The sequence below is a fragment of the Winogradskyella vincentii genome, from assembly GCF_020166345.1.
Taxonomy (GTDB): domain Bacteria; phylum Bacteroidota; class Bacteroidia; order Flavobacteriales; family Flavobacteriaceae; genus Winogradskyella; species Winogradskyella vincentii.
In genome coordinates this window covers 519042-602903 of the sequence record NZ_JAIUJS010000002.1, presented here as the reverse complement: position 1 = coordinate 602903, position 83862 = coordinate 519042, and the positions used below count along the sequence as shown (strand labels likewise).

67 protein-coding genes and 1 tRNA gene (1 of these 68 cut by a window edge) are annotated in these 83862 nt (G+C 34.2%); 24 read left to right on the top strand and 44 right to left on the bottom strand.

Annotated features, from left to right (window positions below):
• The coding region (locus LBV24_RS05840; protein WP_224477648.1) for a choice-of-anchor L domain-containing protein at positions 1 to 2243 on the bottom strand (2243 nt) is incomplete at its 3' end.
• A 216-nt stretch (positions 2244 to 2459) separates the two neighbouring features.
• On the opposite strand from LBV24_RS05840, the gene LBV24_RS05835 reads away from it, so the two are divergent.
• From LBV24_RS05835 to LBV24_RS05825, 3 genes are all read left to right on the top strand, one after another.
• A complete protein-coding gene (locus LBV24_RS05835) occupies positions 2460 to 3362 on the top strand; it encodes a NifU family protein (protein ID WP_224477647.1) in 903 nt (300 codons plus the stop codon).
• Between the two features lie 67 nt (positions 3363 to 3429).
• Positions 3430 to 3630: a dodecin family protein gene (locus LBV24_RS05830; RefSeq protein ID WP_224477646.1), complete on the top strand. Its 201-nt coding sequence runs from the start codon at positions 3430 to 3432 to the stop codon at positions 3628 to 3630.
• Between the two features lie 57 nt (positions 3631 to 3687).
• Entirely contained in the window at positions 3688 to 4500 is an 813-nt protein-coding gene (locus LBV24_RS05825; RefSeq protein ID WP_224477645.1) for a mechanosensitive ion channel family protein, read from the top strand.
• On the opposite strand, the gene tsaB is transcribed toward LBV24_RS05825, so the two are convergent.
• From tsaB to cyoE, 15 genes are all read right to left on the bottom strand, one after another.
• Positions 4497 to 5165, bottom strand: coding sequence for a tRNA (adenosine(37)-N6)-threonylcarbamoyltransferase complex dimerization subunit type 1 TsaB (gene tsaB / locus LBV24_RS05820; protein ID WP_224477644.1), 669 nt, complete (start codon positions 5163 to 5165; stop codon positions 4497 to 4499). The two genes, LBV24_RS05825 and tsaB, sit on opposite strands and share 4 nt — an antisense overlap.
• A gap of 17 nt (positions 5166 to 5182) precedes the next feature.
• Complete coding sequence (locus LBV24_RS05815) at positions 5183 to 6484, bottom strand: efflux RND transporter periplasmic adaptor subunit (RefSeq protein WP_224477643.1); 1302 nt, start codon at positions 6482 to 6484, stop codon at positions 5183 to 5185.
• A gap of 2 nt (positions 6485 to 6486) precedes the next feature.
• Entirely contained in the window at positions 6487 to 7929 is a 1443-nt protein-coding gene (locus tag LBV24_RS05810) for a TolC family protein (protein ID WP_224477642.1), read from the bottom strand.
• Between the two features lie 61 nt (positions 7930 to 7990).
• Positions 7991 to 9142, bottom strand: coding sequence for an efflux RND transporter periplasmic adaptor subunit (locus tag LBV24_RS05805; protein WP_224477641.1), 1152 nt, complete (start codon positions 9140 to 9142; stop codon positions 7991 to 7993).
• Between the two features lie 33 nt (positions 9143 to 9175).
• Complete coding sequence (locus tag LBV24_RS05800; RefSeq protein WP_224477640.1) at positions 9176 to 10435, bottom strand: ABC transporter permease; 1260 nt, start codon at positions 10433 to 10435, stop codon at positions 9176 to 9178.
• 1 nt (position 10436) lies between these two features.
• Positions 10437 to 11681 carry an ABC transporter permease gene (locus LBV24_RS05795; RefSeq protein WP_224477639.1) on the bottom strand — a complete coding sequence of 415 codons (1245 nt, stop codon included), beginning with the start codon at positions 11679 to 11681 and terminating at the stop codon, positions 10437 to 10439.
• Positions 11674 to 12375 (bottom strand): ABC transporter ATP-binding protein, encoded by a 702-nt coding sequence (locus LBV24_RS05790; protein WP_224477638.1) that lies wholly within the window; start codon positions 12373 to 12375, stop codon positions 11674 to 11676. Before LBV24_RS05790 ends, LBV24_RS05795 begins: the two co-directional genes overlap by 8 nt.
• A 115-nt stretch (positions 12376 to 12490) precedes the next feature.
• Positions 12491 to 12733 carry a hypothetical protein gene (locus tag LBV24_RS05785; protein WP_224477637.1) on the bottom strand — a complete coding sequence of 81 codons (243 nt, stop codon included), beginning with the start codon at positions 12731 to 12733 and terminating at the stop codon, positions 12491 to 12493.
• A 3-nt stretch (positions 12734 to 12736) separates the two neighbouring features.
• Entirely contained in the window at positions 12737 to 13288 is a 552-nt protein-coding gene (locus LBV24_RS05780) for a DUF420 domain-containing protein (protein WP_224477636.1), read from the bottom strand.
• On the bottom strand, positions 13285 to 14040 hold the full coding sequence (locus LBV24_RS05775) for an SCO family protein (protein WP_224477635.1): 756 nt from the start codon (positions 14038 to 14040) through the stop codon (positions 13285 to 13287). Before LBV24_RS05775 ends, LBV24_RS05780 begins: the two co-directional genes overlap by 4 nt.
• Positions 14033 to 14737 carry a hypothetical protein gene (locus tag LBV24_RS05770; RefSeq protein ID WP_224477634.1) on the bottom strand — a complete coding sequence of 235 codons (705 nt, stop codon included), beginning with the start codon at positions 14735 to 14737 and terminating at the stop codon, positions 14033 to 14035. The genes LBV24_RS05775 and LBV24_RS05770 overlap by 8 nt, the downstream gene beginning before the upstream one ends.
• A gap of 68 nt (positions 14738 to 14805) precedes the next feature.
• Positions 14806 to 15252 carry a cytochrome C oxidase subunit IV family protein gene (locus LBV24_RS05765; protein WP_224477633.1) on the bottom strand — a complete coding sequence of 149 codons (447 nt, stop codon included), beginning with the start codon at positions 15250 to 15252 and terminating at the stop codon, positions 14806 to 14808.
• 22 nt (positions 15253 to 15274) lie between these two features.
• Positions 15275 to 16276, bottom strand: a complete 1002-nt coding sequence (locus LBV24_RS05760) for a cytochrome c oxidase subunit 3 (protein ID WP_224477632.1) — start codon at positions 16274 to 16276, stop codon at positions 15275 to 15277.
• A gap of 36 nt (positions 16277 to 16312) precedes the next feature.
• Positions 16313 to 16903 carry a cytochrome c oxidase subunit 3 gene (locus LBV24_RS05755; protein ID WP_224477631.1) on the bottom strand — a complete coding sequence of 197 codons (591 nt, stop codon included), beginning with the start codon at positions 16901 to 16903 and terminating at the stop codon, positions 16313 to 16315.
• Complete coding sequence (cyoE, locus tag LBV24_RS05750; protein ID WP_224477630.1) at positions 16904 to 17797, bottom strand: heme o synthase; 894 nt, start codon at positions 17795 to 17797, stop codon at positions 16904 to 16906.
• A gap of 147 nt (positions 17798 to 17944) precedes the next feature.
• Here cyoE and LBV24_RS05745 point away from each other — a divergent pair, with 147 nt between their 5' ends.
• Positions 17945 to 18829, top strand: a complete 885-nt coding sequence (locus LBV24_RS05745) for an MBL fold metallo-hydrolase (RefSeq protein WP_224477629.1) — start codon at positions 17945 to 17947, stop codon at positions 18827 to 18829.
• A gap of 3 nt (positions 18830 to 18832) precedes the next feature.
• On the opposite strand, the gene LBV24_RS05740 is transcribed toward LBV24_RS05745, so the two are convergent.
• The 18 genes from LBV24_RS05740 to LBV24_RS05655 form a co-directional block, all read right to left on the bottom strand.
• Positions 18833 to 20938, bottom strand: coding sequence for a gliding motility protein RemB (locus LBV24_RS05740; protein ID WP_224477628.1), 2106 nt, complete (start codon positions 20936 to 20938; stop codon positions 18833 to 18835).
• A 107-nt stretch (positions 20939 to 21045) separates the two neighbouring features.
• Positions 21046 to 21843, bottom strand: a complete 798-nt coding sequence (locus tag LBV24_RS05735; protein ID WP_224477627.1) for an energy transducer TonB — start codon at positions 21841 to 21843, stop codon at positions 21046 to 21048.
• Between the two features lie 114 nt (positions 21844 to 21957).
• Positions 21958 to 22686 (bottom strand): energy transducer TonB, encoded by a 729-nt coding sequence (locus LBV24_RS05730; protein WP_224477626.1) that lies wholly within the window; start codon positions 22684 to 22686, stop codon positions 21958 to 21960.
• Positions 22687 to 22749: 63 nt separating this feature from the next.
• Positions 22750 to 23112, bottom strand: coding sequence for a VanZ family protein (locus LBV24_RS05725; RefSeq protein ID WP_224477625.1), 363 nt, complete (start codon positions 23110 to 23112; stop codon positions 22750 to 22752).
• Positions 23105 to 23485 carry a glycine cleavage system protein GcvH gene (gene gcvH / locus LBV24_RS05720; RefSeq protein ID WP_114300275.1) on the bottom strand — a complete coding sequence of 127 codons (381 nt, stop codon included), beginning with the start codon at positions 23483 to 23485 and terminating at the stop codon, positions 23105 to 23107. Before gcvH ends, LBV24_RS05725 begins: the two co-directional genes overlap by 8 nt.
• Before the next feature lie 60 nt (positions 23486 to 23545).
• Positions 23546 to 30802, bottom strand: coding sequence for a T9SS outer membrane translocon Sov/SprA (gene sov / locus LBV24_RS05715; protein ID WP_394371115.1), 7257 nt, complete (start codon positions 30800 to 30802; stop codon positions 23546 to 23548).
• A gap of 4 nt (positions 30803 to 30806) precedes the next feature.
• Positions 30807 to 31388 (bottom strand): Holliday junction branch migration protein RuvA, encoded by a 582-nt coding sequence (gene ruvA / locus LBV24_RS05710; RefSeq protein ID WP_224477624.1) that lies wholly within the window; start codon positions 31386 to 31388, stop codon positions 30807 to 30809.
• 174 nt (positions 31389 to 31562) lie between these two features.
• A complete protein-coding gene (locus LBV24_RS05705; protein ID WP_224477623.1) occupies positions 31563 to 33839 on the bottom strand; it encodes an NADP-dependent malic enzyme in 2277 nt (758 codons plus the stop codon).
• A 49-nt stretch (positions 33840 to 33888) separates the two neighbouring features.
• Positions 33889 to 34812, bottom strand: a complete 924-nt coding sequence (gene queG, locus LBV24_RS05700; protein ID WP_224477664.1) for a tRNA epoxyqueuosine(34) reductase QueG — start codon at positions 34810 to 34812, stop codon at positions 33889 to 33891.
• A gap of 32 nt (positions 34813 to 34844) precedes the next feature.
• Positions 34845 to 35867 (bottom strand): Holliday junction branch migration DNA helicase RuvB, encoded by a 1023-nt coding sequence (gene ruvB, locus LBV24_RS05695; RefSeq protein ID WP_224477622.1) that lies wholly within the window; start codon positions 35865 to 35867, stop codon positions 34845 to 34847.
• Positions 35868 to 35936: 69 nt separating this feature from the next.
• Positions 35937 to 37733 (bottom strand): cytochrome c oxidase subunit I, encoded by a 1797-nt coding sequence (locus LBV24_RS05690; protein ID WP_224477621.1) that lies wholly within the window; start codon positions 37731 to 37733, stop codon positions 35937 to 35939.
• Between the two features lie 27 nt (positions 37734 to 37760).
• Positions 37761 to 38822 (bottom strand): cytochrome c oxidase subunit II, encoded by a 1062-nt coding sequence (locus LBV24_RS05685; RefSeq protein WP_224477620.1) that lies wholly within the window; start codon positions 38820 to 38822, stop codon positions 37761 to 37763.
• A 25-nt stretch (positions 38823 to 38847) separates the two neighbouring features.
• Positions 38848 to 40221, bottom strand: coding sequence for a quinol:cytochrome C oxidoreductase (locus LBV24_RS05680; protein ID WP_224477619.1), 1374 nt, complete (start codon positions 40219 to 40221; stop codon positions 38848 to 38850).
• A 22-nt stretch (positions 40222 to 40243) separates the two neighbouring features.
• Positions 40244 to 40804, bottom strand: a complete 561-nt coding sequence (locus LBV24_RS05675) for a c-type cytochrome (RefSeq protein ID WP_224477618.1) — start codon at positions 40802 to 40804, stop codon at positions 40244 to 40246.
• 1 nt (position 40805) lies between these two features.
• Positions 40806 to 41345 (bottom strand): DUF3341 domain-containing protein, encoded by a 540-nt coding sequence (locus LBV24_RS05670; RefSeq protein WP_224477617.1) that lies wholly within the window; start codon positions 41343 to 41345, stop codon positions 40806 to 40808.
• A gap of 8 nt (positions 41346 to 41353) precedes the next feature.
• Complete coding sequence (gene nrfD, locus LBV24_RS05665) at positions 41354 to 43099, bottom strand: NrfD/PsrC family molybdoenzyme membrane anchor subunit (protein WP_224477616.1); 1746 nt, start codon at positions 43097 to 43099, stop codon at positions 41354 to 41356.
• Positions 43100 to 43127: 28 nt separating this feature from the next.
• Complete coding sequence (locus LBV24_RS05660) at positions 43128 to 46226, bottom strand: TAT-variant-translocated molybdopterin oxidoreductase (protein WP_224477615.1); 3099 nt, start codon at positions 46224 to 46226, stop codon at positions 43128 to 43130.
• A 32-nt stretch (positions 46227 to 46258) separates the two neighbouring features.
• On the bottom strand, positions 46259 to 47545 hold the full coding sequence (locus LBV24_RS05655; RefSeq protein WP_224477614.1) for a c-type cytochrome: 1287 nt from the start codon (positions 47543 to 47545) through the stop codon (positions 46259 to 46261).
• 210 nt (positions 47546 to 47755) lie between these two features.
• Between LBV24_RS05655 and LBV24_RS05650 the strand changes: the two genes are divergently transcribed.
• Positions 47756 to 48136 (top strand): SPOR domain-containing protein, encoded by a 381-nt coding sequence (locus LBV24_RS05650; protein WP_224477613.1) that lies wholly within the window; start codon positions 47756 to 47758, stop codon positions 48134 to 48136.
• A 56-nt stretch (positions 48137 to 48192) separates the two neighbouring features.
• Here the strand turns inward: LBV24_RS05650 and infB are convergent, their stop codons facing one another.
• From infB to rimP, 3 genes are all read right to left on the bottom strand, one after another.
• On the bottom strand, positions 48193 to 50868 hold the full coding sequence (gene infB, locus LBV24_RS05645; RefSeq protein ID WP_224477612.1) for a translation initiation factor IF-2: 2676 nt from the start codon (positions 50866 to 50868) through the stop codon (positions 48193 to 48195).
• Positions 50869 to 50939: 71 nt separating this feature from the next.
• Positions 50940 to 52172 (bottom strand): transcription termination factor NusA, encoded by a 1233-nt coding sequence (gene nusA, locus LBV24_RS05640; RefSeq protein ID WP_224477611.1) that lies wholly within the window; start codon positions 52170 to 52172, stop codon positions 50940 to 50942.
• A gap of 11 nt (positions 52173 to 52183) precedes the next feature.
• Positions 52184 to 52648 carry a ribosome assembly cofactor RimP gene (rimP, locus tag LBV24_RS05635; RefSeq protein ID WP_224477610.1) on the bottom strand — a complete coding sequence of 155 codons (465 nt, stop codon included), beginning with the start codon at positions 52646 to 52648 and terminating at the stop codon, positions 52184 to 52186.
• Between the two features lie 150 nt (positions 52649 to 52798).
• On the opposite strand from rimP, the gene LBV24_RS05630 reads away from it, so the two are divergent.
• Positions 52799 to 53623 carry a universal stress protein gene (locus tag LBV24_RS05630; RefSeq protein ID WP_224477609.1) on the top strand — a complete coding sequence of 275 codons (825 nt, stop codon included), beginning with the start codon at positions 52799 to 52801 and terminating at the stop codon, positions 53621 to 53623.
• 52 nt (positions 53624 to 53675) lie between these two features.
• On the opposite strand, the gene LBV24_RS05625 is transcribed toward LBV24_RS05630, so the two are convergent.
• Positions 53676 to 53748 (bottom strand) — tRNA-Gln (locus LBV24_RS05625).
• A 155-nt stretch (positions 53749 to 53903) separates the two neighbouring features.
• Between LBV24_RS05625 and LBV24_RS05620 the strand changes: the two genes are divergently transcribed.
• Complete coding sequence (locus LBV24_RS05620; protein ID WP_224477608.1) at positions 53904 to 57305, top strand: glycosyltransferase family 117 protein; 3402 nt, start codon at positions 53904 to 53906, stop codon at positions 57303 to 57305.
• 3 nt (positions 57306 to 57308) lie between these two features.
• Complete coding sequence (locus tag LBV24_RS05615; protein ID WP_224477607.1) at positions 57309 to 57950, top strand: polysaccharide deacetylase family protein; 642 nt, start codon at positions 57309 to 57311, stop codon at positions 57948 to 57950.
• Here the strand turns inward: LBV24_RS05615 and LBV24_RS05610 are convergent.
• From LBV24_RS05610 to LBV24_RS05590, 5 genes are all read right to left on the bottom strand, one after another.
• Entirely contained in the window at positions 57947 to 58243 is a 297-nt protein-coding gene (locus tag LBV24_RS05610) for a thioredoxin family protein (protein WP_114300311.1), read from the bottom strand. The two genes, LBV24_RS05615 and LBV24_RS05610, sit on opposite strands and share 4 nt — an antisense overlap.
• A gap of 107 nt (positions 58244 to 58350) precedes the next feature.
• Entirely contained in the window at positions 58351 to 59595 is a 1245-nt protein-coding gene (locus tag LBV24_RS05605; protein WP_224477606.1) for a metallophosphoesterase, read from the bottom strand.
• A gap of 30 nt (positions 59596 to 59625) precedes the next feature.
• Positions 59626 to 62124 (bottom strand): glycoside hydrolase family 2 protein, encoded by a 2499-nt coding sequence (locus LBV24_RS05600; protein ID WP_224477605.1) that lies wholly within the window; start codon positions 62122 to 62124, stop codon positions 59626 to 59628.
• Entirely contained in the window at positions 62114 to 62803 is a 690-nt protein-coding gene (locus tag LBV24_RS05595; RefSeq protein WP_224477604.1) for a copper homeostasis protein CutC, read from the bottom strand. Before LBV24_RS05595 ends, LBV24_RS05600 begins: the two co-directional genes overlap by 11 nt.
• A 1-nt stretch (position 62804) precedes the next feature.
• Positions 62805 to 65102 (bottom strand): beta-N-acetylhexosaminidase, encoded by a 2298-nt coding sequence (locus tag LBV24_RS05590; RefSeq protein WP_224477603.1) that lies wholly within the window; start codon positions 65100 to 65102, stop codon positions 62805 to 62807.
• Here LBV24_RS05590 and LBV24_RS05585 point away from each other — a divergent pair.
• The 3 genes from LBV24_RS05585 to LBV24_RS05575 are packed head-to-tail and all read left to right on the top strand — an operon-like array spanning position 65097 to position 70418.
• Complete coding sequence (locus tag LBV24_RS05585) at positions 65097 to 68096, top strand: GH92 family glycosyl hydrolase (RefSeq protein WP_224477602.1); 3000 nt, start codon at positions 65097 to 65099, stop codon at positions 68094 to 68096. The genes LBV24_RS05590 and LBV24_RS05585 overlap by 6 nt on opposite strands.
• A gap of 13 nt (positions 68097 to 68109) precedes the next feature.
• Positions 68110 to 69417 carry a sugar MFS transporter gene (locus tag LBV24_RS05580; protein WP_224477601.1) on the top strand — a complete coding sequence of 436 codons (1308 nt, stop codon included), beginning with the start codon at positions 68110 to 68112 and terminating at the stop codon, positions 69415 to 69417.
• On the top strand, positions 69414 to 70418 hold the full coding sequence (locus tag LBV24_RS05575) for an isoaspartyl peptidase/L-asparaginase family protein (RefSeq protein ID WP_224477600.1): 1005 nt from the start codon (positions 69414 to 69416) through the stop codon (positions 70416 to 70418). The genes LBV24_RS05580 and LBV24_RS05575 overlap by 4 nt, the downstream gene beginning before the upstream one ends.
• On the opposite strand, the gene LBV24_RS05570 is transcribed toward LBV24_RS05575, so the two are convergent.
• Positions 70415 to 71827: an aldehyde dehydrogenase family protein gene (locus LBV24_RS05570; RefSeq protein ID WP_224477599.1), complete on the bottom strand. Its 1413-nt coding sequence runs from the start codon at positions 71825 to 71827 to the stop codon at positions 70415 to 70417. The genes LBV24_RS05575 and LBV24_RS05570 overlap by 4 nt on opposite strands.
• A 277-nt stretch (positions 71828 to 72104) precedes the next feature.
• On the opposite strand from LBV24_RS05570, the gene LBV24_RS05565 reads away from it, so the two are divergent.
• From LBV24_RS05565 to frr, 13 genes are all read left to right on the top strand, one after another.
• Positions 72105 to 72365 (top strand): hypothetical protein, encoded by a 261-nt coding sequence (locus LBV24_RS05565; protein WP_224477598.1) that lies wholly within the window; start codon positions 72105 to 72107, stop codon positions 72363 to 72365.
• A 176-nt stretch (positions 72366 to 72541) separates the two neighbouring features.
• Positions 72542 to 75388, top strand: coding sequence for a DNA polymerase I (gene polA / locus LBV24_RS05560; protein WP_224477597.1), 2847 nt, complete (start codon positions 72542 to 72544; stop codon positions 75386 to 75388).
• 39 nt (positions 75389 to 75427) lie between these two features.
• Positions 75428 to 76396 (top strand): L-threonylcarbamoyladenylate synthase, encoded by a 969-nt coding sequence (locus LBV24_RS05555; RefSeq protein WP_224477596.1) that lies wholly within the window; start codon positions 75428 to 75430, stop codon positions 76394 to 76396.
• The gene (locus LBV24_RS05550) at positions 76389 to 77300 is read left to right on the top strand and encodes an amidohydrolase family protein (protein ID WP_224477595.1); all 912 of its coding nucleotides are present in this window, start codon (positions 76389 to 76391) and stop codon (positions 77298 to 77300) included. Before LBV24_RS05555 ends, LBV24_RS05550 begins: the two co-directional genes overlap by 8 nt.
• Positions 77301 to 77418: 118 nt before the next feature.
• Complete coding sequence (locus tag LBV24_RS05545; RefSeq protein ID WP_224477594.1) at positions 77419 to 77853, top strand: universal stress protein; 435 nt, start codon at positions 77419 to 77421, stop codon at positions 77851 to 77853.
• A 55-nt stretch (positions 77854 to 77908) separates the two neighbouring features.
• Positions 77909 to 78877 (top strand): hypothetical protein, encoded by a 969-nt coding sequence (locus tag LBV24_RS05540; protein WP_224477593.1) that lies wholly within the window; start codon positions 77909 to 77911, stop codon positions 78875 to 78877.
• Between the two features lie 8 nt (positions 78878 to 78885).
• Complete coding sequence (locus LBV24_RS05535; RefSeq protein ID WP_224477592.1) at positions 78886 to 79971, top strand: DUF3179 domain-containing protein; 1086 nt, start codon at positions 78886 to 78888, stop codon at positions 79969 to 79971.
• Positions 79972 to 80154: 183 nt separating this feature from the next.
• The gene (rplM, locus tag LBV24_RS05530; RefSeq protein WP_224477591.1) at positions 80155 to 80610 is read left to right on the top strand and encodes a 50S ribosomal protein L13; all 456 of its coding nucleotides are present in this window, start codon (positions 80155 to 80157) and stop codon (positions 80608 to 80610) included.
• Positions 80610 to 80996: a 30S ribosomal protein S9 gene (gene rpsI / locus LBV24_RS05525; protein ID WP_224477590.1), complete on the top strand. Its 387-nt coding sequence runs from the start codon at positions 80610 to 80612 to the stop codon at positions 80994 to 80996. The genes rplM and rpsI overlap by 1 nt, the downstream gene beginning before the upstream one ends.
• Positions 80997 to 81206: 210 nt before the next feature.
• Entirely contained in the window at positions 81207 to 81998 is a 792-nt protein-coding gene (rpsB, locus tag LBV24_RS05520; RefSeq protein WP_224477589.1) for a 30S ribosomal protein S2, read from the top strand.
• 82 nt (positions 81999 to 82080) lie between these two features.
• Positions 82081 to 82911 carry a translation elongation factor Ts gene (tsf, locus tag LBV24_RS05515; RefSeq protein WP_224477588.1) on the top strand — a complete coding sequence of 277 codons (831 nt, stop codon included), beginning with the start codon at positions 82081 to 82083 and terminating at the stop codon, positions 82909 to 82911.
• 121 nt (positions 82912 to 83032) lie between these two features.
• Positions 83033 to 83740: a UMP kinase gene (gene pyrH / locus LBV24_RS05510; RefSeq protein ID WP_224477587.1), complete on the top strand. Its 708-nt coding sequence runs from the start codon at positions 83033 to 83035 to the stop codon at positions 83738 to 83740.
• Between the two features lie 44 nt (positions 83741 to 83784).
• Positions 83785 to 83862, top strand: partial view of a ribosome recycling factor gene (gene frr / locus LBV24_RS05505; RefSeq protein WP_224477586.1) — the 5' end (the start) only. 477 nt of this gene lie beyond the right edge of the window; 78 of the gene's 555 nt are visible here — the first part of the coding sequence; the start codon lies at positions 83785 to 83787; its stop codon lies off the right edge, out of view.

Genomic DNA, 83862 nt, shown 5'->3' with positions numbered 1-83862 from the left:
GCATCGCCTATGGTCTCCACCCTCACGTAGATCGGCTGGGGGTTCACCGTGTTGGGGAAGGGACTCGCCAAGGCACCGACGCCGCCATCGGCATCAGTAAAGCTCAAATGGTAGGTCACATCGAAAGCACCAGGGTCCTGGGCGCCCAAAATACCAAGCGTCTGGGAATCCAGGTTGAAAAGCTCTGTGCCGTCGTTCAAGCCGTCGTCGCACATCTCCATGTCAGCTACGGGATTGATCACTGGCTGGCCAAAAGTAGAAATACTAAATGAGACAACATCAAAACAAGCTTGAGAGTTGTCTGCAACTCTTGCCCAAATTAATTGAGGATTAGAAATATTGGTATAATTAATTGGCAAAGCATCAACATTGTCAATTGCATTTTGTTCAGTTAGGTGATAGGAAACGACAAAATCTAATGGATCAAACGTTCCTAATACATTATTATCATTTTGAGATAAATCAAATTCTGCTGTACCAGAAGAGCTACATTCAAATAAATCAATTGCTGGACTTGCTGTTGGACTAGGAATAAATTCAACTAAAATTGAATCTGATGCTTGACATACACCAGAAAACACTATATCTACTGAATATGTACCGGGTTCAGTAACGGAAATCATTGAACCAGTTTCTCCCATAATTTCTACTCCTTCATAATACCATGTATGTGTTGCACCCGTGAGGCTAGTATCTAACTCAACTGATGAGCCGCCACAACGTGCAGTACCAGAAGCAATTGTAATATCCTCTCCAAGGTCACCACCTAAATCAAAACTTCCAGCCTTTAAAAATACCCCTGAATCTAATATAGTATCTGACCCACCATTACCATCATCTCCAATTACCAATTTAATAGTATACGTCTCCCCAGGATTCACTGCAGATTGCGCTGTAAATACGGAGGTCCTACCGTCAAAAGCTATAGGAGGTCCACCTGCGGGTGTATATTCACCAAAATATTGTGGATTTTGAGCAGGACAAGAGCCATTATCTAAGTGAATATTGGTTACCAAAATTGGTGTATTGGTTCCTGGGAGAACTGCTAAATTGGTTGTAATTCCCATTGAATCTGTCAACAAGAAAGCGAAAGCATCAGAGAAATTACATTCAAAACTTCCCATATCGTATTCTTCTGACGCCATTAAAAACTCAAAACTTATATTATCAGCTAATGGGACAAAATCGAATTGAATATATGTAGCGTTGGTAGTATTAGTCCCAGCAATTGCGTCTAAATCAGGATCTCCTGGCCAAGCAGGCGAACCTGCACCAATAGTTCCTCCAATATTTGGCCCTTCTGCTTCACTCGCATTTCCAGAAGTTAGCAACACACCATCCTCAAAAGGGAAATTGATACCATCACTAAAAAAGTACCCTATTCCATTTGGTTCAATTGGGCTAAAATTTATTCCGGTTGACCATGTAATATTTGAAACCGATGCACAAGGGCTATTTACTAATACATCCTCTATTAATTCTTCTGGTGTAAACAAATCTTGATCAACAACAACATTAGGACCAAGAACAAAAACAGTTATGGTTTCTGTACCCGTACAACCTTGTGGATTATCATCTGTGGCCGTGAATGTAACTGTATAGGTTCCTGCTACTGGAAATAAATGAGAAACATCAGTACCTATAGCCGTATTTCCATCACCAAAATCCCAATCGTAAGTAGCATTTGAACCATCAACTGAAAAAGTTGCACTCCCAGAAAAATCAACTGTATCACCAGGTAAAATACTAATTACACCTGTTCCGTTTGGTGCTGGAGTTGTCGTATCAATTGAAGCAACAATATCCTGACATGCTGTTGCACATAAAATATTTGCTTCCCAACCATCGATTGTTCCATCACTTGGATGTGATATAAATTCCAATGTTAAACAACCTGATGTGTTAGAATCTGATGCACTAACAGTAAATGGGCCTACTGCACCTTGAAATGAACCCAACAAGTTAGCTGTTGTATCCGTGCCATCATAAATATTTAAAAAATCAGGATTAAGACCTAACTGGGTTACAAAAGACAAAAAATCTAATATGATGAACTCACCGGCGTTCTGAGGACAAATTGTTGTTACAATATTTTCTCCATTACTATAATTTGCAAATTCACCTCCAGAATCAAAAAACTTATCCGGAGCACATCTATTAAATGTGCCATTTTGCATTAATACATCTTGGGCATTAGCATAAAATGAAGTTATAAGGGCAAATACAAAGATTAATTTTCTCATTGATTAGCTATTAGTCCTAAATCAATTACAATCCAACTGAATTTAGGACACAATAAAAAGATCATTCCTGTTTCAACAATTTCTTTTCATTAGATTTTTTCATTGGACACGAAATTTAATCAAATTATATGAATTGACTTAAGAAATTAGATAGAAAACATAATGTTTAGGATTAACGTTTGATGCGTTTATTTCATATTTTTGCAAATAAAAAAGATGCCTAAAACAAATATTTCTATACATACTACCTCAAATGATTCTATTTTGAAGTTTGAGGCTGATAGATTTTTGACTAATCATAACAGTTTTGAATTTAGCAATATTGATGAAGCCAAGGACTCTCCACTAGCTCAACAATTATTCTATTTACCCTTTGTAAAAAAGGTTTATATAGCTTCAAATTTTGTGGCAATTGAGCGCTTTAACATTGTTGATTGGAAGGATGTTCAAGATGAAGTAGCAAAACAACTAGAAGATTATTTATCGAATGACGGGATTGTTGTTACTGAAGATGCAATAAAACCAAAAGCAGCAGTTACTGTTTATGCTGAAAGTACTCCAAACCCAAGTGTTTTAAAATTTGTTTGCAACAAAGTATTAGTTGCTAACCTTTACGAGTTTTCATCAATAGAAGATGCAAAACCATCTCCTTTTGCAACTGAATTGTTTCAATTTCCCTTTGTGAAAAATGTTTTTATTGATAAAAATTATGTGTCAATTACAAAATTTGACATCGTAGAATGGGAGGAAATTACTTTGCAATTAAGAGAGTTTATTAAAGGCTATGTTGAAAATGGCAAAACCATTTTGAACGATAATGCTCCGCAACAACTTAATAAAACCGAAGAGGCGATAGAACAAAAATTTGAAGCTCTAGATGACACATCTAAAAACATAGTAAATATTTTAGAGGAATATGTTAAACCTGCGGTTGCAAGCGATGGTGGAAATATTGAGTTTAAGTCTTATGATGAAACTACAAAGAAGGTACAGGTATTATTACAAGGTGCTTGCAGTGGTTGTCCATCTTCTACATTTACATTAAAAAACGGTATTGAAAATATGCTCAAAGAAATGTTGAATGATACTGAAATCACTGTGGATGCCATAAACAATTAAAAGGTGACCAGTTTAAATTAAACGTGTCTTAAAATAAGTAACAAAAAATAACTTAAATTATATTATTATGGCAGTATTAAAAGTAATTGAAGTACTATCTAACTCAGATAAAAGCTGGGAGGATGCTACTAAGAAAGCTGTAAAAGAAGCAGCGAAGACAGTAAAAAACATTCGCTCAGTTTATGTACAAGATCAAAGTGCAATTGTAAAAGGGGATGACGTCACTGAATTTAGAGTGAATCTAAAGCTCACCTTTGAAGTAAAATAATTTGAATTAAAGACTCGGTGAAAATCGGGTCTTTTTTAAAGAATAAGATTAATAAGTATGGATACACAAAAATGGATTGACAAAGGTTACGAATTGATTATTGATTTCGGACCAAAAGTAATTGGAGCTATTGTAATTTGGATTATTGGTAGCTGGATTATTAAACTGATTTTGAAAGGTCTAAAAAAAGCAATGAACAAAGCCAATTATGATGAAAGCTTAAAGAAGTTTCTTGTCAACTTAACTAATTGGATCTTAAAAATTATATTATTCATTGTTGTACTAGGTACAATGGGTATTGAAACGACTTCATTTGCCGCTGTTATCGCGGCCGCAGGTTTGGCAATTGGATTAGCTCTTCAAGGATCACTAGGAAACTTTGCTGGTGGTGTTTTGATAATGATATTTAAACCCTTTAAAATCGGAGATTTAATTGAAGCCCAAGGAGAATTGGGAGTTGTAAAAGAAATAGAAATTTTCACAACTAAATTAAATACACCAACAAATAAAGAGGTAATAATTCCAAATGGTGCTTTGTCTAATGGAAATATTGTGAATTATAGCACTGAAGGTATTCTTCGTGTTGATTTGACCTTTGGCGTAAGCTATGATGCTGATATAAAACAGACTAAAGAGGTTTTAATGCAAGTACTTACTTCTAACTCAAAAGTATTAAAAGACCCTGCTCCTACAGTAAATGTTTCGGAATTAGCAGATAGCTCAGTAAACTTTGCTGTAAGACCTTGGTGTAATGTTGCTGATTATTGGGATGTATATTTTGAAACACATGAAAATGTGAAGATTGAATTAGATAAGGCTGGAATTGAAATTCCATATCCACATCAAGTTGAGATACATAAACAAGGTTAAGCCTTTTTTATAGCAACAAAATCCTTTAAGTAATAAGGTTCAAAATAAGCGACATCTTCGGTGTCGCTTTTTTTATATTTGATTTCAGATAAAACTGACATCTGGTTAGCAGATGGTAATTTGTTATCTATAAAAATTGCATTAGGGTGATTAATTATAGACTTTGTTTTTTCGACACCACTACCTATAAAATAAACCGGTTCTTCATTTAGATAATCGTCAAAACTATTTTCGTCTATTACTTGGGCTTCTATTTCTCTAACTTGGTTTAAGTCATAACTAAAAACTGAGGAATAAACTTCCATTCTGCGGGCGTCTAGCATAGGTATAATAAATCCCTTTTCTACTTTAACTTGGCAAGCAAGACTTTTTAAGGTATCAACGGAAATCAATGGTTTATTTAAGGCATAACAAATGCCTTTAGCAGAAGATACTCCTATACGTAATCCAGTATAAGAACCTGGCCCCTTACTAACTGCAACGGCATCAATATTTGATGGTTCTAAATTTGCCGTTTTAAAGACTTCATCAATAAAAACATGTAAAGTTTCAGCGTGAGAATAACTAAGACTATTGTCTTCCTTTAAAACTAAAGTCTCTCCATCTTTCGATAGAGAGACTGAACAATTAGTTGTTGCTGTTTCTATATTAAGCAATAATGCCATTAGAAAAAATATTTCTACTATTCTGAACTTGTATCAGATGATTCTGGTTTCTTATTCTTTTCTTCAATAAGATCGCCAGGTTTTAACGTTTTTGAAACCATATTATATGGCCCTGTTATAATCTTATCATTTTCTTCTAATCCCGAAACAATTTCTATTGAGGTATCATCTTGAATACCAGTTTCTACTACTCTTAATTTTGCCTTTCCACCATCATTTACAAAAACGCATTCAAATTTTTGTTCTTCTACTGGTTCATCGTCTCCTTCCGCATTGTTTTTTGAATACGGCTTCTTAGTTGAACTGGTATCTGTTTTAATTACAATTGCACTAATAGGAACCGCAATTGCATCTTTACGAGTCTTTGTTATAATATCCACTGTTGCAGTCATACCAGGCCTAAATGGAGAATAACTTTCTGGTTTACCTTCCGTAAGATCTTGATATGATTCTTCTAATATTCTCACTTTTACCTTAAAGTTAGTTACTTGATCGGCAGCCAGATTACCAGCTGCAGAATTTGCGATCTCTGTAACTATCCCTTTAAACTCTTTCTTTAAATAAGCATCTACTTCAACAATCGTAGAATCTCCAATATTTACTTTAACAATATCATTTTCATTTACATCAACCTCAACTTCCATATTCTGTAAATTGGCTACCCTAAGAATCTCAGTACCCGCCATTTGCTGCGTACCTACTACTCGTTCACCTTCTTCAACGCTTAGCAGAGAAATTGTACCACTCATTGGAGCAAAAATGGTTGTTCTATTTAAATTATCCTTAGCCTCATTAACAGTTGCTGCAGCACTTTGAACACTATAATAAGCCGAACTTTTACCAGCAACAGCAGTTTCATAACTAGCTATAGATCTGTCCCAATCTGCTTTAGAAATTACACCCTTATTGAATAAGGCTTTGTTTCTATCATAATCTGCTTTTGCCTGTTTTAAAGTAGCTTCTGCCTGCTCTAGATTTGCCCTTACATTTTGATATGTAGCTTGCGATCTATTTACTGCTGACTGAATTAAATCTGGATTAACTCTGACTAACAAGTCACCTTTTTTAACTTCTTGGCCTTCTTTAAATGGTAATTCTAGTATCTCACCAGAAACTTCTGATGATATATTAACTTCAACTTCTGGTTGAATTTTACCAGTTGCAGATACAGTTTCAATAATGTCTTTTAATGCAACCTCCTTAACTGTAACTTCCTTAAAGTTTCCTTGTTTGCCAAACCATCCCATCTTAGACCCTGCAATAAGCAGAATTAACATAAGAACAACAATTCCTAAAATAATTTTTACTGTTTTACTCATAATCAAAACTTTAATTCAGTTGCTGGAATTCCAAAATATAATTCGAGAACTTTCAATTTAAATATGTAATCGTATTTAGCTCTATTTAATTCTATACTAGCATTGTCGTATCTCAGTTTAGATTGACTAAAGTCAAATGCATTAGTTAAACCAACATCATAGCGTTCCTTAGCGTAAGAATATGCAAGTTCTTGCGATTCTAAAGCTAACTGTGCAGCTTCATATGATTTTAATGATCCTTTAGCATCTACATATGCCTGGTATACAGTAGATTCTAAATCTAGTTCAGCTTGTTCTAATTGGAACTTTGCACGCTCTAGACTTACTCTACTTCTTTGAACACTACCTTTAATATTAAAGCCATTTAATATAGGAATATTTAGTTGTAACCCATAACCAATACCATCATTAAGATATAATTGATCTAAAAGTGGATCTGCTGGAACTTCAACTAGTGATGTGTTAGGAAACTCAGCTACAACTGACTGACCTGTCGCCTCTACAGTACCTATTTGAGTAGTAATTGTAGGGTTATTAGGATCAACTTCCTGTGAGAAATTTGGAGTATTGGCGTATCTTGTGTTATAACCAAAAAACGCACTTAATGTAGGATAATTAGAACCTTTTGAAATCTGTAAATCCTTTTGCGCAAGCTCCACGTTTTGCTCTGCAATTTTAATTTCAGACCTGTTTTCCTTTGCTGATGCAATAATGTCAGCAACATCTCTTGAAGATACACCGTCGTCTACAATATTGTATCCTTCATCTTCTATATCAAAATCTTCATAGTCTTTAATCAATAATAATTGAGCTAGGCTAATTAAAGATATTTGAACATTGTTTTGCGCATTTATTATTGATTGCTGTTCACTTGCATCTGTAGCTTTAATTTCAAGTAGGTCACCACGTGGTAATGAACCAGCTTCAACTAATTCTTCAGTTCTTTGAATCTGTTCCTTGGTAACTTCATTTTGTGAAATCAAGACTTTTAAATTCGCCTTGTTAAGAATAACTTGAAGATATCCGTTAGCAACAAATAATGAAATATCATCTTTCATTTTGTCTAAACGATATTGACTTGCTAACTTGGATATATCTGCTCTTTGTAATTGTCTAAAATTTCTTAAACCATCAAACAAAGTATAGCTCATATTTATACTCCCGGAAGCAGATAAAAATGTTGTAGTCCGTGCATTATTGGTTACTGGATCAAAACTTAAACCTGTGTTCTCAGAAACTCCACCACCTGCATTGATACCTGGAACAAAATTACCTTTAGCGGTTAGTTTTTCTATATCCGCAAGCTCAACATCTAATTCACTTTGCTTAACAGAAATGTTATTCTCTAGAGCGTATTCTACACACTCCTTAAGAGTCCATTTTTTATTTTGTGCTTGAGCAATTAGACCAAATAGTAAAACTGCTATGATGATTGATTTTTTCATGATGTCTATATGTCTAGATAAATCTTGTTGTGTTACAAAAAAAATTGAATTAATTACGTCCTTAGAATTGAGGTGGTCCTTGAAGTTGATTCCAAACCTTTATTTCATCAGATTCTGATATGCCTTCTTTTACTTCAACGTATATACCATTACTTAAGCCTAACTCTACATCTCGTCTTTCAAATTTCTGATCGCCAACGGCTATTTCTACGTAAGGTTTTTTGGTTTTCACATCATATTGCACTAAAGCTTCCTTTATTGCCAAAACATCTTCTGTCTTATCTAATATAATTGATGCATTAGCACTTAAACCTGCTCTAATAAATGTAGAGTCAATTTTTTGTAATGATCCTTTTATTTCAAATTGAATTGCTCCATTCTCCTCAACTCCCTTGGGTGCAATATAATCTAAAACTGCATCAAATTTCTCATTTTCTATTGCCCCTACAGTAATTTCTAAAGGTAATCCTTCTTTAATTTTACCAACTTCGCTCTCATCTACCTTACCTTCAAAAATCATCTTTTTCACATCTGCCAAGGATGCAATTGAAGTTCCTTCGTTAAAATTATTTGCTTCAATCACCTGATTACCTGCCTTAACCGGAACATCTAACACCATACCAGAAACTGTTGCTCTAACTTGTGTTTGTGCTATATTGCCAAGGCCTGAAGTTGTACCTGTTTTAATGATATCATAGTTTTGACGTGCTTGTTGTACATTAATTCTTGCTTGTTCAACACTTTGTTTAGCTTGTAAGTAACTATTATTTACTTGATCGAATTCATTAGCAGCAATTACACCTTTGTCAAATAATTCTTTCTGGCGATCGTAAATTGCTTTCTGGGTCTTAAAATTAATCTCAGCTGTTTCTAATGATGTTCTATTTGAAGCAATAGTATTTTTGGCGCTTGTTAGAGAAGATACATTTGGGATTACTCTAATTTTTGCAATTAGGTCACCTTGATTTACATATTCTCCTGCTTCAATATAAACCTCTTCGATTACACCAGAGATGTTTGGTTTGATTAGTACCTCTTCCTTAGGTACAATACTGCCAGTAGCTACCGTCTTCACCACAATAGTTTCCTTTGAAGCTTTTTCTGTATTATATGTAATAGGGTCTTCCTGGTTTTTAGACCATAAGTAATATAACGCACCACCGAAGGTTATTACTATTAAAATTAAAACTATTACAGTTGTTGTTCTTTTCATTTTTGATTAATTCTTTCTATCTGATTTAACGTTTTATTCTATTCTCAATGCATCTACTGGCTTCATTTTAGTGGCTCTAATCGCAGGGATTAACCCAGCTAACAAACCAGATGCAACTAGTATAATGAGTGCCGTAAATACAACTTGCATACTAACACTAGGATTTGCAAAATTTTCTACAGGACCTACACTATCTAATAAGGTGTTCATACCCCAAATAACTAATGCAGCAAATGAAATACCTGTCATTCCAGAAACAATAGTTAAAATAAGACTCTCCTGTAAAATTTGCCCCTGAATTGCAATTGGAGTAGCACCCAAAGCTCTTCTAACACCAATTTCCTTTGTACGTTCCTTGACTACAATTAACATAATATTGTTTATCCCAATTATACCAGACATGAGTACCAATGCGCCAACAAAGTAACCCACAAAGGCTAATATTTTAAACAATCCACTTATTCTACCAAACTCTTCAGATAAATCAAAATGACCAATTGCTCTGACGTCTTCTGGATGTATAGTATGTCTATTTTTTAACAGTGCAAAAATACGTTCCTTAACCGACGTGATTGATATTTTGTCGTCAGCTGTAATTGCCATCCAACCAACAATATCACCATAATTAAAAGCTTGGTTAAAGGTTGTGAAAGGTATAAATATAGTATTAGCCTCTTCTTCTGTATCACCTTGACTATTTGTAATTTTAAATGTGCCGACCACCATAAAGTTGACACCATTTATTTTAATATAGGAACCAATAATATCTTCATTCTTATCATATAACCCAGCAACAACATCTGGTCCGATCACGCAAATTTTTCGTTTTTCATTTATATCTGAGTAATTCAAAAACCTACCTTGAAGGATGTCCATAGGTTTTTGTTTTATAAACTCTGGGTAATCACCATAAATTTGAAATGCTCCTGTTTTTGTTCCTCTTATTACATTGTTAGCACCTTGGTAACCTCCTAGTTGATTTCTCGGAGAAACATATTTTAATTCTGGTACTTCGGCTTTGATAGCCGCAACGTCGTCTATTTTATAATTAAACCTTCTAGATTTAGGTAACCCTTTATATGCCTTTGAAGTACCTTGAGTCCACATAAACATTGAGTTTGTGGCAAAATTTCCAAAATCTGCAGTAACTCCATTCCTTAAACCATTGGTGAGTGCCAACAATAAGACAAGAATCATTATACCCCAAAACACACCAAATGCGGTAAGTAAAGTTCTTACCTTATTGGCGTTTAGCGCTTCTAATATTTCAATCCAACGATCTTTCTTAAACATATTATTCGTCTCTTAACGCAACAATTGGTTTTATTTTGGCAGCTCGGTATGCTGGTATAAAACCAGCCAACGCACCTGCAGCTACTAATATAAATACGGTAGTTAAAGCAGTTTTAAAATCTACTTGCGGGAATTTAATAAATGGACTATCTACATGTGGACCAACAATTTCAAGCAATCCGAGTCCTAAAATGAGTCCAAATAAGCCAGCGAACATAGTAACAAAAATTGCCTCTTGAAGAATCATAGCTATAATTGAAACAGGAATAGCACCCAAGGCTTTCCTTATACCAATTTCTTTAGTTCTCTCCTTAACTATGATAATCATAATATTACCAACACCAACAACTCCTGCTATAATTGTCCCAATACCAATAAACCAGAATACCGCTTTTATTGTATCTATTAATGAATAAATTTTCTTTGCCTCTTCTAAAGTATTATATACTCTAATGGCTGCAGTATCTTCGGGAGCTACAATGTGCTTTTGTTTTAGGTCATTCTCAATTGCTAAAGTGAGATTCTTAGAGAGCTCAACAGCTTCTTTAAAATTTTCAGACATTTTAACTGTAAAAGCCATGTCTCTTATATTATCACCTCCGTTAAATGCGTTTTGCACCGTAGTTAAAGGCAAAAAGACATTACTCTCTTCCCTTTCACCACCTGGGTCCGTGTAAACTCCAACAACCTTAAAATTAATTCCCCAAATTGCTATATCCTTGTCAATTGGGTCTTTACCTTTAAATAGGTCGGTCTTAACTTTGTTTCCAATAACCGCTACTTTCTTTCCTTCATTTATATCTGAAAGATTCAGAAATCGTCCCTGGACCAGAGAAGCGTTTTCAATAAACTGTTCGTCTGGTAAAACACCTCTAACTCTATAATTCCCGGATTCGTTTTTGTAGGTTATTTGTCCGCCCCAAATACTGTAACTTGCTGAACGATATTCTAAGTTATCATCGTATGTTGCATTAACTGAAGTGAAATCTTCGTCTTTTAATTGAATATATCTACCTGGATTTAACCCTTTGTATCCTTTTGTCGTTCGCCTAGTTCTGACGCTTACTTTATTGGTAGCATCCTGTTGAAATTCGGAAGTGACACCATTTTCAATTCCCGAACTAAACCCCAATAATATTACTAAAATAAAAATACCTGAAGCAACAGAAAGACCTGTTAAAAATGTTCTTAACTTATTTTTTCTTAATGTTTCAAATATTTCTTGCCAACGCTCTATATTAAACATATTGATTGGCTCTTACTTGTTCTACTATACTATCGTTAATTATAACACCATCCTTTAGATTAACTATTCGCTTTGTCATATGTGCGATATCATCTTCATGGGTTACTATGAGAATTGTTTTTCCTTCATCATTAATTTCTTGGATTAATTCAAGTACTCCATATGAGGTTTTTGTATCCAAGGCACCTGTAGGCTCGTCTGCTAACAAAACTTTTGGTTCACTAGCCAATGCCCTAGCAATTGCCACCCTTTGCTTTTGGCCTCCAGAAAGTTCACTTGGTAAGTGATGCGACCATTCTTTTAAACCTACTTTCTCTAGGTAATGTTCTGCCTTTGCAATACGCTCCTTGCGTGGAATACCCTTATAATATAGTGGCAGAGCGACATTTTCAGTTGCAGATTTATAATTGATTAAATTAAAAGACTGAAAAATAAAACCTAAAAATTCATTACGGTAACGCGCTGCAGTTTTTTCGTTAAGGTTCTTAATAGGAACACCATCTAATATATATTCTCCTTCATCTGCTTCATCGAGCATTCCTAAAATATTAAGTAATGTGGATTTACCTGAACCCGAAGAACCCATTATTGAGACTAATTCTCCTTCTTTAACATTAAAATTAATTCCTTTGAGTACATGTAGCGAATTGCTTCCCATGTGGTAAGACTTATGTAAATCCTTAATTTGAATCATAATTGAGACTTAAATCTTGTGCAATGTTATGAAAATCAGCTAGGTTTTTATGCCAACGAATTGTTAAGACTTCCCTTTGGTTTCGTATTACTAAGACTCTTAAATAGGATATTTGTTACAGTACCTCTGAAGTATTTTTTGTTTTTGAGGATTTATTAAATTTTTTATATAAAATAAAGCCAAATACAGCAACTAAAATATAGGGTATAGCCATTAAAAAGATTATACCATCATTAATACCTTCAGCTGCGGCCTGATCGTCTCCACTTTCTAATACTGCTCTGCACATTGCACATTGAGGCCAAATTTGAATAGACCAAAAAACTGTAAAAAATATAAATGCTAGTTTGCGTTTCATTTTTTATGAATAATACGGAGATATCATTATGTAAACAATAACACCTGTTACTGCTACATAAAGCCACAACGGAAAGGTGATTTTTGCAATTTTTTTATGCCTCTCTATATTGTTTGTAATTGCTCTTACATACGTAATAAGCACAAATGGTATAACCACAATAGATAACAAAATGTGACTAATTAAAACAAAAAAATAGATGTACCTTATAAATCCTTCACCACCAAATTTTGTTGAATCACTTGTCATATGATATGCAACATACATTACTAAAAAAGCAACCGAGCACCATATTGCTGTGGTCATTAGATTCTCGTGGAGTACTAAGTTTTTATTTTTTATCGCTATAAATGCAATTATTAATAGTACTGCTGTTAGGCCATTAATAGTAGCATAGATTGGTGGTAAAAAAGTTAATGGTTCTACATCAAAACCTAGTTCTCTTAAATTAATCCCAAACAATGCTGCTACAGCCACCGGAATTACAATTGACAGTACAACAATCCATTTGTTATACTTTTTTTCTTTCTCAAAATCTATTTTGTTAATACTCATTCTTTCAACAGTTTAGCTATATCTTCTTTTAGTATCGTAATTTCTTGGGGAATACCGTCTTCATCTTCACCCTGTTCTTCAGGAATTAAACCGTTATAGAAAATTAATGGGTTTCCAAAATTATCTCTTCTTGATCTTATAAAACCCTCTTTATCTATAAGTGCAAAATTCCCAGAATGCTCAAATCCTCCTTCTACGGTATCATCCTTTGCGGTATAAAGATTAAACCCTTCATTAGCTAACTTATATATACCTTCTTCATCTCCTGTCATTAAATGCCAATTGGGATTTGTTATTCCATAACGCTGAGCATATGCCTTTAAAACTTCTGGAGTATCAATATCTGGTGTAATCGAGAAGGAAGCCACACCAAAATTCTCAAAGTCGTCAAATTCATTCTGAATTTCTACCAGATTTCTATTCATTATTGGGCATATTGTCGGACAAGTCGTAAAGAAAAACTCCACAACATACACTTTACCTAAATAGTCATTGTTGGAAATAATTTTACCATCTTGATTAGTAAAACTAAATTCTGGCACCTTTTTGGGTTTACCATTTATTTCTAAATATGCTAAATCGCTTTTTAACATTTTACTAGAATCAACATTAGTTACGTTCTTACTTCGACTCTCCTCTCTCGTAATGTCGTTGTTATTGATTCTATCGATAATTTTTGGAACGAAAATAATCCCAAAAACTAAAATTATAAATGCGATGCCGACGTATGAATAGTTATTCTTTTTACTCATCGATTTTTTTTAAATCATTAGCCCTTCTTGAATCAGAATCTTGAAACTTGCCTTTACGCTTTTGACGATATTCAGTGAATAAAATGCGCATATCCTCACTCATTTTATTTTTTATCACAGCTACTTCTATACAATCATATGCATAAAGTTGGGTAATGGGTTTATTTGCTTCTATCTCTTTCCTTTTTCTATCATCCAAACGACCCCTTTGATTTCGGTCTTTGTCTATTATAAAAACCTTATCAGTAGAAAAATTATCATCCAATTCTTCGGTAGTTTTGAGACTCCTGTATATTTCTTTAATGTTTGATTCTGGTAAATATATATAATGCCAAAACTTTAGGTCTTCATACTTGGCAATTTCCTTATTAAGCTTATTATATTCATCTTCTGATCCCTCTAATCCAAGAACTACAATTTGGAACTTTTTAAAGCCCTTAAATTTATCATACACCAATTCCTTTAAGTTAGAAGCTGCCGTTGCCTTATCGATTGGTTTGTTACCAAAAAAAGCTAAAACAGTTATATGATCTTGAAGCTTTATTTCTTCTGATAACGAAATATCACTAATATCATTATGGACAATTTCTAAGGGTTCATAGTTGTGCGTAGAAGGATACAACATCAATAAAAACGCTACTGGCAAAAAGAATAAAATGGTTAATACTGCATAGCGTTTAATCTTCTCATTTTTCATAATGCAAAAATAAAAAAGGTGGTTCAATAAAACCACCTTTTTAATATCATTTAACGAAATGTTATTCCTTAAAAATCACGCTTTATAAGGGCATCATCCGTATTGTAAACTTCAAATACATAACCACCTTCTTGAAGTAAAATGAAAATTAAGTAACAAATAAGAAAAACTGCAGTCCATACTACCATTTTTCTTAAACTTCCTTTTTCATCTCTCATATGCATAAAGTCCCACGTAATATAGTAAGCCTTAACGATTGTTAGAATAATGAATATTAAATTCAATGGCTTCATGTAAATAAAAGGTGATAATATAATATTACCTAAAGTAGCAAAGAAACCACCTTCAAACGGAGATATCCATGTATCCATTAGGAAATCTGGTTTATAGATACCCAAAATCACCTCTACTGCTGTTACAATAGTTAGGAAAACTAATACTCCCCAAATTTTTTGCGTGTTGGACTTAAATTTTAAAAGTCCTCTAAATATTTCTAGTTTATGCTCGTGCGCCATGACGTTTTATAATCTTAATATTTTAAACTAAGTAGAAGAATGTAAATACGAATACCCAAACTAAATCGACAAAGTGCCAATATAGACCAACTTTCTCTACCATCTCATAACTTCCTCTTCTCTCATAAGTTCCCAATATCACATTAAAGAAAATAATGATATTAATAACTACTCCTGAAAATACGTGGAATCCGTGGAAGCCGGTAATAAAGAAAAAGAAATCAGCAAACAGCGATGTTCCATATTCATTTACTTTAAGGTTAGCTCCTTTTACAACCAATTGTCCATTTTCCTTTATCTGTTTTAAAGATTCTGCCCTAGACAAAACAGTCTTCTCTCCTTCTTCATTAATTATTTGATTTCTAACTAATATATTTTCATTTGCTGCTAAACCATTATAGATTTCACTAACAGTATATGGAGGTAAGGATTCTTCCGTAACAAACCATAAACCATTTTTACGTTCGTGCTCTGCTCTAGCACTTTCTTCTGCTATAGCAAACTCATCAATAGAAATACGTTTAAACTTTTCTTTACCATCTACACTTACATATTCTCCAAACTGCAAGATGTTACCACCTTTTGTTTGTACCGCACCATAATCTCCAGAAATAAATGTTGCCCATTCCCAAGCTTGTGAACCAACGAAAATAGCTCCACCGATTATAGTCAAGAACATGTATAAGGTAACTTTAGCCTTATTCATATGATGCCCTGCGTCCACAGCTAATACCATTGTAACAGACGACATAATAAGAATAAACGTCATAAAAGCTACATAAATCATAGGTAACTCTTGACCATGTAAAAACGGTACGTGGGTAAACACCTCATCAGCAATTGGCCACTCTTTTATAAACTTGAATCTCGAAAAACCATAGGCTGCCAAGAAACCTGAGAAAGTCAATGCATCGGAAACAATAAAGAACCACATCATCAACTTACCATAACTTGCTCCTAAAGGCTTATTTCCGCCTCCCCAAGTTTTTCCTTCTGTACCAGTACTTGCTACTGTAGAATCCATAGAAATTATTTAAATTTTAAGATTGGACAAAAATAATCAAATTATGTATCTAAAAAAATATAAAAACAAAAACAGAGCAAGCCACAGTACATCTACAAAATGCCAGAAATTAGCAGCGAGTTCAAAACCTAACATATTGTTGGAATTGTACTTCTGTTTAAAATGATTATAAATAACAACAATCAATGCAATTATACCAGCAACAACGTGCGCAATATGCACTATTGCTATTAAATAAATAAATGAAATGGTGACATTACTTGTTGGTCCTGTGAAATTATAACCGCCTTCAATAATTTGTCCAAAGCCAACAAATTGATTGTAAATAAAAGCAATACCTAATCCCAAGGTTAACAATAATCCTATTGTAACCATTTTCATATTGTTTTGCTTTAAGGCTCGTTTGGCGAAAATTATTGTGAAACTACTTATTAAAATTAGAATCGCACTTATTATAAAAGCATCTGGCAATTGAAAATCATTGAGCCAATCTTCACGCTTACGACTTACAATAAATGCACTTATTAGACCAGCAAATGTCATAATAAGAGAACCTATCCCAAACCATAACATCATTCTTTTAGATCTTTCTCTTTTCTCTTGCTGTGTTCCTTCTGTTAAATCCATCTAACTCAAAAATTTATCTGCCACATATATTATTTGCAACATAGTAATATAAAATACACTCGAAAGCATCAATTGCTTGGCTGCTTTGATTGACCTCTCTTTAAATAATCTAAAAGCATAAAAGATCATTACAAAGCCTAAAAGTAAAACTATAATTGCTCCGACAATTGAAAGTTTTAAATCACCAGTAAATCCAAAAACAGGTAGTATCGAAACCAACGTGGTCCAAATACTGTACATAATAATTTGTACTGCCGTACCCTTATCTGGTTTTCCGGTAGGTAGCATAAAAAATCCTCCTTTTTTATAATCTTCGTGTAAAAACCAACCAATTGACCAAAAATGTGGGAACTGCCAAAAAAACTGAATAGCAAACAAAGTCCCAGGTTCAATACCAAACGCATTTCTTGCCGCAACCCAACCAAGCATAAAAGGGATTGCTCCGGGTAGCGCGCCAACAAATACAGACAGTGCTGTTTTGGTCTTTAAGGGCGTATAAACACTTGTATATAAAAAAATAGAAATTGCACCCCACATTGCTGTCTTAGGATTAATAACATATAACGTGATTAATCCTAAAATGGTAAAAGTTGTAGCAATAATAAATGCTGTATTCACAGACATTCTACCAGCTGGTATAGGTCTATTTTTTGTACGATCCATTAAGGCATCTAAATCTCTTTCGATAATTTGATTATAAGCATTAGAAGCACCCACCATAAAGTAACCTCCAATTGCTAACAACAATAGTGTGATTAAATTAATTGTTTCAGCACCAAGAAGGTAACCTGCCAATGAAGAAAAAACCACGCTAAGGGATAATCCCATTTTAGTGATTTCTTTAAAATCTGTAAATACAGAAACAGTTGATACCGAAGTTTTTGCGCTACTCACAACAATTTTTTAGCTTAATTCTTAGCGTGTGCAAAGATAACTTGAAAATTAATTATGACCAACGCTAGTCTTTAGTTTTAATAATACTTTTCAGCTAAAAGCAAGAATCCTTACATTTACTAGACAAAATCAATTCAATCCAACATTATGAAACCTAATAAATTATTCTTTTTACTGTTTGCTTCAGGATTTATCCTTTTCGTTAACGCTCAAAGGTTTGATAAGGTTGAAATAAAGGCCACACAACTGACTGAAAAAGTATATATGCTTCAGGGTGCTGGCGGCAACATTGGATTATCTGTAGGTAATAAAGAAATTTTCATTATTGACGATCAATTTGCACCATTATCTCAAAAAATCTTAGATGCTATTGAAAAAATCAGTGACAAGCCTTTAACTTTTTTGGTTAACACACATTTTCATGGAGACCATACTGGTGGAAATGAAAATATGGCAAAAGCTGGTGCAACCATAATCGCACACGAAAATGTAAAAAAACGACTAAAGGGTATACAACGAGACGGAACCTATAAAAGCAAGGAGACTATTCCTGTGATAACTTTTAACGACAAGCTGAATATTACTATTAATGATGAGGATGTGGCAGTATTTCATGTTTCTAATGCACATACGGATGGTGATTCTATTTTATACTTTACTCAAAGCAATGTTCTTCATACTGGTGACACCTACTTTAATGGTCGTTATCCATATATTGATTTAAAATCTGGTGGTAGCATTAATGGATATATCGAGGCTGTTAAACGCGCCATGATTTTAATTAATGAAGACACAAAAATAATTCCTGGCCACGGACAAGCATCTAATTTGACAGAATACAAAAGTTTTTTAAATATGCTTGAATCACTGAGAGATAGAATTAAAAATGCTATTGATCTTGGGAAAAGCGAAGAAGAGATTATAGCGGATTCGTCTATAACAGAAGACTATGATGAATTAGGCTATGGTACAGGCTTTATAAATAGCGAACGAATAAGATTAACCATATATAAAAGTCTAACGAGTAATTGATTCTTAGAAGTCGTTATACCAATTAAACAAATCTGTACGGATTCCTATACTAAACCAAAGTGTATTAGAATCCATAGTTGATGCAGTAATTGCTTCTGGGTTAAAATCTCTATAGATAATATTGGTAAATAATTTTAAATTGGTCTCTGGGTTTATGAGATAACCAGCCTGTAATTCAGTCATAAAACTATTTGTTTTGTTACCCTGCCCAATTTTAATACCTGTATCGCTGACTCGATTATCCTCATCTGCATAAATATTACCCCCATAATTAAAACTGTCATCAGTAGTATTAAAATCATAACCACGTTGACCAATTACGAACTTAGCATCTGCAAACCATCTTTTATAATTGTAACGACCAATTAACACTAATTCTCTGAAATTAGAACCCCAAAGATGCGCCATAGGTTGATTAAAATGCGCATAATTTAAAATAATAGAATTATGGGAGTAGGTATAAGGTCTTACTTGGTTGTACTCTGCTTGTAGTAATAGATTATCAATTTTAAAGGCATTAAAGTACTTAGCACCCAGTTGGAAACCAAACTTATTCTTCCAACTTTTTTCACCCGCTTTTACATCACTTAATGAAAATTCGTCTATAATAAACTGACCGTATATATTTACCTTGTTATTCCATTTGTATTTTCCGCTTAAACCTAAAATTGCATTACCAGCATCTTGCCCAGTCTGAAATTCTATAGCCCTGAAAAATATAATAGGATTCAAATAATTAATGTCAAACCCTCTATCATTGGTGTCGGCCCACATTACAGATTCAAACAGTCCAATATTAAGTCGTTTGGAAACATTCCAACTTAAGTAATGGTTAGCCATGTATTTTGTAAAAAAAGCACCATCTACTGTAACCTCTGGGCGCACATCCTTTAACCACATCCAAGTACTTGTGTACTTAATTTTCCAAAAATTAGCATTCAATTTTAAAAATGGATAAGGACTTGATACATCACTCTGAAACAATGACCTATAACCATCGCCAATAAAATTTTTGCCGTGACCAAACTGTATATTTAAAAAATCTGCAGGAGTATATGATAAATAAGCTTCAGCCACAGGATAATCATAAGAATCTGACTTAAATCGTTTTGCAATACCTCGACCGGGAATAATTGCCGGATCTGGGCCAAAGGCTTTTAGACTCTCAGCATATTGGTTAAAATAATCTGCAAACCTTCCTTGACTCTCATAAAATGATGTTGTTAAATTAAAGCGTTTTCCCAATCCTGCTTGAATAAAAACACCTCTAGTGTTATTCCAAGTAGAGCTAAAGTCTGCTTCAGTATCCTTACCTACCTGTAAATCTAATATAGGGTCTACCGTGAACCAATAATCCTTACCTTGGACTTGAACCAAATGTTCGTTATACAATTTTCTACCTAGCCAAGAGTCAGTCTTCTTTACTAAACTTTCTTTTTCTGCCTTTATATCATAATATTTGGCAACATCTGCATAAAGAAAAGGTTTCGCGGCCGTATGACTATTAGTACCTATGGCATTCATCTCATCATCAAATCTTGCGTAATAAGAATGTGTAAATGGAACATTCAATTGACTTGCATACTCCAGTTTTTCATAGGCTTTAACTTCAGCATTGATCTTATCATACTCATTAGATAATGTAGCATTTAAACTATCCTGTGCAGATAACTTGTTCTCACCCTCATCAATACTACCCATAACTGGCTGTTTCAATGGAATTGAAATATCGATACTATATTGTACAAAGGTTGGTTTTCCATTATATGTAGCCGGTTGTATTTTTGGAAGCAATTCAAAAATACGATGCCCTTCTTGTTTTAATTCGTCATATATAGCATCTATATATATTACTTTAAAGTCACCATCCTTGTTAACCTCAAATAAAACTTTCACATCACCTTTATAAGATTCTTCATCTACAATTGAAGGCACTTTATAATTCTCAAAAATGAATTTATTCAATGTATAGTTGAAGCATGATTTTAATTGAATTACTGCAATTGAATCACATTCTTTAAACACAGGAGGTTTTTCATAAGTTGAAATGTTCTGACCATTACAAAACATTGAAAGAAAGATTGAAACAAAAAGCAAAAATCGCTTCATAAAGTAAGATTAGTTAATTGTACGAAAGATACTTATTTTTTGGCATCACCTAAAACAAAAAACCGTTATTGAAACAATAACGGTTTTCTTATTAAAATTATTCTCAATTAATCTCTTGCATCATATACAATTGGAAGTGTATACCTTACACCCACAGGAACATTACGTTGCTTCCCTGGCTCCATTTTAGGAATTTTATTGATAACTCTTTTAGCTTCTTTTTCTAATACATTATGAGGCCCTCTTACTCTAATATCTGTAATATTACCATCTTTATCAATAGTAAATTGGGTAAATATTCTTTGTCTACCTGATATACCATACTCAGAACCTACATCTAGATTAAACTTTCTATTTATAAGTTTTGATATTTTAGTAGACATACATTTTTTTCTCTTATCATTTGTATCATATTTTTCACAACCTGGATAAACAGGTACTTTTTCAATATTAACCCATTCTACCAAGGGTTCTCCTTTTTCTATGTCATTATCAATCTCAGGAATATCAGAAATCGATGATGGTATTGGAGTTGGTTGCGTGGTATCTGGAGTATTTACAATTTTCTCAATTTTTGGAGTATCGTCTTCAACAACCTTATATACATCTTTTAATGTTTTACTAGGAAGTGGTTTTGACTTTTGCTCCTCAATAACTTCAACTTCAAATGGTTTGACATAATCTAATGAAACAATCTGATCTACCGGTTTTTCTTTTGACAGGACAAACGTCTTATTTTGAAATTGCATTTCAAAAAGTGCATAAGTACCAAGCAAGCAAAGTATCAAACCTATTTGAAAATAAAGGGTTGTGTTTTTTTGTAAATTTACATCATGCTTACGTGGCTTCTTTGTTTCGGCAATGCTCTGACCAGCATTACTGAAACCTATTTTAGAGTTTTTCATAATATATTTATTTAAAATGTTAATATTTTGAAAAAGTCACAATAAGCATACCAAAAAGAAAATCCCGTCCAATTAATTTTGAACGGGATTTTTATATGAAATTGTATTTAATTTCTAGTCTTGTACTTGGAATACAATTGGTAAAGAATAAGGTACAATTACCGCTTTACCTCTTTGCTTACCTGGCTTCATTTTTGGAAGTAAACTAATTACACGCTTAGCTTCTCTTTCTAAACCTGGGTGAGGACCACGAGCTCCTACACCAACAATATTACCAGACTTATCAATTTTAAATGAAACAAAAATTCGTTTTCTACCAGCAGGTAATCCCAGATCACTGGCTAACTCAGTATTAAATTTTTTGTTTACAAACTTTGCAACCTTCTCTGACATGCACTTCTTTTTAGCTGCATTTCCCTTTTTCTTTTCACATCCAGGGAAAACAGGTACATTTTCAATTACAGAGAACGGAACCTCAATATCTTCTTCTACTTCTTCTACCTCAATTTCTTCAACTTCAACTATCTCAGCTTCCATTTCAGTTTCTGTAGATTCAATTACAGTTTCCTCTACTTCTTCTTCATCTTCAACAACCTCAATAACTTCAGGTGCTGCTGGTGGAGGTGGAGGTGGAGGTGGAGGCGTAACAATCTGTTCTGTAATTGGCACTTCCTCTTCTAACTCATCATCGAGATTTAATGACTCTAAAGCAATATCACTTTTATCATAAGTCTTATAGTTAATAGACATGTAAGTGATTGCTAACATTAAGGCAAGACCAACAGCAAAATAAATTGAGCTATTACGGCTTACATCGGATTTTGGATTCTTTTTAGGTTCCATAATACTGGGTTTTATAACATCGCTAATTTAATTAATAAAAAGTAAAAAAAGCAAGGCTTTCATTTATTTTAACTTTAACAGTGTGAATCTGACTGCAATTAGTGTGCCAATGAAAGCTCCTAATGCATTTGCTAACATGTCTAATAAATCAAACGACCTGTTAGGATTTAATACAAATTGTAACCCTTCCAAAATTGCTCCAAGGATAATGGCAGCAATTAATACGATTCTATAAATGTTTCTCTTATTTAATGGTTTAACATAGGTAATCCATAATATGGCTAAAACAAAATATGCGACAACATGTAATATCTTATCATCAAAAGAAGAGCCTAAATCTGGTAAATCTGGAATATTTATAAGGCTTAATACAATCAATGTGATTGTATAAGAAATAGATGCTACTAGAAGTAGGTTTTTAAGCACTAATTAGTTCCTTATAAGCATCTGCAGATAATAAGCTTTCTATTTGAGATTCGTCACTAATTTTAAGCTTAATCATCCAACCATCTCCATAAGGATCTGAGTTCACCTTTTCAGGTTCATCTTCTAATCCTTCATTGAATTCAATTATTTCACCAGAAAGTGGTAAGAATAAATCAGAAACTGTTTTTACAGCCTCTACAGTGCCAAAAACCTCTTCGGCATCTAATGTCTCATCAAGGGTGTCTACCTCAACGTAAACTATATCTCCCAATTCTCCTTGTGCAAAATCTGTAATTCCTACTGTTGCTACATCACCTTCTATTTTAATCCATTCGTGATCTTTGGTGTACTTTAATTCTGATGGTATGTTCATCTTTAATGTTGTAATAAATTAGTGAAACAAAAATAATTTTTTAATTGCTTCAATTCAAAATTAATTACCAAAATTATAACGTAAGGTAATACCTGATCTTAAAGAAGTCTGTGGGAAGGACGTTGATATAGCAAAATCAGAGAACGTATAATCAAAATAGAAAATACCTGTTAAGTTTTTACTGAATGCATAATCTGCGGTAAACTTGGCTCCCCAAATGGTTTGACCCGCAGTTACCTGATTGTTTTCTAAATCTAAATATCTGATAATTGTCTTGTTATCTCGTACGGATATATCGGCTCGCATATTTAGATCACTCTTAATAATTTGCTTGGCTCCCGCCAGTTTAGATCTAATTCTCAAATCCTTAATTCTATATCCTAATCCGAGTGTATACTCTTCACCTTGTATCTCAGTCAATAAATTATTATCAAAACTAAGTGACAGTAATCTGTCCTTCTTAATCTCGGCTAGAACCTTTATAGAATTTTTCATTTCAAACTCTAATCTTATTAGTGGACTAAATTGTTCTTCAAGGTTAATGTTACTATATAGAGTCCCGTTCTTAAAGTTTCCTGATTGATCTAAAACACTATCTGGCTGCTGGTCGTAAGGCTGACCTTCATTAAACTCATCTGTGTCTAAATCTAAATTGGTTCTAAATTGGTTTATGGTATATCTAGATCTATAACCATGCTGAACTGAGAATCTTCTGAAGGTTTTTTTAAACCAAGGGATTTTCATTAATCCAGTATACTTTAGCGTCCAATTTGGTATTGGCACATCTCTAAATGCACTAGTACTTATGCTTTCTGGATCTGAACCTTGATATGCAGATAAAAACGCAGGTAGTAGTACCCTTTGACTGTTTTTACCAAAACCAAGAGGATAACCTTCCGCATCTGTTGCAAAGGTATTTGTACCATAAAACACCCTCGCTAATCTATTTGCAATAACAAGCCTATTTGCTCTAAAATCATCAAAGGTTTTAGATTCAAATTCGTCACTTGTGCTAAAAGCAGTTTTAATAAGTGCGGTAGATATATTAAAATTTCCGAAGGAATTGGTTATTAAGTCCTCGTACTGATCACTTAAACCATCGCCATTAAGATCTAACGCTCTAAAAGTTTCATTAATATTCTCTGCATATGTTCTATTACCAATTAAATCTATTTTTAAATCTCTCATTGGTTCTAGATTCATAGAATAATCTAAGGTCTTGTTGGTAACCTCCGTATACTGTTGATTAAATTCTGGGAATATTGTTAACCAACCACTTTCTGCAACAATTCCTCTAATATCTCTTTGGCTTCCGAATGTATAATCCCATGTTGGCCTTAAAGTACCTATAAAACCAGGTGTAGGTAAATATCCTGGTAAATACGTACCATTATTTTCAGAATACCCAAATTGAATTCGTTTTACCATTGTTACAATATCAACAAGGGTATTATAGGCTTTTTGACCAGCACTACCCTTTTTGGCGGTGTTTGTAGCATTATTGTCTTGCGCTGCATTTGGAGTTGGAGCAGTACGCCTTTTAACAGCCGTATTTCTTCCACCACCACGTTGGTTACCTTTTCTTACTAAACCAATTGTTTTATAAAAGGTTTCCATATTAAGGGTGGTATTGAGGTTGTGTGTATTAGAGTTTTGAATAGAATGACCCAAATTATAAGTTTGCCCATCTAATACCAGTCCTTCATTAAGATCAGATCCTTTTTGCCATTGAAATGCGCCACTATAAGCATATGTTGCTCTCAAGAAACTTAAAACAGGTATTTTATAAAGTGGGATTTCGTAATTAACTTGTAATTGTTGCGTTTGTAAGTTTGGATCTCCAAAATCAAAGAATCCATCCCAAACATCAAGCTCAGGATCCTGCCTTCCATTAATTCTGTCATCAATGAAATAATTTCGAACAATATTGGTATTTGCTGCTGTAAAGTTTAAGCTTAATGCATCGGTTAAATTATAATTTATGGCATACTGAAAATCGAAAGTGTAATTACGTCTGAATAATTCTTCAATGCCAATATTGTCACCACCCAGTTCTACTTCTCTGAACTTTTGTTTACTGAATTGCCTGTTTATATCAGTATTAACTGATATGCTACTCGGTAATAAATTGACATTAAAATCCTTTAAAATTTTCCAATATTTACCAGTGAATAATGAGTCATTCTTTTTAAACGGTTCAATCTTCGCAGGCTCAAAAGCATAGTTATAATTTACACCTGCTCTGATATTTTGATCTAATGAATTCTCTATTTCAAAATCACGATGCTCTACTTTGTTATATGAGTAATTAAAGGTTAAATTTTCAACATCATAAAAATGTCTCTTACCATCACCCATTTTCTGCTTTCTAACACCAATGAAGTTTATACTCTTTCGTTTCGTATAATTTTCGTTTACCTTAAGAATTGAATCTTTGTCTGTGGTATTACTTAATTGCGTATCTAATTCTATATCTCTATAATATTCATCAAACTGAGGTGTAATAATCTCTTCACTTTGAGCATAATTAAATGGTAGCTGTATTCCCCATTCCTTAGGTAGTAATTGCCCTAATTGAACATTAGTAACTACATCGTATTGTTTTACATCTTCTCTGCTTCGTTCATTAGGATTTTGCTCAATACCACCAAAACCAACTGTACTTCTTCTGGCAGTTGCACTTATATCCGCAAAATCGGCAATATTAGAATCCATGCTTACCACTGCTGCCCATCCACCTTCATTCTCTAGATCAGACATTCTAAGTTCATTAAACCAAACCTCTCCACAAGCATTCATTCCTGTATTACCTGAATTTTTCAGTCCAACCATTAACACACGAATGTCTCCAAAGTTAGGATTTCCTTTGATAGCAACACGTTGTTGTCCCGTTGGTAGAGGTGCAAATTCGTCTACTGAAGTTTCATTTAAAACACCATCTATAACATCATAAAATGTTGGGTTTTCATTGGCTAGGGATTGATCAAAAATACCTTTAGACTTAATATCTTGTAAAATAGATAGAGGCATATTAATCTCATTAACCTCAGGCCATATTCTTTCCTTATCGGTCAATGATGATTCCGCTAATTCTGTTGGCAATAATGGAACTTCAATTTGATAGAAATTATCAGTAAAGTCATTACCCATTCTTATAAAAGCAATTAACTCACCCTCTTGTAAAGTTTGACCCTCTTGTGCTTCAGCATGTAAAAACATCCGTAACTTTTTATACTGACGCATGTCTACATTAATATTTTTAAATACACCTTTAGAGTCTTCTGGTTCTAATTCACAAGCCTGTAGAACCAAAGATTGCTCATTCTGCCTGATAATGTTATTATTATTATTCAGCTCTTCACGTCTTACTCCTGGAGGAATTACATAGTCACCATCATTCTCTTGAACACCAACAATTGCAACATTAAATTCTGCATCAGCACTATTGTTAGTTGAATCATTATCGAGATCTAGAGTATATCGTCTCCAATCACTTCTCACCAAATCTAAAGTTGCAAAACGTAAAACTGTATTTTCAGTAAACTCTCTTAAATATAATCTTGCAAAACGTACAGAACGAATATCTCTAATACCACCAATTGCATTAGTTGGTTCGTTAATTGGCAATCTAAATTGGTACCAAGTTACAGTTCTCTCTTGGCCGTTAGGCAACGTAACTGTCCTAACCTTCGTATCATTAATCTGAGGGTTATTAATATTAAGAGCTGTTGGGTTAATATCAACCTCGTACTCAAAATAACTATCAATAGTATTCATTGTGTTATCTCTGTTGATATCTTCTACATCAGGCTGGGTAGTTGAACCTCTATTGGTGTCTGTAAATATGTCTGGAGTATTTCCTTCTTGTCCGTTATATCTTTTATAACGTTCAAAAATATCACCTTCAGTATTTAAATAATATGTGTAATTATCTTTAGCTGGATCTTCTCCAAATTGAGCCCCAAATTGTATTACCTCTTCTGTATCATCATAACCATCATAACCAACATCTTGGTTTGTACGTTCTTGACCAGTAGTTGCAAACGTGTATATTAATGATTGGTTCTGCGGAACAACTCCACCAAAAGTTGTTGGATTAAGTAGTGAAACATCACCATCCTCAGGTAAACCATTCTCATATTGTTTTTTACCATCCTTAAGGACATCCTCAGAAATATTACCAAGATTCACAAATAATTTTCCTCCTTGACTTGATGGATTGTCTAAAAATGGATCTTGTACCCAGAACTCGATATACTCTACATTGGCTTGTTCAAAGTCAGTAGATGTAATTTGTCTTGTTATACCAGCCCAACTATCATTGGGATTAATAACATCGTTAGTTGCTGAAGGATCAAAATTATAAGGTCCTCGTTCAGATGGATAATAAGATAAATCTAATGTGTTGATTACAGATGTTTGACCTTGAACAATATCTACTTCAGGGAAAATTTCTTCAATAAAAACACGTCTCGTATACAAATTAGAAACGTCATCATCTGTGATTCCTCCTGGACGTTGACTACTATAAAAAATTGGATCAATTGTATACCAATTTAAAAATGCTCTACCAAAGCCATTTTCAATTCCAGGATCATCATCTCCAGGTACATTAGCAGGTAGTTCTTTTGGTCTACTCGCCAAAAACCATGATAATGGACTTAATAGATCAATTGCTCCTTGAGTGCCTTCAAAATCATCAATGTATGCAGTAGCTTCTCCATTAAAATCGGCACCTTTTGGTGCTCCTGGTAATAGATATGCAAATTCCCCTCTCACTGAAAGATTAGAAGGTACATCTGTATCAATGTTTGGCAGTTTATTTGCGAGCCTCGTTAGGAATGGAACTTCAGTTGAGAAATTACCATTCATACCGAATATCGTATTGTTAATTGGTTCGGCATTATAGTTAGCTTTCTGTGTAATAGGACGCTCATTCAAATTCAACAAAGTAGCTCCAAGAACAAAGTTTTCATTAAACTGATGCTCTACATTTATACCTGTAAATCGTCTAGTTTGTTGACCAAATACAGCATTGTTTTCTACGTCTACATTAATTGGTGTATTAGATGCCTTTAATGCCTCGTCTAATATTTCAACACGTCCTAATTGATAATTTACTGTATAATCAATTCCCTCTACAAGTAATCTTCCTCCTGCTGTAACCCTAACTGATCCACGAGGTACGTTGAATGCACCAATAGGAATACCTCCACCCGCACCACTACTTTTAAATCTACCTTTAATCTGAAATTTATTCTTCTCGGCATCATCTAATGCCTCTGTTTTAGTCGATTTATAAAGAAGGTCATATACGTATTTCTCCTGATTAGGATTTGTATAAACATCTTGCTCGTAATCTGTGTCATTATTGTTTGGATTGTCATCGTCATCAAGAACATCGAAAAGATATCTACCAAAAGGCTCTGATTTGGTGAAAATTATTTTTCCATTTTGTGTGAGAACAGTTAATCCAGGGACATAATCAAAGAAACCATCACCTCGTTCTTGAGGGTCATTATTAAAATTAAGTCTGTCTAAATGAAATAAACGTATTAAAGGAGTTTCACTTATCTCAGTATCATCTCCTGTAAATGGTGTATTATTATCAAAGGGTGGGAATGGAACTTCAACACCATTGATCTCTACTGGTCTTATATAATTAACTGGTGATGCTTCAGTGTAAAATATGTTTAATCTAAAATCTTCTTGACTTAGTTGAAAAGCACCTGTGTCATAAATGTTTTTCATCATTAAGTCCCAAATAGGAAGATCAACAACTGTTACGGCACTCTTAAGCATTTTTAAGATTAAACTTTGATTGTTAATCACTTCATTAGGGCCACCAGTATCAACGGTAGTTGCATCGACACCATCATTAGCAAACTCTCCAACTTGATATACCTCGCCACCAATTGTATACTGAAATGCTACGGCTAAAACCTCATCGTTTAGAAGTCTTTGGTTCAACGATATATAACCTAATTCAGAATTTAGAACATAGTCTTGTCCTTCTTGTAATTTTTTAGCCGCTTCTAATTTTCCAAAATCAAACCCTTCATTGGCTGGAATATTAATTCCCGTTTCAACTACGGTTATATCCCTAACATTATCGTTTAATAATGATCCTGGACCACCAATATTCGTTGGGTCAAAATCATTATTCTCATTTCTTGGTAATTCTGAAGGGTTGTTTATAAAACCTCCTGGTATTGGGTTTAAACCAATATTATCAACTTGAGACTCACCTAAATCTTGAAAAGCAACAACATTTCTTACGTTATCTGTTTGATTATTTCTATTTGTAACCCAAACTTCTACTCTTGTAATCTGCAACCCTTGATTATCAATAAAAGGATACTGCAATAAAGCTTTATCATAATTATCCCTAAAGTAATGCGCTAAAAAGAAATGTCTATTCTCATCATAGTCTCGCGCAAAGAATTCAAACTCTTCAACGGTACCACCTCCTTGAGCTACAACTGATCTTGATTGGGATTGCTGTTCAGAAAACACTGCAGTTACTGTGGTCTTACCAAACTGTAATTCTGTCTTTACACCAAACAAACTTTGTGCTCCTGTTATTAAAGAACTGTTCAACGGCATATTAACATTACCTACTTCAATCTTTCTAATTATATCATCTTCTGTAGGTGTATACTCTAATTTGACGAGGTTTTGAAAATCGAATGTAGACTCTGTATCATAATTAGCAGTAACCTGTAATCTTGTACCAACCTTTCCTAACAAGCTTAGACTGATCCTCTGATCAAAATCGAATGTGAAATTTGTTCTATTCCTTGGTGAAAAAGCCGGATTATCTTGTCTCGAAAACAAAACACCTAAATCAACTTCAACTGAACCTTGTGGTACAACATTGATTGTATTACCTCCAAAAATTGTTTCAAACAGCCCTGAGTTTACATAAAATTCAGGGAGTAAGTTCTTTTGGCCTTCTTCAGTTCCATCTTTCTGACCTGCAGCGGCATCTGCCATTTGCTTATAATATTCCTTGAGCTTTTCTTGAAGAACCAATTTTTGAAATTCTTCAGGCGTAAGGATTAATGGATAATTGGTATTGAAATTACCAATCTTCTCAGTGTAAATATATCTGTCTAAAATAGGGTCGTACGTGTACTTTGCAACGATACTGTTTGGATTTGGCATATTTAACTTACCAAATGCAAAAGTAGTCTTTGTAGAATCTTGTTGTTGCTCAGGCTCTTGCCCGTAAACAAGCCCACCAAATAGCATTAATACTAAGAAGCATAAAAGACGAATTGAATTGAAATGTTGATTATAGTTAGTTTTATTCAATTTTTTATAGGTTTTTCAAAGCTTCTTTTATGATTTGCTCCACAAGGGCATCTGGTTCAGCTTTCAAAATTTTATCAATCACTTTCTCAGATTGTTTTTTGTTAAATCCTAAAACTTCTAATGCTGATAACGCTTCATCTTTATTAGTATTGTTCGGTATAAGAGAAAGTTCATCTATGCCATATACTTTTAACACTTTATCTTTTAAATCAATAATAACTCGTTGAGCAGTTTTAGCGCCAATTCCTTTTACACTTTGTATTAGCGCAACATCTCCACTTGCAATACCTTCTTTAACCTGTTCTGGAGTTAAAGATGATAACATGGTTCTTGCCGTGTTTGCTCCAATACCACTAACGGATATAAGCAACTTGAATATTTCTCTTTCTGCCTTTGAAGAAAAACCATAAAGTGAATGAGAATCCTCTCTAACTTGAAGATAAGTATATAGTCTTAAATTTTCACGATCTGGAATTTGAGAAAAAGTATGGAGTGATATATTTATAAAATACCCTACACCATTGCAATCAATGACAACGTCAGTAGGATTTTTTTCAACAAGTCTTCCCTCTAAGTGTGTAATCATAAATCCTTTTAAATACTTAGATTAACCCAAAAGAAACTACTTAATTTTAACCTCAAACTATTGTGCTAATTAGTTGAATAAAATAAAAGAATTAGATTTCAATGGTTAATAAACCAAATGTACTAAAATTATTTACATTACAAAGGGTGAGTTGCTCTGATAAAATGCCTGAATTTATTGTCTTTTCTCACGTTCTTGAGCATCAATAACTGCAATAGCAGACATGTTAACAATTTCATCTACACTAGCACCTAATTGAAGTATATGGACTGGTTTATTCATTCCCATCATAATTGGCCCAATAGACTCAACCTTATTCAATTCTTTAAGAAGTTTGTATGTAATATTTGCAGCATCTAAATTTGGAAAGATTAATGAATTTACCTTTCTGCCAGCAAGTTTAGAAAATGGAAATATATCTTGTAGCATTTCTGAATTCAATGCAAAATCTGTCTGAACTGCACCATCAACAACCATATTCGGATAGGCCTTGTGTAAAAACTCAACAGCTTCATTGACCTTCTCAGCTCTTGGGTTTTCTGAAGATCCAAAATTAGAAAACGAAACCATGGCCATTACAGGTTCTATACCAAACATTTTTACCACGTTCGAAGTCATTCTGGCAATTCGCGCAAGGTCTTTTGAACTAGGTTCTATATTTATTGAAGTATCACTCAAGAACATTGGTCCTCTTTGTGTCATCATTACATTTGTAGTTGCTATCCTAGAGGCACCATCTGCCATACCAATTAATTCTAACATTGGTTTCACTACATTTGGATAACTACGTGAATATCCAGTAACTAAACCATCTGCATCACCTGAATTTACCATCATTGCAGCATAGTAATTTCGTTCTCTCATTTTCTGCTCTGCTGCATAAAGTGTTACGCCCTGTCTTTGCCTTTTCTCCCAATAGGCCTTTGCATAACGATTTTTACGTTCAAGCTCTTCATCTGATTTTGGATCTAAGATTGGAACATCTGCATCAAAATCTATTTCCTCCATTAGGTTGATTATAGTATCTCTTCTGCCCAATAATATAGGTTGTGCAACGCCTTCTTCATATACTATCTGTGCAGCCTTAAGAACGTCTAACTGATCCGCCTCAGCAAAAACTATTCGCTTTGGATTAGTTCTCGCTCTACCCAATAACATCCTAACAAGTTTATTATCTGAACCTAATCTTTCAAGAAGGGAGTTCTTATATTTTTTCCAATCTTCAATTTCCTCTTTGGCAACACCACTTTCCATTGCAGCTTTTGCGACTGCAGGAGGCACTTCTGCAATTAACCTAGGATCAAATGGTTTAGGGATTATATAATCTCGACCAAAAGTCAACCTAGTTTCATTATATGCAAGGTTTACCTGTTCTGGTACTGGCTCTTTTGCTAATCTTGATAGGGCCAAAACAGCTGCTTTTTTCATAGCTTCATTTATCTTGGTTGCCCTTACGTCTAATGCTCCTCTAAATATAAATGGAAAACCAAGCACATTGTTCACTTGATTAGGATGATCACTTCTTCCCGTTGCCATAATAATATCATCTCTAGTGTCAATTGCTAAATTGTAACTAATCTCAGGATCTGGATTAGCCATAGCGAAAACAATAGGGTTCTTCGCCATTGTCTTTAGCATTTGAGGTGATACTATGTCTGCCATTGATAAACCAATAAATACATCAGCATCTACCATCGCCTCATCGAGAGTATCTAATTTTCTATCTGTTGCAAATTCAGCTTTTTGAGAAGTTAAGTTTGGTCGGTCATTCCTTATTACACCTTTACTATCAAGCATTACAATATTTTCCTTTTTTGCTCCAAATGCCTGATATAATCTGGTACAAGAAATTGCGGCTGCACCAGCACCACTTACTACTATTTTTACCTCTTCAATTCTTTTCTCCGCTAATTCAAGTGCATTTAACAGAGCGGCAGCTGAGATAATTGCAGTTCCATGCTGATCATCGTGCATTACGGGAATATCGAGTTCTTCTTTGAGTCTACGCTCAATTTCAAAGGCTTCTGGAGCCTTAATGTCTTCTAAATTAATGCCACCAAAAGTTGGTGCGATATTCTTTACAGTTTCTATGAATTCATCAACATTCTCAGTACCTACTTCAATATCAAACACATCTATATCAGCAAAGATTTTGAAGAGTAAACCTTTTCCCTCCATCACTGGTTTAGATGCTTCAGGTCCTATATTTCCTAGACCTAAAACTGCTGTACCATTTGAAATCACCGCAACCAAGTTGCCCTTTGCAGTGTATTTATATACATTCTCTACATCTTTATCAATCTCTAAACATGGTTCTGCAACACCTGGTGAATAAGCTAGTGATAAATCTCTCTGTGATGCATATTTTTTAGTGGGAATAACCTTTATCTTTCCTGGTGTAGGCTTAGCATGGTAAACTAATGCCTCTATACGTTTACTCTGTTTGCTCATATTTCAAAAAGAATTAAGCATCAAAGATACGCAATGATATAATCAAAAATTAATCTTTAAGGAATTGAATGTTTCGTTTTAATCCTGAGAACTTTGTACGTTTCACAGCAGACTTTTTAAAAATTTTTTTAAAAGTATCTTCTGTAATCTCTTCCCAATCTTTCTTTGTCATTGCTAAAAGTTCTGGATGTGGATTAAACAAGGGTTCATTATGTGATTTACTAAATCGATTCCATGGACAAACATCTTGGCATATATCACAACCAAACATCCAATCATCAAATTTTCCTTTAAACTCTGATGGGATATTTTCTTTTAGCTCAATGGTAAAGTAGGAGATACATTTACTGCCATCAACAACATAGGGTTCGGTTATTGCTTCAGTTGGGCAAGCATCAATACACGCTGTACATGTGCCGCAATGATCCGTTACTGGAGTATCATACTCTAATTCCAAATCGATAATCAATTCTGCAATAAAGTAGAATGATCCTACTTGCTGAGTTAATAGATTAGAATTCTTACCTATCCAACCTAATCCTGATTTTGCCGCCCAAGCCTTGTCCAATACTGGTGCAGAATCTACAAAGGCACGACCATGAACTTCACCAATTTCTTGCTGTATAATTAACAACAATTCTTTTAGTTTTTCTTTTATGACAAAATGGTAGTCGGTACCAAATGCATATTTGGAGAGCTTATATGAATCTTCATACTGAATGTCTGAAGGATAATAATTAAGCAATAAGGACACCACACTTTTTGATCCTTCAACCAATAATGTTGGATCTAAACGCTTATCGAAATGATTTTCCATGTATTTCATCTCACCATGCATATTCTTTTGTAACCAGGCTTCAAGTCGAGGAGCTTCGTCTTCTAAAAACTCTGCTTTAGAAACTCCACAAGACAAAAAACCGAGGCGTTTAGCTTCGGTTTTGATGAGTTCTGTATGTTTGGTTTTATTATTTATCAAGTTGAGATACTTCCTTTTGAAAAGTTTTACTAAAACAAACCGCCTTGTTGTGGTCCTTTAATTTTACCTAAATGTTTATAGGCTTGCTCCGTAACTTCTCTGCCTCTTGGTGTTCTCATTATGAATCCTTGTTGAATTAAAAAGGGTTCATAAACCTCCTCTATTGTTTCTGCACTTTCACTTACCGCAGTTGCCAATGTAGTAATGCCTACTGGGCCACCTTTGAATTTATCAATAATTGTTGATAGAATTTTATTATCCATTTCATCCAATCCATGAGCATCTACATTAAGGGCCTCTAACGAAAATTTAGCTATTTCAATATCAATATTGCCATTCCCCTTTATTTGAGCAAAATCTCTAACTCGTCTTAGCAAAGCATTAGCTATTCTAGGTGTTCCTCTACTTCTACCTGCGATTTCAATTGCGGCTTCCATGGAGATAGGAACATTTAATATTGATGCACTACGCTGCACAATTGTTGTTAAAAGATCTGTCTTATAATATTGAAGTCTACTGCTTATTCCAAATCGGGCACGCATTGGTGCCGTAAGTAAACCTGAACGGGTTGTTGCTCCAACTAGTGTAAATGGATTTAGATTAATTTGAACAGTTCTGGCGTTGGGACCAGACTCTATCATAATATCTATCTTATAGTCTTCCATTGCAGAATATAAGTACTCCTCTACAATAGGGCTTAGGCGATGTATTTCATCAATGAACAATACGTCCCTATCATCTAGATTAGTTAACAATCCTGCAAGATCACCAGGTTTGTCTAATACTGGACCAGAAGTTACTTTGATACCAACATCTAACTCATTAGCCAATATATGAGCTAAGGTAGTTTTTCCTAATCCAGGAGGTCCATGAAACAAGGTGTGGTCTAAAGCTTCATCTCTAAGGTTTGCGGCTTGCACAAATACCAACAAGTTTTCAAGCACCTGATCCTGACCAGTAAAATCACTAAAGGTTAACGGACGAAGCTTTTTTTCTACGTCTAACTCTTCTGGACTATAATTGTCGTTGGTTGGATCTAAATTATCGTTCATATATAACAAATATAACGAAAAAGCCTTTCTGAATCAGAAAGGCTTTTCAATATTATAATGAGAATTACGCTAATGATGAAGTTCTTCTTCACCTTCTTTCATTGGCACATTCTGTGGCACAAAATCATCATCATGTCCTGGTTTACTATAATCGTAAGACCAACGGTATACATGAGGTATTTCTCCTGGCCAGTTACCATGCATATGCTTAACTGGAGCAGTCCATTCTAACGTATTAGATTTCCATGGATTCTGTTCAGCTTTCTTGCCATAGAAAATACTACTGATGAAGTTGTATAAGAATACTATTTGTACAGCACCTCCAACTAAGGCGAACATTGTTATAACGAGCTGTGCATTTGTAGTATCATCAAATAGTGGGAAATTTGAATTGGTATAATAACGTCTTGGTAAACCAGCCATACCAATAAAATGCATTGGGAAAAATACACCATATGCACAGACAGCAGTAACCCAGAAATGTAAATATCCTAAGTTTTTATTCATCATTCGTCCAAACATTCTTGGGAACCAATGATAGACACCAGCAAACACACCATATAATGCTGAAATACCCATTACTAAATGGAAGTGAGCTACAACAAAATAAGTGTCATGTACATTAATATCTAAAGCACTATCTCCTAAAATAATTCCTGTAAGACCTCCAGTGATAAAAGTAGATACTAGTCCTATTGAAAATAGCATTGCAGGATTCATTTGTAGATTACCCTTCCAGAGTGTCGTTATATAATTAAAGGCCTTTACAGCAGATGGAATCGCAATAAGTAAGGTAGTAAATGTAAATACCGAGCCTAAGAAAGGATTCATACCAGAAATAAACATATGGTGACCCCAAACAATTGTTGATAAAAATGCAATTGCTAAGATTGAAGCTACCATAGCACGATATCCAAATATGGGTTTACGAGAATTAGTGGCTATGATTTCCGAGGTTATACCCAAGGCTGGTAATAATACAATATATACCTCAGGGTGACCTAAGAACCAAAATAAGTGTTCAAATAATACTGGCGATCCACCTTGATAATGTAATACTTCACCTTGTATAAAAATATCAGATAAGAAAAACGATGTACCAAAGCTTCTATCCATTATTAATAATAACGCCGCTGACAATAATACTGGGAACGAGATTACACCAATAACTGCAGTTACAAAAAATGCCCAGATTGTTAATGGTAATCTTGTCATGGACATTCCCTTAGTACGCAAATTAATTACTGTAACAATATAGTTTAATGATCCTAGTAAAGATGACGCAATAAATATAGCCATTGAGACTAACCATAATGTCATACCCATACCAGATCCACCTTGAGCCAATGGTAATGCAGATAAAGGAGGATAAATTGTCCATCCCGCAGCTGCAGGACCAGCCTCAACAAAAAAGGACAGAATCATTATTACACAAGACACAAAGAATAACCAATATGAGATCATATTCAGAAATCCAGATGCCATATCCCTCGCTCCAATCTGTAATGGAATTAAAAGGTTACTAAACGTACCACTCAATCCAGCAGTCAATACAAAGAATACCATTATTGTACCGTGAATTGTTACTAATGCCAAATATATATCTGCATCCATAACACCACCTGGAGCCCATTTACCTAGTAATGATTCAAAAATTACGTTAGGTTGTTCTGGCCATGCGATCTGCATACGGATCATTAATGACATTAGGATACCTATAATACCCATAATGATTACACCAGTTAATAAATACTGTTTAGCAATCATTTTATGGTCTTGACTAAAAATATATTTAGTCACAAAAGTTTCTTTGTGATGATGTACGTCGTGGTCGTCGTGTACGTGTGTATCTCCTGTTGCTGACATAATCTTTTATTCTTTTTCTTTATTTTTTTAATTTAATAATGAATTCTCAAATGTCTTTTGCTCTTTAATCCAAGCATCAAATTCTTCTTGTGTTTCCACAACAATTTTCATTTGCATGTTATAATGTGATTTACCACAAATCTTATTACATAATAAAAGGTAATCAAATTCGTAAAGCAAATCTTGACCTGCCTCTTCAATCTCAGCCTGTCTTTCAATTCTTAATTCATTAATATTTTTTACTTTATCCTGAATGTCTGGATTCTGACGCATCTCAGCAGTTGTAACAGTTGGTGTAAATGCAAACTGAGTTACCATGCCAGGAACACAATTCATTTGAGCTCTAAAGTGTGGCATGTAAGCAGAATGCAATACATCTTGTGAACGCATTTTAAACAATACTGGCTTACCAACAGGTAAATGTAGTTCTGTTACAATAACATCATCTTGAGCATTAGGATCAGATTCATCAACCCCTAAAATATTTGCGTTATCAAGATCGATTAATCTTACATTAGCCTTACCTAACACATTATCTTCTCCTCCATAGCGAGCTTTCCAGTTAAATTGCTGGGCATACAATTCTACAACCATTGGATCTTTATCCTCGTCTATTGTCATTATATCATTCCAAGTGAATAAACCATAGATTATTAACCCAGCTAAAACAATAACAGGAATACCTGTCCATACAGCTTCTAATGTATTATTATCAGCATAGAATAATGCTTTCTTACCTTTTTCCCCTTTGTACTTATAGGCAAAATAGTGCAACAAAAATTGCGTTACAATCTGAACTATGAAAATAACAACCATTGAGATAATCATAAGATTATCAATACCTGGTCCATGTTCAGCTGCAGAATTAGAGATTAAAGGTAAATCTCCAAGATACATAAAACTTAAAATCGTAATAGCGTAGATAAAAATTAAGAAGCCTATCATCAAATAGCCGTTAATTCTATTGTCTTTATCATCTGCTATTTGCGTATTCGAATCTCCTATCTGAGCCAAATCGAAAATCTTTACCATTTGCCATAAAGCAACGGCTACAAAGAGTACAATTAATATCGTTAATAAAGCAGTCATTATCTTTTCTGTTCTTTTTTAATAATTAATAATGGAAATGTTCACTTTCCTTAATAAATGGATTTCCTTTTGCTAATAGCGGTGCTTTTCCTAATGCTGTAAAAACAATCAACAAGAATAAACCGCCAAATAATAATATTGATCCTATTTCAGGAATTCCTATAAACCATCTGTCACCAACTGTTGCAGGCATAATCATATTGAATACATCAATGTAATGACCACATAGTATTACAATACCAGCCATTATAACAAACCAGTTGATACGTTTATAATCACTATTCATTAGCAATAATAATGGGAAAATAAAATTCATAGCTAACATTCCAAAGAATGGTAGTTTATAATCCTCAATACGAGTTACAAAATATGTTACCTCCTCTGGAATATTTGAGTACCAAATAAGCATAAACTGAGAGAACCATAAATAGGTCCAGAATATACTAATACCAAACATAAACTTAGCTAAATCATGAATGTGACTATCATTTACAAATTCTAATAAACCTTTAGATTTTAGGTAAATCGAAATCATGGCGATGACTGTTATTCCACTCACAAACATACTTGCAAATACATACCAGCCAAATAAAGTACTAAACCAGTGCGGATCTACACTCATAATCCAGTCCCATGACATCATCGATTCCGTATAAATATAGAATACTAAAAATGCAGCTGAGATTCTGAAATTCCTTTTAAAATTCTTATTGTCATCTGCTTTGTCCTGAGCTAACGAGAACTTTCTAGAGAAATGTCTATATAAAGCATAACCCGAAATAAAAATTACTCCTCTAATTATAAACGATGTTAAATTCAGATAACTAGACTTACCTTGTATCAATTTATCATGTTCTACAACATCAGGGTCCATCCATACAAATAAGTTATAGTGTCCAATTGTACCAGAGGCTACCGCAATTAATAAAACGATTACAGCACCAGGTAAAACATAGGCGGTTATTCCTTCCATAACTCTAAATAGTACTGGTGACCAGCCTGCTTGCGCGGCATATTGTATAGCATAAAATGCAAGTACACCTAATGCAATCATAAAGAAAAAGAACGCTGCAACATAAAGTGCTGCCCAAGGTCGGTTGTGGATTTGATGTAACACATGTTCCTCGTGACTCATTTCGTGTCCACCATCATGAGCTTCGTCTTCATGACCTTCAGTTGCATGTGAAGTTGATTCAGCATGACTATCAGAATGTGCATCTTCTACATGAGCATCGGCAGTGCCATGATCTCCATGATGAGCTTCATTAGCAAGATACTCGGAGATATTGTCTTCATTGACCTTGTGAGAATCCATGAAGCCATAACCAACGCCTAATAGTCCTAAAACTATTAAGACGATAGCACTCATTTTTAATCGATTTGAAATTTTATATTCCATTTATATAATCTTTATCTAAATCTTATTTTTCTAATTCTGCCTTAAGTTTCTCAACATATGCTGTCACTTGCCATCTCTCTTCTTCATTCAATTGATTGGCATAAGATCCCATTGTATTTTTACCATAATAAATAACATGGTAAATACTGCCTGTTGTGATTGCTCTTCCGGCATCATCGTAACTAGGTACACCTAATATTTTTTCACGTTGAACTAATTTACCTTGTCCATTTCCTTTGTTGCCGTGACAAATACCACAATACACATCATATAACTCTTTACCTCTTACAAAATCTACTTGGGTAGAATCTAATGGGTTTGTTAAACTAGCTTTAGCCAATTCATATCCCTCATTAGTATCTTCAATTTCATAAGGCATGAAATTTCCTCTTGGAATTGATCCTTCAGCAGGTAATTGAGCTTCAACTCCATTAGCAAATGCGTCAGACTCCTGATATGCTTCATAGCCAATTGGTTCATACATGTTTGGCATGTATTGATAATTAGGCCTAGAATTTTTTTGGCAAGATGTAAATCCAACCAACAAAATTGCAACTACGATATATTTTGTGGCTATCTTCATATTAATGTGCATCTTCTTCTTTATCAACGATATTAATTTCTACAGCTCCAGTATTTTTTAATAATGATGTTAATTCACTTTCATTACCATGTACTGCGACCTCCATTAAAAAATGATCATCTGTAGTTCTTGGATCTGGATTTTCAGCTTTCTTAAATGGCCACATTCTACTTCTTAAATAAAATGTTATTACCATTAAGTGGGCTGCAAAGAATACAGTAAGCTCAAACATAATTGGAACAAAAGCTGGCATATTCTCTAAATAACTGAAGCTTGGCTTTCCACCAATATCTTGTGGCCAATCTTTAATCATTATAAAATTCATCATTACAATTGCAACCGTCAAACCAACACAACCATACATAAATGAGGTTATTGCAATTCTTGTAGGTGCTAATCCCATTGCCTTATCTAGTCCATGGACAGGAAAAGGTGTATATATTTCTTCAATGTGATGTTTCTCTGCCTTAACCTTTTTTACGGCAGACATTAATACATCATCATCTGTATAAATAGCATGAATTACTTTTGAAGCTTCCATAGACTATATTAGTTATTTAATAAATTTTTTGCTTGTCCTGCCCAATCATCGCGTTCAGCTCTTCCTGGGAAAGAACCAGTGATTGAATCTAACAAGTCATATTCTGTTTTTGTCATCTTACTTACTTGTAAGAATGTATAAATACCAATACTATTAAGCACTTGTTCCATTTTAGGACCAACACCACTTATTTTCTTTAAATCATCAGCTGTTTGTGTTGATGCATCAAAAGATCCTATAGTACCAAGCAGATTATTAACCTTATCTGTATTGTCTCCAGCATCTTCAGTTTTTGTTTCAGTTGCATTTGAGGCAATTGAAACTACACCACCTGATGTTCTTTCGTCTGCACCAGTACCAACTAAATTTTCACCGCCTTCTCTTATACGCTTATATCGTTCACCAGAAGATTTCAAAATAGTCTTCACCTCTGCTTGTGCAATTACAGGGAATGTACGCGAGTACAACAGGAATAATACAAAGAAGAATCCTATAGTACCAATGAAAATTCCAATATCAACAAATGTAGGAGAGAACATGGACCATGAAGATGGTAAGTAATCTCTATGTAATGAAGTAACGATAATTACAAAACGCTCAAACCACATTCCAACGTTAACAACAATTGAAATAAAGAATGAGAACATTATACTTGTTCTTAATTTTTTAAACCACATAAATTGTGGTGAGAGAACGTTACATGACATCATTAATAAATATGACCACCAGTAAGGTCCTGTTGCTCTATTAAGGAAAGCATACTGCTCATACTCTACACCAGAGTACCAAGCTATAAATAACTCAGTAATGTATGCCACACCAACAATAGAACCTGTAATCATAATTACAATGTTCATTAATTCGATATGCTGAACCGTTATATAATCCTCAAGGTTACAAACCTTTCTCATTATAATAAGCAGGGTATTTACCATTGCAAAACCAGAGAAAATCGCACCCGCAACAAAGTAAGGAGGGAATATTGTTGTATGCCAACCTGGAATTACAGATGTCGCGAAATCAAATGATACAATTGTGTGAACCGAAAGTACTAATGGTGTAGCTAAACCTGCTAGCACTAATGATACTTCTTCAAAACGCTGCCAGTCCTTCGCTCTACCTGACCAACCGAAACTAAGTAACGAATATATTTTCTTTTGGAACGGTCTTACCGCTCTATCTCTAATCATTGCAAAATCAGGCAACAATCCTGTCCACCAGAATACCAAGGAAACGGATAAATACGTAGAAATTGCAAATACATCCCATAATAATGGAGAGTTAAAGTTTACCCATAAAGAACCAAATTGGTTTGGTATAGGTAATACCCAATACGCTAACCAAGGACGACCCATATGTATAATTGGGAATAAACCCGCCTGGATTACCGAAAAGATTGTCATTGCTTCAGCAGAACGGTTAATTGCCATTCTCCATTTTTGACGGAATAATAATAGTACTGCAGAAATAAGTGTCCCTGCGTGACCAATACCTACCCACCAAACGAAGTTAGTGATATCCCATGCCCAGTTAACAGTCTTATTAAGACCCCAAACTCCAATACCTGTGGAGATAGTATAAATAATACAACCTATTCCCCAAAGAAACGCTGCCAAGGAAATGCTGAAAACAATCCACCATGCTTTATTGGCTTTGCCTTCGACTGGACGAGCCACATCAACAGTAACATCGTGATAAGATTTTTCTCCAGTTACTAAAGGTCTTCTAATAGGTGCTTCGTAATGAGACGCCATAATTATATAATTGATTCTTTAATTTAATTTATGCTTTAGCCGTATTTCTTACTTTAGTTTGGTAAACCACATTTGGTTTTGTTCCAACATGTTCAAGTAAGTGATAAGCTCTATTATCTTCTTTTAAGGCAGCTATTTTACTGTCTTTATCGTTTAAATCACCGAATACCATAGCACCATTTCCACAAGCTGCAGAACATGCTGTTTGGAATTCTCCGTCCTTAATCTCACGTCCATCACGCTTAGCATCTAAAATGGTCTTCTGTGTCTTTTGGATACAGAAAGAACACTTCTCCATAACACCTCTTGAACGAACTGTTACATCAGGATTTAATACCATACGACCTAAATCATCATTCATGTAATAATCAAATTCATCATTCTTATTATATAAGAACCAGTTGAATCGACGAACTTTGTATGGACAATTGTTAGCACAATAACGGGTACCAACACATCTGTTATAAGCCATTTGGTTTTGACCTTGACGGCCGTGTACAGTTGCCGCAACTGGACAAACTGTTTCACAAGGCGCATGATTACAGTGCTGACACATTACTGGCTGAAATGCAACTTGAGGGTTTTCTGATGGGTTTTCCATTTCCCTTAATGCAGTTTTCACACCGGTAAACCAGCCCTCAGCATTTTCTTTCTTATCATTATCACCATCAAAAGATTCTTCAGACGAATAATATCTATCAATTCTCAACCAGTGCATATCTCTGCTTCGTCTCATTTCAGACTTACCAACAACAGGCACGTTATTTTCAGCATGACAAGCAATTACACAAGCTCCACATCCAGTACACGCATTTAAGTCTATGGAAAGGTTAAAATGATGACCGATAGAACGATCGAACTCATCCCATAAATCTACCTCTGGCGAAGTTACAGGAGTTTCTATATGATTTAAGGATACCTCAGGAACCTTATTCCATACATTTTTATCCTTAGTATTAAATATTTCTAAAGTTGTTTCTCTAATGATGTCCCCTCGACCCATTAAAGTATTATGCAATTGCACACAAGCAAACTCATGCGTTCCTGATGCTTTGCTAATACTCACCTCTTGTACATTACTAAAATTCTGGTACAGTGGATAAGCATTAACCCCAGTTTGCATTTCTTCTTTCAATCCTTCTTTTCTACCAAATCCAAATGATAGTCCAACAGACCCTTTAGCCTGACCAGGTTGAATTATTACTGGTACGTTAGAAACCGTAACACCATTTACAGTGACATCTGCATAACTTCCGTTTAAGCCTCCATTAGCTACATTCTCATTAACAAAGCCCATGGTGTCAGCATCAGATTTAGATACCGTTAAGTAATTGTCCCATGTAGTTCTTGTGATCGGATCAGGGAATTCTTGTAACCAAGGGTTATTTGCCTGCTGACCGTCACCCATACCCACTTTTGCATATAATGAAAGTTCCATTGCCCCTCCTTTTGCAGAAGATGCTAAGGCCACAGCTGCATTAGTACTTGGTGCTTCAGTAGTTTCTTCAACCTCAGTTTCAGAACTATTCTCACTTGAAGATTCAGTAATAAAGTAACCATCTTGAACAGCTTTATTAAAAGACTCACCTCCAAGAATATCAGCCGTCCAAACTTCTTTGATATAGTCTCTATATGAAGATGCATTTCCATTCCAAGCTAATAACACTTCTTGAAACTGCTTTGTATCAAATAAAGGACGAATAGTTGGTTGCATCATTGAATAATGCCCAGATTTCATTTCTACATCTCCCCAAGATTCTAAGAAATGAGGCGTTGCAGCAATATATTGGCAATTGCTAGATGTTTCATCTTGCTTCATAGAAAATGCAATTGAAACATCAGTTTTACCTAAGCCTTCAGCAAAATCAGCCGCATTTGGTAAGGTATACATTGGATTAACACCGTAAGTAATAATTGCTCCTACTTTACCCGCCTTCATGTCAGCTACTAACTGCATAACTGCTTTATCGTTACCTTGTCTTGTCTTTATTGTTGTTTTTGGATCAAACGCTTTACTACTTAAGTATTCGTTTAATTCTAATACAACTGTTTGTGCATTTACATCCTGAATTCCAGAAACAACTACACCATTACTACCTGCTGCACTTAATTCTTTGGCAGCAGCCTTAACTGCACTATCAATAGCTTCAGGTAAATTTGCACCACCTGCTGAATTGCCAGTTACATAACTATATAGTTTAGCTAAAGCTAATCTTTGCTCACTTGGTTTTAATGGTACTCTTTTATCAGCGTTAGCACCTGTAAGTGACATATTTGATTCAAACTGAATATGACGAGACATTTTCCCATGATCTGGAATACGTCCTTTGGCATAACCAGAGTCAAATCCTCCACCTTGCCAGTCTCCTAAGAAATCAGCTCCTACAGAAACAATGGTCTTAGCTTTAGAGAAATCATAATTTGCCATTCCTCTTGAACTATATTTAGCCTGATAGGCATCTAAAGTTGCAGACTCAGAAACTGCATCATAAACAACATGACGAACATTACCATACTTCTCAGTAAACTCGCCTACCAGTTTATGGGTAGAAGGGCTTGCTAAGGTCTGTGTTAACAAAACAATCTCCTTGCCATCAGCAAGATTACTTAATTTTTTAGAAGTTTCAGACATAAATGAACTCCAAGAAATCTCGGTATCACCTTTCATTGGTGCCTTAACTCTCAAACTGTCGTAAAGTCCTAAAATTGATGCGTTAACTCTAGCATTTGCCACTCCATTTGTGGCAGCATCTGTATTATTCTCAATTTTAATTGGGCGACCTTCTCGTGTTCTTACCAAAATACTTGCAAAATCATAACCGTTAGCTATTGATGTAGCATAATAGTTTGCAATACCAGGAATAATTTCCGTTGGCTGAACTACATAAGGTATTGATTTAATTACAGGGCCCTCACATGCAGCAAGAGATGCAGCTGCGGTACTAAACCCAACGTATTTTAAGAAATCACGACGCGATGTAGATGAAGATTCTAATGATTCTTTATCTCCTAAAAATTCATCCGTTGGAATCTCTTCCACAAATTCATTTTGTTGTAGCGTCTCAACAATAGAGCTGTTTTCATTTAGCTCTTCAACACTTTTCCAGTATTTCTTGTTTGATGACATATAATTCTGAATTACTTCTTAATTTCTTTATATTAATAATGACACTTACCACATTCTAAACCTCCCATTTGAGCAGCTGTTAGTTGCTCAACACCATATTTCTTGGAAAGTTGTTCGTGTATTTTAGTGTAATATCCATTATCCTTAACCTTCACATTTGTTTCTCTGTGACAATTGATACACCATCCCATTGTTAATGGAGAATGCTGATACATAATTTCCATTTCTTCAACAGGACCGTGACATGTTTGACACTCAAGGCCTGCAACCGAAACGTGCTGAGAGTGATTGAAATATGCAAAATCTGGTAAGTTGTGAATACGAATCCATTTTACTGGTTGCGTTTCACCAGTGTATCCAGTTCCATCCCATCCGACTGCTTCATATAACTTTTGGATTTCAGCATTGTAATCTACACCATATTCTTTAAGGCCTTCTTGCTGTGTTTCTGCCGCTACCTCACCGATTGCCTTATGACAGTTCATACAAATATTTAAAGAAGGTATACCTGAATGCTTACTTACTCTTGCAGAAGAATGACAATACTTACAATCAATTGCATTATCACCAGCATGTATCCTATGCGAATAATGAATTGGTTGCACTGGTTCATAACCTTGATCTATACCTACTTGCATAAAATAACCGTACACAAAATATCCACTTGCTAATAAAAAGAATATTGCAGTTACTAAAACCAAGAATTGATTTTGGATGAAGGCCTTCCATATTGGTGTGCGCTTCTCTTCAATGACGGTGTCTATTCCTTTTGCTTCAGCAAAACGATTTAATGTTCGTTTTACTAAAACAAGTGCCAATGCCAATAGGGCAAATAACACAGCTAATGCACCTAAAATAAGATCGTTTGAAATACCTGGCTCTTGAACCACAGCATCTGCACCTGCGTCAACTACAACAGGAGCTGGTGGTGGAGCAGCCGTATAGGCTAAAATATCCGTGATATCTTGATCACTTAATTGTGGAAATGCATTCATTGCCACTTGATTCCACTCATTATAAATCTTGTTAGCATAAGCATCACCAGATTTAATCAAAGCCGAGCTATTACGAATCCAATTATTAATCCATTCTCTGTCTAATCCTTCTTCCTCTATTAATCGCTGCTCAACATTTGCTAATGCAGGACCTGTCATTGGCTTGTTTAATTTATGACAAGCAGCACAATTGGCGTTGAATAAAGATTTTCCTTTAGCTACATCCCCTTCTTGGGCGCTTAGTGAAGTTGAAACCGTAAGTAATATTATAAAACCAAGACTAAGAATCCTTGAGGTTAAATTACGGTAGATAACGTGTTTCATATTTTAAGTTGAATTATCTTCTAAACTTTGGTATGATTTTTTCTATAAATATGATAAAAATCATGTTTGCAAAAACTCTCGCAAAAGTAAGATATAAAGTCGATTTTAGAAATCTTAGAGAACTGTTAATATATAATTTATAATTATTCTAAATAAGTTTTTAAAATCAAATTCGTTCAATATTATACCTTTGCACCTAAATAGACAATTATGAGATTAAAAATCAATACAATAAGTACATTCTTCATTTTAGTTTTAGCTTCGTTTGCAGTTAATGCGCAACAAGGTGAAGTCACAATAGACCAAGATAAAGACATTGAAAAACTACTAGAATATAAAAAAGATATAAAAACCAACAAGACCTTTAAAATTCAGGTTTTTCAGAGTGTAGATCCTGATAGAGCGCAAAAAGAAAAATCTAATTTCTTAAATGCATTTGGAGATTGGCCTGTAGAAATACACTGGAATACACCCAACTATAAAGTATGGGTTGGTAATTTTACAACAAGACTTGAAGCAGATAGAGCCTTAATTAGAATTAAAAAGAAATATATGAATGCCATAATATTTCAACCCAAATCTGGAAAATAAAAGCATAAAAAAAGGCAATCAAATTGATTGCCTTTTTTTATTTCTATTAAAGTATATTATTTGAGTTTCTTTTTAACCTCAACCTCTTGGAATGCTTCAATTACATCACCTTCCTTGATATCATTGTAACCCTTAACTTGCATACCACAATCGTATCCCTTAGATACTTCTTTAACGTCATCCTTAAATCGTTTTAATGATGTTAATTCACCCGTGTGCACAACAACACCATCTCTAATTAATCGGATTCCAGAATTTCTAAAGACTTTACCATTAGTTACCATACAACCTGCAATGGTTCCGATTTTAGAAATTTTAAATGTTTCTCTAATTTCAGCTGTACCAGTAATCTCTTCTTTAAGCTCTGGAGACAACATTCCTTCCATTGCATCTTTAAGATCATTGATTGCATCATAAATAATTGAATATGTTCTGATATCAATTTCTTCCTTATCTGCAATCATTCTAGCGTTACCAACTGGTCTTACATTAAATCCTACAATAACTGCATCAGATGCTGAAGCCAAAAGCACATCGCTCTCAGTGATTGCACCTACACCTTTATGTATAATATTTACTTGAATTTCTTCAGTTGAAAGTTTCTGGAAAGAATCTGTTAATGCTTCAACAGAACCATCAACATCTCCCTTAAGGATTATATTCAATTCTTGGAAATCTCCTAAAGCAATACGTCTACCGATCTCATCTAATGTAATGTGACGTTGCGTTCTAACAGATTGTTCTCTTTGTAACTGAGTACGTTTTGTTGCTATTTGCTTAGCTTCACGCTCATCTTCAAATACATTAAACTTATCACCTGCTTGTGGCGCACCATCTAATCCTAATATAGAAACTGGAGTCGACGGACCAGCTTCCTTAACTTGATTACCACGTTCATCATGCATTGCCTTAACCTTTCCGCTATTTTTACCGGCTAATACATAATCTCCTACTTTTAATGTACCTGCTTGAACTAAAATTGTAGAAACATAACCTCTACCTTTATCTAAATAAGCTTCAACAACGGTACCGTTAGCTGGCTTATTTGGATTTGCTTTTAATTCTAAAAGTTCTGCTTCAAGTAATACTTTTTCAAGTAATTCTTTTACACCTGTACCAAATTTTGCTGAAATATCATGAGATTGAATCTTTCCTCCCCAATCCTCTACTAATAAATTCATGTTGGCCAAACCTTCTTTTACCTTTTCTGGATTAGCGTCTGGCTTATCTATTTTATTGATTGCAAAAACAATTGGTACACCTGCAGCTTGCGCATGTGAAATTGCCTCTTTTGTTTGAGGCATAATCGCATCATCTGCTGCCACAACTATAATTGCTATATCCGTTACTTGAGCTCCACGTGCACGCATAGCCGTAAAAGCTTCGTGACCTGGAGTATCAAGAAATGCGATTTTTTGACCATTTGACAGCTCTACTCCATATGCACCTATATGTTGCGTAATACCACCTGATTCACCTGCAATTACATTTTCTTCACGTATGTAATCTAGTAATGAAGTCTTACCATGATCAACATGTCCCATAACCGTAACAATTGGCGCTCTTGGTTCTAAATCCTCTGGATTATCCTGAGCTTCCTCAATTGCTTCTTCAATATCTGCAGTTACAAACTCAACCTCATAACCAAACTCTTCAGCCACAATTGATAATGTTTCTGCATCAAGTCTTTGATTCATTGTCACCATCATACCAAGTGACATACATGCAGATATTACTTCAGTTACACCAACATCCATCATTGTTGCTACCTCACTTACAGTTACAAATTCTGTTACTTTAAGAATTTTACTTTCAGCAGCTTCAGCTTGCAATTCTTTTTCGGATTGCTCTCTGTGTTGATCTCTTTTTTCTCTACGGTATTTCGCTCCTTTACCCTTATTAGACTTTCCTTGAAGTTTTTCTAAGGTTTCGCGGATTTGTTTTTGAACTTCCTCTTCACTTGGTTCCTCCTTAACAACTTTTGGTCTAGAGCTTCCTCTTCCTTTTTGTCCTCTTCTATTATCGTAATTTGGTCTACCACTATCTGCGCCACCTTTACTTATTCTACGTCTTTTTCGTTTACTACTACTATCCTTAGATTCAGGTTTCTTCTCCTCTTTCTTCTTTTTAGGCTTATTAAATTGAGATAAATCTATTTTTTTACCTGTTGAGGTCGGGCCTGATAGCTTCTTATATTGCGTTTTTAATTTTTCTTCTACTGGTTCTTCTACTGGCTTTTCCGCAACCTCCTTCTTAGCAGGTTTTTTCTCTGCTACCTTCTCAGTTTCTTTAGATTTTTCAGCCTTAGCCTTGGTTTTAGGTTTTTCAGCAACAGGCTCTGCTTTAACCTTAGGTTTTTCTTCCTCTTTTTTCTCAGCTGTTTTATCTAGATCTATTTTACCAACTTTTTTAGGACCACTTAAATCTGCTTTAGCCTTAACAACGGTTTCCTTTACTGTCTCATCTTGCTTTTGCTTCTCCTCAATCTCGCGTTCACGCTCTTCACGAAGTTTCTCCTTTTCCTTAAGTTTTGCTTCACTTACTTCTTGGGCTTTCTCACGCTTAGTTGCATCCGTCTGGAATTCATCTGACAGCGTATCATAAACCTCTTGTGAAATTTTTGTATTAGGACTTTTCTCTATCTCAATACCCTTAGATTCTAAAAAATCAACAGCACGATCTAGTGAGATGTTTAATTCCCTTAATACTTTATTTATTCTAATTTGAGCCATAAATTGCCTGTAATATAACTTAAAATTGTTTTATAGCAATTCAACTAAAAAATGTTAGGGTTGAATTGGTATTAATCCTCAAACTCTTCTTTCAGAATTTTGATGACTTCTATAATTGTTTCTTCTTCTAAATCAGTTCGTTTTACTAAATCTTCAACATCTTGCTCTAAAACACTTTTTGCGGTGTCCAAACCAGCCTTGCTAAATTCATCTATTATCCATCCATCGATTTCGTCACTAAACTCAGAGAGTTCAACATCTTCTTCAGCGCCTTCTCTAAACACATCGATCTCGTAACCCGTAAGTTGACCAGCTAATCTAATATTATGTCCGCCTCTACCAATTGCCTTAGAAACCTCCTCTGGTTTAAGAAGAACTTCTGCCCTCATGGTTTCTTCATCTAACTTTAAAGAAGTTACTCTTGCCGGACTAAGAGCTCTCGTAACAAATAATTGAATATTATTAGTGTAATTAATCACATCAATATTCTCATTTCCTAACTCTCTTACAATACCATGAATTCTAGAACCTTTCATACCAACACAAGCTCCAACAGGGTCAATTCTATCATCATATGAATCAACTGCAACCTTAGCTTTTTCACCAGGTATGCGAACAACCTTCTTAACTGTAATTAAACCATCAAAAACTTCTGGTATCTCCTGTTCGAATAATTTTTCTAAAAACACAGGAGAAGTCCTAGACATAATAATTGCAGGTTTGCTTCCTTTTAATTCCACACTTTCAATAATACCTCTAACATTTTCACCTTTTCTAAAGAAATCAGATGGTATTTGTCTATCCTTAGGTAATATTATTTCATTACCCTCATCATCTAAAAGTATTATTGCTCTATGACGTATATGGTGCACTTCTGCAGTGTAAATCTCTCCTTCTAATTCCTTAAATTGCTTGTAGATATTTGTGTTATCGTGTTCGTGTATTTTAGATATAAGGTTTTGTCTCAAAGCTAAAATTGAACGTCTACCCAAATCAACCAGTTTTACTTCTTCAGCAACATCTTCCCCAACTTCAAAATCTGGTTCAATTTTTTGAGCCTCAGATAGTGCAATCTCTTGGTTTGGTTCTTCTACTTCTCCATCTGCAACAACAATACGGTTTCTCCATATTTCCAAATCCCCTTTATCAGGATTGATAATTATATCAAAGTTATCATCATCGCCATACTTTTTCTTTAAAGCATTACGCAACACATCTTCTAGAATCGCCATTAGCGTCACTCTATCAATTAACTTATCATCCTTAAATTCCGAAAATGATTCTATCAACGCTACATTTTCCATAATTGAATTGATTAAAATTTTATTTTAACTTTTGCTTCTTTTATATCCTCAAAAGAAATATTAGCTTCTTTTGTTACTGTTATTTTACCCTTACCGACAGGCTTTGGTTCTCTTGTTTTCCATTTTAATAAAACACTCTCATCATTAACTTCTGTCAATTCTCCTTCTAATTTTTCACCATCGTTTGTTTTGACTTCTAAATTTCTGCCGACATGCCTTTTGTACTGCCTAGGCAGAACTAATGGCGAAGTTGCACCTGAAGACGTAACCTCTAATGAAAAATCTTGCTCTTCTCTGTCTAAGTTATGTTCAATTGCCCTACTCACAAAAATGCAGTCTTCTACAAGAACTCCATTATCACCATCTAAAACTACTCTTATAGTGTTGTCTGGAAGTATTTCAAAATCAATTAGAAACAAATCATTTCGCTCATTTAGAGCATTATCTAATAAATTTCTTACAGTTTCCTTAAACATTTCTTGATATAAAAAGAGAGGACTTTTCGTCCTCTCGCTTATTCATTTCTTAAACAACACTGCAAATATACAATATTTATAGATTTTTCAAAGGTTATGCAAGTGGAATTATTTTCTTAAATTTATAAGGCTAACATAATATCAATAACTATGAATAGAATACTAGTCCCAACAGATTTTTCTGAACAAGCCGAAAATGCATTAAAGGTTGCAGCCATGCTAGCCAAATCTCATGATGCTGAAATCTATTTACTTCACATGATGGAAATCCCCATGCAACAAATAGATCCCATAAATGCCCAGAGTGATGTTCCGGAGGTTTTATTTTTTATGAAATTGGCTCATAAAAAATTCGACGATCTTATGGCAAGTGATTTTTTAAAGGGTATCACAGTACACGAAACTGTAAAGGCTGATATCACATTCAATGAAATAAAGGAAGCCTGTAAGGAATTTGATATTGACATAATTATAATGGGTTCTCATGGTGCCACTGGCATCAAGGAAATGTTTGTTGGTTCTAATGCTGAAAAAGTGGTTAGAACGTCTGAAGTCCCAGTTCTTGTTATTAAAAACGAACATGAGTCCTTTAAAATATCTGATTTTGTATTCGCATCAGATTTTAAAAATGACAATAAAGAAACCTATAAACAAGCTGTTAAATTTGCTGAGTCTATAAATGCCAAAATTCATTTATTATTGGTTAACACAGCAAGTAATTTTTTGACTACCTCAGAAGCCAACAACCGAATTCACGACTTTATATCCGGACAGACATTTGACAATTACACTACAAATGTATATAACGACATAAGTGTTGAGCAAGGAATATTAAATTTTTCAAAAGAAATTAATGCAGATTTAATTGGTATAAGCACGCATGGCAGACAAGGTATTGCACATTTCTTTAACGGCAGTATAAGTGAAGATTTAGTAAATCATGCCAAGAGACCAGTCATTACATTCAGAATTTAAAACTCAATTCCATAAAACAAAAAATCCTAATCTATACGATTAGGATTTTTTGTTGGCCTACTAGGGCTCGAACCTAGACTCTTCTGGACCAAAACCAGACGTGTTGCCAGTTACACCATAGGCCAATCTCTCAAAATTGAGGATGCAAATTTATAACAAAGATTTTCTTAGGCAAAAAAAAACTAAAAAAATAATTTAAATTACTTAACGTTAACTTAAAAACTTATGCTGTATTGTAATTATTAGTAAATTCGCCAGCATCATAAAGGACGGATTTTTCATGGGAGATTTTAGCTTTAAAAAGTGGAACACAATATTAGGTTGGCTTGTATTTGCTATTGCCTTTGTAGTTTATGCGCTAACTATAGAACCTACAGTTAGTTTTTGGGATGCAGGTGAATATATATTAACATCATCTAAGTTACAAGTTGGCCACCCACCAGGCGCACCTCTATTTCAGATGATGGGCGCATTCTTCTCAACATTTGCCCTAGAACCTTCTCAGATTGGAATGCTATTAAATATGATGAGTGCAGTGGCAAGTGCCTTTACAATACTTTTTATGTTTTGGACCATAAGCATTCTTCTTGTTAAACTCGTAAACTACAAAAGAGACTCTAGCCATAGTAAGGGTATGGCAATTTTAGGTAGTGCATTAGTTGGGAGCTTAGCATTTACGTTTACAGATTCATTTTGGTTTAATGCTGTAGAAACAGAAGTATATGCAATGGCAACCTTAATAATGGCTGTAATGTTTTACTTGGCTTTGCGCTGGGAACAGGATATGCACAAGCCTAGAGGTAATCGCTGGCTAATTTTAATTGCCTTTGTAATTGGATTGTCATTTGGTGTTCACTTTATGGGATTATTGACTATTCCAGCCATTGGTCTTATCTATTATTTTAAAAATTACAAGACCATTACTGTTAAGAACTTTATTCTGGCAAATATTATTTCTGCTGCAATTCTACTCTTTATATTTAAACTCCTTTTACCATCTACCTTGAAGCTTTTTGGTTACCTCGAGGTTTTCTTTGTAAACTCAATTGGTTTGCCATTTAATTCCGGAACAATTATTACAGGTCTTTTAGTAATTGGGTTATTCTATTATGGTCTAAACTATACTCGGAAAAAAGGTATGATTCATGCCAATACATTGGTGCTTTGTTTGATGTTTATATTCATTGGTTTTTCATCTTGGATGATGCTTCCAATAAGAGCTAACGCCAATGTTATTATAAATGAGAATGATCCATCGGATGCTAGAGAACTACTAGCATATTACAATCTTGAACAATATCCTGAGACCCATCTTTTTTATGGGCCTCAATTCACTGAAATTTACTCAGGTCAAGATGAAGATGAACCGTTTGTAGACGATAAGAAAAATTATGAACGAGATGAGGAAAAAGGTGAATATATCATCATAAACGATTGGGAAAAAAGTAAACAAAACTACAATCATGACCACGCTTCCATTCTACCAAGAATGTGGAGTGCAGAACATGCAGAGAATTATATGATGTTCACGGGATTAATAGATTTTAAGGTCGACCCTACAATTCAAACACGCGCATATAATGAGGCGATGAATGCTGGTATACCAGAAGAACAATCAAGTCAATATGCTCTACAAGAAAAACGAAGAGTGGATCAAATTGTTAGCGATTTTAGAATGCGTGTTGCCCAAGGAGAGATAGATTATGAAGGATATGATAAGTTCTTAAGGTCTTACGCTCAACGCTATCTAATTGTAGAAAAACCATCCTTTATTGACAACCTGGCTTATATGTTTCAATATCAATTTGGATACATGTACTGGAGATATTTTATGTGGAATTTCACAGGTAGACAGAACGACATTCAAGGTAAATTTGATGACTTCAATGGTAATTGGATTTCTGGTATAAAATTCATCGACGAATTCCATTTGGGTATGTCACAGGATAACTTACCAACTGATGTTTTAGAAAACAAAGCAAGAAACACATATTATTTCCTGCCATTTTTGTTAGGACTGATTGGTTTCTTTTTCCTTCTTAATACAGATAAAAATAGATTTTGGGTATTGTTGGTATTCTTTCTACTAACTGGGATAGCTATACAATTTTATACTAATGTAAGACCTTTTGAACCTCGTGAACGAGACTACTCCGTCGTCGGTTCGTTTTATGTTTTTGCTATATGGATAGGGTTTGGTGTATACTCATTGTATGATTTATTAAAGGACAATGTTAAAACTAAATTATTAGCACCTGCTATTACTCTAGTTTGCCTAATTATTGTACCTGGAATACTTCTGGCAAACAATTGGGACGATCATGACAGATCTGGAAAATATACTGCCAATGCAATGGCTAGAAAGTATTTAGAGTCTTGTGCGCCTAATTCCATACTATTCACCATTGGCGATAATGATTCTTTCCCTTTATGGTATCTTCAAGAGATTGAAGGTGTTCGTACAGATGTAAGGGTAGTTAATACAAGTTTATTCCAAACAGACTGGTACATTGACCAGATGAAACGAAAGGCATATGAAAGTGATCCTATACCTTCACAACTTACTCATGAACAGTATCGAGCTGGAACCAGAGATGTAATTATTTATAGAGAAATTAGTGAGCGAATCGCTAAAGATACTCTTGATATAAAAAGGTTTATGGAGTTTGTATCTAGCGAAAAACCAAATACAAAACTTAAGTTTGTGATTGAAAATATGGGTGAAGACCCAAGACAATACCCGAAACATCTTCTTAATTCTAATTACTTTCCAACAAGAAACATCAGTATTCCGGTTAATAAGGAAGAGGTACTAAAAAATGGTGTGGTTAAAGCGAAAGATGCAGACAAAATTGTAGACAATTTATATACTAGAATTGGTGGTGGATATATTTATAAAAATCGATTATTAATGCTAGATATCATAGCAAACAATAATTGGGAACGACCAATTTATTTTACTGGAGGTGCATTTGGTGATGAAGATTATATTTGGTTAAAAGACTATTTGCAATTGGATGGCATGTGCTATAAACTTGTACCTATACGCACTCCTGTAGACAAGGCCAACCCATATGATATGGGACGGGTAGATGCCGAATTAATGTATGAAAAAGTTAAGAATTGGAAATGGGGCGGAAGTGGTGAAGATATTTATCATGATATTGAAACAAGACGCAATGGCATCACGTATAGAGGTAATATCGCTAGATTATTAGAACAATTAATTAATGATGGTGAATTAGAAAAGGCCGAAGAAATGGCCGATTTGGCAATGGAAAAAATGCCTATAGATAAATTTGGATTCTACTCACTATTGGAGCCCTACATTAGTGCATATTACGAAATTGGAAATGACGAAAAGGGTAGAAAATTATTCAATGATGTTGCTAGAAAATTTCAGGAGAATTTAATCTTCCTAAGTGGTTTGTCATTAGAGAATCAAGAAAAGTACATCGAAGAGATCTATACAGACATTCAACGTTATAGAGCAATGGTAGATGTTTTAGTTGTCTATGACCAAGAATTTGCGCTTGAGGAAACCAAAAAATTCAATGGCTATTTGAGATTGTTTGACGCATTATTAGGTCCGGCACTCCAAGATACTGAACCAAGGACTGATTTAGACATTAATGATTTGCTTGAGGATAGCGATACAACAATTACTCCTGAAGAAGAATAAATTATGCAAATTATACCAGCCAAAACTCCGGGATTTGTTAAATCGCTATTTCCCAATTTGGTCTGGAATATTTCTACTGATAAAAAGGAACTTTACCTCACCTTTGACGATGGACCGACACCAATAATTACAGATTGGGTGTTAGATTTGTTATCTCAATATAATGCAAAAGGGACTTTTTTTTGTATTGGTAATAATATTGAAAAAAATCCTCAATTATTTTTAAAAATTATCGCAAATGGTCACGCCGTTGGTAATCATACATATAACCATTTAAAAGGCTGGAAACACAAAACAAAAAATTACATTGATGATGTACAGCAGACCGATCAAATAATGAATTCTCTGAAATCAAATGACGGTACAAAATTCTTCAGACCACCTTATGGCAAGTTCAAATCAAAACAAAGTAAAAAACTACAAGCCTTAGGCTATAAAATAATTATGTGGGACGTTTTATCTTATGATTGGGATAAAACAGTTAATGAAGAGGATTGTTTAAACAATATCATCTCTTCGGCTAAAGAGGGTAGTATAATTGTAATGCATGACAGTATTAAGGCTTCAAAAAATTTAAAAGCCGTATTACCTAAACTATTAAAATATTACACAGACGAAGGATTTGTTTTTAAAGCGCTTCCTTAAATATATTCCTGAATGATTTCAATAAGTGAATTAGCGTCTTGTTCACCGCTATGACGCCATTTCATTTCACCGTTTTTATAAATAATAAGTGTGGGTAGGCCTTTTACACGTAACGCCTCGGCTAGCTCTTTATTTTTATCTACATCTATTTTTATCACTTTAGCTTTATCACCAAGTGCAGCTGCCACATCTCTTAGGATAGGATGCATGGCTATGGATTCTTCATTCCATTCAGTGTAGAAGTCTAATAGAACCGGAATTTCGACATCTATTAATTCTCCAAATTTTGACATAAGATATAGTTTTAGTCAAACGAGTTATACAAACCTACATAAAATTCTTAAAGAAATTCTAGGCATGTATTTTATGAGCTACAATAAAAATAAACAATTGTTTGCAATTATGCCTCTTTTTGACCTTTTTTAAGCTCTATAACAGTTATTTCTGGCCATATCCCAACACGTCCTGGAAATGCTAAATATCCAAACCCTCGGTTTACATTTATATATTGACCAAGTTCTTTATAAATACCTGCCCAATATTTATAACGCCATTTTACAGGACTCCACTTAAACCATCCTGGAATCTCAATTCCAAACTGCATACCATGTGTATGACCACTTAAGGTTAAATGATAATGGTAGTCATCATTAATTACTTGTTCTTCCCAATGACTAGGGTCGTGACTAAGTAATATTTTAAAATCTTCTTTGTTTATATTACTTGATGCTTTTTTAAGGTCGCCAGCTTTTTTAAATCCGCCCTTGCCCCAATTTTCAACACCAACAAGTGCTATTCGCTCACCTTCTTTTTCAATAAATCTATTTTCATTTAGTAATAAATCAAATCCAATTTCTTTTTGAATAGCTTTTAAATTCTCTAGATTTTGCTTTTTCTCTTCACCAGAATCCCATCGCACATAGTCGCCATAATCGTGATTTCCTAAAATGGAATATAGTCCATCTTTTGCATTTAACTTTTTAAATATATCTGTATATGGTGCCATTTCTTCTGCCTTGTTATTTACCATATCTCCAGTAAATAATATGACATCACTTTGTTGTTCGTTGATTAAATCAATAGCATATTCTACCTTGTTAATATTATCGAAACTACCAGAATGTATATCACTGATTTGTGTTAATCTATATCCATCAAATGCTTTTGGTAAATCTTCAAAATGCAAGGTGTATTTTAAAACTTTAAAATTATACTTCCCTTTGTACATGCCATATAAAATTGAAGCAAATGGTATTGTTGCCAAACCAAGTCCAATCTGGCTAATGAATCTTCTTCGTGAAGGAAAGTGCTTAATTTGGTTTCCACTAGCACTGTCATCTTGCATAAAATAACTATAGATTCCCTGTGGTACTCTAAATACATCTTCAGTAAACATAACTGTAATTAAAATAAGCTTTGGGACCACCAGTGCAATTAAAAAACCAACAGCCAAGGCATTAGATTGAGAAAAACCGCTACTACGATTAAAACCATAAAACTGAAAAATAAAATTCCCGATTACTACAATAGTAAAAATCCAATAAATGGCATACCACCAATTACTTTTTGTAACTGTTTTTAATGATTGAAATGCATAGTAATCAGCTATTCCAATAATAGCCACAAAAATTATCCAACGAATCATAGTAAAAATTTAATCCTCAAAATTAAGCATCTACTTTTTCACTTGTCTTATGAAATTGTTAAAGCTTGTTATTTTAAGATCATCAATGGTTTGTATTTCTTTTAGTCTTGAATCATCAGATAAAAAATATATCCACCTACGTTGCCCAGGATATAAGTCAAAAAAGTTCTCATGGAACCAACCCTTATATTTTGTAGACAAAAGGACATCTTTTTGATACGTGTCCGATGAAATAATAACTTTAATACCATTAACCATTTTTACAAATTGGGTTTCAAAATCACCTTGTCTTAGTTTTAATTCTTTTGGCTTTACAAAGAAAAAGTGCTCATCAAATGTGTCGAATCTAGCGTCAAAATAAATCTCATCTTTGGGGAAATTAATCTGTGATAAAGGGAGTTGATACTTTATATCGCTTGAATTGGCTTTAACTGTTATTGGTTTGGAATCTTTCCATAATACGTTATCACTAAAGTCCTTGATAGATACCCATAACTTATCTTCAATAGAATCTAAATTGTCATTAACTAAATACACATTCAGCGTATCATTTTCAATATGAGATGAAATAATTACATCTTCATATGCCTGTGCTATCTTGTATTGCATCGCCTTCCAATTTCCAAAGTAATCTATACTGCTCCAAGAGACTACTGGCCAACAATCATTGAGTTGCCAATACAAAGTTCCCATATTGTAAGGTTTTGCCCTACGTTGCGCTTTTACTCCCATGGACATTCCTTTTGCTTGTAATAACTGACTCATATATACGTAATCCTCAGGATTTTCCGGTACAGGAAAATCGCGCTTCATGTATTCTTCTATAAGTTGAAATCCTCTTGGGTGTTTTTGATGATTCAAAAATTCATCTGAATCAATAGAGATCGTATCGCTTTGATTTATATAACGAATAGCCTCCAAACTCGGAAATGACTGAAACCCAAACTCGCTCATAAATCGTGGCACATTATCTTCTAAATGTTCAAATGGATATGCATCATGCCATATCCACCAGTCGTGAGCGTCTCCTTCTGTTTTATATTTAGGGTTGCCTCGCCCATATTTTGGGGAAGATTCCCAATAATCTATATCCGAAAATTTTGATACAGCTTTTGGTAAAATTGAATCAAAGACATTTAAATAATTGGTCCAGATTTCATCTTTTTCGGCTTCACTTCGGCCTTCTTGCCAGCCCCAACGATGCCACGCTTCTGAATTTTCATTATTACCGCACCACATTGCTATTGAAGCATGATTTCGTAAACGCTTCACTTGTTGTTCAGCTTCAATTTTTACGTTTTCCAAAAAAGCATCATCACCCGGATACATGGCACAAGCGAACATAAAATCTTGCCAAACCAGAATACCTTTTTCGTCACATTTTTCATAAAACAAATCATCTTCGTAAATACCTCCACCCCAAACACGAAGCATATTCATATTTGAGGTTACTACATCATTCAATAATTTCTCATAATTCGCTTTAGTAACCTTATTCTGAAAACTATGTTGTGGAATATAATTAGCACCTTTGGCATAAACCGGTTGGCCGTTTACTTTAAAATGAAAAGACTGACCTATACTATCTTTTTCCGCAACTAATTTAATATCTCGAATACCATATTTAGTTGAAGAACTATCTAATACTTTATTACCATCTTTAACGACAACTTTGACTTTGTATAAATAAGGATCCCCTAAATTATGTGGCCACCACAGTTTAGGGTTTTTTATAATTATAGTTTCCTTTAAACGATTGACTTTCTTATTAACTTTTTTCTCTCTAATAACAGAGTCATTTAAATAAATTAATACTTGATAGTTATTCTCTAGTTTTTGTTTTGATTTCAGAAACAAATCAAATTTGGCAACTGAATCATTTATTATAAGGTTCTTAGAATACAGTTCATCAATTTTATAATCATTCCAACTTACCAGTTTAATAGGTTTCCAAATACCACAAGTGTTGAGAATTGGCCCCCAATCCCAACCATACTGAAACTGAGCCTTTCTTGTAAATATGCGATCACCTGCAGGCAACTCGTAAGATAATTTAGCCTTCTCAATATTCTCGTATTTAGAGGTAGATTCAAATAGAATTCGTAACTCATTTTGCGTTTTTAAAAGCGATTTGACATCGATATTCCAAAATCTAAAGGAGTTGTTAGCTTTTAGAATTAAGCTATCATTTAAATAGACACTTGCGTAAGTATCTAGACCCTCAAAATTAAGTGTAAAATGTTTTCTTTTAAGTGATTCTTCATCTAAACTAAAGGTTGTTTTATATTCCCAATCTTTTTCAGAAACCCATTGTACATTCTTCTCATTATCACCAATAAAAGGATCTTCAATGAGGTCATTATCTAACAAATCAGAAAAGACATTACCAGGTACTGTAGCACCCAACCAAACCGAGTCCTTAACTTGTTTAAATTGCCAATTATTATTTAGCTCAATAGTATTGGGAACATCATGTTTTGTCCCACAACTATATACAATTACTATTAACAATAAGAGACTATAACGCATCTAAAATGTCTTTAATTTTTTTTCCATCTGATACGGTTTGCTCTCCTGAAAACAAAGATGTTTTTATAGGAAGACCCATGGACGCAGAAGCATGAATTTCTTTAAACCCTTCCATTTTAAATTGTTTAGCATTTGTAGCATTGATTCCACTTCCTGGCATAATAATTATTCTGCCATTTGATATATTTTTCGTTTTTTTCAAAAGTTCTATACCTTCAATAGCAGTCATTTTTTGCCCTGAGGATAAAACGCGTTCTACGCCTAAATCAATTAATTGTTCTAGTGAATTATAAGGATTCACAACCTCATCAAAAGCTCGGTGAAATGTAAATGTCATTGGTCTTGCCAATTCTAATAACTCATTGGTCCTGACTACATCAATGGTACCATTCTCGTTCAAAATCCCAGATACTATGCCATTTACTTCTAATTTTTTACAGATTTCTATATCCTGTTTCATGATTTTGAATTCAGCTTTTGAATACACAAAATTTCCAGATCGTGGGCGAATCAAAACATGGGTTGCTATGTCTAATTCTGTAATTACTTGTTTTATCAAACCATATGAGGGTGTTATGCCACCGACTGCTAACTCTTGACATAACTCAATACGATGAGCACCAGAATCTTGGGCGTTTTTTGCTGATTGATATGAATTAGTGCAAATTTCTAGTAGCATTTTAGTTTACTATTATTTCGTCAATAAAAGTCCATGCTTTGTTTCCAGCTCCTTGTTTACCATCCGGTATTGTACCATAATTTGGAACTATAAGCTTAATTAATTTTACTTTAATATTTAAGTCTTCAGGCGTGATAAAATTATAGTCAAAATTGGTGATTACTTCCTTGTGGTTATTAATTGCTACTTTGTCTGTAACTTTTGTACCATCGTCCAAGGTGAATTCCAACATTATTTTCTTCGGCGCATAGATCCATTGCCCATTTCCATTATGAAACCGTGTCTTAATAGTAGTAATTTCTTTTTCTTCAACTAAATCAATGGTTATCTCAATATCCTCTCCCCAAAATCCTAGCCATTCTTTATCACCATAGCGTTTATCATTTCCTGATATACCATTGACTAATCCTTCTGTACCACTACCAGCATATGCTTTATGCGGTGCTTTATCTATTGTAATCTTTGCACCAACAGCCTTGTGGTACTTTATATCTTGAATAAACGTATTACCTTGCTTTTGGTCTCCGTCAAAAACTTGGGCTTTTACAACTGTAGATTCTGAAATTGGAATTTTTTCTGAATACATTGTAGAATTAGAGCTAGGCTCAGTACCATCAATTGTATATCTCATTGACTTGTTTTTGGACAGTGTTTTTAGCTCATAAAAAGATTTGCCTTTTTCTGATGTCATGTTACCTTCAATTTCATATAAGTGATTGGCATAATTTATATCTAAGACGTCTAGTCTTTCATGAAAATATTCCACTCTAGCCACAAAATTCTCATAATTTTTGCTCTTGGAATTAGACCAAAGTACTTCGCTCATAGCAAGTATCCGTGGAAATGCCATATATTCAACTTGATCTTCGGTTGGCATATATTCTGTCCAGATATTTCCTTGTGCTCCAAGGACAAATTTTGATTCCTCTACTGTCAATTCATCTGGAATGGGATTAAAACTATATACTTTTTCTAACGGTAAAAACCCACCAATAGATAGTGGTTCGTCATCATTTTCAGATTGATAATAATCAAAATAACAATGTGAAGTTGGTGTCATTACAACATTATGACCAGCCTTTGCTGCTTCAATTGCACCATTGGTTCCTCGCCATGACATTACCGTAGCATTTGGTGCCAAACCACCTTCTAATATTTCATCCCAACCAATAATTTGCCTTCCTTTTGAATTGAGATACTGCTCCATTCTGGAGATAAAATAATTTTGTAATTCGTGCTCATCTTTAAGCCTCTGATTCTTAATTCTAATCTGACACTGATTACATAATTTCCATCTGGTTTTAAGAGCTTCGTCACCACCAATGTGAATATATTTACTAGGAAATAACTCTAACACCTCATCCAATACATTTTCCAAAAAATCAAAGGTTTCATCTTTTGTACAATAAATTTCTTCAAAAACACCCCATTTCTGAGCTACCTCCACTTGTTCACCTGTACATCCTAATTCTGGATAAGCAGCAATTGCTGCTTGACTATGGCCTGGCATTTCTATTTCAGGAATAATAGTCACAAATCGTTCTTGAGCATAGGCAACAATTTCTTTTACTTCTTCTTGGGTATAAAATCCTCCATATTTTTCACCATCAAATTGATGCGGTTGATCACTATAATGACCGATTAAAGTTTGATCTCTGTATGCTGCAACTTCTTGTAATTCAGGATATTTTTTTATCTCAATTCGCCAACCCTGATCTTCGGTTAAATGCCAATGGAAGGTATTCATTTTTAGCATTGCTAAAGCATCAATATATTTCTTTATAAAATCTACAGAGAACATATGTCTTCCAACATCTAAATGCATTCCTCTGTATGGGAATTGAGGTTTATCCTTAATAGTTAAGGCCTTAATTTTAACTTCACTATTCTTAAAAGTTCCGTCTTCAAAACTTGTTGGTAAAAGTTGTCTAAAAGATTGAATGGCATAAAAAGCACCTTGGTCTGTGCTTGCTTCAATCTTTATTTCGTTTTTTGAAATTTGAAGATTGTAAGATTCAGCCTCTAAAGTATCATTCTTAGAAAATCGAATCTCATCCCCTTTTTTCAAATTGAACCCACTACCAGATTTTATATATGATTTTAAAAAATCTGTACTGATGGAAAATTGACTGTTTGAATTAATTCCTGTATCGCTATTTAAAACGAAATAATCTTCAGAAGTCTCTATTGTATTCGGATTTGGTAATATAGATACAATTCCCTCTTCAAAATATTGATCCTTACAACTTATAATTAAAATGGATAAAATGAAAATACGAACAAAGGTCTTGAAATGCATTTTAGTATATTAGATGCATTAAATTTAGCAATCTTTTTGATGACCTTTAAACTACCCTCTGTTTTAATTGTTTTTGCTTTACTAATTAGCTGTAATACCTCAACAACAATTACCGAAGCAAAAAAAGATCAACCTCTAATCAACTATGTAAATACTTTTATTGGTACTGGTGGTCATGGTCATACATATCCTGGTGCAACATTGCCTTTTGGCATGATGCAATTAAGCCCAGATACGCGTTTAGAAGGTTGGGATGGATGTTCTGGCTATCATTACACGGATAGTTATATCTACGGCTTTTCCCATACACATCTGAGCGGTACAGGGATAAGCGATTATGGCGACGTACTTTTAATGCCAACGAATAAAATTCAATTTAATAATGGAGCTGATGGTAATGATGGCTATCGTGCACACTTTTCACACGATAATGAATCTGCAGAACCAGGATATTACAAGGTACATTTAGACACTACAAATATTGATGTTGAATTGACCGTATCATTACGTAGCGGCATGCATAAGTATCAATATCCCTCAAAGGATAACCAATACATCGTCCTAGATATACAACATCGAGATAAATTGCTTGATTACAAAATTAATAAGCTAAATGATTTTGAAATAAGCGGTAACAGGCATTCATCTGCTTGGGCAAAAGACCAACGATTATTTTATCATATTAAATTTTCACATCCAATCAAGGACATAGTTTATGACGATGGTGAAGGTGTCGTGCTTTCAAAGAATTATAAATTTAAAAGTAAAAAAGCAGTATTACTTTTAGATAATCCCAATAACGAGCCTATTTACACCAAAGTCGGGATTTCAGCTGTGGATGAAAAGGGAGCTCGCGAGAATTTGAATGCAGAAATTGGCAATAAATCTTTTGAAACCGTTAAAAAAGAAGCACAAGATTATTGGGAATCTCAACTTTCAAAAATTGTGATTGAAAATGATAACCTTGATAGAAAAACTAATTTCTATACAGCGCTATATCACACAATGATAGCGCCTAATCGCTATCAAGATGTAGATGGCCGTTATAGAGGTATGGATTTAGATATTCATCATGCTGACTTCGATTACTATACTGTATTCTCCCTTTGGGACACCTATAGAGCGGCACATCCACTGTATACCATAATAGAACAAGAAAAAACCAATGACTTTATAAATACTTTTTTAGCGAAATATGATGAAGGTGGTATAATGCCAATGTGGGATTTAGCAGGTAATTATACCGATTGTATGATTGGTTACCATGCTGTTCCGGTAGTTGCTGATGCCTATCTCAAAGGTATTAGAGACTTCGACGTAGAAAAGGCTTTTGAAGCTATGAAGCATTCGGCGACAAGGGATAAGTTTGGGTTAGAGGCTTATAAAAAGTATGGTTTTATTCCAGTAGATGAAGAAAGTGAATCGGTCTCAAAAACCTTAGAATATGCCTATGATGATTGGACAATTGCGCAAATGGCAAAAGCAATGGGTAAAGACGAAGATTACAATACATACATTCAGCGTGCGCAGTACTACAAAAATGTATTTGACCCTGAAAGTAAATTTATGAGGGGTCGTTTCAGAAATACTTGGTTCTCGCCATTTGATCCTTATGAGGTTAACTTTAATTATACTGAAGCAAATTCATGGCAGTACAGCTTTTATGTCCCACAGGATATTTCAGGTTTTATGAATTTACTAGGAGGAAAAGACAAACTCCAAAATCAGTTAGATGAGTTGTTCAATGCTAAAACTGAAACTTCTGGTCGAGATCAATCCGATATAACAGGTTTAATAGGTCAGTATGCACATGGTAACGAACCAAGTCATCATATGGCATATCTCTATAATTTTGTAGGTCGCCCTCATAAAACCATGGAGAAAGTTCATCAAATATTAACCGAACTGTACACAAATACTCCAGATGGAATTTCAGGAAACGAAGACTGTGGGCAAATGAGTGCATGGTATGTGTTTTCTTCTATGGGATTTTACCCAGTAACTCCTGGAAATAATCAATATATCATTGGAACGCCCTTATTTGACAAAGCTTCAATTTATCTAGAAAACGGCAATGTGTTCACTATTAAAAGCTACGATCTAAGTGACACTAATATTTATATTGAGTCCGTTTATTTAAATGGAGAGAATTTAGATAGAACTTACCTTATGCATGATGAAATAATGAAGGGAGGCACTTTAGAATTCTATATGAATGATAATCCAGCCATTTGGGGAAGTAGAGATAGCCAACGTCCAACAACTGAAATTAAGGATCATATTATTCTGCCTTCTCCATATATTGAAAAAGGCGATATTACATTTAGAGGGTCTACGGAAGTGGTCTTAAATACGTCTCAAGAGAATGCAAAAATATACTATGCTTTAAATGATGAAGACTTTAAACTTTACAATTCACCATTCACTATTTCCGAAGATACTGAAGTGAAATTGTATTCTGAAAAGGGTGCATTAAAAAGCCCTGTGTTAACCACTCCTTTTTACAAAATTGATCCTAATTTGAGCATTAAACTAGATAGTGAGTACGCCAACCAATACTCTGCAGGAGGTAATGATGCCCTAATAGATGGCATAAGAAGTACCAAAAACTACAGAACAGGAAGTTGGCAAGGCTATTGGAATACTGATGTCATTGCTACTGTAGATTTAGGAATTCAGAAAATAGTAAATACCGTTTCCATTAACTTCCTAAGAGATCAAGGCGCATGGATATTTTATCCTACTCAAGTAACTTGTCTAGTTTCCGTAGATGGCAAAAACTTTGAAGCCTTTAATGAAGGAAGCGTAAAAATTGATGCTAAAACAGAAAATAGTGAAATAGAAATTCTAACTACAAAATTCAATATTCCGACAAAAAAATATAGATATATCAAAGTAATTGCTAAGAAACTAGGCGATTTACCACAGTGGCATATTGGTCACCCTATGAACGGTAAAAGCTGGATTTTTGTTGATGAAATATCAATAAAATAAAAACAAACTAACCATGAATCAAACTAAATCTTATCGATCTTCCTTTATTCTATTAACGACATTATTCTTTTTATGGGGATTTATTACAGTGCTTGTAGATTCTCTTATACCGAGACTGAGAGAGTTATTTACACTTACTTATTTTCAAGCAGGTATGGTACAGTTTGCATTTTTTGGTGCATATTTCTTGCTGTCAATCCCAGCAAGTTATATACTTTCGAAAATCGGTTATAAACGTGGTATTATTCTAGGGTTATTCACCATGGCATTAGGATGCTTCTTATTTTATCCTGCAGCGTCTTTTCGGGTATTCGGAATTTTTATATTAGCATATTTCATACTAGCTGGCGGAATGACAATTTTACAAGTTGCAGCTAATCCTTATGTTGCCGTTTTGGGTTCTGAAGAAGGTGCATCAAGCCGTTTAAACCTGTCTCAGGCTTTTAATTCCTTAGGTACTGCAATAGCACCAGCCGTTGGCGCTCTATTTATTTTAAACGATACCATAAAAACTAAAGAAGAGATAGCAACTTTATCAGATTCAGCCAAAGAAACTTATTTAGCTTCAGAAGCGTCAGCCGTACAAAACCCATTTCTTGGTTTGGCCGTATTTATATTATTTATAGCAGGTATTTTCTTTTTTGCAAAACTTCCAAAGCTAATTAGTGAAACCTCAACCGGTACATACGCAGAGGCTTTCAAACAAAAAAATCTAATGCTTGGTGTATTAGGTATATTCTTTTATGTTGGCGCAGAGGTTGCCATTGGCAGTTACCTTGTTAACTACTTCTTAGATATGAATTTGGTTGAAGTTATTCAGCAAAATGGATTTATGACTTCAATTGCTGAGGGCATTCTAAATTCTGGATTAACGGAGAATGATAATAAAGCCATCGTCGGTGTGTTTGTCACATTTTATTGGTCTGGTGCCATGGTAGGAAGATTTATTGGTTCATACCTAACAAAAATTATGAAACCAGGTAAAGTACTCGGTGTTTTTGCAACCATGGCTATTGCTCTCATTATCATCTCAATAAGCACAACTGGCATAGTTAGCATGTGGAGCATTCTAGCAGTCGGACTATTTAATTCAATTATGTTTCCAACCATATTTACACTTGCCATTGATGGTATAGGTGAGCTCAAACCTAAAGGCTCAGGTCTTTTATGTACAGCAATCGTTGGAGGTGCAATAATTCCACCTCTTTATGGAAATTTTGTAGATAATGTAGGATTTAAAACAGCTTTAATGTTCATCATTTTATGCTATGTTTATATATTATGGTATGGTTATAAAAATTCTAAAAAAGCATTAATATGAATCGCAGAAAATTTATAAAAAATGCTTCATTGACAGGAGCAGGTTTAGCGGTAGGCTCGACTCTGATTAATTGTTCTGAAGACAACACGAAGGACAAACAAACGGCATTAAACACTAATGTAAAAGCTAAGTTACCCTTAGTTATTGCCACATGGCATGTAGAAAATGCTACAGCAAAAGCTATGGAAGTTTTAGAAGCTGGTGGAAATGCACTTGATGCCGTTGAACAAGGGTGTATGATAGAAGAGGCTAATGAAAAAGGTCAATCAGTTGGTAAAGGCGGATTACCTGATAGAGATGGACATGTTACTCTAGATGCTTGTATCATGGATAAAAATGGGAATTGTGGTGCTGTGGTATATCTGAAAGATATTACTCATGCTGTTTCAGTAGCCAAAAAAGTGATGGAGGAAACACCACATGTAATGCTTGCTGGTTCTGGAGCAAAAGAATTTGCTATATCTAAGGGCTTTGAACCAGAAGATTTGCTAACAGAAGCATCTAAAAAGGCTTGGGAAGAATGGAAAATTAAGAGTGAATACAAACCAATTATAAATATTGAAAACCACGATACAATTGGTATGTTAGCCATAGATAAAAATGGAGATATATCAGGTGCGTGTACCACAAGTGGTCTTGCTTACAAAATGGCAGGACGTGTTGGAGATTCACCTATAATTGGATCAGGTCTTTTTGTAGATAATGAAATTGGAGGGTGCGTTGCGACGGGTTTAGGTGAAGAAGTTGTAAAAACAGTGGGAAGTTTTTTAGTTGTGGAATTGATGCGCCAAGGAAAATCACCTCAAGAGGCATGCGAAGAAGCAATAGGAAGAATTGTTAATAAACCTAACAGCAATTACAAAGACTTTCAGGTTGGATATATCGCCGTAAACAAAAAAGGCGAGACAGGAAGTTACTCAATCCATCAATGGTTTAGCATGACAAAGTTTCAAGATGGTATTAATGAGCAAATACAATCTGATTATTACAATAAAAGCTAGAACCATTTAATTGTTAGCTTCGCCAATTTTTCTTTGAAACTTGTGTATGGCGGAAATAAAAACTCTGCTGCACCAAAGAAATGCTGTTTAACAACTGCACGTTCATTACTAAAGGCCTTAAATCCAAAAAACCCATGGCTCTTACCTATACCACTATTATTTGTTCCACCAAATGGCAAATTATGGTTTGCATAATGTATAACATTGTTATTTATGCAAGTTCCTCCTGCTCTTGTATTTTTGATTACTTTATTGATAAATAATTTTTTCTTGCTATATACATACAATGCAAGTGGGCGCTCTTTGGAATTTATATAATCAATTGCATTATCAATAGTCTCATATGATACTATTGGCATTATTGGTCCAAAAATTTCTTCATTGAGTAAAGACGCTTCCTCCTTAAGATCCGTTACAATTGTTGGCGAGATATATTTGTTTGATTCATCATACTTGCCTCCAACAACGATTTTGGCATTTAATGTTTGGGCATTATCTAAATGAGATTTTAATCTTTTAAAATGTTTAGGTGTCACAATTCTAGCGTAAGAATTAGATTGTTGTGGTTCTTTAGAATAAAAATGCTCAATCCATTGCTTGCAAGAATCTATAAATTCAGATTTTACTCGTTCATCAACTAAAATGTAATCTGGTGACACACATATTTGACCTGCATTTAAAAACTTGCCCCAAACAACTTTTTTAGTTGCTTGCTTAATATTTGCCGTTTTATCTATTATAGTTGGCGACTTGCCTCCCAGTTCTAATGTCACTGAAGCAAGATGCTTTGCAGCTGCGGTCATTACAATTTTTCCAACATTAGGTGAACCTGTAAAGAATATGTGATTAAATGGTAACTTCAAAAGCTCTGTAGATGTTTCTACCTCTCCTTCGACTAAAGCAACCTCTTCTTCATCAAATATATGTTTTATGATGGTAGCCATTAAAGCAGAAGAATTAGGTGTCATCTCGGAAGGCTTTATTATAGCAGTATTCCCGGCAGCAATTGCAGAGATCAACGGTCCAAAGGTTAAATTAAAAGGGAAATTCCATGGTGAAATAATCAAACAAACCCCTTTTGGTTCATAAATATAATACGAACTTGAACCCAACATAGACAAGGGTGTTCTAACCTTTTGCTTTCGTGTCCATCTATGCAAATGCCTCTTGATATACTTTATATCTCCAATAATCTGATAAACTTCTGATAGTTCAGATTCGACCTTTGGTTTGCCCAAATCTTTGAACAATGCATCTTTTATTTGTTCTCGATAAGTGATTTCTATGGCTCGTTGAAGTGCATTTAACTTCTTAATTCTCTGATTATAAGTAGTTTGCGCAACCTTGTATTGATTCTCCTTTTGCTTTGAAAAGAGCTTAAAGTATGGGTTTTCAGATATTTGCGTCATTTTTTATCCTTGTGTTTATTGGGATACAGGCTAAATTAGTGCATTTCATCGATGTTTTTGTAAAACTTCTGCATTTCAACCGGAAATCTGTTTGAATGAACCCCAAAACCAACGATTTTAAAGGGCTACAGGCCGAATTGGTGTATTTCGTCGATGTTTTTTACAAACCAGTACAGGTTATCTAATAATCGCCTTGATTCGTCCAAAATATTAAGCCTCATGTTGACCTTTGATGTTTATTTGTGTCGAAGTTAATAGAAAAACACTTCAAACAATTATGAAAAAAGGTTTAGTATTAATATTATTTTTAACAATGTCTCTAGCGAGTTTCGCTCAGCAGGATAATGTTGCTAATAACGAGACTGAACTTGTTGAAAATGTAACTGTTGAAAAGCCAGTTGCTAAAAAGACTGTTATTTCTGCTAAGGCGAAGGCTAAGTTTTTAAAAATCAACCGTAAGAAAAATGTTGAAATCATAAGTATTAAAGCTTACAGAAAGAGTCTTCAGATAAAAACTAAAACTGTAAAGCTTTGCTAAGAGTATATTATAGATAGTTAAAAGGCCGAAACAAATTGTTTCGGCCTTTTTATTTTAAATGATATTTCAAAATTCTAAGTTTAAAAACATCATTACATTGCTAATTTTTATTATTTGAACATCTATAATAAAACCTTAACTTTTTTGTAGTTTTATAGACTTCAAAATTTAAGTAGATGTCAGATCAAAAACGCCTTTTTCTTGTTGATGCATATGCATTGATTTTCCGTGGTTATTATGCTTTCATAAAAAATCCAAGAATAAACTCTAAAGGAGAAGACACTTCAGCTATTATGGGTTTTATGAATTCTCTATTAGATGTAATTAAAAGAGAACGTCCAGATCATCTAGCTGTTTGTTTTGATAAAGGTGGCAGTGTAGACCGCGTTGAAATGTATGAGGCCTATAAGGCAAATCGTGACGAAACTCCAGAGGGCATTAAAACAGCTGTGCCATATATTCATGAAATTTTGAAGGCCATGCATATTCCAATTATGGTAAAAGAAGGGTTTGAAGCCGACGATGTTATCGGAACACTTTCTAGACAAGCAGAAAAGGAAGGTTATAAGGTATTTATGGTAACGCCGGATAAAGATTTTGCTCAGCTCGTTACAGACAATATTTTTATGTATCGACCAGTTTTTGGTGGAGGGTATGAGACTTGGGGGATTCCCGAAGTGCAAAAAAAATTCGAGGTAGAAACTCCTGAGCAGGTCATTGATTTTCTTGGTATGATGGGTGATGCAAGTGATAATATACCAGGTTTACCAGGTGTTGGAGAAAAAACAGCTAAAAAATTTATCAATCAGTTCGGAAGTATGGAAGGCCTTTTGGACAATACTGATCAGTTAAAAGGAAAAATGAAGGAAAAGGTAGAGGCCAATGCAGACCTTGGGAAACTCTCTAAAGAACTAGCAAGAATAATGCTAGATGTCCCTGTAGAATTCGATGCTAAGGATTTTGAGCTAGATCATCCAGATATTGACAAGGTCAAAGAAATATTCCAAAATCTTGAGTTTAGAAGACTAACCGAAAATTTCTTAAAGACCTTTAATACCGAAAACTCAACAGATACACAGACACAACAGACTAGCAAAACTACTGAGGTTAAGTCTACTCCAAAAGAGCAAAAATCTGCTGGTGCTGGACAGTTTTCGTTATTTGGAGGAGAAGGCACAACTGACGAAAATAAAACTAATGATTTCACACGCAATACTGCTGAAACCACTTCTCATTTTTACCAAAGTGTGAGTCCTGGCATGGCAACAAAATTGTTTGTGAAAAACTTATTGAATCAATCTTCTGTATGCTTTGATACGGAAACCACAGGTCTAAATCCATTAACAGCTGAATTAGTAGGTATAGCATTTTCTTGGGAAGCTAGTAAAGGTTTTTATGTTCCATTCCCAGAAGACAAGAATGAAGCTCAGTCATTAATTGAAGAACTAAGACCATTCTTTGAAAATGAAAATATTGAAAAAATTGGCCAGAATTTAAAGTATGATATAAAGGTATTAGCCAAATACAATATTGAAGTAAAGGGTAAATTGTTTGATACTATGTTGGCGCATTATTTAATAAATCCTGATATGCGACATAATATGGATGTGTTGGCTGAAACCTATCTCAACTATACACCTATTTCAATTACAGATTTAATTGGTAAAAAGGGGAAGAACCAGTTATCTATGCGAGATGTTCCTCTAGAAAAACAAACTGAATATGCTGTTGAAGATGCTGATATAACATTGCAATTGAAAGAGCATTTTCAAAAAGAATTGGGTGAGGCAAATACACAAAAACTATTTGACGAAATTGAGATTCCATTGTTAAGAGTTTTAGCTAATATGGAATTAGAAGGTATCAATCTTGATATTGATTTTTTAAACTCGTTAGCTGAAGAATTAAATAATGATATAGCAAGTCTTGAAAAGAAAATATATAATGCTGCTGGTGAAGAATTCAATATTGCATCACCTAAACAACTTGGCGTAATTCTCTTTGAAAAAATGAAACTGGTTGACAAGCCTAAAAAAACTAAAACAGGTCAATATTCAACCGCTGAGGATGTATTGAGTTATCTAGCCAAAGATCATGAAATAGTACAACATATTCTAGATTACAGAGGACTCTCAAAACTAAAAAGTACCTATGTTGATGCCCTACCTCAACAAGTTGAAGAACATACAGGCCGTGTACATACAGACTATATGCAAACCGTTGCAGCAACTGGCCGATTAAGTAGCAACAATCCAAATCTTCAAAATATACCAATACGAACTGAGCGTGGTCGACAAGTAAGAAAAGCTTTTATACCTAGAAATGAAGACTACACTTTGTTAGCTGCCGATTACTCTCAAATAGAATTGAGAATAATTGCTGCATTAAGTGAAGAAGAAACGATGATTGAAGCATTTAAGAATGGTGAAGACATTCATGCTTCAACGGCTTCGAAAGTATTTAATGTACCTATTTCAGAAGTAACTAGAGAACAACGTGGTAACGCAAAAACCGTGAATTTTGGGATTATTTATGGTGTTTCAGCATTTGGTTTAAGTAATCAAACAAATCTAACCAGGAGTGAATCAAAAGAGCTTATAGATACATATTATGCTACATACCCTAAACTGAGACTTTACATACAAGACCAAGTAGATTTTGCAAGAGATAATGGTTATGTTCAAACCGTTTTGGGTAGACGTCGTTATTTAAAAGATATTAATTCAAGAAATGCTGTTGTCCGTGGTGCCGCAGAACGAAATGCGGTTAATGCACCTATTCAAGGAAGTGCAGCAGATATCATTAAAATAGCGATGATAAAAATCCATGATAGGCTTAAAAAAGGCAATTACAAGTCAAAAATGCTATTACAAGTTCATGATGAATTGGTGTTTGATATTTACAAACCTGAACTAGAAGAAATGAAATCTCTGATTAAATCTGAAATGGAAAATGCATACAAACTAGAAGTTCCGCTTGATGTAGAACTAGATATTGGAGATAATTGGTTGGAAGCGCATTAATATTCTTAACTAAAATAATATTGCAATCGAATAATACGAATGGGCATTATTTCTAAAAACATATCTAAAGCTGTTGAACTATTAAATAATGAAGAGTTGGTGGCAATTCCAACAGAAACTGTTTATGGTCTCGCAGGAAATATCTTTTCAGAGAAAGCAGTTAAGGCTATTTTCAAAACCAAAAAACGTCCAAGCTTCAACCCTTTAATTGTACATATTGCATCAAAAAACAGACTTACTAATATTGTTAGTTATGTCCCAATCAAGGCACAATTATTGGCAGATGCTTTTTGGCCAGGACCTATAACATTGGTTTTACCAAAAAAAGACATTATCCCAGACTTAATAACTTCAGGCAAGCCAACAGTCGCTGTACGTGTACCAAATCACCCTAAAACACTTCAACTTCTTAATCAATTGGAGTTTCCATTGGCTGCACCTAGTGCCAACCCATTTAGCAATATTAGTCCAACAAAACCTGAGCACGTTGAAAACTATTTTAAACATGACATTAAAATGGTATTAGATGGAGGTCCGTGTAAAAGCGGTATTGAATCTACAATCATAGGATTTGAAAATGATGAACCCATCATTTACAGACTTGGATCTACTCCTATTGAAGAGATAGAACGTGTTATAGGCAAAATTTTAATCAAAAACAAGGAAGAAATTAGTCCTGAAGCACCAGGTATGTTAGAACGCCATTATGCGCCGCAAACGAAAACAATCCTCACTGAAAACTTGGTTAAATCAATTGAAGCAAATCGTGAAAAGCGTATTGGATTATTAATCTTTAATGATATTTTAAATGATGAGATGATTCATTTTAAAATTGTATTGTCAGAAACTAAAAATCTAGATGAAGCAGCGTCGAAACTATATGATGCGCTACATCAATTAGATAATCAAGATTTGGATATTATTATCGCAGAGAAATTACCAGATTATGGGCTTGGAAAGTCCATAAACGACAGATTATCAAGAGCAACTAAGAACAAATTTGGCTAATATTAAAGAAAAAATATCAAAATTAAAAAAGGCTGATTTACATAGTCATTTACATTTAGCAGGCTCTCAAAAGAGATTTTCTGAACGCTATCCAAATGCTCAAATTAATTTCCCTAAAAAGTACAACGGTCTTCCTGGAATGATAGATTTCATTTATGGAACACTTAATACAATAATGACTCACAAAGAGGATGTAGTAAATTTTATGGACATTGCTATACAAAGTGCAATAGATGATAATGTAAATCTATTAGAAGCTAGCGTAGATATTGGTCTTACAAGGTTTTTTAACGATTCAATTGAAGAAGTAATTGAAGAAGTTTTGAAACTTCAAGATAAATACAAATCTAAAATTGATTTTAAACCAGATATAGGTGTAAATAAAGATTTAGATATAGATAAAGTTTACAATTATAGTTTAAAATGTATTGATAGCGGTATTTTTCATGGTATTGATTTATATGGGCAAGAAGCAGGTAAGGATTTAAACCCCTTCACAAGACTTTATAATATTGCCAATGACAATGGATTAAAAACAAAAGTCCATATTGGAGAGTTTTCTAACCACAATAGTATTGAAGAAACCATCCACATTCTCAATCCAGATGAAATTCAGCATGGCATCAGAGCAGTAGAATCGAAAAATACAATGGAACTAATATTAAAAAATAGTATCCAATTAAATATTTGCCCACAAAGTAACATTGCATTAGGTGCAGTGAAGAATATAGAAAATCATCCAGCGAGAATACTTTTTGATTATGGCATAAACATTACAATTAATACAGATGACCTTATATTATTTGATGCTACCATAACAGATGAGTATTTAAACCTAATCAATTCAAACGTCTTCACATTTGACGAAATAAAAACGATTCACAAAAACTCTCTTAGAGAATAAATCATTCAATTAGATAAGTAGTTTATTCAACAATAATATTTATCATATTTTATATCCCAAATATTCACTATCTTAAAAAGGCCTCAATATTTAAGTTTAACAATTAATAATTATTGTTATGAAGAATATTTTAGTTCCAATTGATTTTAAAGGAAATGAGGATTTACTTATTGACAAAGCTTATGAATTAGGGGATAATTTCCAATCAAAAGTTTGGTTCATACATGTCGCAGCACCAGATCCAGATTTTGTTGGTTATGATGCTGGCCCACAATTTATAAGAGATAATCGTGCAGATAAACTGAGGGAAGAACATAAAAAGCTTGAAAGTATTACAAACTCATTAAAACAAAAGGGTGTAAATAGTGAAGCTTTACTAATTCAAGGAGCAACTGTTGAAACAATCTTAAACAAAACAAAAAAATTGAATATTGATCTTATAATTATAGGTCATCAATCCTATGGTATTTTTTATCAAGCTTTATTTGGAAGCGTCTCAGAAAGTTTAATTAAAAAATCTAACATTCCGGTTTTAGTAGTCCCTCTTGACTAAAATGTAAGTAATAAAAATATCTTCGTCTAAACTTTATAACGAATGCCTTTATTGAATGAAGTTTAGAATTTTCCTTTTAGGGTTTTGCCTTGCCATAACCAAAACTTCTTTTAGCCAAACATGTTGTTCTGGAGGTATTCCCCTATCCAATAATCTTGGTCTTGAATTTTCCTCTGGCCAGTCAGCAATTCTGGGATTGAGCTACGACTTTAATAATCTTAATACCTTAAAGAATGAAAATGAAACACTTGACGATAATTCTAGATTAAGAACTACGCACTCTATTTTATTAAATGCCGGATATTCTTTTACAGACCGACTGTCTATAGAGGGATTATTTACATGGGTAAACCAAAGAAGAATCATTAGTCAATTTGATGAGGAAAACCTAGATCAAACCTATGGTATTGGCGATGCGGTCATTTTGGTTAGATATAAAGTCATTAATAATATTGAAAAAAGTTTTAGACTAGATATTGGTTTTGGCGTAAAATTACCATTAGGATCATCTACTGAAACCAATGATCAAGGTATTGTACTGAATGCAGATTTACAACCCGGTAGTAATTCTTGGGATTTAATTTATCTATTGGGTGCAAATAAATCATTTGATTTTAGACCAACTATGGCTTTTTCAACTCGCTTAATATACAGACAAACAGGTGAAAATAATTCATATTTTGATGATTCTACTTACGAATTTGGTAATGATATACAAGCTTATTTTGGGGTTTCGGACCAGTTTCTAGTTCAAAACACCGTAATAAATCCAAGAATAACTTTTAAATATCGAAACGCAGCTCAAGACAAAATTAATACAGCTGATTTACCTAATACTGGTGGTGAATGGATTTTCATTATACCTAATTTATCCGTAAGTATTTTTAAGAATACATCACTTAATGTTTCAGCGGAATTACCAATATATTCAAGACCTGAGGGTATTCAATTGACACCTACATATAGAATTACTTCAGGTTTTTTAATTAACTTATTCAATAAACCACAAGCAGTGTTAAATTAATAGAATCTATGAAAACTTTTAAACCCTTCATTTTATCATTTTCAATATTGTTGGCAATTGCTTGTAGTAGTAGCGACCCTTCAAATAATGACTCTGGTTCGGACAATACAGATAACAATGACCCTACTCCTACAGATTCATGGCTAATTCCAGTAGGTGATGTAGAAGATGGAGGGCCTGGTAAGGATGGCATACCATCTATTGAGAACCCTATGTTTAATCTTGCGAGCGAAACAACTATGGACGATGATGAGTTAGTTGTTGGCATTAAAATTGGTAATACCATAAGAGCTTACCCGCATTTCATTTTAGACTATCACGAAATTGTTAATGATATTATAGATTCTGAGGACATTTCTATTTCATATTGCCCATTGACAGGAACAGCGTTTGCTTGGGAAAGTTCTGTAGAAGGTGGTATTGAATCTCATTTTGGTGTGTCAGGATTACTTTATAATACCAATCTAATCTTATATGATAGAGAGACTGATAGCAATTGGTCCCAAATGCGCTTGCAGTGTGTAAATGGCGATCTTATTGGAGATTACCCTGAAATCTATCCTGTCATTGAAACAAATTGGGGAACTTGGAAAAATATGTATCCAGATTCTGAAGTACTAAATACACAAACTGGTTTTGACAAACCATATGGAAATTACCCTTATGGTGCATATAAAACAGATCACGACCTTTTTCTTTTTGTACCAAGCCCCTTGAATCCCGCTTTGCCTAATAAACAAAGAGTGTTTACTATAATAGACGATGATAAGGCAAAAGTGTATAAATTTTCGGATTTTGTTAATGGAAATGCAGTTATCGACAATTTTAATGGTCAAAACTATCTAGTAATAGGAAATGAAAATATTATAACAGCATTTGAAGTAAATGGTATTTTTAATCAATTAGATTATAGTTTTGCTTTTAATAATTCTGATGTGTTTTTCACCGATAATGAAGGTAACTCTTGGTCAGTTTTTGGTAAAGTTATTGATGGTCCCAGAATGGGACAAAAATTAAATAGCCCGGTAAACGTTACAAGTATGTGGTTTGCAACTGCAGCTTTCTACCCTAACCCTCAAATTTACATAGATTGATCCGGGTAATCATTAGTGCTAAATTCTCTATTTCCACTCTATTTTCATTTACCTGATTTTCAGTCTAAAAAAACCTTCGCCAAGGTTTGGTAATCCAATAGTTTATCGTAAATTTGCAAACTCTTTTTTAGAGAGAAATGTATAATCAATTGTGCAAAAAGCACAGTTATAAATCAAATTAGTGTGGATACATTAAGCTACAAAACAGTTTCTGCTAACAAAGCTACCGTTAATAAGGAGTGGGTCTTGGTTGATGCTGAAGGACAAACTTTAGGTCGCTTAGCTTCAAAAGTAGCAATACTTTTAAGAGGTAAGCACAAACCTAATTTTACGCCACACGTTGATTGCGGTGATAACGTAATTGTTGTTAACGCTGAGAAAATCAACTTAACTGGTAACAAATGGACGGAGAAAAGTTATATCCGTCACACAGGTTATCCAGGTGGTCAAAGAAGCCTGACAGCTACTGAGATGTTTGAAAAAGACCCAACCAGATTGGTAGAAAAGTCAGTAAAAGGAATGTTGCCTAAAAATAAATTAGGAGCACAATTATTCCGTAACCTAACAGTTGTTGCTGGTGCTGAGCATGCTCACGAAGCTCAAAAGCCAAAAACAATTAATTTAAAAGAATTTAACTAATGGAAGTAATTCACAAAATTGGCCGTAGAAAGACGGCTGTTGCCCGTGTATACGTTGCCAAAGGAAAAGGTAACATTACGGTGAACAAAAAAGGCATGGCGGATTATTTTACTACTGCACCTTTGCAGTATAAAGTAAACCAACCTTTAGTCATGACTAACAATGATGGCAACTTTGATATTACTGTTAACGTATATGGAGGTGGTATCACCGGCCAGGCGGAAGCTATACGTTTAGCATTATCTCGTGCAATGTGCGAACATGATGCTGAAAACAGAGCAATATTAAAGCCAGAAGGTCTATTAACTAGAGATCCAAGAATGGTAGAGCGTAAGAAATTCGGTCAGAAGAAAGCGCGTAAGAAATTCCAGTTCTCTAAACGTTAATATCCAACAACATTTAATTCAGAATCTGACTTGTCAGATTCTGAATTACTTTATTTTATTGAAATCGCTGCATAGTGCGGCAAAATTTAAACCAGTTATTGTTGTCCACAATGGAAACATTGGGATTTAGTTTAGCATCTAAATGGTTAAGGCAAGCAAAAGCAACCACTTAATCATTGCTAATTCAACAGAACGTAAACTATTACAAAAATGGAAAAAGTAGAAGTAAAAGAACTACTAGAAGCAGGTGTACACTTCGGACACCTTACACGTAAGTGGGACCCAAACATGGCTCCTTACATTTATATGGAGCGTAACGGTATCCATATTATCAACCTTTACAAAACAGCAGCTAAAATTGAAGAAACTTGTGCAGCATTAAGTAAAATTGCAGCGTCAGGTAAGAAAATTTTGTTTGTTGCAACTAAAAAACAAGCGAAAGACATCGTTGCTGAAAAGGCAGGTGCTGTAAACCAACCTTATATTACTGAGCGTTGGCCAGGTGGAATGCTAACAAATTTTGTGACTATCAGAAAAGCTGTTAAGAAAATGGCTTCTATCGATAGAATGAAAAAAGACGGAACTTTCAATTCTTTATCTAAAAAAGAGCGTTTACAAGTTGACCGTCAACGTGCTAAATTAGAAAAGAATCTTGGTTCTATTTCTGATATGACTCGTTTACCAGGCGCATTATTTGTAGTGGATATTAAGCGCGAGCATATTGCGATTAAAGAAGCTCAGAAATTAAATATTCCAATCTTTGCAATGGTAGATACAAACTCTGACCCTCGTCAAGTAGATTATCTAATCCCTGCAAATGATGATGCTTCAAAATCGATTAACAAAGTACTTTCTATTGTAGCTTCAGCTATTGAAGACGGATTAAACGAGAGAAAAGCTGAACGTGCAGAAAAAGAAGGTAAGGCACAAAAGCAAGATGCTAAACCAGCTCCAGTTGAGGCAAAAGCTGAAACTGTAGAAGCAAATAAAGAAGAAGAATAAATAGATTTTAGAATACATGAAAAAAGTCGTTTAGTTCTTTTCTTTTAGAAATAAATTAATCGACTTTTTAAATTTAATAATTATGGAAAATACTGTAAAAATCACGGCAGCAGAAGTAAACAAATTGAGAAAGGCTACTGGTGCAGGTATGATGGATTGTAAGAAAGCATTAGTAGAAGCTAATGGAGATTTTGACAAAGCCATTGAAATATTACGTAAAAAAGGACAAAAAGTAGCTGCAAAACGTGCAGATAGAGAATCTACTGAAGGTGCGGCTATTGCAAAAGTAAATGGAGATAATACTGTTGGTGTTTCAATAGTATTAGGTTGTGAAACTGACTTTGTTGGTAAAAACGACAACTTTGTGGCACTTGCTCATGAGTTAGCTGATTTAGCATTAAACTTCAATTCTAAAGATGAGTTTTTAGCAGCTGATTTTGGTGGAATGACTGTAGCTGAAAAATTAATTGAGCAAACAGGTGTGATCGGTGAAAAATTAGGAATTAATGCATTTGAGAAAATTGAAGCTCCATTTGTTGGTTCTTACATACATGCAGGAAACAAGATTGCTACTTTAGTAGGTTTATCAACTAATGTTGATGGCGCTGATGTAGTTGCTAAAGATGTTGCTATGCAAGCCGCTGCAATGAATCCTATTGCATTAAATGAAGAGGGTGTTGATGCATCTGTAATTGAAAAAGAAATTGAAATAGCAAAAGATCAACTTCGTCAAGAAGGTAAGCCAGAAGCTATGTTAGATAATATCGCTAAGGGTAAATTAAAGCGCTTCTTTAAAGACAATACTTTAGTTAATCAAGCATTTATTAAGGATAGTAAAGTTAGTGTTGCTAATTATGTTAAGACAATTGGTGATGTTGAGGTAACTTCATTTAAACGTGTTGCCTTAGGATAATCTTTTTTGATATAATAAATCTCATAACCCTCAAATAATATTTGAGGGTTTTTTTTGGCCTTTTTTTCGCTTTTAAAGAAGCTAAGAATTGTGTAGCTTTGTTCAACTTTCAAAATTCATAATGAAATACAAAAGAATTTTACTAAAACTTTCTGGTGAAGCTTTAATGGGCACTCGTCAGTATGGTATAGACCCTGAGCGTTTAGCCGAATATGCCCAAGACATAAAAACTATAACAGATAAAGGTGTTCAAGTAGCCATAGTTATTGGTGGCGGTAACATTTTTAGAGGTGTTGCTGGCGCGAGTAATGGTATGGATCGTGTGCAAGGCGACCATATGGGTATGCTCGCGACTGTTATTAACGGTTTAGCTTTACAAAGTGCATTAGAAGATGCTGATATCCCAACAAGATTGCAAACTGCAATAAAAATAAATGAAGTTGCAGAACCTTTTATTAGACGCAAGGCTTTACGTCATTTAGAAAAAGGTCGTGTTGTAATTTTTGGTGGTGGTACAGGTAACCCATACTTTACTACGGATTCAGCTGCCGTACTAAGAGCCATAGAAATGGAAGCAGATGTAATTTTAAAAGGAACTCGTGTAGATGGAATTTACAATGCAGATCCTGAAAAAGATACAAGTGCAATCAAATTTGATGAAATATCATTTGATGACGTACTTAGGAAAGGACTAAAGGTTATGGACACAACAGCCTTTACGTTAAGTCAAGAAAACAACTTACCAATTATTGTTTTTGATATGAATAAAAAAGGTAATTTATTAAAAGTCGTTTCTGGTGAAAATATTGGTACAGTAGTTAATTTATAAATTTGGCTTAAATTTTGATAATGCTCAATTAAAATTATAATACTATGAACGAAGAGATTGAATTTATTATAGACACAGCTAAGGAGGCAATGGATGCCGCAATTAAGCATTTAGAAAAACAG

Excerpts from the sequence above, each read along its gene's own strand:
- LBV24_RS05835 (WP_224477647.1), top strand. The coding sequence starts at position 2,460 with ATGCCTAAAACAAATATTTCTATACATACTACCTCAAATGATTCTATT.
- LBV24_RS05830 (WP_224477646.1), top strand. The coding sequence starts at position 3,430 with ATGGCAGTATTAAAAGTAATTGAAGTACTATCTAACTCAGATAAAAGC.
- LBV24_RS05825 (WP_224477645.1), top strand. The coding sequence starts at position 3,688 with ATGGATACACAAAAATGGATTGACAAAGGTTACGAATTGATTATTGAT.
- tsaB (WP_224477644.1), bottom strand. The coding sequence starts at position 5,165 with ATGGCATTATTGCTTAATATAGAAACAGCAACAACTAATTGTTCAGTC.
- LBV24_RS05815 (WP_224477643.1), bottom strand. The coding sequence starts at position 6,484 with ATGAGTAAAACAGTAAAAATTATTTTAGGAATTGTTGTTCTTATGTTA.
- LBV24_RS05810 (WP_224477642.1), bottom strand. The coding sequence starts at position 7,929 with ATGAAAAAATCAATCATCATAGCAGTTTTACTATTTGGTCTAATTGCT.
- LBV24_RS05805 (WP_224477641.1), bottom strand. The coding sequence starts at position 9,142 with ATGAAAAGAACAACAACTGTAATAGTTTTAATTTTAATAGTAATAACC.
- LBV24_RS05800 (WP_224477640.1), bottom strand. The coding sequence starts at position 10,435 with ATGTTTAAGAAAGATCGTTGGATTGAAATATTAGAAGCGCTAAACGCC.
- LBV24_RS05795 (WP_224477639.1), bottom strand. The coding sequence starts at position 11,681 with ATGTTTAATATAGAGCGTTGGCAAGAAATATTTGAAACATTAAGAAAA.
- LBV24_RS05790 (WP_224477638.1), bottom strand. The coding sequence starts at position 12,375 with ATGATTCAAATTAAGGATTTACATAAGTCTTACCACATGGGAAGCAAT.
- LBV24_RS05785 (WP_224477637.1), bottom strand. The coding sequence starts at position 12,733 with ATGAAACGCAAACTAGCATTTATATTTTTTACAGTTTTTTGGTCTATT.
- LBV24_RS05780 (WP_224477636.1), bottom strand. The coding sequence starts at position 13,288 with ATGAGTATTAACAAAATAGATTTTGAGAAAGAAAAAAAGTATAACAAA.
- LBV24_RS05775 (WP_224477635.1), bottom strand. The coding sequence starts at position 14,040 with ATGAGTAAAAAGAATAACTATTCATACGTCGGCATCGCATTTATAATT.
- LBV24_RS05770 (WP_224477634.1), bottom strand. The coding sequence starts at position 14,737 with ATGAAAAATGAGAAGATTAAACGCTATGCAGTATTAACCATTTTATTC.
- LBV24_RS05765 (WP_224477633.1), bottom strand. The coding sequence starts at position 15,252 with ATGGCGCACGAGCATAAACTAGAAATATTTAGAGGACTTTTAAAATTT.
- LBV24_RS05760 (WP_224477632.1), bottom strand. The coding sequence starts at position 16,276 with ATGGATTCTACAGTAGCAAGTACTGGTACAGAAGGAAAAACTTGGGGA.
- LBV24_RS05755 (WP_224477631.1), bottom strand. The coding sequence starts at position 16,903 with ATGGATTTAACAGAAGGAACACAGCAAGAGAAAAGAGAAAGATCTAAA.
- LBV24_RS05745 (WP_224477629.1), top strand. The coding sequence starts at position 17,945 with ATGAAACCTAATAAATTATTCTTTTTACTGTTTGCTTCAGGATTTATC.
- LBV24_RS05740 (WP_224477628.1), bottom strand. The coding sequence starts at position 20,938 with ATGAAGCGATTTTTGCTTTTTGTTTCAATCTTTCTTTCAATGTTTTGT.
- LBV24_RS05735 (WP_224477627.1), bottom strand. The coding sequence starts at position 21,843 with ATGAAAAACTCTAAAATAGGTTTCAGTAATGCTGGTCAGAGCATTGCC.
- LBV24_RS05730 (WP_224477626.1), bottom strand. The coding sequence starts at position 22,686 with ATGGAACCTAAAAAGAATCCAAAATCCGATGTAAGCCGTAATAGCTCA.
- gcvH (WP_114300275.1), bottom strand. The coding sequence starts at position 23,485 with ATGAACATACCATCAGAATTAAAGTACACCAAAGATCACGAATGGATT.
- ruvA (WP_224477624.1), bottom strand. The coding sequence starts at position 31,388 with ATGATTACACACTTAGAGGGAAGACTTGTTGAAAAAAATCCTACTGAC.
- LBV24_RS05705 (WP_224477623.1), bottom strand. The coding sequence starts at position 33,839 with ATGAGCAAACAGAGTAAACGTATAGAGGCATTAGTTTACCATGCTAAG.
- ruvB (WP_224477622.1), bottom strand. The coding sequence starts at position 35,867 with ATGAACGATAATTTAGATCCAACCAACGACAATTATAGTCCAGAAGAG.
- LBV24_RS05690 (WP_224477621.1), bottom strand. The coding sequence starts at position 37,733 with ATGTCAGCAACAGGAGATACACACGTACACGACGACCACGACGTACAT.
- LBV24_RS05685 (WP_224477620.1), bottom strand. The coding sequence starts at position 38,822 with ATGACTGCTTTATTAACGATATTAATTGTACTCTTTGTAGCCGTTGCT.
- LBV24_RS05680 (WP_224477619.1), bottom strand. The coding sequence starts at position 40,221 with ATGGAATATAAAATTTCAAATCGATTAAAAATGAGTGCTATCGTCTTA.
- LBV24_RS05675 (WP_224477618.1), bottom strand. The coding sequence starts at position 40,804 with ATGAAGATAGCCACAAAATATATCGTAGTTGCAATTTTGTTGGTTGGA.
- LBV24_RS05670 (WP_224477617.1), bottom strand. The coding sequence starts at position 41,345 with ATGGAAGCTTCAAAAGTAATTCATGCTATTTATACAGATGATGATGTA.
- nrfD (WP_224477616.1), bottom strand. The coding sequence starts at position 43,099 with ATGGCGTCTCATTACGAAGCACCTATTAGAAGACCTTTAGTAACTGGA.
- LBV24_RS05660 (WP_224477615.1), bottom strand. The coding sequence starts at position 46,226 with ATGTCATCAAACAAGAAATACTGGAAAAGTGTTGAAGAGCTAAATGAA.
- LBV24_RS05655 (WP_224477614.1), bottom strand. The coding sequence starts at position 47,545 with ATGAAACACGTTATCTACCGTAATTTAACCTCAAGGATTCTTAGTCTT.
- LBV24_RS05650 (WP_224477613.1), top strand. The coding sequence starts at position 47,756 with ATGAGATTAAAAATCAATACAATAAGTACATTCTTCATTTTAGTTTTA.
- infB (WP_224477612.1), bottom strand. The coding sequence starts at position 50,868 with ATGGCTCAAATTAGAATAAATAAAGTATTAAGGGAATTAAACATCTCA.
- nusA (WP_224477611.1), bottom strand. The coding sequence starts at position 52,172 with ATGGAAAATGTAGCGTTGATAGAATCATTTTCGGAATTTAAGGATGAT.
- rimP (WP_224477610.1), bottom strand. The coding sequence starts at position 52,648 with ATGTTTAAGGAAACTGTAAGAAATTTATTAGATAATGCTCTAAATGAG.
- LBV24_RS05630 (WP_224477609.1), top strand. The coding sequence starts at position 52,799 with ATGAATAGAATACTAGTCCCAACAGATTTTTCTGAACAAGCCGAAAAT.
- LBV24_RS05620 (WP_224477608.1), top strand. The coding sequence starts at position 53,904 with ATGGGAGATTTTAGCTTTAAAAAGTGGAACACAATATTAGGTTGGCTT.
- LBV24_RS05615 (WP_224477607.1), top strand. The coding sequence starts at position 57,309 with ATGCAAATTATACCAGCCAAAACTCCGGGATTTGTTAAATCGCTATTT.
- LBV24_RS05610 (WP_114300311.1), bottom strand. The coding sequence starts at position 58,243 with ATGTCAAAATTTGGAGAATTAATAGATGTCGAAATTCCGGTTCTATTA.
- LBV24_RS05605 (WP_224477606.1), bottom strand. The coding sequence starts at position 59,595 with ATGATTCGTTGGATAATTTTTGTGGCTATTATTGGAATAGCTGATTAC.
- LBV24_RS05600 (WP_224477605.1), bottom strand. The coding sequence starts at position 62,124 with ATGCGTTATAGTCTCTTATTGTTAATAGTAATTGTATATAGTTGTGGG.
- LBV24_RS05595 (WP_224477604.1), bottom strand. The coding sequence starts at position 62,803 with ATGCTACTAGAAATTTGCACTAATTCATATCAATCAGCAAAAAACGCC.
- LBV24_RS05585 (WP_224477602.1), top strand. The coding sequence starts at position 65,097 with ATGCATTTTAGTATATTAGATGCATTAAATTTAGCAATCTTTTTGATG.
- LBV24_RS05590 (WP_224477603.1), bottom strand. The coding sequence starts at position 65,102 with ATGCATTTCAAGACCTTTGTTCGTATTTTCATTTTATCCATTTTAATT.
- LBV24_RS05580 (WP_224477601.1), top strand. The coding sequence starts at position 68,110 with ATGAATCAAACTAAATCTTATCGATCTTCCTTTATTCTATTAACGACA.
- LBV24_RS05575 (WP_224477600.1), top strand. The coding sequence starts at position 69,414 with ATGAATCGCAGAAAATTTATAAAAAATGCTTCATTGACAGGAGCAGGT.
- LBV24_RS05570 (WP_224477599.1), bottom strand. The coding sequence starts at position 71,827 with ATGACGCAAATATCTGAAAACCCATACTTTAAGCTCTTTTCAAAGCAA.
- LBV24_RS05565 (WP_224477598.1), top strand. The coding sequence starts at position 72,105 with ATGAAAAAAGGTTTAGTATTAATATTATTTTTAACAATGTCTCTAGCG.
- polA (WP_224477597.1), top strand. The coding sequence starts at position 72,542 with ATGTCAGATCAAAAACGCCTTTTTCTTGTTGATGCATATGCATTGATT.
- LBV24_RS05555 (WP_224477596.1), top strand. The coding sequence starts at position 75,428 with ATGGGCATTATTTCTAAAAACATATCTAAAGCTGTTGAACTATTAAAT.
- LBV24_RS05545 (WP_224477594.1), top strand. The coding sequence starts at position 77,419 with ATGAAGAATATTTTAGTTCCAATTGATTTTAAAGGAAATGAGGATTTA.
- LBV24_RS05540 (WP_224477593.1), top strand. The coding sequence starts at position 77,909 with ATGAAGTTTAGAATTTTCCTTTTAGGGTTTTGCCTTGCCATAACCAAA.
- LBV24_RS05535 (WP_224477592.1), top strand. The coding sequence starts at position 78,886 with ATGAAAACTTTTAAACCCTTCATTTTATCATTTTCAATATTGTTGGCA.
- rpsI (WP_224477590.1), top strand. The coding sequence starts at position 80,610 with ATGGAAGTAATTCACAAAATTGGCCGTAGAAAGACGGCTGTTGCCCGT.
- rpsB (WP_224477589.1), top strand. The coding sequence starts at position 81,207 with ATGGAAAAAGTAGAAGTAAAAGAACTACTAGAAGCAGGTGTACACTTC.
- tsf (WP_224477588.1), top strand. The coding sequence starts at position 82,081 with ATGGAAAATACTGTAAAAATCACGGCAGCAGAAGTAAACAAATTGAGA.
- pyrH (WP_224477587.1), top strand. The coding sequence starts at position 83,033 with ATGAAATACAAAAGAATTTTACTAAAACTTTCTGGTGAAGCTTTAATG.